We start from the raw sequence: 114,791 nt of genomic DNA, 5'->3' as shown, positions 1-114,791 counted from the left end.
TCGTCACCGCGCTGATCGTCGTCATCACCGAATATTACACCGGCACCAACAAGCGGCCGGTCAATTCCATCGCCCAGGCCTCCGTCAGCGGCCATGGCACCAACGTCATCCAGGGCCTTGCGGTGTCGCTCGAATCGACGGCGCTGCCCGCCATCGTCATCGTCGGCGGCATCATCACGACCTATCAGCTCGCCGGCCTGTTCGGCACCGGCATCGCGGTCACGGCCATGCTCGGCATCGCCGGCATGATCGTGGCGCTCGATGCCTTCGGCCCGGTCACCGACAATGCCGGGGGGATCGCCGAAATGGCGCATCTGCCGCCGGAGGTGCGCAAGTCCACCGATGCGCTGGACGCGGTCGGCAACACCACCAAGGCGGTGACCAAGGGCTATGCGATCGGCTCGGCCGGCCTCGGCGCGCTGGTTCTGTTCGCAGCCTATGCCAACGACCTGAAATACTTCGCCGCCAATGGCGACAAGTATCCCTATTATGCCGATGTCGGAACGATCTCCTTCGATCTCTCCAACCCCTATGTCGTCGCGGGCCTGATCTTCGGCGGCATGATCCCCTATCTCTTCGGCGGCATCGCCATGACGGCCGTCGGCCGGGCGGCGGGCTCCGTCGTGGAAGAGGTGCGGCGGCAGTTTCGCGAGAAGCCGGGCATCATGGCCGGCACCGACAAGCCGGATTACGGGCGGGCGGTGGACATGCTGACCAAGGCGGCGATCCGCGAGATGATCGTGCCGTCGCTGCTGCCGGTGCTCGCGCCCATCGTCGTCTATTTCGGCGTGCTGGCGCTCTCCGGCTCCAAGGCGTCGGCCTTTGCCGCGCTCGGCGCGTCGCTTCTCGGCGTCATCGTCAACGGCCTCTTCGTCGCGATCTCCATGACCTCCGGCGGCGGCGCCTGGGACAATGCGAAGAAAAGCTTCGAGGACGGCTTCGTCGACAAGGACGGGCAGCGCCACCTCAAGGGCTCGGAGGCCCACAAGGCGTCGGTCACCGGCGACACGGTGGGCGATCCCTACAAGGATACGGCAGGCCCGGCCGTGAACCCGGCGATCAAGATCACCAACATCGTGGCGCTGCTGCTGCTGGCGGTTCTTGCCTGACCTTGCTTGGGCCCGAATGTGCTTGGGTCTAAACTTGCTTGGGCCTGAAATCGCTGGAGCCTGAAGCCGCTTGAAACAAAAAAACCCGCAGGGCCGGCCGGCGCTGCGGGTTTTCTCTGTCTTGCATGCTCTTCGGCGTCGGGCCCGAGGGGACCGGACGATGACGGCCTATCGGCCGCCGACGTCGGAGGAGAGAACGGACCGGGCCATGCTCTTGCCGATGCCGTTGCCGCTGAGCAGCTGGCTGAGGAAGGTGAGCTCCTTGCCGCCGGTCGGCGTCGTGCGGGAAATCATGTCGAACACCTTGCCGTCCTGCTGCGTGTAGTGCGCAAGCTGGGACACGGTGCCGTCCTTGTCGAAGTAGACGGCGAGGATGCTCTGGTCGATCAGCTTCGGCTTCATGAAGGCGACCGGGCGGCGGCGCTTCTGGGAGATGTAGTAGAACACCTCGTTGTCGAAGGTCGCCGTGGTGGAGGGCGTGCCGAGCGAGAGCAGGACCTGCTCGCGGCTGGAGCCGACCGGCACGAGGGCCAGGGTTTCCTGGTCCACGACATAGCCCTGATTATAGGTCTGGGACACGGCGAACATATCGCTGGTGCTCTGGCAGCCGGCCAGAAGGCCCGCGCAGAGCGTCACGGCGAGGCCCGTGCGGTTCAGAATACGCATGTCGGACTTGAAAAAACGTCTCGTCAACGACATCTCCCTTGAAGATACGCCGGCAGATGCGCCATTGCTTTTCGTGCCTGCTTCGGTAAACCAGCTTCCGCGATCATGCAACAAGACGATGCGCGTGCCCCCGGTGTTTCAGCGTGTTTGAAGCGGGGAAAGTTGGGCTTAATGATGTTTTTCGGGCTGTTCGGCAAAAAAAACGGCAACGCCGCCATCGTCGCCCGTCAGTATGAGCGTCTGACGGCCGCGGCCCGCCAACCCGTGCTCTACGAAAGCATGGACGTCCCCGACACCGTCATGGGACGGTTCGAAATGGTCTCGGCCGTGCTGATTCTCTACTTCCGCCGCACGCGCGCCTCGGCCCGGGCCGGGCAGGAGATCGCCCAGGAAATCGTCGACGCCTTCTTCGAGGATGTCGATCACTCCATCCGCGAGCTCGGCGTCGGCGATGTGAGCGTGCCCAAGCGCATGAAGAAGCTGGCCTCCATGTTCTACGGCCGGCTCGAAAGCTATTCCGACGCGCTCGATCGGGGCGACGGGCCGGCGCTCGAAGCCGCATTGCGGCGCAATTTTCATCCGAAGGCGCAGACGGACGCGCCCTCGATGGCGGCGCTCGCCGCCTATATGAGGACCGTCGAGGCGGCGCTCAGCGCGAGCGGCGAAGACGCGGTCGAGACGGGAGCGCTTGCCGTTCCCCCGCCCGGTGCTGGTACTGATGCAAGTGCTGATGCCGGTGCGCTGCCGGACCGCACGACGGCCAAAGACGCGATGCAAAGGAACGACCCGTGAAGCCTCCCGCAGAGACACCCGTACAGGCACAAGGCCAGGCACAAGGACAGGCTGGGGCAAAGCCCGCCGAAGCCCCGGCTTTTTCCCATCCGGTCAAGGTCGGCACGCTGTCGGCCAGCCTGACGACCCTGCGGCTCGAAGCGGATGCAGCGGCCCTTGCCGCACTTGCCCGGCAGTGGAACGTGACGGAGGTCCGCAGCCTGAAGGCGGAGCTGCAAATCGCCCGCTGGAAAAAGGACGGCGTGCGGGTCAAAGGCCGGGTGATGGCGGATCTGGTGCAGGAATGCGTGGTGACGCTGGAGCCGGTGGAAAGCCATCTCGACGAACCCGTTGAGGCGACCTTCGTGCCGGACGGCTCCAAGCTCGCCCGCGCCCTGACGGCCGAGACGGCCGAGATGGTGCTCGATCCCGATGGTCCGGATGCGCCCGACATCTTCGTCGGCGACACGATCGACATCGGCCAGACGGTGGCCGAGCATGCGGCGATGGCGATCGACCCCTATCCGAAAAAGCCGGGTGCGGCTTTTCCCGGCCATATCGAAAGCACCGAGAAGGACGACAAGCGTCCGAACCCGTTCGCAGCCCTGAAGGACTGGAAGAAGGACTGAATAGACGCGAGTCTTCTCCCGTTCAGGGGCGGTTCAGGTATGACTTATGGGAAAAACGGGCATTTTAACGAAATCCGGCCGCGGGAATGGCGCGACCGGCTCGCATTCTGCCGCGCGAACGGTTAAGGACCAGTCCGTGTCGCCATGAGCGATCGCCGGCGCGTTCCGCCGCGCGCGGGGCAGGCGGGCACGAAACGGACAGCAGGATAGGAAACACGTGGTCAGAATTTCCCTCGATCTGATGGGCGGCGATCATGGTCCGCAGGTCATCATCCCCGGCGCGGCCAAGGCGCTCGAGCGGCATCCCGACATCCGATTCGTGCTTTACGGTCTGGAGGCCGATTGCCTGCCGATCCTGGAGAAGTATCCCAAGGTCAAGGCGGCAAGCACGTTCCACGCCAGCGAACTCGCCATCGCCATGGACGAGAAGCCGAGCCAGGCGCTGCGCCGCGGCCGCGGCAAGGCCTCCATGTGGCAGGCGATCGACGCGATCAACCGCGACGAGGCCGATGTCATCGTCTCGGCCGGCAATACCGGCGCGCTGATGGCGATGTCGGTCTTCTGCCTGCGCACCATGGCCGGCATCCAGCGCCCGGCGATCGCGGCGATCTGGCCGACCCTGAAGGGCGAAAGCATCGTTCTGGATGTCGGCGCGACGATCGGCGCCGACGCCCAGCAGCTCATGGACTTCGCGCTGATGGGCGGCGCCATGGCCCGCGCACTGTTCGAGATGGAACGCCCGACCATCGGTCTCCTCAATGTCGGCGTGGAGGAGATGAAGGGCCAGGAAGACGTGAAGGAGGCCGGCCGGCTGATCCGCGAGGCCAATCTCGACGGCATCGACTATTTCGGCTTCGTGGAAGGCGACGATATCGGCCGCGGCACCGTCGATGTCGTGGTGACCGAAGGCTTTTCCGGCAATATCGCGCTGAAGGCCGCCGAAGGCACGGCCCGCCAGATCGCGGAATATCTGCGCGCGGCGATGTCGCGTACTCTTTTGGCCAAGATCGGCTATATACTGGCCAAAGGCGCCTTCGACCGGCTGCGCGAGAAGATGGACCCGCGCAAGGTCAATGGCGGCGTGTTTCTCGGCCTCAACGGCGTGGTGATCAAGAGCCATGGCGGCGCGGATGCCGAAGGTTTTGCAGCGGCGATCGATGTCGGCTACGACATGGTCCGCAATGGTTTGAAAGCCAAGATCGAGACCGACTTGGAAAAATACCGCGCGACCCGGGCTCCCGAAGGGGCGCCGACGGGTGCCGGTGGCGAGGTTTGACAAAGACATGATCCGTTCTGTGGTTCGCGGTTTCGGGGCAGCGCTTCCGAAACAAGTGGTGACCAATCGTGACCTTGAAGCCAGAGTCGACACGACCGACGAGTGGATCGTGCAGCGAACCGGCATCCGGCAGCGCTACATCGCCGGCGACGGCGAGACGACGGCGTCGCTGGGTGAGGCTGCCGCACGCGCGGCCCTAGACCGTGCCGGCCTGACGCCGGCCGATATCGACGTCATCATTCTCGCGACCTCGACGCCCGACAACACCTTTCCGGCGAGCGCCGTCAACATCCAGGCGCGCCTCGGCATGCATCATGGTGCGGCCTTCGACATGCAGGCGGTCTGCTCCGGCTTCGTCTATGCGATGGCGACGGCGGATGCCTATATTCGCGGCGGGCTGGCGCGCCGCGTCCTCGTCATCGGGGCCGAGACCTTCTCCCGCATCATCGACTGGAACGACCGCACGACCTGCGTGCTCTTCGGCGACGGCGCCGGCGCCGTGGTCCTGGAGGCAGGCGAGGGCGACGGCACGACGGCGGATCGCGGCATCCTCACCGCGCATCTGCGCTCCGACGGCGCCCACAAGGAAAAACTCTATGTCGATGGCGGCCCGTCCTCCACGGGCACGGTCGGCCATCTGCGCATGGAAGGCCGCGAGGTGTTCAAGCATGCCGTCGGCATGATCACCGACGTGATCGAGCAGGCCTTCGAGGCCACGGGCACGACAGCCGACGACATCGACTGGCTGGTGCCGCACCAGGCCAATCGCCGCATCATCGACGGCTCGGCCAAGAAGCTCGGCATCCCCCCGGAGAAGGTCGTCATCACGGTCGATCTGCACGGCAACACGTCTGCCGCCTCCATTCCGCTGGCGCTGAACGAGGCTGCGTCCGACGGGCGCATCAAGCAAGGCGATCTCGTCCTGCTCGAGGCCATGGGCGGCGGTTTCACCTGGGGCTCCGTGCTCATTCGCTGGTAGATGAAAAGCTCAGGGGAATGAAGCGCTTGACCCACGTGGTCAACGGCAATAGTCTTCCACCGAAATCGATATTCCAGAAGATCGGTGGGGGATCATGAGCGGTAAAACGGTAACGAGAGCAGACCTCGCCGAGGCTGTTTTTCGCAAGGTCGGCCTGTCGCGTACCGAATCCGCCGAACTGGTCGAAACGGTCATCGACGAGATCTGCAACGCCATCGTTCGCGGGGAGAGCGTCAAGCTGTCCTCCTTTGCCACGTTTCAGGTGCGCGACAAGAACGAGCGGATCGGCCGCAACCCGAAGACGGGCGAGGAAGTGCCGATTTCGCCGCGACGCGTCATGACCTTCAAGGCCTCCAACGTGCTGAAGCAGCGCGTGCTGAAGGCGCATCTGGCCCGCAAGGCCAAGCAGAAGCCGGCCGCACCCGCACCCTGACGATACCCTGACGCTCCCCCGGCGGCACTTGCCGACGCCATTTCGGCGGCTTGTCGGCGGCTTGCAGGCACCTTCTCGGCGCCGTGTCGGCAGAAGGGCAGCGCTCCGGGATCGGTGCCCTTCAGGCGCTCATTCCGGCCCCTCTGTTTTTTCCGGTTGAAAACCCTCGTCTAAGCCGTTGAAAGACAGCCGGATTGTGCGATCATGGATCGCAGAGCGCATCGTCGTCCCGAATCGGGACGTGGCGACACCCGGTGACGACCTGCAATAGGGCGTGACCTCTATGGCGTGATTGAGGACGATATGGACAAGAGCCCGGATGCGTTTCGCACGATCAGCGAAGTCGCCGACGATCTCGACCTGCCGCAGCATGTGCTGCGATTCTGGGAGACGCGATTCGTCCAGATCAAGCCGATGAAGCGCGGCGGCGGGCGGCGCTATTACCGGCCCGAGGACGTGGACCTGCTGAAGGGCATCCGCCACCTGCTCTACGATCACGGCTACACCATCAAGGGCGTGCAGAAACTCCTGAAGATGAACGGTAACAAATTTGTCGCGGCGATCGCGAGCGGCGACCTTGCCACCGTCGAGGCGCTGGCCGCCGCCAGCAATGACGAGGCACCGGCACAGCAGCAGCCGAAGATCGGCATGGCGGACGAGGACCAGATCGTCGGTCGCGCCAAGATGCCGACCAGCCGCCGCTTCTTCTCCTTCAACAATGGCGGGGACGACATGCCCGAAGTGTCCGTCGGCAAGACCTCCGTCAACAAGGAGGACCGCGCGCTGCTGCAGGAAGCGCTCTATGACCTTTTGGAGTGCAAGCGGCTGCTCGACCAGGTTCGGTGATCCCGCCTTCGGGCGGGGTGCGGGAAAGCGCGCAGGGCGCGTGCCTGTGGTCACGACAGGCGAGATGGGGCCGGCGAGATGGGGCAGGCGACGATCGCCCTTTCGCGTGTATCCCGATGTCTCCTCATCTCCGCAGCCGCGTGACCGATTAGGCCCGGCTGTGTTTAAGCGCGGAGTCATGCGCCAAAACGTTCCCTCTAGCGTTTCTCCGTCCGTTTCCGGACGGTTGCTCTCCGAGCAGGGCGAATGCGTCGGCCGGAGGGAACAGGGTTGCCTCGACATGGTTCAACTGACCTCAAGCCGGCAGAAAGCCTGGTGAAGAAGAGGAGATGAGACCCATGGTAAAGACCTATTTGACCGCAGCGCTGGTTGCGCTGAGCCTGGCCGGAACGGCCGTCGCACAGACCGGCACCAGCGCCTCGGGTGCTGCGAACGGTGCGGCCCCGATGACGGGCGATCAGCCGAACACGACAGCCGCCGGCAGCGCGGCGGGCACGGCAGGGACGGCCGGCTCCACCGAGGCGACCACGCCCGGCATGGCACCGATGACGGGCGACCAGCCGGCCTCGGGTTCAAGCGGTGGCGCGACCGGCGCCATGTCCACCACGACCGGCACGAGCGCCGGCAGCGGTGCTGCACCGACGGGAACCGCGCCGATGACCGGCGACCAGCCCTGCGCACCCGGTGCGACGACGACTGCCTCCGGCGCAGCCTGCCCGACGCCGTAATCGCGGCAAGAACGAACGCCGTCCAGACGGGGCATTCCTGCCTCGACTGGGCGGCGTTTTGCTGTCTTGCCTGTGCCGCGCGCGCCCGGCCACGGAGAATAAGGGCCTCGGAAAATAGGGCCCTTAGAGAATGAAGAAATCCTTCGACAGGGTGACGGCATCGTCCAGATGGATGGCGAAATCGGCTGTCTTGTCGCCGTTGACGTCGCCATAGATATAGGTGTCAGACGCCTGCTTCACATAGCGCAGGTCTCCGGCTTGCCCCGTAAAGGCGGCCGTACCGGTGAACTTGAACGCCTGATTGCCCGACAGGAGCGAACTGGCATCGATCACCGAGAGGTCGATGCGATCTCCCGCGGTTCCAGAGAAATCGAAGATCGTATCGCGACCCGCCGTGGCGACCGTCGAGTCCTTCACGGATTCGAACAGGAAACGGTCGGCACCGGCGCCGCCGGTGAGATCGTCCGCACCCAAACCGCCGAACAGCCGGTCGTTTCCGGCATTGCCACTGAAGATATTGACCTCGTTCGAGCCGAACAGCGTGTCGTTGTTGCCGCTGCCGATCACATTCTCGATATTGATCAGCTTGAAGTAACCTTCCCCGGTCTGGACGACGCCTCCATCGTTCAGGAGGTTTACTTCGATCCGTGCGACGAGCGCGCTGAAGTCCACGGTATCGCTGTCGAGATCGGCAGCCGTGGAGACATTTCCGCCGCCATCGATCGTGACGAAGCTGTCGGTCGCGTGGACGATGACGGTGTCCGCATCCCGGCCCAGATTGACCAATTGCGCGCCACCGGCACCGAGCGAGACGACGTCCTTGCCGCGGCCGGAATCGATGAAATCCGAATAGCCGGAGGTCACGATCCGGTCGGCTCCGCTGCCGGTCGAAATGATGCCCACTTCCGTTTCGCCGAGCGTGGTGACCCGGTCGGCATCCTGACCCGACCGGATGTAGCCGACGCCGTCTCCGCCCGCCGAGATCTGGACCGTGTTCCTGCCGCTGCCCACATCGATGATCTCGACATATCCCTTGCCGGTGATCACCGCATCATCGCCACCCTGGAGGGCGATCGTGCCGACATAGACCGCGCCCGTCGTGATCTTGTCGGTGCCGGAACTGCCTTTGAACATATCGACGGACGTCTTGTTGAGGGTCACGACATTGCCGCCCTCATTGGCAAGATCGACGATGCCGATATAGCGATTGCCGCCGGTGGCGCTGTCGTTGATGACGACCTTCGTGCGGCCGAGAACGCTGAGAAGCCCGAAGCCCCAATCGCTTCCCGACAGATTGAACGTCGCGGTCACCACGTTGTCGGAGTAGACCGACACGTTATAGAAGCCGTTGGCCCAGCTATAGGCATCGCTCCCGATCGAGAAATTGGTGACGCCGTTCACGGTCTTCGTCGTATTGCTGCTGATCTGCCCCATGATGATCCTCCCCTATGGTGATATTCTTGAAAAAATAGACAGTCACTCGCCTTCGAACGCTCGAGTTCTCGTCGCAAGAAGGCAAAGTTCGTGCGCGATCTGCTTTTGAAGAGAACAGTCGCTGCATCGGATGCGGTTCGAAAGTGTATCGAAAGGAAACAAGCGCTCGCGCGTGCAATCGAAGTTAGAAAAAATGTCAAGAAATGTGGATCGGTATTTTGCCATAACTTAGACGATGGCGCTTACGTTAGCAATTGCCATTGATGCGGGCAGCAACCTTCGTTCGAAAGCCGGCCAAACGCGCAAGGCCTGCGCCGGTCGCAGCCAGGGGCTCGTGTCGGGGCGCTGTCGTCAGGCTTTTTGCAGGCGCCAGGGAAGAAGAGGCAGGATGGTCTCGTCCGTGTTCACGGTCGCCAGCAGTCGATCCTGCGCGTCGCGGATCTCGATGGAATCGATCAGCAGACGCTGGTTGGCAATCAGCTGTTCGGCGCTGATTTCCCGGAGCGAACCGGCCGCTGCATCCTTTGCCGCAAGGATCGTCTCGAAATCCTGTCCTTCCGCGTCGCGGACGATCACGTCGCCCTTGCGCAGGTGAAGAAATAGCGTCTGCATGTCTGTCTCCTTCTCATGGGCGCCGAACAGGAGAATGACGGAGAGGGTCCTGTGCGCGTCTGACGAAAAGCATGCGCAGCCGTGGAGGCGCCGCCATCTCGGCGATATCCCACGGTCATGAGCGGCCGGGGAGGAGGGCCGCGGGTTCATCGTCCCGCCCGACCTGAGGCGCGAGCGGACGGCGCATCGGCCGAGGCGCGATGGCGCGGCAGAGAAAGCCGCCGCCCTTTGCAGGGCGACGGCCGGTTTCAAGCTTATCGAATGACGAGACGGAAGACTTCCGGTGCGTAGTAATAGCCGTCGCTGTGGCGGCGATAGCCACGACGGGCCTCGCGATAGCCGCGGTGACCGCGCCAGTAGCCACGACGTTCGTCGCGACGTTCCATGCGGCGCTCGTGGCGACGATCGTGACGCTTGATCCACCGGGGACGGTCGTCGCGATGACGGTACTGAACCGCCTGCGCATCGGTCGTCAGCTGGACCGGCGCGAGCGCGATCGGCGCGGCAGACGCGGTCGTGAAGCTCGTGAGGCCGAGAACGGCGGCGACGGCAGCAGCGCCGAGAACCTGGGTAAACTTGGTCATGGGGTTATCCTTGCTAAGTAAGTCTTACTATTAGACGGCAAGGGATGAACCTAGGGTGAACCGATCATTCGGGTAGGGGCGGCGGGTCTGTATCCCGTCGGCAAGCGTCAAAAGAGAAAGTCGGAGGCGGAAAGGTCCTGCAGGGAGATGCCCTTGACGATCAGCTGGTCGCCTTTGGCGACGTCGAAGGCGACGCCGCCGGGGACGTCGAAGGCGCCGCCGCCGGGGACGTCGTGGGCGGCGGTTCCGCTCATCAACGCGTCGAAGCTGTCGAAGGTCGAAAGGCCGCGCAGGTCGATGCGATCGAGACCGTCCTGGAAATCGGCGATCGTATCCTTGCCGTCTCCGCTTTCGATGTCATCGGTCTTGGCCGAGCCGATGAGGTTCTCGATCCAGTGCCTTGCGCTCTGTCCTCACGGTCATCGGCAAAGTGCAATTCGGGAATATGCCGGGCGGCTCGGGTGCCGGTAGGTTTAAATGAACTTTACAGGGCAAGCGTCGGGCAAAGCCGCTTCGCCGCGCTCCCACATTTTGCCTATGCCTGTCCTGCGTCCGAAAGAACGCAACCGTCCGGCGATGCGATTCTTGACGATGAGGAGACGCACGACGCCAACTGGCGCGGCCTGGACAGTGACCAGAGCCGAAGGCGGGGTGGGGAACCCCTTGAAAAAATGGTCGGAATGGCCGGATTCGAACCGACGACCCCTTGACCCCCAGTCAAGTGCGCTACCGGGCTGCGCTACATTCCGTTCCGAGGGAAGGCCTATATTCTCAGGCTTGCAGGTGCAAGGGGAAAATGGAGGGGGATCGAGAAAATGGTGGATGGGCCGGTTGGTTGCGCTTTGGTGCCCCACTGGGGTGCCCCGCTGGGGTGCCCCGCAGTCGCGCTATCGTGATGCCCGGAGCGGGTGCGGGATATTGCCTCGGGGCGCGTGCGTCCTAAGTCTTCTTTCACGGAAGGAGACACCATGAAAAAGCTCATCATCGCATTCGTATCGCTCGTGACCGCCTTTTCCGGGATCGGGCCGGTCAGCGCCATGCCGCTGCCGAAAGTCGAGCCGGTGCAGACCAGCACCGATGTCCAGCAGGTGCGCGACCGCTATATCATCCGCCGCCACGGGCGCGGGGGCTGGGATCGCGGAGACTGGCGCGGCCGGCGCGGAGAATATCGCCGCGGCGACTGGCGCGGCGACCGGGGCTACCGCTACGATCGGCGCTATCGCGACCGCTATTACCGCCGCGATCGGGGCCTGGGTCTTGCCTTGGGCGGTCTTGCCGCCGGGGCGATCATCGGCGGCGCGCTCAGCCAGCCACGCTATGCGGCACCGGGCTATCGCCGGGTCTATGGCGGCAATTCGCATATCGCCAGGTGCCAGGCCCGCTACCGGTCCTATCGCGCCTATGACAACAGCTACCAGCCCTATAACGGCCCGCGCCGGATCTGCAATTCGCCCTATTGATTTCAAGGCGAGCTTGCGGCCTGCCGCTTGAAACGAGAAAGCGCCTGTCGGACCTCCGGCAGGCGCTTTTGCCTGTCCGGCATGTGATTCCGGCGATAGATCGATCTAGCGGCGGGAACGGACCGTCCGGTAGACGGCTTCGGTCTTGTCGATCATCACATCGATGGCAAAGCGCGCGCGGGCATGCTCGGCCGCGGCGCGGAAGGCCGCATAGGCGGCGGGCTCGGCAAGGGTCACCATGGCGCTCGCAAGCCGGGTGGCGTCGCCGTCATTGGGCACGATGATGCCGGTCACGCCGTCCTCGACGGCGGTCGTCGCGCCGCCGATCGCGGTGGTCACGATCGGCCGGCCGGCGGCCGCCGCCTCCAGCATCACATAGGACATGGCCTCGTAGCGGCTCGGCATGACGAGGCAGTCGAAGGCGGGGATGGCCTGGGGGCCGGAGAAGGCGGAGGTGAGATGGATGCGGCTCTGCAGGCCGCTCGCGGCGATCGCCGCACGCATCTGGGCATCCTGCTCGCCATAGCCGACCATGATGAGATGCGCCTCCGGCAGCTTCGACGCCGCATGGCGAAACGCCTCGATCAGACGCTCGGGCGCCTTCTGGTGCGACAGCCGGCCGACATAGCCGAAGACGAAGGTTTCCGGCGTGATGCCGAAGCTCGCCCGCACCGTCAGTGCCATGTCCTTGACCGGCTGCGCGACGCCGTTGACGATGACCGACATGCGTTTCTCGGGAATGCCGAGCGAGAGGGCATGCTGGAATTCGTCGTCCGAGACGCAGATCAGGTGGTCGGTGAAGAACCGGCCGAGAAAGCTTTCGATCGAGCCGAACAGCCTGCGGCCTGAGGCGCCGAGCGTCGGATCCATCGTGCGGAAGGCATGCGGCGTATAGATGCGCGGCACGTGCCGGCCGGGCAGGCGCAGGCGGGCGAGCGCGCCGGCCTTGGAACTGTGGCCATGGACGATGTCGAAGCCGCCGCGGGAGATGATGCGGTTCAGCTTCTTCCAGGCGGCGATATCGGCGCGGCCGGGCGAACGGGTCATCGCCACCTTGTGGATGGCGGGCAGCCCGAGCGATTTCAGCTCGCGCACGAAGCTTTCCTCGGCCCGCACGGGAGAAAACACCGCCTCGACGCGATGTCCGCGCCGCGACAGGCCGTGGCAGAGATCGAGGAAATGCCGGCCGGATCCGCCGCCGGACGGCTCCAGCACCTGCAGGATCGACAGGGAGGCGCGATCGGCGTCTGTTACGGAAGCTCCTGGCACGGAAGCTCCTGGCACGAAAGCGTCGGGAGAAGACGCGTCGGTCGCCTGGATCGCATTCGGTTCGCTCGAGGTCGGCGTGGTCATGATGTTCGATCGCGGTGGCGTGTCAGGCCGCTGCGCCTTCTGACGTCGTCTTCTGCAGGCCCCGTGCCTGCGACCGTCTGCTGTAGCGGTATTCGAGCGCGCCGCAACCCCAGATGATCCCGAGGAGCAGATAGAAATGGCGCCAATGGTCCGTATCGATCACATTTCCGATACCGGCATGCCCGAGCAGCACGATCGAGGCGATCATCAGATAGGGCTGCCACGGCCGGTCGAGCAGCAGGAAGCGGAAGCCGATCGACAGCGTCCAGACGATCAGCGTCACATAGGAGACGAAGCCGAGCCAGCCATAGGAGGTCAGGGACTTGAGCCAGACATTGTGCTCGTCTTCCGGAAAGATCTTGGAAAACATCATCGGGCCGATGCCGAGCGGCCGTTCCATGGACAAGAGGAAGCCGAAGCGGTGGCGCTCGAAGCGGCCGAGATGACCGCCGTCATAATCCTGCACGAGCTGCGTGCGGCTGGAAAACAGATCGCCGACCTGGGGGATCTGCAGGGCGACCACTAGCGAGGCCACCATGAAGACCACGCCGGCGAGCGCGATGACGAGGATCTTGAGCCGGAACGCGCCGGTGCGCTCCTTCAGCAGCAGGATGAAGACGAGCATGCAGGCCGAGAACAGATAGAGCCCCCAGGCGGCGCGCGAAAACGACAGGAACAGGCCGAGCGCCATGACGAGGATGCCGAGCGTGCGCAGCGGCAGGTCGATCAGGCGGCCCTTGAGCACGCCGTGGATGAGATAGAGCGAAGGGGCGACCAGAAAGGGACCGAAGACGTTCGGATCCTGAAAGGCGCCCATGGCGCGATCATAGCGGGTAAAAGCCTCGCCGCCGGGGATGAGCCCGAAATAGCCGAGAATGCCGAGGCTGGACGTGCAGACGCCGGCCCAGACCCAGGCCTGGAACATCAGCTTCAGCCGCTCGTGGCGTGCCTCGATGATGGCGGCGTAGAAGATGGAGGTAATCGCGAGGAAGCCGGAGACCGCCATATACATCGGCGCGACGTCGAGCTCGTCCATCATCGTCAGCGACAACATGCCGCCGATCATGAAGAGCACGAGCAGCGTGAAGAGCGGCGCGGTGAACCGCGAGAGGCGCAGGCCGCAAAACGCCCAGATGCCGATGAGCGCGGCCACGAAGAGCTCGTGCGGGGAGGGCTCCACCATGACGAAGCCCTGGAGAAACACGCCGAAGGCCACCGCCGCCGAGCCGAGAAGCCCGACCGCCGCGAGCTGCGGCCGGTCCACGCCGGAGGGGGCGACGATCGCGCTCAATAGGCGTTTTCCGTGTTGAGAAGCCGGATCGGCGTGAGGAACAGGATCTTCAGGTCGAACCAGAGCGACCAGTTCTCGATATAGTGCAGGTCGAAGGCGGTGCGGAAGCGGATCTTCTCGTCATTGTCGATCTCGCCGCGCCAACCGTTGATCTGCGCCCAGCCGGTGACGCCGGGCTTGACGCGGTGGCGGGCGAAATAGCCCTCGACGACATCGCTGTAGTTCCGGTCGGCGGTCTGCGCCGCGACGGCATGGGGGCGGGGACCGACCAGCGACAGCTGTCCGCGCAGCACGTTGAAGATCTGCGGCAGCTCGTCGATCGAGGATTTCCGCAGGAAGCGGCCGACGCGGGTGACGCGCGGATCGCCCTTGGTCACCGCATTGCGGGCGCTGGGGTCGCTCATATTCGTGTACATCGAGCGGAACTTGTAGACCTCGATCGGCTCGTTGTTGAAGCCGTGGCGCAGCTGCTTGAAGAGGATCGGGCCGGGCGAGCTGAGCTTGACGGCGAGCGCGGCGCCGATGAAGACCGGCCAGAGGAGCACGAGCGCGACGATGCTGAAGACGACGTCGAAGATGCGCTTGGCGACCGAGTCCCAGTCGGCGATCGGCTTGTCGAAGATGTCGAGCATCGGCACCTGGCCGAGATGCGAATAGCTGCGCGGGCGGAAGCGGAGATTGGCGGCGTGGGCGGCGAGCCGGATATCCACCGGCAGGATCCAGAGCTTGCGCAGGAGATCGAGAATGCGCCGCTCGGCCGACAGCGGCAGCGCGATGATCAGCATGTCGATGCGGGCGAGACGGGCGAAATCCACCAGTTCAGAAAAGGTGCCGAGCTTGGGATAGCCGGCGATGATGTTGGGCGAGCGGCGCTCGTCGCGATCGTCGAAGATGCCGCAGATGCGGATGTCGTTGTCGGTCTGCTGCTCCAGAACGCGGATGAGATCCTTGGCGGGCTGGCCGCCGCCGACGATGACGACGCGGCGCTCCATCATGCCGTTGCGCGCCCAGCGCCGGATGGAAAAGGCGATGAAGGCGCGCTCGACCAAGAGGAAGGCCGCGCCGGCGAGGAACCAGATGCCGAAGGAGAGGCGCGAAAAACTCTCGCCGGTCTTCAGGAAGAACATGATGATGGTGATGGCGCCGAAGGCGAGCGTCCAGGCGCCGAGCAGGCGCGGCAGCGCGCGCGACACCGAGCGCAGCGTGGGGATCTGGTAGCCGTCGGAAAACTGCAGGAAAACCACCGCCATTGCCGAGCTGGCCGCAAGCATGGCGCAATACTGCACCCAGCGATCGAAGGCGGGGGCCACATAGAGGCCGGTGATGATGTAGCCGATGACGAAGAGGGCGGCGAATTCGAACAGCCGCAGGCAGCCGAGCACCATGGCGGGCGAATAGGTATCGGCGCGGAACTGCGCCGCGATCCGTCGCGCCAGCGGATTGAGCTCGCGGCGCTCCTCGACCGGCCGCACCTCGTCGCGTGCGATCGTCCGGATCTCGGAGATCTGCCGGCGCAAGGCCTCGGGGTCGAAGGTTTCCGGCTTCTCGATCTGGTTCATAACGCTGCCCATCCTGCCATTGGCTCGCAAAGACATAGCAGGGAGGCGCTAAGAAACGTTTACAGGGCCGGCCACAATGCAACCGGTTGGCAAATGGGTTAAGGAAATTTGCACAGTTAATTCAATGATCTGTGCGGGAAAAACGACGCATCTCCGTTGGCATGGCTGCGGGAGGCGCGCGTCGCTCAGCTTTTCGCGTCGGCCACCAGCCGGCGGTAGAGGCGCATCATCGCGGCGGCCATGGTGGCCGAGGAGAAGGTGGCCTTGAAGCGTTCGGGCTCGGGCATGGTGCGGCGGGCCCAGCCTTCTTCGGTGAGCGCGCGGTGCATGATGTTGGCGAGCGACTGCGCGTCGTTGGGCTCGGCCAGCGCCGCGCTGTCGATGCCGAGGATTTCCGGCATGCCGCCGACGCGGGCGGCGATGACGGGGCGCCCGGCGGCCACGGCCTCCAGCACGATATAGGGCATGGATTCCGCCCGCGAGGGAACGACGACGAAGCGGGCGCTTGCAAAGGCCGCGCGCGCCGGCATGGCGGGCTGCATGCCGATGCGCCGCCCGAGCCCGCGCTGAAGCTTCATGCGCAGATAGTCCTGCTGCTGCGGCCCGTCGCCGATCATCATGGCGCTGAGCGGACGGCCGGCAAGCCGCTCCGTGCGGCCCAGCGCATCGATGAAGATGTCGGGGCCCTTCATGTCGCGCAACATGCCGATATAGAGGAAATCCACCGCGTCCGGCGCCGGCTCGACGGGCAGGAATTCGCCGTCCTCGACGCCGTTATAGATCGTTTCGGCCAGCGGCTGCGGGCGGCCGACCTTCGCCTCGTAGGTGGCGCGCTCGTAATTGCAGACGAAGACGAGCGCGTCCGTCGCCTGCTCCTGGAAGCGTTCCAGCGCCAGGATGCCTTTGCCCTTCCACGTGCGCCGATCGAAATGAAGACTGCCGCCATGCGGCGAATAGAGGCGGGCGACGGGCGAGCCGTTGACGCGCAGGACCGTGCCGATCATGCGGGCGAGGGCACCGCCCTTGGCACCGTGACCATGGAGGATGTCGGGCGCGAGCTGCCGCAGTTCCTTGTAGCTCGTCCACAGCGCCTTGGCATCCGAAGGGCCGATGGAGCGGCGGATCGGCAGGCGCACGAGACCGAGCGCCAGATGCGGATGGATCTCCTCGAACAGCCGCTCCTCGTGCGGGCCGCCGGTCGTGCTGTCGCAGAGAATGCCGACCTGATGGCCTTCGGCCGCATGGGCCGCCGCGAGATCGCGGACATGCCGGAAGATGCCGCCGACCGGCGAGCGGAAACAATGGATGATCCGCAGCGGCCCGCCTTGCGTCCGGGGCTCGGCCGGAAGAGGGGTCTGGGACGCCGGTTTCGACTGGATGGGCTCTGGCCGAACGGGCTCCGGCTGAACGGGTTCTGGCTGGATGGGGTCTGGCTGCACGGGATCTGGCTGCATGATGTCAGAACAGCCGTTCGCGGACATAGACGGTGTCGCCCGCCATGATCGGATCGGAGATCGACACCCGTCCGGTGACGATGCGTCCGTTGATCTTGCGCGTCACGTCCACCGTTCTCTGGTTGGCGCGCTGCGAGAAGCCGCCGGCAACGGCGATGGCGTTCTGCACCGTCATGCCGGGCACGTAGGAATACTGGCCCGACTGTCCGACCTCGCCCATGATGAACACCGAGCGATAGCGATCGACCTCGATCGTCACGTCGGGATCGCGCAGATATCCGGCGCGCAGCTTCTGCGCGATCATCGTCTCCATCTCGCTCAGCGTATGGCCGCGCGAGGGAACAGAGCCGATCAGCGGGAAGGCGACGTAGCCGGCCTGATCGACGGTGTAGGAGCCGGTCAGGCCGGCCTGCTCGAACACGCTGATGCGCAGGCGGTCGCCGCTGTCCAGCCGGTAGGGCTGGATGGTGGCTTCGCTGAACGCCCGGGGCGCAGGCTCGTAGCTGCTGCAGCCCGCCATCGTCACCGACAGCAGGGCGATACCCAAGGCCAGACCTGACTTCAATCGTGCGAAGGTCATGCGATTCTCGCGTTTCAAGGATGAACGTAAGGGTGTTATCGATCTGTTAGGGTTAACAGCCGGTAAAGGCGGGCCCGGGAAGGTAACGTTTCCGGGAGTGCTAAAGTAATGTCGGCCCAAGGCCTTGGCGCGCGGCGTTAACGCTCGGGTTACCATCTTTGTTTACCGTGGCCGCCAACAGGGCTCGGGTGCAGGTGCGTGGATGTCAGGCTTTAGCGGCAATCAACAGGATGTTGATATCGATCTCGGCGGTCTGTTCCGGGCGATCTGGCGTCGCCGGACACGGGTGCTCCTGACCACGGTGGCCGTCGCGGCGCTTGCCTTTACCGCAGCCCACATGATCTCGCCGCGCTACGACAGCGAGGCGCGCCTTCTGATCGAGCCGCGCGAGCCGGAATTCAGCTCGATGACCCTGCAGCCGTCCGCTGCGAGCGCGACATCCTTCGACGAGCCGGGGATTTCGAGCGAAGTTCAGCTGCTGCGCTCCGTCGATCTCATCAAGCAGGTGGCGCGCAACATGCGTCTGCACGAGCTGAAGGAGTTCGATCCGACGGCCGATCCCTCCGCCATCTCCGACATTCTCGTCATGCTCGGCCTCAAGCGCAATCCGCTCGACATGCCGCCCGAGGAACGGGTGCTGAAGGAATTCCAGGAAAAGCTGCAGGTCTATCAGGTCGAGAAATCGCGGGTCATCGGCATCCAGTTCACCTCCAAGGACCGCGCGCTCGCCGCCGCCATTCCGAACGAGATGGCGAAGATCTATCTGTCGCTGAAGGCCGGGGCGAAGCTCGATTCCAATACAGAGGCCAGCCGCTGGCTGGAGCCCGAGATCGCCAACCTGCGCGAAAAGGTTCGGGCGGCCGAGGCGAAGATCGCGGACTATCGCTCCAGCGCCGACCTTCTGCCCTCCGGCGACACCGGCACGTTCGCCACCCGCCAGCTGACCGACATCTCGACGGAACTTGCCCGCGTGCGGGGAGAGCGGGCGACAGCGGAGGCGCGAGCGGAGAACGTCCGCGCCGCTCTGTCCAGCGGCCGCGGCGCCGATACGCTGAACGAGGTGGTGGGCTCGGCCATGATCCAGCGGCTGAAAGAATCCGAATCGCAGATCCAGAACCAGATCGCCGACCTCTCGACCACGCTGCTCGAAGGCCATCCGCGCATCAAGGCGCTGCGTTCGCAGCTGACGGGCATCCGCGCGCAGATCCGCGAAGAGACGCAGAAGATTCTGGCGAGCCTCGAAAACGAGGCGAAGGTCGGCGAACTGCGCGAGCGCCAGCTGACCCAGCAGATGAACACGCTGAAGGCCTCATCCGCCAAGGCCGGCGAGGACGAGGTGGGGCTGCGCGCGCTGGAACGCGAGGCCGCCGCGCAGCGCCAGCTTCTGGAAACCTATCTTTCGCGCTATCGCGAGGCGAGCTCGCGCACCGGCGCGAGTGCGGCTCCGGCCGACGCGCGCGTGATCTCCAGCGCCGTCGCGCCGACGGAAGCGAGTTTTCCGAAGATCCTGCCGATCACCATCGTCGCCGGCTTGGCCGCGTTCCTGCTGAGCTGCGTCGTCATCCTGCTGCAGGAGCTGTTCAGCGGTCGCGCTTTGCGTCCGGTCGGCGCAGCCGTTCCGGTGCCGCTCGCCGTTGCCACGCAGCCGGTCCCCCCGACGCCACTGCCGCCGGCTCCCGCGCCCAAGCGCGGCTGGAGCTTTCGGCAGAAGCCGGCGCCGGGCGAGGGCGGCCGCGAGATCGCACGTCCGGCCGCCGCCGGCCCCGACCTTGCGGTTGCTTCGGCTGCGGCCATTCCGGCCGAGGAGGATCGTGAGGAGCAACACCCCGAGGCCGAGGTACCGCTCGACGGCTTCTTCGTGGAAAACGTCGCGGCCGCACTGATCGTCGATCAGGTGCCGCTCGCCTTCGTCGTCTCGCCGACGGGCGATGCCGGTTCCGCCCAGACGGTGGCGCTTGCGCGGATGGTCGCGGAGGAGGGGCGGCGCGTCGTGCTGATCGATCTCACGGCATCCGGCTGCCCGACGGGCCTGATGGCGATGTCGACCGGGCTTCCGGGCATCACCAATCTTCTGGCGCAGGATATCCCCTTTGCGGACGCCCTTCATGCCGATCGCGGTTCGGATGCGCATATCGTCCCGAGCGGCACGGCCGATCCGGCGCTCGCCATGCAGGACATCGACCGCCTGCAGGCGATCATCGAGGCCCTGACCGACGCCTATGATCTCGTTCTGGTCGATTGTGCGGATGCGGATGCGGCCGCGGTCTCGCGCCTTGCGCGTGCCGGCGATATCGAGATCATCTTCTCGGTGCCCGCGGTGTCGGCCGAGGACATGGTCGAGATCATCACGGAATTCGCCGAAGCCGGTTACGACCGCATCCAGATCATGGAGGCGAGCCTTGCAGACCGGCCCGTCGCGAACACGCCATTGCCGGAACCGGGCCGTCGCGCCGCCTGAGGCTGCCGAGACGCGGCTTCAGTCCGCGTCGGACGTGTCGGACGCGCCGGATTCCGGCGCTGTCTTGCCCTGATGTTTCTGGCGAAGCCGCTGCACCAGGCCATAGGCCTGACGGTTCGCCTTGATGGCGCGCTTGAGCCGGACGAGGACGCGGTGGACGCCGGCCGCGATCCGGCCGCGCAGCGTCAGCGGCACGACGATGTCGTAGAGCGGCGTCTCGATCGTGCACCACGACCGCTTGTAGAGCTGGTCGCCGATGCCGAAATCGAACAGCGCGACACCTTCGCCGCAGGCGCGCTCGATGATCCTGTGAAACAGGAGTTCGCCGGGGCTGGCATCCGCAGCCAGCGTTTCATCGATCGATCCGAACTGGCAGATCATGTGGTCGCCCTTGCGCGACACGCCGGCGACGGCCACGATCCGACTGTCGCCATCGCCGCGCAGGCGCAGCGCATGCAGTGCCAGCGGATGGTTCTCGGCCGTACCGGTGCACGAGACCGCTGCGCGCAGGAACGCCTGGGTCGCGGCATCCCGGAAGACGTTGGGCAGCCCCAGCGCTTCGAACCGCGCCGCCTTCTGGATCAGGAAGACGTCGAGGATCGCCCGACGCTCGTCGAGGCTCTCGCCGACGATGTAGTCGTAGCCTCCATAGCTCTCCATCCGCCGCTCGGAGACGCGAAATTTCTTGCGCCGCCGCTTCGCATTGATCTGCGCGAGCGTGGCGGAGAAATCGGGGAAAAGCGGCAGCTGGTAGGAGGAATTCTGGTGCCGGATCGAGGGTAGCGCCGCAAGCGGGTGACCTTCGCCGCGCCATTCGAGCGGCAGCTTGTCGAGTGTGACGATGTCGGCGACATCGGCGAGCTTGGCGCTGAGGCCGGCCATGACGCCGGCGGCGAACTGCTCGCGCGACAGGCCGCCGAGATCCTCGGCAAAGAGCCCCGTATTGATGTTGCTGTGCGGCGAGGCGATGAGGCGCGCCGTGCGGAACAGGCCGTTGCGGATCAGCTCAAGCGGGAGGATGAAGATCGTGCGATCGCCGAGCCGGCCGCGCACCAGCAGCGGACGCTCGACATGGGTCGAGAGCCAGCTGGCGCACCAGTCGTAGCTCTGATGCATCGAAACGCGGTTCGAGGCCTCCAGCAGGCGCCAGTCCTCTTCCAGCGCCGACAGCGCGACATGCACCGAAACGACGAGATCCGGCGGCAGGACGACGTCGGTCTTGTCGCCCGTCTTGCGGCGGCGATCGACCGGCCCATAGGGGGCGGCGCGCGGCGCGTCGAGGGAGTAGGCGCTGATCTGGGCATTCATCGCGAATGAGCCCTCCGTCTGAAACACGTTGGCGGCATCTAGCCTGTAAAGCGTCTGATGTTCACTTAAGGCTGCGTGGATTCGCCCGGCTCCCCGGCGATATTCGCAGACGGGGTTATCGACAGGTTAAAATGTGCGGAAACGTTACATCCAGCCGGTGGCCAGTGCCCGTGCCCAGTCCGGCCGACCGTTCGCGTCCGCAAGGGCCGCGGCGGCGGCATGGTCGTAGGCGACGAGCCGGAAGGCGATGTCGAGGCTGGCGTCCGCGGCGCGGTCGATCACCGCATAGGACGCGCGCGGCGTTCCGGTCTCCACCCGGTGCGGCACCGGTTGGTCGTCCGCATAGGCCGGGCAACCGACGCTGCCGGGGTTGAGGACCATGCGTGCGTCGGTGAGCGTAACGAGGCGCGGGATATGCGTGTGGCCGCAGAGGAGGAGGGGTTCCTCGATGCCGGCCGCAAACCGCGCGATGCGCGCGGCCTCGGCCCGATGCACGAGACCCTGCGGCGAGACCTCCTCCAGCCAATAGGTGAGGTCGCTCTCCGGCGTGCCGTGACAGAGGAAGAGCCCGTGATCGGTCAGCCGCTTCGTCGGCGGGAGGGTTTCGAGCCAGGCGAAATGGTGATCCGAGAGGGCCGCATGGGTGAAGCGGTCGGTCGCGATCATGGCGCCGGGGGGCACCGCCAGCAGGGCGCGATCGTGGTTGCCGCGGATCGAGACGATTTCGCGCGCCATCAGAAGATCGGCCGTGCGGGCAGGATCGATCGGGCCGCTGAGGGCGTCGCCGAGATTGACGATCGTGCGGATGCCCTGCGCATCGATGTCGGCCAGCACCGCCTTAAGGGCTCCGGCATTGCCGTGGATGTCTGCGATGACGGCGATCTTCAACAGCGTGGTCCCTGTCCCTTCAGCATCGCCCGATCGTCTCACCGCTTGCCGGGCTTTTCCATCCATTTGATGATGAGCATGGCCGGCAGCACCCAGAGAAGGCCGCTAAAGAAGAAATAGAGGAGATGCACCCACCAGGGGGAGGCGCCGAGCCGGACTTCGGCGATCACGGTGGCGACGATCGCATAGGAAATGACGAGCACGAGGAGGAGGATCATCCCGATCAGTTTGCGAAGGCGTACCGGCATTGTTTCGAACTCTCCAACCGCTGCGTCTTCCAGGTCCGGACGACAGGACACGCATCGCCCGCGACCGCATGCCGCAAAGGCACTCCTTGTCATGCCTGCCCGACTGATGCAAATCAACGCTGACCCCGCGGACATCTCTTCCTTCGTGTCCCCGGCGACCGCCAGCAGGCGAACGGAGCAGTGCGATGACCAGTGCCAACCCCATGATGACGCAGAAAACGACGCGGGACATCGATATCGCAAGCCGCCATCGCCGGCAGATCCGCATCTGGCTCGGCGTCGTCGTCTTCGCGCTGTTTGCGCTGGTGCTCGTCGGCGGTGCGACGCGCCTCACCGAATCGGGACTGTCCATCACCGAATGGAAGCCGATCCACGGCGTCGTTCCGCCTCTGTCGCAAGCCGAGTGGGAAGAGGAGTTCACGCTCTACAAGCAGATCCCGCAATATGCGCAGATGAACAGCGACATGACGATCGACGGCTTCAAGACCATCTTCTGGTGGGAATGGGCGCACCGGGCGCTCGCCCGTTCGATCGGCGTCATCTTCGCCCTGCCGCTTGCCGTCTTCTGGGTGACGGGCCGGATCGAGCGGCGGCAGAAGCTGCCGCTTCTCGGCATTCTGGCGCTTGGCGGCTTCCAGGGCTTCGTCGGCTGGTGGATGGTCTCCTCGGGCCTCGTCAACCGCACGGATGTCAGCCAGTACCGGCTGGCGACCCATCTGATCATCGCCTGTCTGATCTTCTCGGCCTGTCTGTGGATCCTGCGCGGTCTGACGCCGCATCGGGACGACGCGCCGCCGACGCGCTATTCCTATGTGGTCGCCGGCGCGATCGCCTTCATGGCGCTGGTGCAGATCTATCTCGGCGCGCTGGTTGCTGGGCTCGATGCGGGCCTGAGCTACAACACCTGGCCGCTGATGGACGGCGCCCTGATCCCGGGCGACCTCTTCCTTCAAAGCCCGGCCTGGCTGAACCTGTTCGAGAACCCGAAGACGGTTCAGTTCGTGCATCGCTGCGGCGCCTATCTTCTGCTGGCGATGGTCCTCGGGCACATGATCGCAAACCTGCGTCTGGCCCCGCGATCGACCCATGCCAGGCGGGCCGTCATTCTCGCCGCTCTGGTGCTGGTGCAGGCGTCGATCGGCATCATGACGCTGCTGCTGCAGGTTCCGATCGGATGGGGTGTCGCGCACCAGGGCGGCGCGCTCGTCGTGCTGGGCTTCGCCATCGCCCACGTCCGCGGCTTCTTCGGCGCGTATCCGCTGGAAACGGACGTCGTGCGCGGCTGAGAAAGTCCAAACATCCCGCCGGCCGGACAGGAAAACGCCCCGGTGCCGCAAGGGCGCCGAGGCGAGGTGTCGTTGACGCGACAGGGTTCCCGGCTCAGGCCGACAGCATCAGGTCCATGTTCTGGACGGCGGCGCCGGAGGCACCCTTGCCGAGATTGTCGAGCAGCGCCACGAGGTTGACATGCTCGCCGCCGGGCGTTCCGAAGACGAAGAGCTTCATGCGGTCCGTGCCGGCCAGTTCCACGGCATCGACGCGCGGCAATGCGGCGCTGACCTCCAGCGGCACGACCTCGACCACCGACTGGCCGGCATAATGCGCGACGAGCGCGCCATGGAGGCTTTCCAGCGTCGCGCCGTTGCCGACCTCGTCGAGGAACAGCGGCACCTGCACGATCATGCCCTGCGGGAACTTGCCGACCGAGGGGGAGAACAGCGGCGTGCGCCCGAGCATGCCGTGGATCTTCATCTCGGCGACATGCTTGTGCTTGAGCGGCAGGCCGTAGAGGAAGCCCGGCGAGGTGATCGGATCGGGGTTTGCGGGGTCCTCGATCTGGGCGATCATCTGCTTGCCGCCGCCGGTATAGCCGGAAATGGCGTTGACGCTGACCGGATAGCTCTCCGGCAGGATGCCCGCCTGGCGCAGCGGCCGCACGAGGCCGATGGCGCCGGTGGGGTAGCAGCCGGGATTGGCGACGAGGCGCGCGGCGCGGATCTTGTCCGCCTGGGCGGCATCCATTTCGGCAAAGCCATAGGCCCAGTCCGGCGCGACGCGGTAGGCGGTGGAGGTATCGATGATGCGCACGGCGTTGTTGCCGGACAGCATGGAGACGGCCTGCTTCGACGCATCGTCGGGCAGGCAGAGAATGGCGATGTCGGCGCTGTTCAGAAGGTCTTCGCGCAGGGACGCATTGCGCCGCTCGGCCTCCGGGATGGACAGGAGCTCGACATCCTTGCGGTCGGCCATGCGGGCGCGGATCTGCAGTCCCGTCGTGCCGTGTTCGCCATCGATGAAGATCTTAGCCGTCATGTCTTTGTCCCGTCGGTTCAAGAGGTTGGGGCGTGCGCCGGACTCAGTCTCTCACGCCCCTGATTCCGTTTGATAACAGTGCGGCGACCGCTGCCGGAAAGCATCATCGCCCAGTGGCAAGCCGCTCCGCACGCAGGCCGAGCATATACATCGCGACGGTGGATGCAGCAATGGCGGTGATGTCGGCATGGTCATAGGCCGGCGCGACCTCGACGACGTCGGAGCCGCGAATGTCGAGAGGCACAAGCTTGCGCAGCACCGAGAGGAGCTTGGCGCTCGACAATCCGCCTGAAACCGGCGTGCCCGTGCCCGGAGCGTAGGCCGGATCGAGGCAGTCGATATCGACGGTGAGATAGGCGGCGGCACCCTGGGTGTGGGCGAGAATGTCGTCGGCGATGGCCGAGGCGCTCATCTCCTCGACCGCATCGCCATAGAGAATGCGAATGCCGAAATCCTCCGGCGCATGGGTGCGGATGCCGACCTGGATGGAGCGGGCGGGGTCGATCAGCCCCTCGCGCACGGCCCGGCCCACGAAGGAGCCGTGATCGATCCGACCCTCCGCGTCGGGCCAGGTATCCTGATGCGCATCGAACTGGACGAGGGCGAGCGGCCCATGCTGTGCGGCGTGTGCGCGCAGCAGCGGCAGCGTGACGAAATGGTCGCCGCCGAGCGTCAGCAGATAGGGCACCGATTTGAGGATCCGCGCCGCCTCCCGCGTGATCGTCGCCGGCGTCTTTGCGTGATGCCCGTAATCGAGCAGGCAATCGCCGGCATCGATCACCGCCATCTCGGCAAACAGGTCGCGCTGGAACGGATATTGCGGATCATTGTCGAAGATGGCCGATGCCCGCCGGATGGCCTGCGGCCCGAAGCGGGCGCCCGGCCGGTTGGACGTCGCCGCATCGAACGGGACGCCCCAAACCACGACATCCGCCCCCGCCAGACGCTTGGTATATTTCCGCCGCATGAAGGACAGGATCCCCGCATGGGTCGGATCCGATGCAGCGCTCTTCAGCGACGGGGCCGTGATCGCATGATCGATGGTCTTGGATGCCATGAAAACTCCGAAGCGCGTTGCGCCGGAACGTGCGGGATTTCGGTTTCGCTCGCAAGCCACTTTCGTTGACCGTCGGCGGATCGGCGCGGCCGAAACGGCACCGGGAAGGGCAGTCGCGGATCAAATGCCTTGATCGACATATATGACTAAAATACGGTATATCGATGTATGTGGGCCTGATCTGGATGGGACGGAATGCTGTATAGACGTGAGATCGATGGCCTTCGCGCCGTCGCCATAACCGCCGTCGTCCTCCATCACGCGGGCCTGCCGTTTCTTCCCGGGGGATTTCTCGGGGTCGATATCTTCTTCGTCATCAGCGGATATCTCATTACGGCCCTCATCGTCCGGGACCTCGACGCCGGGCCATTCTCGATGCGGGCATTTTACGACAGGCGTGTCCGGCGCATCCTGCCCGCGCTGTTGGTCATGCTGGCGGCCACGATTCCCTTCGCGTGGATGTGGATGATCCCTCTGGATTTCAAGAATTATGCGCAGTCTCTTCTGGCGAGCCTGTTTTCCTATTCCAACATCCACTTCGCAACGAAGGAGGGCTATTTCGCGCCGGACATGGGTCGCGCGCCTCTGCTTCATACCTGGAGCCTGGCAGTCGAAGAGCAGTTCTATCTGCTGTTTCCGGTGTTCGCCCTGTTTCTTGCAAGAAAGAGGAGAGGCATGCTCGTTGCCGCGATCGGCGGGCTTTGCCTCCTCAGTTTCGCCGTCTGCCTGGTGGGTGTGGAAGCGTTCCCGACGATCAATTTCTATTTCCTGAGCAGCCGGGCCTGGGAGCTTCTGGCCGGCGCGTTGTTCTCCTTCGTCGGGCCGTCCCGATCCCGCCGCACCAACGAGGTGGGGGCGCTGGCCGGTCTCGTGCTCGTCCTCCTCTCCATCCTGGTGCCGACGTCGCAGCAGGCGTGGCCTTCATTTCTGACGGTCTGGCCTGTTGTCGGGGCCGGCCTTCTGCTCGTGTTCGGGATTCAGGGAACCCTCACCGCGCGTCTCCTGTCCTTGCCGCCGTTCGTCGGGCTCGGCCTCGTCAGCTACAGCTTCTACCTGTGGCACCAGCCGGTCTTTGCCTTTGCGCGCATTCGCAACGCGGCGGAACCCGGCCTGCCGGTGATGATCGCCCTGTCGTTCGGGGCGCTCGCGGTTGCCGTTCTGTCGTGGCGATATGTCGAGCAGCCGTTCCGAACGCGCAGCGGTGCCCGGCGGATCGGCTGGAAGACGTTGCGGATCCTCATCGGCTCCCTGGCGGTGCTCATCGTGTCGGTCAGCGTTGCAGGGAATGTTACCAAGGGTCTGCCGTGGAGACTGCCGCCGGCGGTCACCGCGATGCTTCGCGAGAGCGAGTGGAACAAGGCGTGCCAGTATACCGCCGAAATGGATCTTCCCGTCTTCCCCTTGAAAGACTGTCTCCATAACCCGGACCATCCGGTGACCTATGCGATCTGGGGCGATTCCATCTCCGCATCCCTATCAAGGGTTTTTGCAAGCGAACTGGATGTGCGCGGGATAAGCCTGCAGCAGCTCTCCCATGGCCACTGTGCTCCGCTTCCCGGCGTATCGGTTCCCTCCGTCAAACAGAGCGCGCATTGCAGCCAGTTCAACACCCGTGCGCTCGAGCAGATCCTTGCTACCCCGGATATCACCACCGTCGTGATGGCGGCGTCATGGGTCAAGTTCATGTCCTATCCCGAATACCAGATCGACGGAGTGATCCGGTCCGCCGGGGATGAGGTGCCGACCGAGATCAGGCAGCGCCTGAACGACACGATCGCAACGATCGAGGCGTCTGGCCGTCGTGTTGTTCTCGTCTATCCCCATCCGCAACCTGACGCGCCCGTCATCGAGACGGTCATGAAGCAGATGCTGGCCGGAGTGGCGCAACCGGAGGTGACGATCGCCTATGCCGACTTCGTCCAGAACAGCGCGCGGAGCCGTGCCGTGCTCGACGCTGTGGCAAGCCCTCGGACGATCAAGGTGTTTCCGGAGGAAAAGTTCTGCAATCCGTCAGCCGGCGACACCTGTGCTCTGACATCGGCCGGATTGCCCTATCTTGCCGATATCCGTCATTTCACCGCGTCCGGTGCCACACTCGTGGTTGCCGCGATTTTGGACAAGCTTCCGATCGTGCCGACGCTGCCGACGGGACCGATCGCTGACGCCGCCGGCGATCCCGCGCGGTAGGAGCCCGGCGATCCCACGCGGTAGAAGCATGGCGTGAGGCTCGGAAATCACGGCGGCTGCCGTGCCGGCCCACATCCCCAAACGGAAAAAGGCGGAGCCGAAGCCCCGCCTTTTCCATGGTCCGAGATCCGAAGCGATTAACGCTTGGAGAACTGGAACGAACGACGGGCCTTCGCCTTGCCGTACTTCTTACGCTCGACGACGCGGCTGTCGCGGGTCAGGAAGCCACCCTTCTTGAGCACGGTGCGCAGGCCCGGCTCGTAATAGGTCAGCGCCTTGGAGATGCCGTGACGAACGGCACCGGCCTGGCCGGAGAGACCGCCGCCGGCAACCGTGGCGTCGATGTCGAACTGGCCGTCACGAGCCGCCGCGAAGATCGGCTGACGCAGGATCATCTGCAGAACCGGACGTGCGAAATACTCGGGGTAGGCCTTGCCGTTGATGGTGATCTTGCCGGAGCCCGGCTTGACCCAGACGCGGGCAACGGCGTTCTTGCGCTTGCCGGTCGCGTAGGAGCGGCCCTGGGCGTCGATCTTCTTGACATGAACGGGAGCAGCGTTGCTGGCTTCCGCGACCGTGCCAAGTTCTTTCAGAGAGGAGAGGTCGGCCACGATCAGGCGCTCCTTACGTTCTTCGTGTTCAGCTTGGCGACGTCGAGGACGGTCGGCTGCTGGGCTTCATGCGGATGGTTCGTGCCTGCGTAGACGCGAAGGTTCTTCATCTGGCGACGGCCGAGGGGACCGCGGGGAACCATGCGCTCGACAGCCTTCTCGAGAACGCGCTCCGGGAAGCGGCCTTCGATGATCTGGCGCGCGGTGCGCTCCTTGATGCCCCCGGGATAGCCGGTGTGCCAGTAGTACTTCTTGTCGGTGTACTTCTTGCCGGTGAGCACGGCCTTCTCGGCATTGATGACGATGACGTTGTCGCCGTCGTCGACATGCGGAGTGTAGGTGACCTTATGCTTGCCGCGCAGGATGTTGGCGATGATGGTCGCGACGCGACCCACAACGAGGCCTTCGGCGTCGATGAGGATCCACTTCTTCTCCACCTCTGCAGGCTTCTGAACGAAGGTTGACATGATGAAACTCTTTCGTTTGGGACCCGATACGTTGCCGCCGGGCGTTTTTTGTTGCTTGGTTTGCGGGAGCCGCCCGAGAGCAGAACCCGCAAAAACGAACGCGGACGTGACCGCCCGCGAACAGGGTGGCTTATAAGGGGAGGCCGGACGATCCGTCAAGAGGTGCTGCGCGACGCTTCCGGATGTGAGGTTAGTAAAATCAATGGTTTAACAATGTGGTTTTATGATACCACACAAAATCCGCCGCATTTTGACGGGGTTTGCACCGCTTCCCGGGCCATTTGCGCCTCGGCTGCTTGAAAGCGCGGGGCGGGCGGCGTAGCTGGAGGTCGCTTTTTCACCCTGAAAAGAGGAGCCGACATGGCCGATATCGTTTCCCTGCGCCGCCCGAACCCGCGCGACCTCGTGCTGCGCGAACGCGACGGCGGCGTGCTGCGCCTGACGCTGAACCATCCGCCGCTGAACGCGCTGTCCAGCGAGGTCATCGACGCGCTGCTCGGCGAACTCGATGCGGCCTCGGGCGACGCGTCCCTGCGCGTCGTCATCCTTTCGGCGACCGGCCCGGTGTTTTCGGCGGGCGTCGATCTCGAGGCGCTGAGCCGGCGCCGGTCCGACGACGATGCGGGCCGTGCGGCCTTCGCGGCGGCCTTCGCCCTGTCGGCGCGGCTGATGACCACCGTCTCCGCCCTGCCGCAGCCCGTCATCGCCGAGATCGACGGACTGGCAACCGCTGCGGGATGCGAGCTGGTGGCGGCCTGCGATCTCGCGATCTGCACGGACACGGCGACCTTCTGCGCACCCGGCGTCAATATCGGCATCGCGCCGATGGGGGCGGCCGTGGCGCTGGCGCGAGCCGCCGGCCGCAAGCAGGCGATGGAGATGCTCCTGACCGGCGAGACGATCGACGCCTCCACCGCCAAGGATTTCGGCCTCGTTAACCGCATCGTCCCGAAACAATATCTGCGGCAGGTGGTCGATAAATATGCGGCCGTCATCGCCTCGAAATCGCAGGACGCGCAGAGAAGCGTGAAGGCGGCCTTTGACCGGCAGGCTTGCCTGTCGCGCGACGAGGCCGCTGCCGAGGCGGCCAGGGTGGAGGCGGAAAGCGCGCTGACGCCGGATGCGATCGAGGGAATGGCGGCGTTTCTGGAGAACCGGACGCCGGTCTGGTCCTGAAGCATTTCCAGCCGAAGCGGACGGCTTCGGCATCGGACAATGCGGCAGGACAAAACCGGAGAATGAACGACCGTCAGGCGAGCTTCAGCATCAAGGCGCCGAGCGCTATGAGGCAGGCCGCCGCGATGCGGAAGGGGCTGATGCGCTCCTTGAGCACGGTGACGGAAATCACGATCGCAAACAGGATCGAGGTTTCGCGCAGGGCCGCGACGGTGGCGACCGGGGCCTTGGTCATCGCCCAGAGCGCGATGCCGTAGGAGCCGATCGAGCCGGCCCCGCCGACAAGGCCGCGCCAGCCATTGTTCCGGACGTGGCGCAGCACCGGTGCGGCGCCCCGCCGCGAGATCGCCCAGCCGAAGAGCAGCACGGGCGGCAGCAAGGCCATCCACAGCGTATAGGAGATGGCATGGCCGGACAGGCGCGCGCCGATGCCGTCGACATAGGTATAGGCGGCGATGAAGAGCGCATTGACGAGCGCCAGCGTGATCGCCCGCATGCCACTGCGGCGCGCCTCGAAGGCGAGCGTGAAGATGCCGGCGGAAATGGCGAGGATGCCGAGGGTCGCACCCTGGGTGAGCTTTTCCCCGACGATCATGCTGCTGGTCGCGGCAATGAGCAACGGCGCGCCGCCCCGCATCAGCGGGTAGACGAGCCCGATATCGCCGGCGGTATAGGCGGCGGCGACGAGATGGAAATAGCCGAACTGCAGCACGGCGGAGGCGAGCAGGAACGGCACCGCCCGCGCATCCGGCAGCGGCATGAAGGGCAGAAAGGGCAGGGCGATGACGGCGGCGCCGAGCGCGATCATCGCGGCGTCCAGCGATTTGTCCGTCCCGGCCTTCACCATCGCGTTCCACCCTGCATGCAGCAGGGCGCCGAAGAGAATGAAGAGGAGGACGTCGAGCGGCACGGGGAGACCGGAGGGCAGGCGTGGCGGCGGAAGCGCCCGTCCTTTGTCGCAAGACCGGGGGCGGACCGCAAGCACTGCAGCCCGCGAGAATGACAGTTTTATGACGCGCAAGGCCCTGTGCACAGGTGCTTTGGGGCTCTGATGCGACGGAGAGTCGATTTTTCCGGGAACAGTCGGCCTTTCCGACGTTTTTTCCGTTGGTAAAGATCTCAAGCGCGCGTCAGAAAGGGGAAGCAGGAGGACGTCAATGAATCACGATCAGTACCCGGATATCTATCTCGCCGATATTCTGCGCTCGACGCGGACCATCGCGCTCGTCGGCGCGTCTGCCAATCCGGAGCGTCCGAGCCATCGCGTGATGGGTTTCCTCCTGCGCAAGGGTTTTACCGTCCATCCGGTCAATCCGGGCCTTGCGGGCACGCAGCTTCAGGGCCGCACCGTCTATGCGCGATTGGCCGATATTCCCGAGCCGATCGACATGATCGACGTCTTCCGCGCCGCCGACGCCCTGCCGGCCCTGGTGGACGAAGCCCTCGCGCTCGATCCCCTGCCGAAGGTGATCTGGGGCCAGCTCTCCGTCCGCAACGACACGGCCGCCGCCAAGGCCGAAGCGCGCGGAATCAAGGTCGTCATGGACCGCTGCCCGGCCATCGAATATCCGCGGCTTGTGGGGTGAGGAGAGGGTCGCTGAGGATGTGGTGCGCTGATAGTAGCGGCACCACAACAACTCGACTTGGAAATGGGCCAAGTGTCGGTCACGTCTTGATGGTCTAGCAGCGTTCTACGAAGGAGGCCTGATATTAATTGTGGACCGTACGGCGAATTTCTTCAGCGAGATCATCGACTTCGTCCATCTTGAACAGCTTAGCTCCTACCCGCTCAAAATCACTGCGGAGGCTTTCGGCGAAACTGTCGGCCTGCGATCCAAACTCAGCGACCACAATCAATCGCATTGACGCGTTCGCGCGAAGTGCCTTGCCTTCCAGGACGCGTTTACCAGCCTCGGCTAACCCCCGGTTCGGGGAGTCGAAGCGCGCGGAGTCGATCAGATTATAGACACCATTTTGGTATCCATAATCCGCTTGGATGCTAACACCATACTGTTCGATGCGAACAGGCTCGGGCCGTCTGTCGAGTAGCTGAAGGACGCCCGCTTCACGGAATGCGCTGGTCAGCATCGTGTTGATACGCTCAATTTTTCGCGGTTGAGCGTCCCACACAACCAGTTCATGGAAAAGTTTACTCGCAACCATCTCGGGCCGGTCGCCTGCCACCGAGTTCAAGGGTGTAAGGCGGAACAGATCAGCGCGCTTCGAATTGAAATCATCAATGGAAGAAACCGATACGCCTGTGCGATCGAAATGGTAACTCACCCGCTCAGCAAAATCATGAAGCGCGCGTTTCAAAAAAATCGCATTAATCTCGCCGAAGAATTTCTTCACTCGCGACAAGTCGTCGGCCATCCTGAGAGATATCTCTTTATTGCCCACATCAAATACAACTACTCCAGCATTAACATATTCGAAGCGCTCAGGAAAAGGGCTAAACTGAATGATGCTGTAGAAAAGCTTGAGAGCATCCATTTTAACCCTCCTTTCCTTCAAAATTTAGTTCTAACTGGTCGAAGATTGCAGTTGGAAGCCAGCTTTGCATTCTTGCTGCTCGTTGAATCAGCAACTCTGAAAGCAGGTCGGCAAGAGGCCGACCAAAGCCCCATTCGATAGGCGTAGATCTGCACGCATCCCTTATGTCACCCGGGGCCAGAGAGCAAATAACATTGATCGCCGCTTCCACATCACGCCGTCGTAATATCGGAGCGAACTCGTTAAACAACCCATAAACCTGCTCTTCATTCGCCCAGTCTGCGTTGATTTCATCCTCCAACGTAGTCTCAGCGAAGGCATGGCTGTGGTCGATAATAAGCAATCTGGACTTTCGCTTGTCCGGTACGATCAAGATGTTGTCATAGTTAACGACGCCGCCGTGACCTGCCATGGAGAAACGATCTTTATTGCGTAGCCACGTGTCAAAAACGACAAGTTTCGCGATATCCCTTGGATCTCTCAAGCTTCTCAGGAGTTGGGAGTTTGGCGCGAGAGTAGTTGCGGGTTCCCAGCGTGAGAAGAACGCTGGCCCCGATTGTGCAATTACAAACGGGTTCCTTGTAGGAATAACAGGTATCCGCTTTACAGCGAAGTCCGGCGTTATGAGACCTATCATTGCCGCCAGTTCCGCAGCGAGCAACTCAGCAACGAGCGCATCCTCTCCCTGAGCATTGCCAATATATTTTAAGAGAGCCAAGCCAACGTCGGTAACGACCAAAAGTGGCTTGGTGCTGGTGTTCAGCACATCGTTCACGCGCTCTATGCGAGTCGGCTGCCAATTTACTCCCGCCCTCAAAACCATCTTACCTCACTTCCGTAAGTTAGGTGGTATACTACGTCAGGCACAACTTCAAATTCGTGGGGCAAAGCCCCAAGTCGTCCGCACTCTTCGGCTTCATGCGGCTTTGGCTAGCCTATGAAGCCCTAATGTACCTGTGACCGATGTACGCGCCGCCGCGCCTCTCCGTCTACGGCCCGTTTGCCTCTTCCTGTCCCGCTTGGCTCTCGGTAATGTGTCGAACGAAAGAACGTTAAGGCCGGGAATGCGACCGTGGTCGCAGTCCTGCCGAGACGACGCATCACATCGGGCGCCGCCAGGGGGCGCCTGCGACAGGGAGGATGAGACATGACGCATGCACCGGGGTTCAACACACTGGCCGTTCACGCCGGCGCGCAGCCGGATCCGACGACGGGCGCGCGGGCGACGCCGATCTACCAGACGACGAGCTTCGTCTTCGACGATGCCGACCATGCCGCCTCGCTGTTCGGGCTCCAGTCCTTCGGCAATATCTACACCCGCATCATGAACCCGACGCAGGCCGTGCTGGAGGAGCGCGTCGCCGCGCTCGAGGGCGGAACGGCGGCGCTGGCGGTCGCTTCCGGCCATGCGGCCCAGCTGATCGCGTTTCACGCGCTGATGTCGCCGGGCGACAATTTCATTGCCGCCCGCAGGCTTTACGGCGGTTCGATCAACCAGTTCGGACAGGCTTTCAAATCCTTCGACTGGCAGGTCCGCTGGGCCGATACGGCCAAGCCGGAAAGCTTCGAAGAGCAGATCGACGGCCGCACCAAGGCGATCTTCATCGAGAGCCTTGCCAATCCCGGCGGCACCTTCGTCGACATCGAGGCCATCGCCGAAATCGCCCATCGCAACGGCCTGCCGCTGATCGTCGACAACACCATGGCGACGCCCTATCTCGTGCGTCCGATCGAGCATGGCGCCGATATCGTGGTGCATTCGCTGACCAAGTTCATGGGCGGCCATGGCAATTCGATGGGCGGCATCCTTGTCGATGGCGGCACGTTCGACTGGTCGGCGTCCGGCAAATATCCCGCGCTGTCGGAGCCGCGCCCCGATTACAACGGCATGGTGCTGCACACGACCTTCGGCAATATCGCCTTTGCCATCGCATGCCGCGTGCTGGGCCTGCGCGATCTCGGGCCGGCCATTTCGCCCTTCAACGCCTTCATGCTGCTCACCGGCATCGAGACGCTGCCGCTGCGCATGCAGCGCCATTGCGACAATGCGCTGGTCGTGGCGCGCTTTCTCGCCGGACACGAGAAGGTCGCCTGGGTCAACTATGCCGGTCTGGAGAGCGACGCGAACCATGCGCTGCAGCAGCGCTATTCGCCGCGCGGGGCAGGCGCCGTCTTCACCTTCGGCCTCAAGGGCGGCTATGCCGCAGGCAAGGCCTTCGTGGAAGGCGTCGCGATGCTCTCGCATCTCGCCAATATCGGCGACACCCGCTCGCTCGTCATCCACCCCGCCTCCACGACGCACAGCCAGTTGAACGACGAACAGCTGGTGGCGGCCGGGGCAGGTCCGGAGGTCGTCCGCCTGTCGATCGGCATCGAGGATGCGGCCGACATCGTCGCCGATCTCGATCAATCCCTGGCGAAGGTCTGACGCCGATGACCCGTGCGCTCAGCTTCGACATTACCGGCATCCAGCCCGATATCGGCGCCCCGGCCGAGGACCGCCTGATCTCCGGCAATCCGGAGTTCCACACCTGGAACGTCGAGGAAGCTCCCGGCGGGCTCTATGCCGGCATCTGGGAAGCGACGCCCGGCAAGTGGCGGATCGTCTATGAGGAGTGGGAATATTTCCACATCCTCTCCGGGCACTCCATCGTCACCGGCGATGACGGCGAGCGCTTCGACCTGAAAACAGGCGACAGCCTCGTCCTCAGGCCCGGCTTCAAGGGAAGCTGGGAAGTGCTTGAAACGACTCGCAAGGATTACGTGATCCGCGTGTGAGACATCCGCGGCGTGGTCAATCGGTGTTCTCGTAAGACAGAATGCCGGTCAAGAGCCCCGGAAACCGCAGTTCGATATCGTCGAAGCGAAGGGCGTTGATGTTTTCCACGCCCTTCTTCTGCATGCGAACCAGTCCCGATTCTCTCAGAATCCGGAAATGGTTGGACAGCGTGGAGCGGGGAAGCTGCAGATCGGGCGCAGCCTCTCCGCAATTGCGGCCTTCGGGACATGTCGCCAATGCGCGGACGATGCGAAGTCGTGCAGGCTCTCCGAGAGCCGCGAGAACGCCCGACAAGGTGATATCGTCCGTCGAGGGATGAAAAAACTGAGCCATGGGGCATCCCATACCATCAAGCTTGACTTGTTTCAATATTCCAATAAAACCGAAATACCGTAATATGGTTTTACGGGATTTATGATCGGATGGTTGAATGAGCCCGAATTTTGCAGGAAAAGTGGCTGTGATCACTGGCGGTACATCGGGGATCGGCCTCGCAACGGCAGAGGCCTTCCTCGAAGGGGGCGTTGAGCGGGTCTACGTGACGGGGCGGACGGCAACGACGCTGAACGCGGCCTTGGCCGTGCTCGGCGACCGCGCGGTCGGCGTCGTCTCGGATGCCGGAACGCTCGACGGTCTCGAAAAACTGAAGGCGGAGATCGATCGTCGCGAGGACCGCATCGACATTCTCTTCGCGAATGCCGGCATCGCCGAAAACAATATTCTCGGGGAAACGGACGAGGCTTTCTTCGCGAAGACCTTCGACATCAACGTCAAAGGCGTTTTCTTCACCGTGCAGACGCTGTTGCCGCTGATAACCGACAAGGGCGCCATCGTTCTCAACGCGTCCATCGTCGGAAACAAAGGGATGGCGAACCTCAGCGTCTACAATGCATCGAAGGCGGCGGTCCGGTCGTTCGCGCGCTCCTTCGCGACGGATCTCAAAGCACGCGGGATTCGCGTCAATGCGGTTAGCCCCGGCGCGACCGTCACGCCGATCATGCAGAACGGTCTCAAGATCGATGACGAGCAGATGAAGGAGTTCGAAGCTTATGTGGCGTCGGCGGCACCGGCAGGCCGCATGGCCCAGCCGCCGGAGATCGCTGCCGCGGTTCTGTTTCTGGCATCGCCGCAGGCCAGCTATATCAACGGCGTCGAACTGAGCGTCGATGGCGGCCTGGCCCAGGTCTGATCCAGCTCTGATCGATGTCTGACCGAGCTCCGAGCACGGCTTCACGCATGTTCGGGGGACGCATGCCCGGCAAGCCCGCCTCCCGTCTTGCCGTGCCGACGCTCAGCCCCAGGCCAGATCCAGCCGCTCCAGACCGTGGAAGTGATAGCTGTCCTTGAAGGCCGGCTCGGCCGCGAGGCGCAGGCCCGGCAGGCGTTCGAACAGGATGGGCAGGGAGAGCCTGAGTTCCAGCCGGGCGAGCGGGGCGCCGATGCAGAAGTGGATGCCCGCGCCGAAGGACAGGTGCGGGCCTTCGTTGCGGTCAGGGCGGAAGGTCGAGGGGTCGGTGAACTTGCGCGGATCGACATTGGCGGCCGCCAGCATAAGGCCGATGCGGTCGCCCTTCCTGAGCGATATGCCGTCTTCGAGGTCGATGTCGGACAGCGCATGGCGCTGGAAGATGTGGAGCGGCGCCGCATAGCGCATGCATTCTTCCACCGTGCGCTCCGTCGCCGTGTCGTCGGCAAAGAGCATGGCCGGATCGGCGCCGGTCTGAAGGATCGTCGCGACGGCGTTGCCCAGCTGGTGCACGGTCGCCTCGTGTCCGGCGTTGAGCAGCAGAACGGCGGTCGAGACCAGTTCGTCCTCGCTCAGCCGCTCGCCGTCCTTTTCCGCCGTGATCATGTGGGTCAGAAGGTCGTCGCCCGGATTGTCGCGCTTCCAGGCGACGATGCCGCGCAGATAGGCGTCGAATTCCGCCGAGGCGCGGTTGGCGTCGTGCTCCGTCTCGACGGAGGGGTTGAAGACGTACATTTTCACCATGCGGTGCGACCAGTCGAGCAGGCTCGGGGCGATCTCGACGGGAATGCCCAGCATGCGCGCGATGACCGTCACCGGCACGATCTCGGCATAGGTCTTCAGAAGCTCGACGCGACCGTCCGCCTCGAACCCGTCGATGAGACTGTGGCAGAGCGCGGCGATCTCCGGTCGCAGCGTCTCTACATGCCGCGAGACGAAGGCGCGATTGACGAGCGTGCGCAGGCGGGTGTGCGCCGGCGGCTCCAGCTCCAGCAGCGAATGGTGCTCCAGCCGGTCGAAATCGGCGAGATGCGGCTTCGGATCGGGCATTCCCAACTCCTCGCGGGTCGCCACATGCAGGATCTGGCGGCCGAAGCGACGATCGCGCAGCAGCTCGTTCACCTGGTCGTAGCCGGTGAAGAACCATTGTCCGGGCTCCTCCCAGAAGAAGGCGGGGCAGGCGGCGTGCAGCGCGGCATAGGTCGGCAGGGGATCGCGGTAGAAGGCGGGGTCGCGGATGTCGAGCCGCACCCGTCGGGTGGCGGCATCGATGATCGCGGCAGACGAGGCGGCGTGTGGGTCGGTCGGTGCGGCTGTCGGCATGGCATGTCCAATATAGGCGACGACCGGGCGTGCGCGCCGGTCGGTGGATGAGGCGGGGAGACGGCCTCTGACGGGGAACGGTGACGAGGGGGCCGGGCTGTCGCGCAGGCACGCCTCCAGCCTTTCGGTGGATGCCACAGAAGACGTTCGGCGGCGCCGATTTGTCAAGATCGGGTTTGTCGCTCGTCCTTGCCGCCGGCGGGGCACAATCCGGGTGGTCTTGCGGAATGCGAGGCCGCGGACACGGGCTGCCTTGTCAGTCGCGCTCCGCTCGCTATCTCCTCAACCACGCTCCGACACTCCCGATCGTCGCATCGAAAGCCAAGGTCAGTCCTGCCATGTCGCAAAAACGAGCCAACCCTGTTCCGTTTCTGAAAGCTGGCCCGTTCCTAAAGGCTGGCAAAACGGCCGGTGGGTTGCTCGCGGCGTTGCGGGCACGACGGGTGCCGTTGCCGGGGCGTGAGGCGGCGCATGGGGCGCGGGGCGATACGGTGGTCGCGTCCTACAACATTCACAAATGCGTGGGCACCGACAAGCGCTTCGACCCCGGCCGCATCATGGATGTGATCTGCGAGATCGACGCCGATATCATCGCGCTGCAGGAAGCCGACCAGCGCTTCGGCGAGCGGGCGGGCCTGCTCGATCTGGAGCGGCTGCATCGGGATTGTCATCTCCTGTCGGTGCCGATCGCGGCCTTTTCCCCCAAAGGCCATGGCTGGCATGGAAATCTGCTGCTGGTGCGCGAAGGGGCGGTGGCCAAGGTCAACCAGCTGAAGCTGCCGGGGGTCGAGCCGCGCGGGGCTCTTGTGGTGGATCTCGACTTGAAACACGGGCCGCTGCGCATTATCGCCGCGCATTTCGGCCTGCTGCGGCATTCGCGCAGCCAGCAGGCGCGGGCCATTCTCGCGGCGATCGAAGAGGCGGAGGAGCGGCCGACGCTGCTGATCGGCGACCTGAACGAATGGCGGATCGGCCGGCGCTCCGCCCTGTCTTTGCTGTCGCCCGTCTTCGACCACTCGATCTCGGCCGTGCCGAGCTTTCCCTCGCGCTATCCGCTGCTCGCCCTTGACCGGGTGATGGGCAGCCCGCATACGCTGGTGACGCATGTGGAGGTGCACAATTCGACCCTCTCGCGCGTCGCGTCCGACCACCTGCCGCTGAAAGCCCATATCGACCTCAAGGCCGCGCTCGCCACCCGGAAGGATCTCGTCGAGGGGGCGGCACCCCGCAGCGAGACGATTCCCGCCGGCCCCTCCGGCATCACGAGCCCGGACGGTCCCGACGATCCGCAGGGACCGAGGGCGCGGGCGGGCTAGGGCATTTCCTGTAAACACGAGTTCAAAGGCAAATGCTCTAAAGCTTTGTTTTTACCGCATTGTCCGACGCCGAGGCGATCCCGCTTCGGCTAGAAATGTTCTCGGCAATCGTGAAGCTGCCGCATCCGCTTGACCGATCCACCCGGAGGCCTTCGACCGCTTCATGAAATGGCTGATCATCTCCCTTGCGATCCTGGCGGTGCTGGCAGCGCTCGGCACCATCTATGTCTATGGCCGCTTCGGCCGGCATCTCTACGGGCAGCCGGCCAGGGCCATCCAGCCGGTCGAGGGGCAGACCGAGATCGACCGGGAAAGTGTGCCCCTGCTTGAAGGCCGCGACGGACAGAGTGCGGCAACGCTGGTCAGCGACAATCTGGATGCGTTTTCCGTTCGCGCCGTCTCCGCCCGCAAGGCCGGGCGCAGTCTCGACCTGCAATATTACTACTGGCGGCGCGACCTGACGGGACGGCTTCTGGCGGCTGAAATTTTGGCGGCGGCCGATCGCGGCGTGCAGGTGCGGCTGCTGCTGGACGACATCAATGCCGGGCTGCACGACCGCTTCTGCCTGGCGCTCGATGCGCATGAGAACATTCAGGTACGGCTGTTCAACCCCAGCCGCGCGCGCAACGACCGTTTCCGCCGGGGCCTCGAAATGATGCTGCGGCCCCTGCGCGCGACGCGGCGCATGCACAACAAGACCTGGATCGCCGACGGTCGCGTCGTCATCGCCGGCGGTCGCAATATCGGCGATGCCTATTTCGATGCGGCCGAGCAGGCGAACTTCCGCGATCTCGACATGTGGATGCTGGGCCCGATCGCCCGCGAGGCGAGCGCCGTTTTCGACGACTACTGGAACAGCTCCATGGTGCTGCCGATCGGCTCGCTGCGCACGCCGCACCGCCACTACCTGCCGCGCCTGCGCCGCAAGCTTGCCAAACTGGCGCGCGGCAAGGGCGGCCGGCACTATATCGGCCATGTGGAGCAGGCGGCAGCCGAGCCGGGGCTTTTCCACGGCAGCGGGGAACTCCGGTTTACCGGCGACATCACCATCAAGGCCGATCCGCCGGAAAAGGCACATCTGGAGCGGCGCCAGAACTGGCTGATGCAGGAATTGCTGCCGCATATCACCGCGGCCGGGCAGAGCGTGAAGATCATCTCGCCCTATTTCATCCCCGGTGCCGATGGCGTGAAGGCGCTGTGCGGACTGGTCGGGCGGGATGTCGATGTGGCGATCCTCACCAATTCGCTGGCGGCGACCGACGTCGCGGCCGTGCACGGCGCCTATGCCAATTATCGCCGCAAGCTGGTGGCGGGCGGCGTCACGCTCTATGAGCTGAAGGCCGTGCAGGAGGCGACGGAGACACAGCGCATCTCGCTGTTCGGATCGCGCGGCGCGAGCCTCCACACCAAGGCCTTCACCATCGACGGCAAGGGCGCCTTCGTGGGCTCGATGAATTTCGACCCGCGTTCGGCCTCGCTCAACACCGAGATGGGCGTGCTCTTCACCTGTCCGGCGCTCGTCGCCGATGTCGACGCGATCTTCGCGCTCGAGACCCATCCCGGCACGAGCTTCCGGCTGTCGCTGGAGAAGGGCCGCCTCTGCTGGAACGACGAGACGCAGCATTGCTCTCGGATGCTGGAACGGGAGCCGGATGCCGGTTTCTGGCGGCGGGTGACGGCCGCCATCATCGGCTTTCTCCCCATCGAATCGCAGCTCTGACGCCACCGTCGGGCAAGCGGCCCTCGTTAACGTTATAGACGGCAGCCGACTTGAAGTGCCTACCTCTGACACTCTATGTAAAGGGGCAGAGATATTCGAATGATTCCGATACGCGAAGTGTTCGCGCATTCATGAGACGAAGGGCTGACATGACAAATCCCGTTGATACCGCTATGGCGCTCGTGCCGATGGTCGTCGAGCAGACCAACCGTGGCGAACGCTCCTACGACATCTTTTCGCGCCTCCTGAAGGAGCGCATCATCTTCCTCACCGGCCCTGTGGAAGATCATATGGCGACGCTGGTCTGCGCCCAGCTTCTCTTCCTCGAGGCGGAAAACCCGAAGAAGGAAATCGCGATCTACATCAACTCGCCGGGCGGCGTCGTGACCGCCGGCATGGCCATCTACGACACGATGCAGTTCATCAAGCCGGCCGTCTCGACGCTGTGCATCGGCCAGGCCGCGTCCATGGGCTCGCTGCTTCTGGCCGCCGGCCACAAGGACATGCGCTTCTCCACGCCCAACGCCCGCATCATGGTGCACCAGCCCTCCGGCGGTTTCCAGGGTCAGGCCTCCGACATCGAGCGTCATGCCCGCGATATCCTGAAGATGAAGCGCCGTCTCAACGAGGTCTACGTCAAGCATTGCGGACGGACCTACGAAGAGGTTGAACAGACGCTCGATCGTGACCACTTTATGACCTCCGACGAGGCGCTTGCCTGGGGCGTGATCGACAAGGTCATCACCTCGCGCGAAGCGATGGAGTCGGCCGTCGAAAGTTGATCATGGCTTTTGTGTCGCGAATGATGCATTTGTGACACAATTGTAACTTTCAAGGGTCTTTATCCCGAGACCAAAGCCGTTACTATCAACCGTTAATGCTATGTTGAGTTCTCGCGTCCTAGCATCCGGTTTTCGGTGGGAGAGAAGTTGCCGCCGGCCCGCGTGAAGACGCGGCCGGTTCGTACTCCCGGAAGCAATGCACTGACGCTGAACGGCGCGCCAGTCTGCGGAGCGGTTTGAGTGGTTCGTTGCGTCCCGCACGGGACGCGCGGCGTGCTGGAAGGAAAGTGAAATGAGCAAAGTCAGCGGCAGCAACGGCGGTGACTCTAAGAATACCCTGTATTGTTCCTTCTGCGGCAAAAGCCAGCACGAAGTCCGGAAGCTGATTGCCGGACCGACCGTTTTCATCTGCGATGAATGCGTCGAGCTGTGCATGGACATCATCCGCGAGGAAAACAAGACCTCGATGGTGAAGTCCCGTGATGGCGTGCCCACGCCGCAGGAAATCATCAAGGTTCTCGACGAATACGTGATCGGCCAGCAACAGGCCAAGCGCATCCTGTCGGTCGCCGTCCACAATCATTACAAGCGCCTGGCGCATTCGGCCAAGGGCAGCGACATCGAGCTGGCCAAGTCGAACATCATGCTCGTCGGCCCGACCGGCTGCGGCAAGACCTATCTCGCCCAGACGCTCGCCCGCATCATCGACGTGCCCTTCACCATGGCCGATGCGACGACCCTCACCGAAGCCGGCTATGTCGGCGAGGACGTCGAGAACATCATCCTGAAGCTGCTCCAGTCTGCCGACTACAATGTCGAGCGCGCCCAGCGCGGCATCGTCTACATCGACGAAGTCGACAAGATCTCGCGCAAGTCCGACAATCCGTCGATCACCCGGGACGTCTCGGGCGAGGGCGTGCAGCAGGCGTTGCTGAAGATCATGGAAGGCACGGTCGCCTCGGTTCCCCCGCAGGGCGGGCGCAAGCATCCGCAGCAGGAATTCCTGCAGGTGGACACGACCAACATCCTGTTCATCTGCGGCGGCGCCTTCGCCGGCCTCGACAAGATCATCTCCGCCCGTGGCGAGAAGACGTCCATCGGCTTCGGTGCGTCGGTAAAGTCTCCGGAGGACCGCCGGGTCGGTGAAGTCCTGCGCGAACTGGAGCCGGAAGATCTGGTCAAGTTTGGCCTCATTCCCGAATTCATCGGCCGTCTGCCCGTTCTGGCGACGCTCGAGGATCTCGACGAATACGCCCTGATCCAGATCCTGTCGGAGCCGAAGAACGCGCTGATCAAGCAGTATCAGCGCCTGTTCGAGATGGAAGACGTGGAACTGACCTTCCACGAGGACGCGCTGCGCGAAATCGCCAAGCGCGCCATCATCCGCAAGACCGGTGCCCGCGGCCTTCGCTCGATCATGGAAAAGATCCTGCTCGACACGATGTTCGAACTGCCGACGCTGGAAGGTGTCCGCGAAGTCGTCATCTCCGACGAGGTCGTCAAGGGCTCCGCCCGCCCGCTCTACATCTACTCGGAGCGCACGGACGAGAAGGCCAACGTTTCGGCGTAATGGCTGGAGATTGGAATTTGGGGGCTCGCAGCGATGCGGGCCCTTTTTTGTTGGGATCAGGGGGGCGCAGGAGCGGCCGGCCGGCGTGTAAGGGAAGGGCGGGTGCCCGACGTCTCCCCATCGACGCCACGAACCCTACCGAATTCGGCGCATATTCCACCTCCTCATTCGACCATTGCTAAATCAGGGCGCGGGCGCGATGATGTGACGGTTTCGTGTCGTGGGCCGGGGGTCCGAATCAAGAGGCGTCGGTCGCGTGGCAAGGTCCGCGACAGTCACGTAGCCTCTACTGTCCGATACGCTTCGAGGATCGCTGCGAATGCCGCCGGGATTGGCGACGGGGCGGGTCACCGAAGGGTTGAAAACGGGTCTCGCAACCTCCACTTCTGACAGTGGAAAAAGTGATGACCGGAAGCACCCTTGAAGTGCTTCGGGTAACGCTCCCGGAAACGGGACGGAAAGGAAATGACATGACGAACAAAACGTCTCCGGCAGCCGAGAGCGGGACCTTCCCAGTCCTTCCCCTGCGTGACATCGTGGTGTTCCCCCATATGATCGTGCCCCTCTTCGTGGGTCGCGAAAAGTCGATCCGTGCCCTGGAAGAGGTCATGGGCACCGACAAGCAGATCATGCTTGCGACCCAGATCAACGCCGGCGACGACGATCCGGAGCCCGCCGCGATCTACCAGATCGGCACCATCGCCAATGTCCTGCAGCTCCTGAAGCTGCCCGACGGCACCGTGAAGGTGCTGGTCGAGGGCCGTTCGCGCGCGGAAATCGACGGCTATACCCGCCGCGAGGAATTCTACGAGGCGATGGCGCATCCGCTGGCCGAACCCGCGGAAGACCCCGTCGAGATCGAGGCGCTGTCGCGCTCGGTCGTCTCCGAGTTCGAGAGCTACGTGAAGCTCAACAAGAAGATTTCGCCCGAGGTCGTCGGTGCCGCCAGCCAGATCGAGGACTACTCGAAGCTGGCCGATACGGTCGCCTCGCATCTCTCCATCAAGATCGTCGAAAAGCAGGAAATGCTGGAAACGACGAGCGTGAAGGGGCGTCTTGAAAAGGCGCTCGGCTTCATGGAAGGCGAGATCTCGGTTCTTCAGGTCGAGAAGCGCATCCGCTCGCGCGTCAAGCGCCAGATGGAGAAGACCCAGCGCGAATACTATCTGAACGAACAGATGAAGGCGATCCAGAAGGAGCTTGGCGACGGCGAGGAAGGCCGCGACGAGATGGCCGAACTGGAAGACAAGATCAACAAGGCCAAGCTCTCCAAGGAAGCGCGGGAAAAAGCCGACGCCGAGATGAAGAAGCTGCGCCAGATGAGCCCGATGTCGGCGGAAGCCACCGTCGTGCGCAATTATCTGGACTGGCTGACGGGCATTCCGTGGAACAAGAAGTCGAAGGTCAAAACCGATCTCAATGCCGCCGAAAAGGTGCTGGAGCTCGATCACTTCGGTCTCGACAAGGTCAAGGAACGCATCGTCGAGTATCTCGCCGTGCAGGCACGTTCGCAGAAGATCAAGGGTCCGATCCTCTGCCTCGTCGGTCCTCCGGGCGTCGGCAAGACGTCGCTCGCCCGCTCGATCGCCAAGGCGACCGGCCGCGAATACATCCGCATGGCGCTGGGTGGCGTTCGTGACGAGGCCGAGATCCGCGGCCACCGCCGGACCTATATCGGCTCGATGCCCGGCAAGGTCATCCAGTCGATGAAGAAGGCGAAGAAGTCCAATCCGCTCTTCCTGCTCGATGAAATCGACAAGATGGGCCAGGATTTCCGTGGCGATCCGTCGTCGGCCTTGCTCGAGGTGCTCGATCCGGAACAGAACGCAACGTTCATGGACCACTATCTGGAGGTCGAATACGACCTTTCGAACGTGATGTTCATCACGACGGCGAACACGCTGAACATTCCGGCGCCTCTGATGGACCGCATGGAAGTGATCCGCATCGCCGGCTATACGGAAGAGGAAAAGCTGGAGATCGCGAAGCGCCACCTCCTGCCGAAGGCCATCGCCGACCACGCCCTGAAGCCTGCCGAGTTCTCGGTGACGGACGGTGCGCTGATGGCGGTGATCCAGACCTACACCCGCGAGGCGGGCGTCCGCTCCTTCGAGCGCGAGCTGATGAAGCTCGCCCGCAAGGCGGTCACCGAAATCCTCAAGGGCAAGGCCACCCGCATCGAGGTGACGGCCGAGAACATCCATGACTATCTGGGCGTTCCGCGCTTCCGCCACGGCGAAGCCGAGCGCACCGACCAGGTGGGCGTGGTCACGGGTCTGGCCTGGACCGAGGTCGGCGGCGAACTGCTGACGATCGAAGGCGTCATGATGCCCGGCAAGGGCCGCATGACGGTGACGGGCAACCTGAAGGACGTGATGAAGGAATCGATTTCGGCGGCGGCCTCCTATGTCCGCTCGCGCGCCATCGACTTCGGCATCGAGCCGCCGCGTTTCGACACGAGCGACATCCACGTCCACGTTCCCGAAGGGGCGACCCCGAAGGACGGTCCGTCGGCCGGCGTTGCGATGGCCACCGCCATCGTCTCGATCATGACGGGCATTCCGGTCGACAAGAATGTGGCCATGACGGGTGAGATCACCCTGCGCGGCCGGGTTCTGCCCATCGGCGGCCTGAAGGAAAAGTTGCTCGCGGCGCTCCGCGGCGGGATCAAGAAGGTGCTTATTCCGGAAGAAAACGCCAAGGATCTGGCGGAGATTCCGGACAATGTGAAGAACAACATGGAGATCATCCCCGTGTCGCTGATCGGCGAGGTTCTGAAGCACGCTCTGCTCCGCATGCCGGAAGCCATCGAATGGGATCCGGCAAAGAACGTCGCGCCGGTCAAGGTCGCGACCGATACGGACGAAACCGCGCCCGGTTTCGCGCACTGACACGGCTGTCCGGGAGGGCGCTCGAAGCGTTCTTCCGGAACCGTCCCGACACGCGGCGCCGTTGATTCTCGCGCGTCGGGAAAGTGCTCCCGCACCGTTATCCATCGCTTTAACAGTGGAAGACCGGCCCCCAGGCCGGTCTTTTTTCGTAAAAATCACCGCAAAGCCTTGCATTTCCGGGCATTCGGCGCGATTGGGTTGCCAAGGCGACCGTTGCGACGATGGCACGGCCGCCCGAAAACAAGTCGTTTCGGACCAAGTTGAAAGGGTGGAAACATGAACAAGAATGAGCTCGTATCGGCGGTTGCCGAAAAGGCCGGCATCACGAACAAGGAGGCTGCCGCCTCTGTCGAAGCACTGTTCGACGTGATCCAGGGTGAACTGAAGAACGGCGGCGACGTTCGCCTCGTCGGCTTCGGCAACTTCACCGTCAGCCGTCGCGAAGCCTCCAAGGGCCGCAACCCCTCCACCGGTGCAGAAGTCGATATTCCCGCGCGCAACGTTCCGAAGTTCGCGGCCGGCAAGGGCCTCAAGGACGCCGTCAACTCCTAAGGCAACAGGATCCCGGCGCGGCGGAAACGCATCGCCTCGGGATCGTGACAGGCCGAGTTTACGGCCGGGCGCCGACCATTCCTCGCGAATGCCGTCAGGCCGCTCGATCGTCGCAAAGCGCTTCGGTGCGGGATCACGGGCTTTTCCGGTTCCCGCATCGGCAAGCGGAAGGAGAGGGCGCAGGCCGCTCTCCTCGTCTTCGGGCCCGGGTTTTCTCGGGCCTTTTTCGTGCCTGTCATTCCCCTGTCATATGCGCGCTCCAGAAATCGCAGCCGGTGCCGCGCGCGACGATGCAGGCGGCAGCGCGGCGCAGAGCGCCGTGGACTTGTCGAGGGGATGTCTCATGAAAACCGTATCCGTCACTGCCGCGCTCGCGGCCCTGCTTGCGACCTCGGTGGCCGGCAGCGCCGTTGCAGAGCCCGTCTTCAATCGTATCGCGTCCTTTGCCGTTGCCGACAACCTGCCGGCCGGAGCCGACCGCAAGACGGTGACCTCCGCCGAGATCGTCACCGCGACGGACGACGGCATGACGCTGATCTATTCCGACAGCCCTCTCAAGGCGATCGGCTTCATCGACATCACGGACGCCGCGGCCCCCAAGGCAGGCGGCATCGTCGCCTTCGACGGCGAGCCGACCTCGGTGACGGTCGCCGGCCCCAAGGCGCTCGTCGCCGTCAACACGAGCCCGAACCGGGCGAACCCGTCGGGCCGGCTTGCGGCCGTCGATCTGGCCAGCCGTCAGGTGACGGCGAGCTGCGAACTCGGTGGCCAGCCGGATTCGGTCGCCGTCAACAAGGACCGGACTCTGGCGGCCATCGCCATCGAGAACGAGCGCGACGAGACGGTGAATGACGGGGCGCTGCCGCAGATGCCGGCCGGTGATCTCGTCATCGTCAAGCTCACCGACGGCACGCCGGACTGCGCCAGCATCCGTCACGTCGCTTTGACCGGACTGGCCGAGGTCGGGGGCGAGGATCCGGAGCCGGAATTCGTGTCCTTCAACGGCCGCGACCAGATCGCGCTGACGCTGCAGGAGAACAACCAGATCGTCGTTCTCGACGGGCGCTCGGGCAAGATCGTCTCGCATTTCTCCGCCGGCACGGTGGATCTCGACCGGATCGATACGAAGCGCGACGGCAAGCTGTCCTTCACCGGATCGCTGAAGGGCGTGGCCCGCGAGCCGGACGCCGTGAAATGGCTCGACGACGACCGGCTGGTGGTGGCGAACGAGGGGGACTGGAAAGGCGGCTCGCGCGGCTTCACCATCTTCGACACCAGCGGCAAGGTGCTCTACGAGGCCGGCGCGCGCCTCGAACATGCGGCGGCGGCCATCGGCCACTATCCGGAAAAGCGCTCCGCGGCCAAGGGTGTCGAGCCCGAGGGGCTGGAAGCGGCGACCTTCGGTGCGGACCGCCTGTTCTTCGTTCTGGCCGAGCGCGCCTCGCTCGTCGGCGTCTACAAGGATACGGGCGCCGAGCCGGAGCTGCTGCAGCTGCTGCCGTCGGGCATCTCCCCGGAAGGCGGCATCGCCATTCCCGCCCGCAATCTTCTTGTCACCGCCAACGAGGCCGATCTGGTCGAGGACGGCGCGGCGCGCTCGCATGTGATGATCTACGAGCGCAAGGAGGGCAAGGCCGCCTATCCGCAGATCCGCTCGGTGGAGAAGGATGGCGTGCCGATCGGCTTCGGCGCCCTCTCGGGTCTCTCGGCCGTTCCGGGCCAGCCTGGCAAGCTCTATGCGGTGAGCGATTCGGTCTATGGCGCCGAGCCGCGCATCTTCACCATCGACACGACGAAGAGCCCGGCCGAGATCACCGATGCGCTGACGATCACCCGCGACGGTGCGCCGGCGCAGAAGCTCGACATCGAAGGTATCGTCGCGACCGAGGACGGCTTCTGGCTCGCCTCCGAAGGCAATTCCGACAAGCTGGTGCCGCATGCGCTGTACCAGGTGAATGCCAAGGGCCAGATCAAGAAGGAAGTGCCGCTGCCCGAAGAGCTGCGGGCCGCAGAGACCCGCTTCGGTTTCGAAGGCATCACCATCACCGGCGAGGGCGACGACGTCACCCTGTGGATGGCGGTGCAGCGGGAATGGAAGGACGACGAGAAGGGCTTCGTCAAGCTCGTCTCCTACAAGCCGAAGTCGGAGGCGTGGGGCGCTGTGCGCTATCCGCTCGAAAAGAAAGGCGAGGGCTGGGTCGGCCTCTCCGAAATCACCGTTCACGGCGACTACGCCTATGTCATCGAGCGCGACAATCTCGTCGGGCAGGCGGCAAAGCTGAAGAAGATCTTCCGCGTGGCGCTTGCCGACCTGAAGCCCGCCAAGCTCGGTGGCCCGCTGCCGGTCGTCGCCAAGGAAGAGTTCCGCGATCTGCTCCCGGACCTCAAGTCGCTCAACGGCTATGTTCTCGACAAGGTCGAGGGCTTTGCGATCGACGGCACCGGCACCGGCTACGTCGTCACCGACAATGACGGCGTCGACGACAGCTCGGGCGAGACGATGTTCTGGAGCATCGGCAAGATCGACGCGATGTAGGAACCACTGCCGGATGGGGACCGGGTCTGCCTGCGGCAGGTCCCGGCCTCTCTGCAGGTTTGCGGTTCAGGTCCGAAACGGGACCGCGCGTGGTCCGGCCCTCAGGCCTCGCGCGCCGCGGGCGGGGCTTCCGCGGCCTCTTCCTGTTCGCGCCGCTCGCGGATTTCGTCGGTGCGGCGAACGAGCTTGCTGACGATGTCGTGCAACTGGTCGAGCTGCTCGTCGTCGAGGGCCGAGAAGATCTCCTCGATCAGCTGCTTGCGCGGATGTTCCGCAGCTTCGAGCGCAATGCGTCCGACATCGGTAATGGAGACGATCTTGGCGCGGCGATCTTCCGGGTCCGGCTGGCGCACCACCAGCTTGTCGCGCTCCAGCCCGTCGATCGCTTCGGTCACCGTCCGCGGCGCGAAGTTGAGCGCGCAGGCGATGTCGGTCGAGCGGCAGGGGCCGAGCTTGTTGAGGAAGAACAGGAATTTGCTGCGGGCCAGCGACACGCCTTCCTCCGTCATCGACTGGTTGATGAGCCGGTGAACGCGATGATAGAGCTCGAACAGCTTGTCGGAGACGTCGAAAGTCGTTTTCATAGAGTGGAGATGGACGTTCTGAGGGCCCATGTCAAATGCCATCGCGGCGATGTCGGAGCGCGCCGCGTGAATGTGGATCGGGGTTTCTCAAGCGCAACACAGGGCGTGAAAGCATGGCGCCTCGCCGCATCCGGCCGCAGCCCGCGCTTTGGCGCCACACGCCCAAGGCCCGGTGGAAAGACACAGCCAAACCCGCCGAAACGATTGACGTCCGCGCGCCGGCAGGGCCATGGTCGGGCATGGCTTTCCGCTTCGTACACACCGCAGATCTTCACCTCGATTCTCCCCTCCGCAGTCTGGCGCTCCGCAACGGCGAGCTGGCCGAGCATGTCCGCGGCGCAACCCGCGCCGCGCTGACGGCGATCGTCGATCTCTGCATCGCAGAGGCGGTGGACGCGCTTCTGATCGCGGGCGACCTCTATGACGGTTCGCAGACCTCGATGAACACGGCGCTGTTCCTGATGGGCGAGATGCGGCGGCTGGAGATGGCGGGCGTGCGCGTCTTCGTCATTCGCGGCAACCACGACAACCAGTCGGCCATCCGCCGCGAACTGACCTTTCCCGACAATGTGCACGTCTTTTCCAACCGCACGAAATCGGTCAAGGCGGCGACCCTGCCGGATGGGCGCGCCGTCTACATCCACGGCATCGGCTTCGACCAGCCGCATGCGCCCGACAGTCTGCTGCCGTCCTTTCCCGGTCCGCAGTCCGACAGCGTCAATATCGGCATGCTGCATACCAGCCTTGCCGGGGCACCCGGACACGATCTCTACGCACCCACCAGCGTGGCGGAGCTTGCCGCGCACGGCTTCGACTACTGGGCGCTCGGCCATGTGCATCATCGCCTCGTGCACAGCGAGACGCCGCTGATCGTCATGCCGGGCATGCCGCAGGGCCGCGATATCAACGAGGCCGGCGCAAAGAGCGTGACGCTGGTCACGATCGAGGCGGGCGGCCAGATCCATCACGACGAGCGGCGGATCGGCAGCGCCGTGTTCGAGCGGGCGACAGTCGATCTCACGGGCGTATCGGAATGGCGCGCGCTTCTGGCCCGCATCGGCGACGATCTCGCGCGGCGCGTAGCGGCGGCCGGGGCGCAGCACCTCATTCTGCGGCTGCACCTGATGGGCGCCACGCCGCTCGCCTTCCGGCTGAAACGCGACCCGGCCTTTCTCGCCGACGAGGTGACCGGGCTTGCCAACGCTCTGCCCGGCTGCTGGGTGGAGAAGATCGAGATCGACTGCCAGGCGCCCGATCTGGGGACAACGGCCGGCGCCGAAACCGGCCTCGATCCCGCCGCCGAACTCTCGGCGCTGATCCATGGCGACGTGCTCGGCTCGCACGGCTTCCGCCAGCAGGCGGCTGATTTGATGACCGAGCTTCTCGGCCAGCTGCCGCGCGAATTGCGGGAAACCTTCGGCACTGACGAGGCAGCCGTCGAGGCGCTGCTTGTCGAGATCGCGCGCGACGGCAGCGACGAGGTGCTGGCGCATGTGCGGGCCGGTGAGGGGGATCTCTGATGCGTCTGTCCGCCCTCGATCTCGTCCGCTACGGCAAATTCACCGGCAAACAGCTCGACTTCGGCCCGGCAAGGCCGGGAAAGCCGGACCTGCATCTGGTCTACGGCCCGAACGAGGCCGGCAAGTCGACGCTGTTTTCGGCGGTGCTCGACCTGTTTTTCGGCATCGAAGGCCGCAGCGCCTACAATTTCCTCCACCCGTACCCAGCCATGCGCATCGGCGCGACGGTGGAAACCGGGGGGCGCAGCCAGTCTCTGTTTCGCGTCAAGCGGCAGCAGAACACGCTGATCGACGCCAATGATCAGCCGCTCCCCGAAGGCCTGCTCGCCAATGCCTTCGGCACGGTGGACCGCGCCACCTACCAGCTGATGTTTTCGCTCGATGACGACAGCATCGAAAAGGGCGGCGAGAGCATTCTTCGCAGCGAAGGCGAACTCGGCTCGCTCCTGTTTTCCGCCAGTTCCGGCCTGCCCGATCTGACCGGCGTCATGGCCGACCTCAAGGGCCGGACGGACGCCTTCTACCGCCCGCAGGCGCGCAAGCACCGGCTGGCGGAACTCAAGGCCGAACTCGATGCGCTGAAGGACGAGCGCGCCGCCATCGATGTCAGCCAGCGGGAATACACGGCGCTGCGCAAGACGCGCGATCTCGCGACGGAGCGGCACGAGGCGGCGCTCGCCGCGCGCGCCGCGCTGCGCGTCCAGTGGGACGCGGCCAATGCGAAGCTCGACGGCCTGCCGCTCCTCCTGCGGCTGCGCGCGTTGCGCGGCGAACTGGCGATGCTCAGCGACCTGCCGGACCCACCCGCCGTCTGGCACCAGATGTTGCCGGACCTCCTACGCGCGGAGACCGAAATCGGCACCCGCCTGACGCAGGTCGCAGCCGATATCGCCCGCCGCTCTCAGGAGCGGGACCTGCTCGCGCGGGACGAAGCCGTTCTGGGGCTGCGCGCCGAGCTGCGCCATCTGGAAAGTTCCGGGCTCGAGGCACGCTACCGCACGGCGGCCCAGGACATGCCGTCGCGGACGCAGGAGCGTGCCGCCGTTTCCGCCGATCTCGCCGCGCGATTGCTGCAGCTCGGCCGGCATACGGATGAGGACCCGGCGGCCCTGCTCATTCCCGCCGCGACCATCGGCAAGCTGCGGGCGCTGGCCGAGACGCATGCCCGGCTGACCGAACGGCAGGAGGCCGCCCGGCGCGAGCTTGCCCTGACGGAGGCAGCCCACCGCGCGGCGGTGGAGCGCGCGGAAACGATCGGCGAGGCGCGGGCGGGCCAAGCGCCGGGCGCGTCCTCGACCGGCGATCTGCAGGCGCTGTCCGACCTGTTGCGGGCGCTGCGGCGCGAGGATTTCCCGCTGCGCCAGAAGGCGGCGCGCGAAGAGGCGGCGCGGCTCGAAGATCTCCTGGCCGACCAGCTGGCAGCGCTTGCCGGACGCCACGATGCCGACAGCCTCGCGCTGGCGGCCGTTCCGGCAGAGGGCGATCTGGCCGACTGGTCGTTTCGCAGCGAGCGGGTGGGCGCGCAGCTTCGCCTCCTCGACGAGCGTCGCGCGGAGATTGCGCTGCAGCTTGCCACCGCGCAGGCCGAGCGCGAGACGCTGCTGGTGCAGGCGGAATTTGCCGATGATGATCGCGTGGCCGAGCTTCGCCGGGCGCGGGACGACGCCTGGCGGGCGCACCGCAGCCGGTTGACGCCCGACACGGCCGAAACCTTCGAAAGCGCGCTCGACAGGGACGACCGGGCGAGCGCCCTGCGGCTGACGCAGACGGAACAGATCGCCCGCAGCCGCGCGCTTGCGGTCACGATCGCGGATCTCACCGCGCGGCAGACGGCCTATGATCGACAGCGCGCGGAACAGAGTGCGGAACGCAGCGCGGTCAGTGATGCGATCGCGCAGGCGGCGGAGGCCTGCCATCTTGCCCCAGACCTGTCGCTGCCGCGGCTGGAGGACTGGCTGCAACGTCGCCTGAAGGTGCTGGAAACGCGAACCGCCCTGCGTGGCATGCGCCAGAAACAGGTTCAGGCCGATGCCGACGAGGCGAAGGCCATGGCTCGGCTCGCCACCGCATTCGGCGACGAAGCGGCGCTGCCGGACGATTTCGAGACGGCGCTCGCCTTCGGCGAGCGTGTGCTGGCGTCGGCCCAGGCGGATGCCGCCGAAGGCCGCTCGCTTTCGGACAATCTCCAGCGCACGGAAGCCGCGCTCGCATCGCGTCGGCGCGATGCGGAGGCGGCGGGTGCCGCGGTGGCGGCCTGGGCGCAATCCTGGGCGGCGCTTCTCTCCGGTCTCTGGCTTGCACCCGGCGACGCGGCGCCGAGCCCGGCCGAGGTCATGCCGACCCTCGCCGTGCTGGCCGAGATCGACCGTTTCGTCCAGCGTCGCAACGATTTCGACCACCGGATCCAGGCGATGGGGCGCGATCAGGCAGCCTTCGTCCATGTGATCGAGACCTGCTGCGCGCGGCTCGATCTCGTCGTCGGCGACGACCCGCTCGCGATGTTCACCACGCTGCAGCAGCGGGTGGCGGCCGCCGAGCAGATCGAGGCACTGTACGACCGGTTGTCGCAGGAGCTGGACGAGCGCGCGCGGGAGGCGCAGGCGCTGGTCGAGGCACAGGAGCGCCACGAGGCCGGCAAGCGCGACATGCTCGCCTTCTTCGGCTGCACCGAGCTTGGCGATGTCGCGGGTCATCTGGAAACCGCCAAGGCCCGGACGCGGCTGCGCGAGCGCATCGCGGAAACGGAGGCCGACCTTGCCGCGCGCCTGCGCGTCGGGACGGCGGAGGAGGCCGAGATGGTGCTCGTCGCGCTGGACGAGGAGGGCCTGCGTCGGGAGGCGGCGGAACTCGCCGCGCGTCACGACGAGGCGGACCGCATGGTGCAGGATCGCCATGCCGAACTGCGCGAGGCGGAGCGGGGGCTGGAAAAAGCTGCGGGCGACGATGCGGCCGCCCATATCGAGGAACGCCGCCGCACGGTGCTCGCCGATATAGACGAGCAGGCGCTCGCCTATCTGCGCCTGCGCTCGGGCCTGCTCGCCGCCGACATGGCGCTGCGGCTCTACCGGGAACGGCATCGCAGCGCGATGATGCAGCGGGCGTCCTCGGCCTTCGCCACCATCAGCGGCGGAGAGTATGAGGGGCTTTCGACGGAGATGGAAAAAGGGACGGAGTTCCTTCTGGTCCGCTCGGTTTCGGGGGCGACCAAGCTTGCCAGGGACCTGTCGAAGGGGACGCGCTTCCAGCTTTACCTCGCGCTGCGCATGGCCGGCTTCCACGAAATCAGCGCCCAGCGCGAAGCCCTGCCGTTCATCGCCGACGATATCATGGAGACCTTCGACGACGGCCGCGCCTTCCATGCCTTCCGGCTGATGGCGGATATGGCGGGCGTCGGGCAGGTCATCTACCTGACGCACCACGAGCACCTCTGCGAGATCGCGCGCAAGGCTTGTCCCGACGTGGTTCTGCACCGTCTCTGAGGCATTGCGGGACCGCGGGCGCCGCGCCGGACTTGAGGCCGGCGGCAACTGGCCCTATAGGAAGGCACCGTGTCGGCGCCCCGAGGGGTTGACGGCGAGCCTGCAGGGCAGGCGGACGGACAATCGAGGTGGGCCATATCCGGCCGGAGACAGCGATGAACAATTTCCATGTCGGCCAGAAGGTCGTCTGCATCGACGACAAGTTCAAGAACGTCTCGATCGACCAGCTGATCCGCAAGGGCGAGATCTATACCATTCGTTGGGTCGGGGCCTACAGCCACTATATCGACGGCGAGTTCATCGGCGTGAAGCTGGAGGAAATCCACCGCGGCAATGATGACGGCCCGGAAGGCTATGGTGCGGCCGACATGCCCTATCGCGCGACCCGGTTCCGCCCGCTGCTGAAGGACCGGCTTTCGACGCTGAAGAACCTGCTGGCCCCGACGCCCAAGGGCGAGGCGCCCTATGCGCCGCCGGCCCCCGAGGAGCCGAAGCGCGCCGCGCCCAAGCGGGAAAAGGAAAAGGTGGATATCTGAGCCGGGTGGATATCTGAGCCAGACGGGCCGACGTCGTCCGGTATCTGGAAGGCGACGCCTCAGCGCCCGGTCTTGGCGCGGGCGCTGTCCTGCAACAGATCCTGCAGCGCGGCTTCGCTGATCATGCCGCACTGGAAGACGTGAATTCTGCGCGCGGCGGCAATGTCGCCCGTTTCCGCACCGGCGGTGCAGTGATCCGCAAAGACGCGCTCCAGCGCTTGGCCGCCGCGAGAGGCGTGGCGTGCGTCCGGATGCGCGTCGGCGACAAGGCCGAATTCTCTTGTGGTCATGGCGATCTCCACAGCTTCGACGGGCGTGCACCGGGGCGGCCACGCACGTGTACAGGCGCCCGATTGTACAGGACCTGGCTGGACTGGCGATGACCAGATCTGACCTGTCATTCATCGCAGGATCGATGAATTTTTCAAATCGTCGTGAAAAATCCTACGCGACAGGCATGACGCGGTCATGACCGTTCCGTGACATTGCAGGGGCGGAGTTAAAAGGCAGGGTCTCGCGTCAGAGCGCGGATGCGAGCAGGCGTCCGACATCCGTGACATTGAACGGCTTCTGCAGCACGGGCGCTGAAATGCCGGAGCCTTCCAGCCCTGCCGCGCCATAGCCGCTGGCGAAGACGAAGGGGATGCCGCGCGTTTCGAGCTGGTGTGCGATCGGGAAGGACTGTTTGCCCGCAAGATTGATGTCGAGGATGGCGATATCGATGTCGAGGGTGCGGGCGAGATCGAGGGCCGGCTCCAGGCGCATGGCGATGCCGGCGATCTCGCAGCCGAGCTGGAGGATGAAATCCTCCATGAGGAGCGCGACCAGCATCTCGTCCTCGACGATCAGCACGCGTTTTCCGGAAAGCTTATCCAAGGCCGACGCTTTCGCGGACGGCGGCAAGTGGCGCCGACAGTTCGAACACGAGGCCGTCGGGCCTGTGGTGAATGCGCACGGTGCCGGTGAGTTCGACGGGAAGCGCGCGTTCGAGGAGATGGAACCCGAAGCCGCGCCGCTGCGGTGGATGCACCGGCGGCCCGCCCTTTTCGCGCCATGTCAGCCGGAAGACCTCCTGATCCTCCATCCGTGTCGTCTCGCAGACGATCTCCACGCGACCCTCATTGCGCGACAGGGCCCCGTATTTCTCCGCATTGATGGCGAGTTCATGGAGGGCGAGCGCGATGGACAGGGCTGCATGCGGCTCGAAGCGGAGCGGATGCGCGGTGATCTCCAGCCGGGAATGGTCGGGATCGTCATAGATCGACAGCGCCGTCTCCAGAACGTCGGACAAATCGGCACCCGTCCAGTTCTGGGCGGTCAGCATGTTGTGCGCCCGCGACAATGCGAGAATGCGGCCGTTGATCGAGTCCGAAGCCTCCTTCAGCGACATCGCGCCGCGCAGCGTCTGCGTGGTGATGGCCTGAACCGAGGCGAGCGTGTTCTTGACGCGATGGTTGAGTTCGTTGACGAGCAGGCGCTGCCGATGCTCGGCGATGACGCGCTCGGTGACATCGGACCCCTGAACGAAGATATGCGTGACCTCGCCGCTGTCGGCCTTGATCGGCTGGTAGACGAAATCGACGTAACGTTCCTCGGCACCGATCTCGGCCGAGCGAATGAGAACGAGGCGTTCGGACCAGCGGCTGACGGGCTCTCCGGAATTATAGGCCTGATCGAGAAGCGCCTCGAAGCCCTGGCCTGCCAGTTCCGGCAAGGCTTCGCCGACCGGTTTGCCGATGACGTCCCGGTCGCCGATCAGCGACTGATAGTTCGGGTTGACCATTTCGAACACATGGTTTTCGCCGCGCAGCATGGCCATGAAGGTCGGTGCCTGGGCGAAAAGCTGCAGCAGGCGCTCGTGCTCGCGGGCGATCCGCTGGCGTGCCAGCACCTCGCTCGTCGTTTCCACCACGATGGCGATGACGCCTGCGGGCTTTCCCGCCTCGTCGAGCACCGGGGAGTAGTCGAGGTTCATCCACACCTGTTCCGGCACGCCGCGCCGATGCAGCGTCAGTTCCTGATCGCGATAGGCAAGCGTGCCGCCGGCAAGCCCCACCCGCATGACATTGTCGTTGAAATCGGCGATCTCGGCCCAGCCCTCGCGAACCTTGGAGCCCAGGAGCTGCGGGTGCCGCTTGCCGGCAAAGCCGGAATAGGCGTCGTTGTAGATCATGATGCCGTGCTCGCCCCAGAGCATGACGATCGGCACGGGAGACTGAAGCACGAGGGCCGTGGCCGTGCGAAGGCATCCGGGCCAGGTCTCCACCCGTCCGATCGGCGTGGCACCCCAATCGAATTCGCGGATCAGCTGCCTGATTTCGCCACCATTCCCGAGAAAGGCGAACGCGTCTTCGGCCTGGTTGTTCTCGGCCATTCCCACCACCGTTTGTCAGTCCGTCTGTCTCCGAGGCTGCGACCTGCAGTGGCGCGGCCCTCGTTGTAGGACGAAATAGCAATCCCGTTTCGTCTGGCAAGATGTCGTTGCGAGAAGTCGCGACGTCATCCGGAACAATCGCGCCGTTTGACGGGTTGCTAAGACAGCGCGCGCGCCGACAGATGCGCCCGCGCGCGGGAGGATGGACATCATGAGCAGCAATGTCGAACCGAGGAAATTCGGGCACGGAACGATGGAGGGCAACAAGGATGTCGATGCGTGCAAAACGAACCTTGCCGACGCCTTCCAAGCGATCACCCGGAGCGGCGATGTCAGCATGGGCTCGGCGGCCGGTGCCGAACTGCCGGACGAGCTGCAGGAGCTCGTCAAGCAGGCGGAGGCCTCCGGCTGGCACCGCGACGTGGCGGAAGAGGCGATTCGCCAGCTGGCGCGCGAACTGCTCGGAGCCCGCGGCGCCGCATTCGACTGATGCCCGTCTGAGGTTGGCACCCGTCTGAGGTTGGCACCCGTCTGAAACTGGAACGAGACCGATGAGGAGACGATCATGCTCAAATCCCTGATGACTGAGATCTTCGGCGTCGGCCCGCATCCGGAAGAAACCTCCGGCAACCTGCACGATCTGCAGTGGGAGAAGCGCGTGGTCGTGATCTTTTCAGACCCCGCCGGTATAAAGTCGGATGCCCAGTTGCGGGCGTTGAAGGCCGACACGGAGGGCTTGCGCGATCGCGATCTCGCGGTCTTCACCGTGAATGGCAACGATGTCCGCCCGGAATTCGGCTCCGATGTCGTGCCGCAGGCACATATGCTGCGCAAGGAGCTCGGCTGCACGCCCGGAACCTTCGCGCTCGTGCTGGTGGGCAAAGACGGGCATGTGAAAGCCCGGTTCGATGATGTCGTCGATCCCGCCGTGCTGTTTGCCGAGATCGACAGCATGCCGATGCGCCGGGCCGAAATCGACCGATAGGTCTTCCCGGCGCGCAACAGTCCCTTGCCGATGCGACCATTTTGACAGGAGATATCATGTCCAACGTACCCGATCCCATCCTCCCCCCGGTCCCCGGCAATCCGCCGTTCCCCACGCCCATGCCGCCGATCACCGAACCGGAGCCGGACAGGCTGCCGGACGAGACGCCGAACCCCAATCCCGACGAGAACGACGCGCCCCCGCTGTCGGTATGACGATGGGCGGCCAAGGTTGCGCACAGCTTCTTTGGGCAAAATCTCGCTGGACGGTCCGACATCGACGGAGCAAGGAAACGATGCGACGGCAACCTCCGGCTGTCGCATGTTTCGTGACCGGAGCATGGCGCCGGAGGCTGTCCTGCACGCGAAGCCATGGGATAGATGGCCTTTGACGTAAGGTGCGGTCGACGGTGTGACGCGTTCGCGTGCGGCTGGGCTGCCGGCCGTCTCGATGGTGTTCGGGTCTCCATCAGCGGCTTTTTATGCAACTTTTTCGACGCAAACCGCATCCCCGCATCTCCGGTCAACGCCGGATGACGGTGCCCGACAAGGGTTGCGTTTCCCCGATTTTTCGCCTTTGCTGCCGCTTTGGCGCCCCGAGATGGCGCAAACGGGCAAGGAGAGTATCGATGACCGCACCCCTGTTGGCACGCCGGTTTCACCCGGCAACGACAACCGTGACACGGAACCTGCGACGCGTCGCCCTGATCGGCTCGCTGCTGCTGGGCGCGAGCCCTGCGCTGGCCGAGGTCGTTCTCAATCGCGGCAATGCCGGCGAGCCCCAGACGCTCGACCAGGCGCACACCTCGATCAATATCGAGGAATTCATTCTCAAGGATCTCTACGAAGGCCTGACGATCTATGATGCCAAGGGCGAGATCGTGCCCGGTGCTGCGGAAAGCTGGACGGTTTCGGACGACGGCACCGTCTACACCTTCAAGCTGCGCGACAACGGAAAGTGGTCGGACGGCTCTCCGGTGACGGCGGAGGACTTCGTGTTCTCGCTGAAGCGCGTCGAGGATCCGAAGACGGCAGCCGGCTATGCCAACATCCTCTACCCGATCAAGAATGCCGAAAAGGTCAACAAGAACGGCGCACCCCTCGACGAACTGGGCGTGAAGGCCATCGACGCGAAAACGCTGGAAATCACGCTCGAACGATCGACGCCCTATTTCCTGGAACTGCTGGCGCACCAGACGGCGCTGCCGATCTCCAAGGCGAGTTTCGAGAAGAACGGTACCGATTTCGTCAAGCCGGGGGTCATGGTGTCGAACGGCGGCTTCAAGCTGACCGAACACGTCGCCAACGATCATCTGACGCTTACCAAGAACGAGAACCACTGGGATGCGGCCAATATCAAGCTCGACAAGGTGGTCATCTACCCGCTCGAGGACCAGGCCGCGGCCGTGCGCCGCTATGAGGCGGGCGAGCTGCAGGTGAACTATAATTTCTCCGCCGACCAGATCGAGCGGCTGAAGACCCAGTTCGGCGACGAGGTGCATATCTCGCCGGCGCTTGCGACCTACTATTATGTGTTCGACACGCGCACCGCCCCGATGGATGACGTCCGCGTGCGTCGCGCGCTCTCCATGGGCATCGACCGCGACTTCCTCGCCAAGGAAATCTACAGCGGCTCGCAGCAGCCGGCCTACGGCTTCGTTCCCCCGGGCCTGCCGGACTATGGCACGCCGTCCGTGGCCGATTTTGCGACGAAAAGCCAGCTCGACCGCGAGGACGAGGCGCTCGCGCTCCTGAAGGAGGCCGGATACGGCGACGGCGGCAAGCCGCTCGAGATCGAGATCCGCTACAACACCAACCCCAACCACGAGCGCGTTGCGACCGCCGTCGCCGACATGTGGAAGACGGCCTTCAACGCCAAGGTGACGATGGTCAATCTCGACGTCTCCTCGCACTATGCCTACCTGCAGGAGGGCGGAAAGTTCTCCGTCGCCCGCGCCGGCTGGACAGCCGATTACGGTGATCCGGAAAACTTCCTCGGCATGAACACGACGAGCAACAAGACGTTCAACTATGCCAAGTGGAGCAATGCCGACTACGACGCGCTGATGGCCAAATCCAATGACGAGAAGGATCCCGCAGCCCGCGCAAAGCTGCTGCACGAGGCCGAGACGATCCTGATGAAGGAACAGCCCGTGGCACCGCTTCTCTACCAGAACGAGCTGTGGCTCGTGTCGAAGAAGGTCAAGGGCTGGGTCGACAATGCCAACAACCAGCACCTGAGCCGCTTCCTCAGCATCGCCGAGTAAGGCGCGCGCGGACGGGCGTCGGCGGCTGTTTTCGGCGCCGGCGCTCGTGGCCCTTTGCGAGAGCGCGGTCGCGAGATCCCATGCGGGGGTCCGCACCGTGCGTCGTCATCGTTCCCGATGTGTTTTCAACGACCGCAGCCACCAGAGCATCGCCCCGTCAGTTCGCGACAGCGTCGTTCAGGGCGCTTGCGGCTCGTGCTTTCCGCCCTCCCATGGAGACGGCCATGTTATCCTTCGTTCTTCGCCGCCTGGCGAGCGCCGTGCCGACCCTCTTCATCGTCGTCACGATCTCGTTCTTCCTCATGCGGTTCGCCCCGGGCGGTCCGTTCAACCTCGAACGCCCGCTGTCGCCGCAGACCATGGCCAATATCAACAAGGCCTACGGGCTCGATCTGCCGCTGTGGCAGCAATATCTGCGCTATCTCGGCAATGTCGTGCGCGGCGATTTCGGCCCGAGCTATATCTATCGCGACAATACGGTCGACCAGCTGATCGGCATGGGGCTGCCCTATTCGATCGAACTCGGCCTGTGGGCACTGGGCGTGGCGCTGGTGGGCGGCGTTGCCGCCGGCACCTTTGCGGCCCTGCGGCAGAACAGTTTTCTCGATGTCGCCATCATGAGCCTGTCGACCGTGGGCGTCACGGTGCCGAATTTCGTCATCGGCCCGGTTCTGACGCTGGTCTTCGCCGTCATGCTGTCCTGGCTTCCGGCCGGCGGCTGGGGCGACGGGTCGCTGCGGTTTCTCATCCTGCCGATGATCGCGCTCGCGCTGCCCCAGCTCGCGGTTTTTGCCCGCCTCACGCGCGGCGCGATGATCGAGGCGCTGCACACCGACCATATCCGCACCGCGCGCGCCTATGGCCTGCCGGCGCGCACGGTGGTGGTGACGCATGCGATGCGCGCGGCCATGTTGCCGGTCGTGTCCTATCTCGCACCCTGCGCCGCAGCGTTGCTGACCGGCTCCGCCGTCATCGAGACGCTGTTCACCATTCCCGGCGTCGGCCGCTTCTTCGTGCTCGGCGCCATCAATCGCGACTACACGCTGGTCATGGGCACGGTCGTGCTGATCGCGGTCTTCGTCATCGTCTTCAACCTGGTGGTCGATATTCTCTACGGCCTGCTCGATCCGAGGGTTCGCCATGAGTGATCTCGCCCAGATGCCGGCCGTCCTGCCGGAAGCGGCCAGCCGCAGCCTGTTCCAGCTCGCCGCCATGCGCTTCCGGCGCAATCGCGCGGCCATGGCCGGCAGCGTCGTGCTGGTGCTCGTCGCTTTGTTCTCGTTCCTCGGGCCGCTGTTCATCAGCCACGCCTATGATCAGGTCTTTCCCTCCTACGTCTCCGTGCCGCCGAGCCTCGAGCCGCGGCCCGGTGCCGACAGTCTGGAGGGCGCGATTTCTTCGGCCGCAGCACGAGCCCGGGTGACGCTGCAGGCCTTCGACGTGGAGGGGCAGACCTTCACCGCGACCTTCACCTCCGACGCCGCGATCGATCCGCGCACGACACGCTACATCGACCGCGCCAACGAGTTCGACGACACCAAGGTCACGGAAACGCGCGACGACGGGCGGACCATCGTGGTCGAGGGTCGCGTGTCGCGCGAATATTTCCTGTTCGGTACCGATTCGAACGGCCGGGACCTCGTCGCGCGCGTCATGCTGGGCGGGCAGATCTCGCTCGCCGTCGGCCTGCTGGCCAGCCTCGTCTCGCTCGGCATCGGCGTTCTCTACGGCGCGACCTCGGGCTATCTCGGCGGCCGGGTCGACAACGTCATGATGCGCTTCGTCGAAATCCTCTACTCACTTCCCTTCGTGTTCCTCGTCGTCGTGCTCGTGGTGTTCTTCGGCCGCTCCTTCATCCTCATCTTCCTCGTCATCGGCGCGGTGGAGTGGCTGGATATGGCGCGAATCGTCCGCGGCCAGACGCTGGCGCTGAAGCGACGCGAGTTCGTGGCGGCGGCCCAGGCGCTGGGGCTAACCGACTGGCAGATCATCCGCCGGCATGTCGTGCCCAACACCATCGGCCCGGTCGTCGTCTTTGTCACCGTCGTCGTGCCCAAGGTGATCCTGCTCGAAAGCTTCCTCTCCTTCCTCGGCCTCGGCGTTCAGGCGCCGCTGACGAGCTGGGGCGCACTGATCTCGGAAGGGGCGAACAACATCCAGTCGGCCCCCTGGCTGCTGATCTTCCCCGCCGTCTTCTTCGTTCTCACGCTGTTCTCGCTCAACTTCGTCGGCGACGGGCTGCGCGACGCACTCGATCCGAGGGACCGCTGACATGTCGGAACCAAAAGACATCATTCTCGACGTTCGCGATCTCAAGGTGACCTTCGATACGCCGGACGGGCCGGTCGAGGCCGTCAAGGGCATCGACCTCGACGTGCGCGCCGGGGAAACGCTCGCCGTCGTCGGCGAAAGCGGCTCCGGCAAGAGCCAGACCATGATGGGCATCATGGGCCTGCTCGCCGCCAACGGACGCGTGACGGGCCGGGCCGCCTATCGCGGGCAGGACCTGATCGGCCTGCCGGTGAAGGCGCTGAACGCGGTGCGCGGCGCCAAGATCACCATGATCTTCCAGGAGCCGATGAGTTCGCTCGATCCGCTCTACACGATCGGCCGGCAGATCTCCGAACCGATCGTCCACCATCGCGGCGGCAGTTTCCGGCAGGCGCGGACGCGCGTGCTCGAGCTTCTCGACCTCGTCGGGATTCCCGACCCGCAGCGGCGGATCGACAGCTACCCGCACGAGCTTTCGGGCGGCCAGCGGCAGCGCGTGATGATCGCGATGGCGCTCGCCAACGATCCCGACATTCTCATCGCGGACGAGCCGACGACGGCGCTCGACGTGACGATCCAGGCGCAGATCCTCGATCTCCTCCAGGCGCTGCAGGCGCGTTTCGGCATGGCGGTGGTGCTCATCACGCATGATCTGGGCGTCGTGCGGCACGTGGCCGACCGCGTCGTCGTCATGCGGCGGGGCGAGGTGGTGGAACGGGGCCTGACAGCGGACATCTTCGAGCGGCCACAGGCCGAGTACACGAAGATGCTGTTGGATTCCGAGCCGCGGGGCGAAAAGCAGCCGGTTCCGGCCTCCGCGCCGGTTCTGCTCGATGGACGACAGGTCTCGGTCGACTACGCGACCGGCGGCGGCCTCTTCTCGAAACGCTCCGGCACTTTCCGCGCGGTCGACAAGGTCAGCATCCGGCTCTGCGAAGGCCAGACGATCGGCGTGGTCGGCGAATCGGGCTCGGGAAAGTCGACGCTCGGACGGGCGCTGTTGCAGCTCGTCCCCGCCTCGGGGACCATCCGTTTCGACGGCCGGGATATTTCAGGCTTCGACAGAAAGGCGATGCGTCCGCTCCGGCGCGAGATGCAGCTTGTGTTCCAGGACCCCTTCGGCTCGCTGTCGCCGCGCCAGACGGTCGGCGAGATCATCACCGAGGGGCTTTACGTCCACGAGCCGGACCTGAGTCGCGCCGACCGCGACAAACGCGCCATCGCGGCGCTGAAGGAGGTCGGCCTCGATCCGCAGGCGCGCAACCGCTACCCGCACGAATTTTCCGGCGGCCAGCGGCAACGCATCGCCATTGCGCGGGCGATGATTCTCAAACCCCGCCTCGTCATCCTCGACGAGCCGACCTCGGCCCTCGACCGCTCGGTGCAGGGACAGGTCATCGACCTCTTGCGCCGCCTGCAGGACGCCCATGGCCTTTCCTACGTCTTCATCAGCCACGACCTCGCCGTCATCAAGGCCATGGCCGACTACGTCATCGTCATGAAGGACGGAGAGATCGTGGAGGAGGGGGAAACGGAGGCGCTGTTTGCAGCCCCGCGCCAGGCCTACACGCAAACCCTGCTCAGCGCCGCCTACACGGCGTGACGCGGGACGAGCCGGCGCGCTTGGCGCGCGTCGGCTGCTGCGGGCGCAGGCGATCGTAGAGTACGGCCGCAACACGGGCAAACCGCAGGCTGAGACGCTGGAAAGAATAAGAAGCAAGGCGGGGGAGAATGGTGGGCGATGACGGACTCGAACCGCCGACATCCTCGGTGTAAACGAGGCGCTCTACCAACTGAGCTAATCGCCCGCCGCGTTGGTGGCCGTGATGTATTCGGAACTGTCGTAAACCGCAAGGCCGGATCGTTGGTTTTCCGAACTTTTTTGAAGACGTGGAGCCGAGGCCGCTGTTTCCCGGAATTCTGCGGTTCCGGGGCAGGCTGGCAACGGTGTTTTCGGGCCGAGCGGCATGATGACGGGGAGGGGGACAGCGTCTGTGGATAAGCCGTTTCTTTTTCCAAGATGCGGAAAAGGAGAGGTTTTTCAACGCGAGACCCTGCCATTCAAGGATTTGTCGAAGGCTTGGCGGGGCAGCGCAGGCGGGTCGTGCGCAAGAAAATCCAGTTTGTCATGATTTTGTATTTGAACGCGCTTGACACTCCCCGAAACCCCCCGTAAACAGCCGCTCATCGAACGGCGCAACGCCGGACGGTCACGGAAGACGGACTGAAAAGAACGGTTTTCCAAACAATGCGCGGGTGTAGCTCAGTTGGTTAGAGTGCCGGCCTGTCACGCCGGAGGTCGCGGGTTCGAGCCCCGTCACTCGCGCCATTTTACTTTCACAGTAAAATGAAAATGTCGATCAGCGGTCCTCGAAAGAGGACCGCGACATTTTGCCCTTCTGCCCTTTGAGGGCTCCCCGAGACTGGTAATTTCTCCCGAACAGACTATGTAGGTTGCATGCCCGTATGGCCTCGGACATGATCCGGCCGACCGGGATGGAACCACGAAATAGCGCGACTCTTCATTCGCTTGAACGAGCGGATGAAAACAGAATGCGAGGCTTGCGCCATGGCGCGGGCTGCGCTAACGACTTTGGCGTTGCAACATTTTTCGGCCTGCAGGCAGACGCCAATCGCGCCTTACCGGTGCGGCCGCGGGCAGGGACAAAATAATGACAGACCTTCTCGGTTCTTATATCCCGATCGCCATCTTCATCGGCATTTCGCTGGTCATCGGCCTGGCCCTTCTGGCCGCGCCGTTTGCGGTTGCCTTCAAGGCGCCGGACGACGAAAAGCTTTCGGCCTACGAGTGCGGCTTCAACGCGTTCGACGACGCGCGCATGAAGTTCGACATCCGGTTCTATCTCGTGTCGATCCTGTTCATCATCTTCGATCTGGAAGTCGCCTTCCTCTTCCCCTGGGCCGTCGCGTTCAAGGGCATGGGCTGGTTCGGTTTTTGGTCCATGATGGCCTTCCTCGGCGTGCTGACCATCGGCTTCATCTACGAATGGAAGAAGGGAGCGCTCGAATGGGAGTAGCAACCACGACCCCTCTGGTGGCGCAGTCCCCCAAGGGCATCATCGATCCCGCGACCGGCAAGCCGGTCGGCGCGAACGATCCGTTTTTCGGCGAGATCAACAATGAGCTTGCCGACAAAGGCTTTCTCGTCACTTCGACCGACGAGCTGATCAACTGGGCCCGGACGGGCTCGCTGATGTGGATGACCTTCGGTCTCGCCTGCTGCGCCGTGGAAATGATGCAGATGTCGATGCCGCGCTACGACGCCGAACGCTTCGGCTTCGCGCCGCGCGCCTCGCCGCGCCAGTCCGACGTGATGATCGTCGCGGGGACGCTGACCAACAAGATGGCGCCCGCGCTCCGCAAGGTCTACGACCAGATGCCGGAGCCGCGTTACGTGATCTCGATGGGCTCATGCGCCAATGGCGGCGGCTACTATCACTATTCCTACTCGGTGGTGCGCGGCTGCGATCGCGTCGTGCCTGTCGATATCTACGTGCCGGGCTGTCCTCCCACGGCAGAAGCGCTGCTCTACGGCGTGCTCCTGCTGCAGAAGAAGATCCGCCGCACGGGCACGATCGAACGCTAGGCCAAACGATAGGCCCATGCGGCCTTGACTATGCGGGGTTTAGGGACGGCTGTCGTCCCGGACCCGATGGTCATCCGGATAAGGACACGCCATGAGTGAAGCTCTGAACAGCCTCGCCACCTATCTTCGGGAAACGAAGGGCGCCCTGTTCGCCGAGGCGACGATCGCTTTCGGCGACCTGACGCTGACGACGACCGGCGAGACCATCGTCGCCCTGCTCACGTTCCTGCGCGACGACGCCCGCTGCGGTTTCGTCAACATCATCGACGTCTGCGGCGTGGACTATCCCGCGCGCGCGGAGCGTTTCGATGTGGTCTACCATCTCCTCTCGCCGAAGCAGAACCTGCGCATCCGCGTCAAGGTGGCAACGTCGGAAGAGGAACCGGTGCCCTCCATCTGCGACGTCTTTCCCGGCGCCGACTGGTTCGAGCGCGAAGCCTACGACATGTACGGCATCCTCTTCACCGGCCATCCCGACCTGCGCCGCATCCTCACCGACTACGGGTTCGAGGGCTATCCGCTGCGAAAGGATTTTCCGCTGACGGGCTATGTCGAAGTGCGCTACAACGACGAAGCCAAGCGCGTGGTTTACGAGCCGGTCGAACTGAAGCAGGAATTCCGGAATTTCGACTTCCTCTCCCCTTGGGAAGGGACGGATTACGTTCTTCCAGGGGATGAAAAGGCAAAAGGCGGCTGATGGGCGAGACACGCTCCAGGGTATTGCGATCGGGCGGTTGCCTTTGCGGCGCGGTGCGCTTCGACGTCGCCATCGCGTCATCGGTGCATGTCTGCCATTGCGGCAAGTGCCGGAGGTGGTCAGGCGGCGCCTTCATGGGCGTGGCCTGCGATGCACCGGTCTTCACCGCAGACGCCGCGCTTTCGCGCTATACGTCTTCGGAGTGGGCGGAGCGAGAATTCTGTGGGACATGCGGCTCCAGCCTTTTCTGGACAGCGCGAGACGGATCCTACCGCGTTGTGTCCGCGCAAAGTCTTGACGATGCGACGGGCGTGACGTTCGAGACGCAGATCTTCGTCGACGAGAAGCCGTCCTACTACGCTTTCGCCGACAGCACGACAATGATGACCGGGGCCGAGGTCTTTGCAGCTTTCACGAGCAATGCAGGCGCGGAAAAGCGGGATTGATGACCATGAACGAACATAATATCCGCAACTTCAATATCAATTTCGGGCCGCAGCATCCGGCCGCGCACGGCGTTTTGCGCCTGGTGCTGGAGCTGGACGGGGAGATCGTCGAGCGGGTCGATCCGCATATCGGCCTTTTGCATCGCGGTACCGAGAAGCTGATCGAGTCGAAGACCTATCTGCAGGCTCTGCCCTATTTCGACCGTCTCGACTATGTTGCGCCGATGAACCAGGAACACGGATTCTCGCTGGCGGTGGAAAAGCTCACCGGCACGGAGGTTCCGATCCGCGGGCAGCTGATCCGTGTTCTCTATTCCGAAATCGGTCGCATCCTCTCGCATCTCCTCAACGTCACCACGCAGGCCATGGACGTCGGCGCCCTGACGCCGCCGCTCTGGGGCTTCGAGGAGCGCGAGAAGCTGATGGTGTTCTATGAGCGCGCCTCCGGCTCGCGCATGCACGCCGCCTATATCCGCCCGGGGGGGGTCCACCAGGACCTGCCGCACGAACTGGTCGAGGATATCGGCAAGTGGATCGATCCGTTCCTGAAGACCGTCGACGATATCGACGAGCTTCTCACGGGTAACCGCATCTTCAAGCAGCGCAACGTCGATATCGGCGTCGTCAGCCTTGCGGATTGCTGGGCCTGGGGCTTTTCGGGCGTGATGGTGCGCGGCTCGGGCGCTGCCTGGGACCTGCGCAAGTCGCAGCCCTACGAGTGCTATGCCGACATGGATTTCGACATTCCGATCGGCAAGAACGGCGACTGCTACGATCGCTATCTGATCCGCATGATCGAAATGCGCGAGTCGGCCAAGATCATGCGCCAGTGCGTGGATCGCCTGCTGGGCGACGCGAAGATCGGTCCGGTCTCCTCGCTCGACGGCAAGGTCGTGCCGCCGAAGCGCGGCGAGATGAAGCGGTCGATGGAAGCGCTGATCCACCATTTCAAGCTCTACACCGAAGGCTACCACGTGCCCGCCGGCGATGTTTATGCCGCGGTCGAGGCACCGAAAGGGGAGTTCGGCGTCTATCTCGTCTCGGATGGCACCAACAAGCCGTATCGCTGCAAGATCCGGGCTCCCGGCTACGCGCATCTGCAGGCGATGGATTACATCTGTCGCGGCCACCAGCTCGCGGACGTCTCGGCCATTCTCGGCTCGCTCGACATCGTGTTCGGGGAGGTCGACCGCTGATGCTGGATCGCTCCGTCGCCGCCCGCCGCTTCGTCATTCAGACGCTCGACCGTCTTCTGGCCCAGTCGGCCAAGAACGGCCCGTCTTCCGCCGCGGCCGACCGCCGCGAACAAAATACATCCGGTTCCGATCAGCTGCTGGGCAGCCTGTTCGCCGGGTCGAGAAACTGAAGTTAGGGTGCGGTAAACATGTCCGTTCGTCGACTAGCCGATGAAGCCGTCCAGCCGCAGCAGTTCGCGTTCAGCGATGCGAATGCTGCCTGGGCACAGACCACGATCCGGAAGTACCCGGAAGGCCGCCAGCAGTCCGCTGTCATCCCGCTGTTGATGCGGGCGCAGGAGCAGGACGGATGGGTCACCAAGGCGGCGATCGAGAGCGTCGCGGACATGCTCGACATGCCCTATATCCGCGTTCTCGAGGTCGCGACCTTCTACACCCAGTTCCAGCTGAAGCCGATCGGCACGCGCGCCCATATCCAGGTCTGCGGCACGACGCCCTGCATGCTGCGCGGCTCGGAAGAGCTGATATCGCTCTGCAAGCGCAAGATCCACGGCCAGCCGCTCACCCAGAACGAGAGCGGCACGCTGTCGTGGGAAGAGGTCGAGTGTCAGGGCGCCTGCGTCAACGCACCGATGGTGATGATCTTCAAGGACAGCTATGAGGACCTCACGGTCGAGCGCCTGGAAGAGATCATCGATGCCTTCGAGGCAGGCCGTGGCGCCGAAATCGTTCCCGGTCCGCAGATCGACCGGATCTTCTCCGCACCGATCGACGGCCTGACGACGCTGACCGAAGAGCCGACGCCGCAGCGCAACCAGGTGACCGAGCCTCCGGCTCCGGCCGCACCGGCAGAGGGGGCCTCTGTGCCCCCGTCGGAAGCCGGCCGCCCGAAGAGCACGGATGCCGAAACCAACCCGACGATGAAGACGCCGGCCACCGCCAAGAGCGAAGCGGCGGCGAACGCCAAGACGGAAGGCGGCGAGACCAAGGATGCCGCAACCGTCGATACGCCGGAGGGCGGCGAAAAGACCGACCTGACGGCCGGTGCCGGCAAGCCGGCGCCCGAGGCGAAGAAATGAGATGACGGCCGGGCACCGTCGCGCCGGTTTCGGCGTGCGGTTGCACTGGCCATGGGCTGCGAAGCCTTGTACACCGGAGGGATCGGCAGCCGCCGACGACCGGTGCCGCGAGGCGGACGACGGCAGCCTGAGACATGCACGCAAGGACTGACCCGCCGTCATGGCGGATCCACATTCTCGAAGAATCGGCGGACTGAGCCATGCTTGACGATAAAGATCGTATCTTCACCAATCTCTACGGCCTTCACGACAAGTCGCTGAAGGGCGCAATGTCGCGCGGCCACTGGGACGGCACCAAGCAGATCCTGGAAAAAGGTCGCGACTGGATCATCAACGAGATGAAGGCGTCCGGTCTGCGCGGCCGCGGCGGCGCCGGCTTCCCGACCGGTCTGAAATGGTCCTTCATGCCGAAGGAAAGCGACGGTCGTCCGCACTATCTCGTCGTCAATGCCGACGAATCGGAGCCCGGCACCTGCAAGGACCGCGATATCATGCGCCACGATCCGCACACGCTGATCGAAGGCTGCGTCATCGCGAGCTTCGCCATGGGCGCCCATGCCGCCTATATCTACGTCCGCGGCGAATATATGCGCGAACGCGAAGCGCTGCAGGCCGCGATCGACGAATGCTACGATGCGGGCCTCCTCGGCGCGAACAACAAGCTCGGCTGGGACATGGAAATCTTCGTTCACCATGGCGCCGGTGCCTATATTTGCGGTGAGGAGACCGCGCTGCTCGAAAGTCTGGAAGGCAAGAAGGGCCAGCCGCGCCTGAAGCCGCCGTTCCCGGCAAACATGGGCCTCTATGGCTGCCCGACGACGGTCAACAACGTCGAATCGATCGCCGTTGCCCCGACGATCCTGCGTCGCGGCGCCGGCTGGTTCTCGTCCATTGGCCGGCCGAACAATGTCGGGACCAAGCTGTTTATGGTGTCCGGCCATGTCAACAAGCCATGCACCTTCGAGGATGCGATGGGAACGCCGTTCCGCGAGATGATTGATCGCCATTGCGGCGGCATCCGCGGCGGCTGGGACAATCTTCTGGCCGTGATCCCGGGCGGCTCGTCCTGCCCGGTGGTCAAGGCCGAGCACATCATCGATGCGCCGATGGATTTCGATGGCATGCGCGACGTGAAGTCGTCGTTCGGCACTGCCGCGATCATCGTCATGGATCGCTCGACCGATATCATCAAGGCGATCTGGCGGCTCGCGGCCTTCTACAAGCACGAGAGCTGCGGCCAGTGCACGCCGTGCCGCGAAGGCACCGGCTGGATGATGCGCGTCATGGAGCGCATGGTGCAGGGTCGCGCCCAGAAGCGCGAGATCGACATGCTGTTCGACGTGACGAAGCAGGTCGAAGGCCACACGATCTGCGCGCTCGGCGACGCAGCTGCCTGGCCCATTCAGGGCCTGATCCGCAACTTCCGTCCCGAGATGGAAGCGCGGATCGACGAATACACCCGGAACGCCTCCTCTCACGGAGCCGTTCTCCAAGCCGCGGAGTAACAGCATGACGAAGTCGCCGATGGACGATGAGCAGGCCGGTTTCGCAGATGCGCAGGATCCTTCGTCGGCAAGCGGCGATCCAGCGGGCTTTGCCGGCTGGACCAAAGAGGGCGCTCCGCCCTTGCCCCCGTTGATGCAGAACCCGACGGCCTCCGTCGCGGCTGCCGCGGCGCTGGGCTTCGGAATGGCAAGCCATTTCGCCGGCTTCATGCTCGGCGCGATGCAGGGCTTCATGGAGGCGGCGCAGAAGGCGTCGGCCACGGCCGAGGCAGAGCGGGAAACAGGGCAGGGGAAAACGCCTGCGGACACGGCGGAAGCGGCGGCAGGGAAAGCGGCGACATCACAGCCTGCACCGGACGTGGCGCGCGGGACGGCGAAGGCAGCGGCCGAGCCTGTTGCGGACATCGCGGTGGACGCGGCCGAGGCGACGGCTGCCGTGATCGCCCGCGCCTCGGACGCGATCGCCAAGGCATCGCCGCCGAAGGCGGAGGCCAGCCCGGACAGCAGCGGCGTCAAGCCGGCGCGCGCGCGCCGCGGCAAGGTGGCCGACGACCTGAAGCAGATTTCGGGCATCGGTCCGAAGCTGGAGCAGGTCCTGAAGAGCTTCGAGATCACGCGTTTCAGCGAGATTGCGGCCTGGGACGAAAACGATATTGCCCGGTTCGACCGGGAACTGAACGTCAGTGGTCGCATCGTGCGGGACCGCTGGGTCGAACAGGCCAAGGTGCTCGCCAAGGGCTGAGCGCCTGCGCTAACGCTTCGGGTGCCTCCGGGCCCACAGGAACGATCGAGGCCGCTGGCCTCGGGACAGACAGGGCCGCAGAGGCCCTTTGACGATCGATCCGTCGCTTGAAGACCGGCGGAAGAGGACAGGATTGAGTGCGAAGATGGCAAAGCTGAAAGTCGACGGAAAAGAGATCGAAGTCCCGGATCATTTCACGCTGCTTCAGGCATGCGAGGAAGCCGGCGCCGAGGTTCCGCGCTTTTGTTTCCACGAGCGGCTGTCGGTTGCCGGCAATTGTCGCATGTGTCTGATCGAGGTGAAGGGTGGCCCGCCGAAGCCGGCGGCATCCTGCGCCATGGGCGTGCGCGATCTTCGCCCCGGCCCGAACGGCGAGACGCCGGAAGTCTTCACGACCACGCCGATGGTCAAGAAGGCGCGCGAGGGCGTCATGGAATTCCTGCTGATCAACCATCCGCTGGACTGCCCGATCTGCGATCAGGGCGGCGAATGCGACCTGCAGGACCAGGCCATGGCCTTCGGCGTCGATTCGACCCGCTATAACGAGAACAAGCGTGCGGTCGAGGACAAGTATATCGGCCCGCTGGTGAAGACGGTGATGAACCGCTGCATCCACTGCACGCGCTGCGTTCGCTTCACCACCGAAGTCGCCGGCATTGCCGAACTCGGCCTGATCGGTCGCGGCGAGGATGCCGAGATCACGACATACCTCGAACAGGCGATGACGTCCGAGCTTCAGGGCAATGTGGTCGACCTCTGCCCGGTCGGCGCGCTGACCTCCAAGCCCTATGCGTTCAATGCGCGCCCGTGGGAACTTGGCAAGACCGAATCGGTGGATGTCATGGATGCCGTCGGCTCCGCCATCCGGGTCGACACGCGCGGCCGCGAAGTCATGCGCGTCATGCCGCGCATCAATGAAGAGATCAACGAAGAGTGGATCTCCGACAAGACCCGCTTCATCTGGGACGGCCTGAAGACGCAGCGTCTGGATCGCCCTTATGTGAAGAAGGACGGCCGGTTGCAGCCCGCAAGCTGGGGCGAAGCCTTCGCCGCGATCAAGGCCGCCGTGTCGAAGACCAGCGGCGACCGCATCGGCGCGATTGCCGGCGACCTTGCCTCCGTCGAGGAAATGTATGCCCTCAAGGGCCTGATGACGGCGCTGGGTTCGACAAACATCGATTGTCGCCAGGACGGCGCAGCGCTCGATCCGTCGCTCGGACGTTCGAGCTATCTCTTCAATCCCACCATTCAGGGCATTGAAAACGCGGATGCTTTGCTGATCATCGGTGCCAATCCGCGCTTCGAAGCCTCGGTGCTCAACGCCCGCATCCGCAAACGCTTCCGCATGGGCACGTTCCCGATCGGCGTGATCGGCGAAGCGGCCGAACTGCGCTATTCCTACGATTATCTCGGCGCCGGGACCGACACGCTCGGCGAACTCCTGGCCGGCCGCGGCAGCTTCTACGAGGTGCTGACCAAGGCTGAGCGTCCGATGATCCTCATCGGGCAGGGCGCCCTGATCGGCGAGGGCGGTGCGTCTGTTCTCGCTTCCGCCGCCAAGCTCGCCGGTGCGATCGGCGCGGTGTCGGACGGCTGGAACGGTTTTGCCGTCCTCCACACGGCGGCGGCCCGCGTCGGCGGTCTCGACCTTGGCTTCGTACCGGGCGCCAACGGCAAGACGGCGCAGGACATGGTGACGGGCACGGACGTGCTCTTCCTGCTCGGCGCGGATGAGATCGACCTTGCCGCCCGCACGAGCGGCTTCACGGTCTATATCGGTTCGCACGGCGACAACGGCGCCCATGGCGCCGACGTCATCCTTCCCGGCGCGACCTATACCGAGAAGTCGGGCATCTGGGTCAACACCGAAGGTCGCGTCCAGATGGGCAACCGTGCCGGCTTCGCGCCGGGCGAGGCCCGCGAAGACTGGGCGATCCTGCGGGCTTTGTCCGACGTGCTCGGCAAGAAGCTGCCCTTCGACTCGCTTTCGGAGCTGCGCCGCAAGCTGGTGGCGGACTATCCGCATTTCGGTGCGGTCGACACGATCGCCGAGGCCGTCGACGGCGAAATTGCCGCACTTGCACAAAAAGCCGGTGAGATGACCAAATCCGCGTTTGCGTCTCCGGTGAAAGACTTCTATTTGACGAACCCGATAGCGCGCGCTTCCGCAGTCATGGCCGAATGTTCGGCGCTGGCTCGCAATAATTTCAAAGCGGCAGCGGAATGAGCGCGGGAGAATAAGGCACCATGGACGGTTTTCTTTCGACCTATGTCTGGCCGGCGGCCATCATGATCGGCCAGTCGCTTCTGCTGCTGGTCGCTCTCCTGATCTTCATCGCCTATATCCTGCTGGCTGACCGCAAGATCTGGGCAGCGGTGCAGCTGCGCCGTGGACCCAACGTGGTGGGTCCCTTCGGCCTTTTCCAGTCCTTCGCCGATCTTTTGAAGTTCGTCGTCAAGGAGCCGGTCATTCCCGCCGGCGCGAACAAGGTTCTCTTCCTGCTCGCACCGCTGGTGTCTGTGACGCTGGCACTGGCCGCCTGGGCCGTCGTCCCGCTGAACGACAACTGGGTGATGGCGAACATCAATGTCGGCATCCTCTATGTCCTCGCCATTTCGTCGCTCGAAGTGTACGGCGTCATCATGGGCGGCTGGGCGTCGAACTCGAAGTATCCCTTCCTGTCGGCCCTGCGCTCGGCGGCACAGATGGTTTCCTACGAAGTCTCGATCGGCTTCGTCATCGTCACCGTCCTGCTCTGCGTCGGCTCGCTGAACCTCACCGACATCGTCAACTCGCAGCGGGACGGTCTCGGCACGATGATGGGCCTGCCGGGCTCCTTCCTCGACTGGTACTGGCTGCCGCTCTTCCCGATGTTCATCGTGTTCTTCATCTCGGCGCTGGCCGAGACGAACCGGCCGCCCTTTGACTTGGTCGAGGCCGAGTCGGAACTCGTCGCCGGCTTCATGGTCGAATACGGCTCGACCCCGTACATGATGTTCATGCTCGGCGAATACGCCGCCATCTGCCTGATGTGCGCGCTCACCACGATCCTCTTCCTCGGCGGCTGGCTGCCGCCGGTGGACGTCTGGTTCCTCAACTGGGTTCCCGGCATCATCTGGTTCGTGCTGAAGGCGTCGCTGGTGTTCTTCATGTTCGCGATGGTCAAGGCCTTCGTGCCGCGCTACCGCTACGACCAGCTGATGCGTCTCGGCTGGAAGGTCTTCCTTCCCCTGTCGCTCGTCATGGTCTTTATCGTTGCAATCACGCTGAAGCTCGGCGGATGGGCCTGATGCCCGTCCGCAGCTTCGCGACAGTCGCTGGCGTTCCGCAGGCCAGCTCATTCGGAGGTAAATGATGGCCGCCATATCGCAAGCCGTCAGATCGCTGTTCCTCAAGGAGTTCGTCGGCGCGTTCTTCCTGTCGATGCGCTATTTCTTCGCGCCGAAGGCGACGCTGAACTATCCGTTCGAAAAAGGCCCGATCAGCCCGCGTTTCCGCGGCGAGCATGCGCTGCGTCGTTATCCCAACGGTGAAGAGCGCTGCATCGCCTGCAAGCTGTGCGAGGCGATCTGTCCCGCCCAGGCCATCACCATCGAAGCCGGTCCGCGTCGCAATGACGGCACACGCCGCACGGTGCGCTACGACATCGACATGGTGAAGTGCATCTATTGCGGCTTCTGCCAGGAAGCCTGCCCGGTCGACGCCATCGTCGAAGGGCCGAACTTCGAATTCGCCACCGAGACGCGCGAAGAGCTCTACTACGACAAGGAACGCCTTCTTTCGAACGGCGACCGTTGGGAGCGCGAAATCGCCCGCAACATCGGCATGGACTCGCCGTACCGGTAAGGTTGCGGCGCCGCTTTCGCGAAGCGTCGCCCGCCCGGGCGGCGAGACACTGGAAATTTGGGTGTCGACCGGACCTCTCCGGTCGGCCAGGAACGGTCTGCGCAAAGGCACATCGTTCCGGGGAAGACGAAAAAGGCACCGGTCATGGGTCTGCAGACTCTATTCTTCTATCTCTTCGCCTTCATCGCCGTCGCATCGGCGTTCATGGTGATCTCGGCCAGGAACCCGGTCTATTCGGTCCTGTTCCTCATCCTGTGCTTCTTCAATTCGGCGGGCCTCTTCCTGCTGACGGGAGCCGAGTTCCTCGCGATGATCCTGTTGGTCGTCTATATCGGCGCCGTTGCGGTTCTCTTCCTCTTCGTCGTGATGATGCTCGACATCGACTTCAACCAGCTGCGCTCCGGCGTGCTCGACTATGCGCCGGTGGGCGCCCTGGTCGGCTTGATCCTCGCGGCCGAGCTGATCATCGTCGTGGCCGGCAGCACCTTCTCGCCGGAAATCGCCAAGACCGTCTCGATGCCGATCCCGGCCGTGACGGACCGGACCAATACCGCCGCCCTCGGCGACGTCATCTACACCCACTACATCTATTACTTCCAGATCGCCGGCCTCGTGCTGTTCGTCGCCATGATCGGCGCGATCGTGCTCACGCTGCGCCATCGCCCCAACATCAAGCGTCAGAATATTTCCGAGCAGGTCGCCCGCGTGCCCGCCACCGCCGTCGAGGTGGTGAAGGTCAAGCCGGGGCAGGGGCTCTAGGCGGTACTGAAGGTCAAGGACACGACATCATGGAAATCGGCATTTCCCACTATCTGACCGTCAGCGCCATCCTGTTCACGCTGGGCGTCTTCGGCATCTTCCTCAACCGCAAGAACATCATCGTCATCCTGATGTCGGTGGAGCTCATCCTGCTCGCGGTCAACATCAACATGGTCGCCTTCTCGTCGTTCCTCAACGACATCACCGGCCAGGTGTTCGCGCTGTTCATCCTGACGGTCGCGGCGGCGGAGGCTGCCATCGGTCTTGCAATTCTCGTCGTCTTCTATCGTAACCGCGGCTCCATCGCGGTCGAAGACGTCAACATGATGAAGGGCTGATCGGCCATGGATACCATCATCAAAGCGGTCGTCTTCCTGCCGCTCATCGGCTTCCTGATCGCCGGCCTGTTTGGCTCGAAGATCGGTGCGAAAGCCTCGGAATACGTGACGACGGGCCTGATGGCCGTCGTGGCCGTGCTGTCCTGGGTCGTCTTCGTCCATGTCGGCCTCGGCGAAACGGAAATGATCCGCGTCTCCGTCATGCGCTGGATCCAGACCGGCAATTTCGATGCCGAGTGGGCCTTCCGCGTCGATACGCTGACGGCCGTCATGTTCGTGGTCGTCAACACGGTGTCGTTCCTCGTGCACCTGTACTCGATCGGCTACATGCACCACGATCCGCATCGCCCGCGCTTCTTCGCCTATCTTTCGCTGTTCACCTTCGCCATGCTCATGCTGGTGACCTCCGACAACCTGCTGCAGATGTTCTTCGGCTGGGAAGGCGTCGGTCTTGCCTCCTATCTGCTGATCGGCTTCTGGTACAAGAAGCCGTCTGCCAGTGCCGCAGCCATGAAGGCGTTCATCGTCAACCGCGTCGGCGACTTCGGCTTCGCGCTCGGCATCTTCGGCGTCTTCGTCCTCTTCGGCTCGATCTCGTTCGAGACGATCTTCGCGACGGCGGCGACCTATCTCCCGACAGAGGGTGCCGCCAACGCCGCCGAGCCCGTCATCACCTTGTTCGGCATGCATCTCGATCGCGCCGATGCCGTCACCGGCGTCGCGCTGCTGCTCTTCATGGGGGCCATGGGCAAGTCGGCACAGTTCCTGCTGCACACCTGGCTGCCGGACGCGATGGAAGGCCCGACGCCGGTCTCCGCGCTCATCCATGCCGCGACCATGGTCACGGCCGGCGTCTTCCTCGTCGCCCGCATGTCGCCGGTGTTCGAGCTGTCGCCGACCGCATTGACGGTGGTGACCCTGATCGGTTCGATCACCGCCTTCTTCGCGGCGACCGTCGGTCTCGTGCAGAACGACATCAAGCGCGTCATCGCCTACTCGACCTGTTCGCAGCTCGGCTACATGTTCGTCGCACTCGGCGTCGGCGCCTATGGCGCGGCCGTGTTCCACCTCTTCACGCACGCCTTTTTCAAGGCACTCCTGTTCCTGTGCGCCGGTTCGGTCATCCACTCCGTCGATGGCGAGCAGGACATGCGCCACATGGGCGGCCTGCGCCCGCACATCAAGATCACCTTCGCGATGATGCTGATCGGCACGCTCGCCATCACCGGCGTCGGCATTCCGTTCACGCCCATCGGCTTTGCCGGCTTCTTCTCCAAGGACGTGATCATCGAGGCGACCTATGCATCGCACTCGCCGCTCGCGGGCTTCGCCTTCACGCTGCTGGTCATCGCCGCGCTGTTCACGAGCTTCTATTCCTGGCGACTGATGTTCCTGACCTTCTTCGGCAAGCCGCGGGCGAGCCACGAGGTCATGCATCACGTGCATGAATCGCCGATGGTCATGCTCGTGCCGCTCTTCGTGCTCGGCTTCGGCGCCGTCGTCGCCGGCGTCCTCGGCGAGGGCTATTTCTACGGCCACGAATATGCCGAGTTCTGGCAGGGCGCGCTGTTCACCTCGGCCGAAAACGAGCTGCTGGACGAGTTTCACCATGTTCCGGCGCTGGTCGCGCTCAGCCCGTTCATCGCCATGGTGCTCGGCTTCGTCACGGCCTGGTACTTCTACATCAAGTCTCCGGAAACGCCGAAGGCGCTGGCGCGCCAGCATCGCGGCCTCTACCAGTTCCTCTTGAACAAGTGGTACTTCGACGAGCTCTACGACTTCCTGTTCGTCCGTCCCGCAAAGCGCATCGGCACCTTCCTCTGGAAGGAAGGTGACGGGCGCGTCATCGACGGCTTCGGTCCGAACGGCGTTGCCGCCCGGGTCATGGACGTCACGCGCGGCGTCGTGCGCCTGCAGACCGGTTACCTCTATCACTATGCGTTCGTGATGCTGATCGGCATCGCCGCGCTCGTTACCTGGATGATGCTCGGGAGCTCCTTCTGATGACCGATTGGCCCATTCTCTCGGCGGTCACCTTCCTGCCGCTGGTCGGCGTTGTGCTCCTGCTTCTGATGCGTGACGACAGCGCCGCCGGTCGCCGCAACGTCCTCAACATCTCGCTGGCAACGACGGTCGTCACCTTCCTGCTGTCGCTCTTCATCTGGGCGGGTTTCGACAATGCGAACCCCGGCTTCCAGATGGTCGAGCAGCATGCCTGGCTCGGCACCGGCATTTCCTATCATCTGGGCGTCGATGGCATTTCCATGCTGTTCGTCATCCTCACCACCTTCCTGATGCCCTTCTGCGTGCTTGCCAGCTGGCACGCGATCGAAAAGCGCATCAAGTCCTACATGATCGCCTTCCTGCTCTTGCAGGTGGTGATGACGGGCGTGTTCGTCTCGCTCGACATCGTCCTCTTCTACGTGTTCTTCGAAGCGACCCTGATCCCGATGTTCGTCATCATCGGCGTCTGGGGCGGCAAGGAGCGCGTCTATGCAAGCTACAAGTTCTTCCTCTACACGCTGTTCGGCTCGGTGCTGATGATGCTCGCCATCATGGCGATGTACTGGCAGACCGGCACCACGGACATGATCGAGCTGACGAAGACGGGCTTCCCCGTCGGCATGCAGACCTGGTTGTGGCTTGCCTGCTTTGCGGCCTTCGCCGTGAAGATGCCGATGTGGCCCGTCCACACCTGGCTGCCCGATGCCCACGTGCAGGCGCCGACCGCTGGCTCCGTCATCCTCGCCGGCGTCATGCTGAAGCTCGGCGGTTACGGCATGGTCCGCATCTCGCTCGGCATGTTCCCGGTCGCATCCGAGCACTTCGCGCCGCTGGTCTTCACGCTGTCCGTCGTCGCCATCATCTACACCTCGCTGGTGGCGATGATGCAGCAGGACATCAAGAAGCTGATCGCCTATTCCTCCGTCGCCCACATGGGCTACGTGACCATGGGCATCTTCGCCGCGAACGTGCAGGGCGTGCAGGGCGCGATCTTCCAGATGCTGTCCCACGGCATCGTCTCCTCCGCGCTCTTCCTCTGCGTCGGCGTGGTCTATGATCGCCTCCACACCCGCGAGATCTCGGCCTATGGCGGCCTCGTCAACAACATGCCGAAATACGCCGTGATCTTCATGATCTTCACCATGGCGAATGTCGGTCTTCCCGGAACCTCGGGCTTCGTCGGGGAAATCACGACGCTGCTCGGCGCCTTCCGCGCCAACACCTGGGTCGCCTTCTTCGCCACCACGGGCGTTATTCTCTCGGCCTGCTACGCACTCTGGCTTTACCGCCGCGTGATGTTCGGCGCGCTGGAGAAGGAAAAGCTGAAAGCGCTGCTGGATCTGTCGCCGCGGGAAAAGGTGATCCTCTACCCGCTCGCGGTGCTCACCATCTTCTTCGGCGTCTATCCGGCGCCGGTCTTCGATGCCACGGCGGCTTCCGTCGATGTGCTGGTCAATAACTACACGACCGCCGTTCAGGCAGCGCAGTCCCTTGCGCTCTCGGCAAACTGACGACGGGGCGAGAAAAACATGAACGCTGATATTCTGGTCGCTAGTCTTCATCTGTCGCTCCCTGAGGTGACGCTTGCCATCGGCGCGCTCGCGCTGCTGATGATCGGCGTCTTCACGGGCGAGCGATCCTCCGGTCTCGTCACCTGGCTGGCGATCGCGGTTCTGGTGATCGCCGGCGTTCTGCTGACCACCACCGGCGACGGCGTCGCCTATAATGGCGCCTTCGTCGCCGACCCCTTCGCCCGCTTCATGAAGATGCTGACGCTGGTTGCATCCATCGTCGCGCTCTTCCTCTCGGCAGGCCAGGCGAAGATCTTCGGCCTCGATCGTTTCGAATATCCGGTGCTCGTCGTTCTCGCGACGCTCGGCATGCTGCTGATGATCTCCGCCAACGACATGATGTCGCTCTACATGGCGCTGGAACTGCAGTCGCTGGCGGCCTATGTGGTCGCCGCCATGAACCGCGACGATCTGCGCTCGACCGAGGCCGGCCTGAAATATTTCGTTCTCGGCGCGCTGTCGTCGGGCATGTTGCTCTACGGCATGTCGCTGGTCTATGGCTTCACCGGCCATACCGGTTTCGTCGAAATCGCAGCGGCCCTCACGGCCGACGGGCGTTCGCTCGGTCTGGTCTTCGGTCTCGTCTTCGTGCTCGCCGGTGTCGCCTTCAAGATCTCGGCCGTGCCGTTCCACATGTGGACGCCGGACGTCTATGAAGGGGCGCCGACCCCGGTCACCACCTTCTTTGCGGGCGCGCCGAAGATCGCCGCGATCGCCATGCTGGTCCGCGTCGTCATCACCGCCTTCGAGCCGATCCAGCTCGACTGGCAGCAGATCATCGTCTTCATCTCGATCGCGTCCATGGTGCTCGGTTCCTTTGCCGCCATCGGCCAGAAGAACATCAAACGCCTGATGGCCTATTCCTCCATCGGTCACATGGGCTATGCGCTGGTCGGGCTCTCTGCCGGCTCGATGGCCGGCGTGCGCGGCGTCGTACTCTATATGCTGATCTACATGGTCATGACGCTTGGCACCTTCGCCTGCATCCTCGCCATGCGCCGCAAGGAAGGCCATCACGTCGAACAGGTGGACGATCTCGCAGGCCTGTCGCAGACGAACCCCTTCATGGCCGTCGTCCTGACGATCCTGATGTTCTCGCTCGCCGGCATCCCGCCGCTCGCCGGCTTCTTCGCCAAGTATTTCGTGTTCATGGCGGCCATCGAGGCGAAGCTATATGCACTCGCGGTCATCGGCGTTCTCGCCTCCGTCGTCGGGGCCTACTACTATCTGCGCGTCATCAAGCTGATGTGGTTCGATGAGCCGGCTGGCGAGTTCGCGCGTCCCGCCGGCTCGCTGAAGCTGGTCTATGGTCTCTCCGGCCTCTTCATCGTCGGCTATGTTATCGTCGGCGGCCCGATCGGCGCTGCGGCCGAAGCGGCAGCCCGGACATTCTTTTGAGCGGCCTGAGCCGGCTCACCCGCATGTCCGTTGACGACTTCCGCCACGTCGCCCTGGACGAGGTGGGCTCCACCAACACCGAATGCCTTGCGCGTGCGCGCGCAGGCGATCCGGGCCATCTCTGGATCACAGCCGGCCGGCAGACGGATGGTCGCGGCCGGCGTGGTCGTGCCTGGAGTTCCGAGCGCGGCAACCTCTACGCTTCGCTTCTGCTGATCGACCCCGCGCCACTGGAGATGATCCAGTCCCTGCCGCTCGCGGTCGCCGTTGCCGTGCGCGACGCCATTCAGGCGGTGCTGCCCGCCGGCGCGCGGTCCGCCGAGATCAAATGGCCGAACGACATCCTGATCGGCGGAAAAAAGACCTGCGGTATCCTGCTGGAAGGCGAGCGCCTCGCGGATGGCCGCTATGCGCTGGTGATCGGCTGCGGCATCAATGTCGTGAGCGCGCCCGACCACGGGCTCTACCCCTTGACCGATCTGCGCAGCGAAGGCGCGGCCGCATCGGCGGAAGAACTGTTCGCGCATCTCTTCATGAGCATGGCCAAAACACTGAGCACCTGGAACGGTGGACGGGGCATCGGCGACATCATCGCCCTCTGGCGGCAACATGCCGTCGGCATCGGTCGCCCCATCACGGTCAACCTTCCGGACCGCTCCATCATTGGCACTTTCGACGACATCGACGGCTCCGGCCAACTAATTCTCACGGATGAAAACGGCATGCGCCGGCACATAGCCGCCGGCGATGTCTTTTTCGGATGATACAAGGCATAATTCTCTGATGACTGAGAAAAACGAACTGGTTTTCCTGCCGCTTGGCGGCGTCGGCGAAATCGGCATGAACCTCGCGCTCTATGGCTACGGCCCTGCGGCGAACCGCGAATGGATCATGGTCGATTGCGGCGTGACATTCCCCGGGCCGGACCTGCCCGGCGTGGACCTGGTGCTCCCCGACATCCGGTTCCTTGCCGACAAGCTCAAGAGCCTGAAGGCCATCATCATCACCCATGCGCACGAGGATCACTACGGCGCGCTGTCCGACCTCTGGCCCGGCCTCAACGTTCCGGTCTATGCCTCGCCGTTTACGGCCGGCATGCTGGAAGCCAAGCGCCAGTACGAACGGAGCCGCAACGAGGTTCCGATCACCATCTTCAAGCAGGGCGACCGCGTTCAGATCGGCCCGTTCGAGGTGGAGGCCGTCGGCGTCAATCACTCGATCCCCGAGCCGATGGCGCTCGTCATCCGCACGCCGCTTGGCAATCTCGTCCACACCGGCGACTGGAAGATCGACCATGCACCGTCGCTCGGTCCCTTGACCGATGGCGACCGGTTCACCGCCGTCGGCGACGAGGGCGTGCTGGCGCTGATGTGCGATTCGACCAATGCGCTCCGCGACGGTGTGTCGCCGTCGGAGGAAGAGGTGTCCACCAGCCTCGAGAAGGTCATTCGCGCCGCGGAAGGCCGTGTCGCGATCACGACGTTCTCGTCGAATGTCGGCCGTATCCGCTCGATCGCGAAGGCTGCGGCCGGCGCCGGCCGCGAGGTTCTGCTGATGGGCTCGTCCATGAAGCGCGTGGTGCAGGTCGCCCGCGACGTCGGACTGATGGAGGGCATTCCGCCCTTCATCAGCGAGGACGAATTCGGCTTCATCCCGCGTGATCGCGTCGTCGTCATCCTCACCGGCAGCCAGGGGGAGCCCCGCGCGGCGCTGGCGAAGATCGCGCGCGACGAGATGCGCAATGTCGCGTTCACCGCCGGCGACACCGTCGTTTTCTCCTCGCGCGCCATTCCCGGCAACGAGAAGGCGATCAACGAGATCAAGAACGGTCTGATCGAGCAGGGTATCCTGATCGTCACCGACAGCGACGCGCTCGTGCATGTGTCGGGCCACCCCCGCCGCAACGAGCTGAAGCAGATGTATCAGTGGATCCGTCCGAAGCTACTGGTGCCCGTGCACGGCGAAGCGGCGCACCTCGTCGGACAGATGGAGCTCGCGCTTCAGTCCGGTATTCCCAACGTGCCGCGTGTGCGCAACGGCGATATCCTCCGGCTCGCGCCCGGCATGGCCCAGGTCATCGGCGAAGCGCCGCACGGGCGCATTTTCAAGGATGGCGGTCTGATCGGCGATTTCCAGGAAATGGGCATCGGCGACCGCCGAAAACTGTCCTTTGCCGGACACGTCTCGGTCAATGTCGTGCTGGATGCCCGCTACGACTTCGCCTCCGATCCGATCGTCGTGCCGATCGGCCTGCCGGAGTTCGACGACGAGGGCGAGGACATGAACGACACGCTGTACGATGCCGTTCTCGGCGCGGTGGAAAGCATTCCGCGCGCGCGCCGCAAGGATCTCGTCATGGTTCAGGAGGCCGTGCGCCGCGCCATTCGCGGTACGGCCAACGAAGTCTGGGGCAAGAAGCCGGTCGTGACGGTCTTCATCAACCGCTTGTCCTGACGCCTCGCCGTCCTCTTGGACGGGTTGACGCTTCCTCGATCGAATGGCCCTCGCCGCAGATTATGCGTCGGGGGCCTTTTCGTGTCCATCCCGCTTCCAGCCGGGCAGGGTGCGGCGTATAAGGGCGGTCAGCCTCTCAACCGGGATGTCGCCATGCCGCTCTTTTCCGTCTTCGCCATCTATTTCATCATCTGGTGGATGACGCTCTTCATCGTCCTGCCGATCGGCCTGCGCACGCAGGCGGAGGAGAGCGATGTGGTGCCAGGAAGCGTCGAGAGCGCGCCGGCCCGGTTCCGGGCGCTGCGGATCTTCGGCCTGACGACGGCGCTTGCCGCGGTGATCCATGTCGTGTGGTACCTGCTGTCGGTGAAGCTCGGCTACGGCATCGATTCCATTCCGCAGTTCGCGCCCAAATTCTATTGAGGCTGGTGCGGGGGCAGGGCGGCCGGCGTTGACCTGAACACGCGGCAACCTGATGATGGTTTCGAGGGGGCGGCCGTTGCTTAACGGATTGGCATATACGCCACCAGCTGGCGGCTGGGCTGCAGCTTCAGGACGGACCGACCGTTCTCCGCAGGACAAAACGCATCGAGCTCTGCCGAAAAGCCAAAAAAAAACAAGGCCAGAAGCCTTGTTTTCTAAGCAATCGCGTGACCCGTAACCGTTACCGGTGGCAGCGTATGACCGCGCCTAAGATCTGATCCTCCCAAGACTTTTTCCGCGACGTCGACAAGAATTTAATCTTCCTGCCTGTTTTGTGGGCTGAAACTAACTGAATTCCGAGCAGGTGTCATCCGATTTTTTTGCATTTATGCTACAGTCCAGCAAAAAATATTCATTGACACACAACAGCCAATTGACGTTACTCGCGCTCCCGTTTTCCGCTTCCATATGTCGCACAATACGGCCTCGTGCCCTATGGCGCAGGCTCTTCGCGTCGCGGCTGCGGCACGGGTTTTCTTCCCGTCGCGAAGCGTTTAAGACCAGCCACTGGGATGGAGCCGGATTCGACCGTTCGCCGGCCATCATCCGTCTTTCGTCCATACGGCCCCGCACAAGGCAGATGCCGTAAGCAAACCTCATTTCGCCCGAATCCGTGTTTAGACGGAAGGCGCCACTCCGGAACCCGTTCATGCGTCTGTCCCGCTATTTCATGCCGATCCTGAAGGAAAACCCCAAGGAAGCGGAGATCGTCTCGCATCGCCTGATGCTGCGCGCCGGCATGATCCGCCAGCAGAGCCAGGGCATCTATTCCTGGCTGCCGCTCGGCAAGCGCGTGCTCGACAAGGTGAACGGCATCATCCGCCAGGAGCAGAACCGCGCCGGCGCCATCGAGCTGTCCATGCCGACCCTGCAGTCAGCCGAGCTTTGGCAGGAAAGCGGTCGCTACGACGACTACGGCAAGGAGATGCTGCGCATCAAGGACCGCCAGGAGCGTCCGATGCTGTACGGGCCGACCAATGAGGAGATGATCACCGACATCTTCCGTTCTTCGGTGAAATCCTACAAGAACCTGCCGCTGAATCTCTACCATATCCAGCTGAAGTTCCGCGACGAGATCCGTCCGCGCTTCGGCACCATGCGCTCGCGCGAATTCCTGATGAAGGATGCCTATTCCTTCGACCTGACGAAGGAAGGCGCCGAGCACGCCTATCGCAAGATGTTCACGGCCTATCTGCGGACCTTCTCGCGGCTTGGCCTGCGCGCCATTCCGATGCGCGCCGACACCGGCCCGATCGGCGGCGATCTCAGCCATGAGTTCATTATCCTGGCCGACACCGGCGAATCCGAAGTGTTCAGCCACCGCGACTTCGTGAACTTCGACATTCCCGCCGAGGACACGAATTTCGATGACGTCGCTGCGCTGCAGGCCGTGTTCGACCAGTGGACCTCCGTCTACGCCGCAACATCGGAAATGCATGACGAAGCGGCCTTCGACGCGATCCCCGAGGGCGAGCGCCTGTCGGCCCGCGGCATCGAGGTCGGTCACATCTTCTATTTCGGCACCAAATATTCCGAGCCGATGGGCGCCAAGGTTCAGGGCCCCGACGGCAAGGAGCATCTGGTGCATATGGGCTCCTACGGCATCGGCCCAACCCGGCTCGTGCCCGCGATCATCGAGGCGTCGCATGACGACAACGGCGTCATCTGGCCGGCCTCGGTCGCGCCCTTCGATGCGGTCATCATCAACATGAAGGCCGGCGACGCGGCATGCGACGCCGCCTGCGAAACCATCTATGCCGCGCTGTCCAAGGCCGGCATCGACACGCTCTACGACGACACCGACGACCGCGCCGGCACCAAGTTCGCGACGGCCGACCTGATCGGCGTTCCCACGCAGATCATCGCCGGGCCGCGGGCTGTTGCGGCCGGCGAGGTCGAGCTGAAGGACCGCAAGACCGGTGCGCGCGAGACCATGACCATCGAAGCTGCGATCAACAAGCTGACCGCTGCGAAATAAGGACCAGGCATGAGCGCCGCTTCCACGGACCCGAAACCGGCAAAGGCGTCGGCACCGCCGTCCCAGACCGGACTGAAGACAGCCTCGAAGGGCGCGCCGCCGAAGGAAACGCCGTCGAGCGGCAAGGCATCGAAGCCGGCCTCCAGCCGTGCCTTTTCAAGCTTCGAGCGGCTGGTGGCCTGGCGCTACCTGCGCTCGCGGCGCAAGGAAGCCTTCATCTCGGTGATCGCCGGCTTCTCCTTCATCGGCATCATGCTCGGCGTGGCCACGCTCATCATCGTCATGGCGGTGATGAACGGGTTTCGCACCGAACTCATTTCCCGCATTCTCGGCATCAACGGCCACATGATCGTGCAGCCGCTGGACGGCCCGCTCGACAATTATGCCGATCTCGCCACCCGCTTTTCCGGCATCAAGGGCGTCACCATGGCGATTCCGATGATCGAGGGGCAGACGCTGGCCTCCGGTCCGGGTGGCGCCGGCACGGGTGCGCTGGTGCGCGGCGTGCGCGCCGACGATCTTGCGAAGATGAAGTCGATTTCCGATCACCTGAAATCGGGCGATCTCACCGGATATGCCACCGGCGGCGGCGTGGCGATCGGCTCGCGCATGGCCGACCAGCTCGGCCTGCAGGCCGGCAGCACCATCACGCTGGTGGCGCCCGAAGGCGATGTGACGCCCATGGGCGTCAATCCGCGCGTCAAATCCTACACCGTCTCCGCGATCTTCGAGATCGGCATGTCGGAATATGATGCGTCGATCATCTTCATGCCGCTGGAAGAAGCGCAGCTCTATTTCAATGCGGAAGGCATCGCCCAGTCGATCGAGCTTTTCGTCGAAAACCCCGACCTCGTCGACAGCCTGCGGCAGCCGGTGGAGCAGGCCGCCCAGAGGCAGGTGCTGATCAGCGACTGGCGCGACCGCAACAAGACCTTCTTCTCGGCCCTGCAGGTCGAGCGCAACGTGATGTTCATGATCCTGACCCTGATCGTGCTGGTGGCCGCGCTCAACATCGTCTCGGGCCTCATCATGCTGGTGAAGGACAAGGGCAGCGACATCGCCATCCTGCGCACGATGGGCGCGACATCCGGCGCCGTCATGCGCATCTTCTTCATGACCGGCGCGGCCATCGGCATCGTCGGCACGCTGGCGGGCGTCGCCCTCGGCGTCGTCGTCTGTCTCAACATCGAATCGATCCGCCAGTTCTTCTCCTGGATCTCGGGCACGACGATCTTCAATCCGGAACTCTACTTCCTCAGCCAGCTGCCGGCGGACATGAACCTCGGCGAGACCGTCGCGGTCGTTGGCATGGCCATCGGACTGTCGTTTCTGGCAACCATCTTCCCCGCCTGGCGGGCCTCGCGACTGGATCCCGTCCAGGCGCTGCGTTACGAGTGACAGGAACGAAATGATGGCCCCTCGCGTGGCACTAGAGCTTTCCGGCGTCGAGCGCCATTACAGCCAGGGCGAACAGGCGCTCTCGATCCTCAAGGGCGCGGATTTCCGCCTGCTCGGCGGGCAGACGGTCGCGCTGGTCGCCCCCTCCGGCACCGGCAAATCGACGCTGCTGCACCTCGCCGGTCTGCTGGAGCGGCCCGATGGCGGCGAAGTCTCGATCAATGGGCGCGCCTGCGGCACTCTCAGCGATCCCGAGCGCACGGCCATCCGCCGCAACGAGATCGGCTTCGTCTACCAGTTCCACCATCTTCTGCCGGAATTCACGGCGGTCGAAAACATCATGATGCCGCAGCTGATCGCCGGCCTCTCCAAGAAGGAAGCGCGCGAGCGGGCTTCGGCCTTGCTCGACTACATGCGCATCGGTCATCGCGCCGACCATCGCCCGTCGGAACTGTCGGGCGGCGAGCAGCAGCGCGTGGCGATCGCCCGGGCCGTGGCCAATGCGCCCTTCGTCCTGCTGGCCGACGAGCCGACCGGCAATCTCGATCCCGAGACGGCCGGCTATGTCTTCGAAGCGCTGAAGGCCCTGGTCAAGCAGTCGGGCCTTGCCGCGATGATCGCCACGCACAATTACGACCTGGCCTCCAAGATGGACCGGCGGATCACGCTGCAGGACGGCAAGGTCGTCGAACTGGAATGACGCGAACTGGAACAAGGCGAACTGGCATGAGGCGCGGCGCGCGGCCTTAAACGGCCGCGTGGCAGACGGCCTCGATGTTGTGGCCATCCGGATCGAGCACGAACGCGCCATAATAATGTTCATGATAATGCGGCCGCAGTCCCGGCGCGCCATTGTCGCGCCCGCCGGCCGCAATCGCTGCGGCGTAGAAGGCATCCACGCGCTCGCGGCTCTCCGCCGCAAAGGCCACGTGCAGGCTGCCGGATATCGCTTCGCCGCTGCTGATCCAGAAGAACAGGCTGCCGGGCGTCCCGTAGCCGAGATGCGACGCCTTGCCGGTCATCTCCACGGTCACCGCCATCTGCCGCGTGATGCCGAGCGGCGCCAGCGCCGCGTCGTAGAAAGCGGCGGCGCGCGCGAAATCGCCGACGGGAAAGCCGATATGGTCGAGCATGATGGTCTCCGTTTCAAGGTTGAGAGCTGCGCCGAGTCGGCTGGAATTTCTTAACCATCGCCGAAAATCCGCCCTTGATCAAGGAACAAAAAGAGTACATAAAAAGAACATAACCAAAAGGAGAACGCCATGTCCGACTTCCTTCGTGATCTCGCCGCACTGACCTCCGTCGCCATGTTCATCGCCAGCTTCTCCATTCTGCTTCTCGGTCTCTAGCACCTCGTCCTCTGTCCGCCGGACAAGTTCCGGGGGAGAAACGCGACGCCCTTGTCGCTTCGCGCGCCTGAAACGCGTATGCTCTCATCTCATGCAAGAGTCGGAGTGACCTATGGCGGATGCAGGCGGAAGCTTCGCGGGCGGGACGGGCAATGGCGACAAGCCGGTGGCCCAGTTCGTCCATCTGAGAACCCATTCGGCGTTCTCCCTGCTCGAAGGCGCTTTGCCGATCAAGAAGATCATCGGCAAGGCGGTGGTCGACGCCCAGCCGGCGATCGGCATCGCCGATACCAACAATCTGTTCGCGGCGCTCGAATTCTCGCTGAAATGCATGGATGACGGCATCCAGCCGCTCATCGGCTGCCAGCTGTCGATCGACATGGAAGACGAGGTGGAAGGCGAGAAGCGCGGGCACGCCCAGCACCTTGCCAAGCTTCCCGCCATCGTGCTCATCGCGGCGACGGATCAGGGCTATGTCAATCTGGTGGATCTCGTCAGCCGGGCCTATCTCGGCGGGGAGGGGAACCAGAGCGTCCGGATCGGCCTTTCCTGGCTGAAGGAGATCGGTACCGACGGGCTGATCGCGTTGACGGGTGCGAGCGGCGGGCCGATCGACATGGCGATCCGCTCGGGGCATGCAACGCTCGCCGAGGCGCGCACGCGCTGCCTGATGGAGCTCTTCGGCGATCGTCTCTATATCGAACTGCAGCGGCACGGACGCTACGACAAGCGCCACGAAAACCGGGTGATCGATCTTGCCTACCGGCTGGAGCTGCCGCTGGTCGCGACCAACGAACCCTTCTTCCCGACGCCTGGCGATTATGACGCGCACGACGCCCTGATGGCCGTGGCGCACAATGCCATGGTGTCCGACGACACGCGCTTTCGCCTGACCCCCGACCATTATCTCAAGAGCCGGCAGGAGATGGCAAAACTCTTTGCCGATCTGCCGGAGGCGCTCGACAACACGATCGAGGTGGCGCGTCGCTGTACCTTCGTCCTGAAGACGCGGGCGCCGATCCTTCCCCGCTTCACCGGCGCATCCGACGATCCGGCGGAGGCCGAGCGGGCGGAAACGCGCGAGCTTCGCCGCCAGGCGATCGAGGGTCTGGACGAGCGGATGCAGAAGCTTGGCCTGTCGCCGGGCTATAGCGAGACGGATTATCGCGAGCGGCTGGATTTCGAACTCGGCGTCATCGAGCGCATGAAGTTTCCGGGCTACTTCCTGATCGTTGCCGATTTCATCAAATGGGCCAAGCTGCAGGATATCCCGGTCGGCCCCGGCCGCGGCTCGGGTGCGGGCTCGCTCGTTGCCTATGCCCTGACGATCACCGACGTCGATCCCCTGCGCTTTTCGCTGCTGTTCGAACGCTTTCTCAATCCGGAACGCGTGTCGATGCCCGACTTCGATATCGACTTCTGCCAGGACCGGCGCGAAGAGGTCATCCGCTACGTGCAGGCGAAATATGGCCGCGAGCAGGTGGCGCAGATCATCACCTTCGGCTCGCTGCAGGCGCGCGCCGCGCTGCGGGACGTCGGCCGCGTGCTGGAAATGCCGTATGGCCAGGTCGACAAGATCTGCAAGATGGTGCCGAACAATCCGGCGAACCCGGTCACCCTCGCCAAGGCCATCGAGGACGAGCCGCGCTTCCAGGAGGAGGTCGACAAGGAGCCCGTCATCGGCCGCCTGCTCGATATCGCCCAGAAGATCGAGGGGCTCTACCGCCACGCATCGACCCATGCCGCCGGCATCGTCATCGGCGACCGGCCGCTGTCGAAGCTGGTGCCGATGTACCGCGATCCGCGCTCCGACATGCCGGTGACCCAGTTCAACATGAAGTGGGTCGAGCAGGCCGGCCTCGTGAAATTCGACTTTCTCGGCCTGAAGACGCTGACCGTGTTGAAGACCGCCGTGGATTTCATCGCCAAGCGCGACATCCATGTGGCGCTGGAAGCCTTGCCGCTCGACGACGCCAAGACCTACGAGATGCTGTCCAAGGGCGACACGGTCGGCGTGTTCCAGGTGGAAAGTGCGGGCATGCGCAAGGCGCTGATCGGCATGCGGCCCGACTGCATCGAGGACATCATCGCGCTGGTTGCGCTCTATCGGCCCGGCCCGATGGAGAACATCCCCGTCTACAATGCGCGAAAGCATGGCGAGGAAGAGATCGAATCGATCCACCCGACCATCGACTACCTGCTGAAGGAGACGCAGGGCGTCATCGTCTATCAGGAACAGGTGATGCAGATCGCCCAGGTTCTCTCGGGCTATTCGCTCGGCGAGGCCGATCTTCTGCGCCGGGCCATGGGCAAGAAGATCAAGGAGGAGATGGACAAGCAGCGGGCGCGTTTCGTCGATGGTGCGGTGAAAAACGGCGTGTCGAAGCCGCAGGCCGACATGATCTTCGACCTGCTCGCGAAATTCGCCAATTACGGCTTCAACAAGAGCCATGCGGCGGCCTATGCGATCGTCTCCTACCAGACGGCCTATCTGAAAGCGCACTATCCGGTCGAGTTCCTGGCGGCGTCCATGACGCTCGATATGGGCAACACGGAAAAGCTCGTCGACTTCCGTCAGGATGCCGGCCGTCTCGGCATCACCGTCGTTCCCCCCTCCGTCCAGACCTCGTTCCGCCGGTTCGAGACGGGCGACACCTGCATCTTCTACTCGCTCTCGGCCATCAAGGGCGTGGGCGAGGCAGCCGTGGATCATATCGTGGCGGTGCGGGGCGAGACCCCGTTCAAGAGCCTCGAGGATTTCTGCCTGCGCATCGACCCGAAGCTGCTGAACCGCCGCGTCTTCGAAAGCCTGATCTTCGCCGGTGCCTTCGATGGCTTCGGCTATGACCGGGCGCAGCTGAGCGGTGGTCTCGACCGGATCCTGGGCTTTGCGCAGCGTGCGCTCACCGACAAGGTGAGCGGTCAGAGCGACATGTTCGGGGCCGGTGCGGCCACGGGGCCGGAAAAGATCAGCCTGCCGGATTTCACGCCCTGGCTTGCCTCGGAGAAGCTGCAGCGGGAATTCCAGGTGCTCGGTTTCTACCTGTCGGCCCATCCGCTCGACACCTATAACGATCTCCTGGCAAAGATCCGCTGTCAGACCTTTGCCGATTTCGCCCTGTCGGTGAAAAAAGGCAACACGGCCGGGCGTCTGGCCGGTACCGTCACCTCGAAGCAGGAGCGGAAAACGCGCACGGGCAACAAGATGGGCATCGTCACCTTCTCCGATTCGTCGGGGCAGTTCGAAGCCGTCCTGTTCTCGGAGATGCTGCAGCAATATCGCGACCTGCTGGAGCCGGGGAAATCATTGGTGATGACCGTGCAGGCGGAGGAACGGCCGGAAGGCATCGGCCTGCGCATCCAGACCCTGCAGTCGCTGGAGGAGCGTTCGTTCCAGATGCAGAAGGCGTTGCGTGTCTATGTCCGCGACAGCGGTCCTCTGCGCTCGGTTGCGACGCATCTGAACACGAAGGGCGACGGGCAGGTGTCCTTCATCATCGTCAAGGACAATGGCCAGCGCGAGATCGAAGTGGAGCTGGGCGACACGTACCGGATCTCCGCGGAGATCGCCGCCGCCCTGAAGACGGCGCCCGGCGTCATCGACGTCGAGCTGATCTCTTAGACCTGTCGACTGCGGGTTTAACCGGATGGGAGGCGGTCCCGCGTCAGCCTTTGGCAGGATGCGTGATGGTCACGAAGTCGGTTCCGCGCCCGGTCTCCGGGCCGAGACCCATGTCGGAAACGGTGAGCGAGGAACCGGGGGCGAGGAGGTCCTCGACCTTCTCCCGCAAGTCGTCCGTCATCTGGATGCGGTCGAGCACGCGCGTTGCCGCGTTATAGGCAAAGGCGTCATCGTCGGTCGTGATGCCCAGACGCGATTTCATCCCCTTGGGAATGACGTTGTCGAGCGAGAGAGAAAACCAGCTGCCCTTGCCGGTCGCAGCGTCGATGTCCTGAAACTGGTAGAAGTGGGCGCCGAGTGCGATCTCCGGCGCGGCAATCGTCACCGGTGCTTCGAAGAGCGGCGTGAAGGCGCGGCGGACCAGAAGCTGGCCATTGGCCGGGGGCGGCAGGTTCGCCTTCCGGAAGAGCGCGTCCACCAGCTCCGGCGTCACACGGCCCTTCGGCTCTCGCCCCTCTGCCAGTTCGAAAGCACGGATCGCGGCGATGGACTGGCTGCCGAGCGCACCGTCCGGCACGCCCGCATCATAGCCCAAACCGTTGAGCGCGGCCTGCACATCGAGCGTGAGTTCGCGCATTCCGCGCCGGGTGATCAGGATGCGGATCGGCTCGCGGGTGTCTTCGGCACGCGCAGATGGCGCAGCCGGCGGGGACGGCGCGGGCTCGCTCATCGCGACTTCGACAGTACCGCTCGTGATCTGGGACATGGCCGGGCGCAGCGTCACATCCGACAGCAACTGCTGCTCCGGCGCCGACGGCTGGAACAGGAAACCGTGCGACACGGGTTGCGGTGCGATCGGCCGGTCCGAAATCACCACATGCCAACCGCGCTCCGTCATCTTGAAGAGCGTCTTGGCAAAGGCGTTGGGCAGGCGCACGCAGCCATGCGAGGCGGGATAGGAGGGAACGCTGTTGGAGGCATGCAGCGCGATGCCTGACCAGGTCAGGCGCTGCATGAACGGCATCGGGGCGTTCGAATAGATGTTGGATTCGTGGTAGCGGCTTTTTTCGAGGATGGAGAAGATGCCGGTCGGCGTGTCATGGCCGCGCTTGCCGGAGGACACCTTCGACGTCGCGACCACCGAGGCGCCGTCATAGACCACCAGCGACTGCTTGTCCTTGGAGACCACGATCTGCAGCGGCGAGGTGCCGTCGGCTGCATACGCCGTCGTGCTGGCGAGGGCGAGCAACAGGAGCCCGAGACCGAGAGGAAAACGCAAAACCATCGACACCATCCGGATCATTCGAACAGGGTGAAGGCTACGGGAAGAGGTTTAAGGAAGCTTTGCTCAGGGGCTCGGAAGATCGGGCAGAACGTCATATTCCGATCACCAAAGGGTGATGCCTGTGGAAAACGCGGGACGCCACCCCGGGCATGATCGAGCGGCTCGGGTCGCAGGCCTCCGTCGTCCCGCCAGGGTCTCTTAGACCAGGGTCTCTTAGAGATGTGAACCGTGCTGCAGATGCCGTCGGATGATACGGGCCGCATCCGCCCAGTCGGCGGCCGATTCGATGCCCTCGCTCGGTGCAGGCGCCATCGCCAGAAACTCCGCATTGGCCATCAGCCGGATCAGGAGGCAGTCCGGCGCATGCGCGCGCACGGATTCCAGATTGCGCAGAATATCGTCGATGAAGACCACGGGCACGTCGCGCGCATCGTGGAGCTGCCGCACGACCGGGCCCTTCGGCGCCTCGGTCGCCAGCAGCGGATAGGCCGAGAGCCCGTGCCGGTCGAGCAGCCGGCGACGCACCTCGGTGTGGCGCGGGGGCATGGCGGTGAGGAAGACGATATCCGCCTCGCCGGAGAGATCCGCCAGCGTCTCGGCCGCCTGTCGGGCCGGCGTCTGCCAGGCATCCTGCGTCTGGAAGAAGTCTTCCAGCAGCGTCGGCACCATCGCGTCCGGAACGGGCTCGGTGCTGCCAAGCGGCACGATATTGCCATGCAGCCGGAACGAGCGCGGCAGAAGCTCCCGCCCGCCGGCCTTCAGGAACGTCTGAAAGGGCGTGACGAATTCCAGGACCACCTCGTCGATATCGCAGACGATCAGCGGCCGGTCGGTCAGCGTGATATGGTCGAAGCAGAGGGGGTGCTGCGGATCGATCGTCTCGATGGTCATGCGCTGCCCGTATCGCCACGGAAGCCGGAGAGCGCGGCATGCGCGCGCGCGACGGCTTCGGGCTTCGTGCCGGTCGCCTCGCAGAACTGCAAGAGCGTCGGCTCGTGGTCCATGACGAAATCCAGGAGGCCCGCCATGAAGCCAGGATCGCCGACCGCGCCGCGCAGGCGGGTCGGGTCCGTGCCGGTCAGCGCCAGAAAGCGGCCGAGAAGCTCGGGCTCGCCTGCAAGCCAGCCGAGCACGGCAATGGCGGTCTCATCGGCTGTCGTCACTGTTTTCCACCCTCTTGCGAAACACGTTGGCTTTTCTGGCCCATGATTACCTTTTTTTCAACCAAATAGGCCTAATCCTTCATACGTCATGCGCGATTGCTGGTCTTGCAGCCGACGGAATGACCCCCGGCCATGGCCGTAGACGCGGAAGGTTCTGATATGCCGAAACAGGTTATGATCGTCGAGGACAATGAGCTGAACATGAAGCTCTTCCGCGACCTGATCGAAGCATCGGGCTACACGACCATTCAGACACGCAACGGCCTGGAGGCGCTCGACCTCGCCCGCAAGCATCGGCCCGACCTCATTCTCATGGACATCCAGCTTCCGGAAGTCTCCGGGCTGGAGGTCACCAAGTGGCTGAAGGAGGACGACGAACTCCATGTCATCCCGGTCATCGCCGTCACGGCCTTCGCCATGAAGGGCGACGAGGAGCGGATCCGCCAAGGCGGCTGCGAGGCCTATGTTTCCAAGCCGATTTCGGTGCCGAAGTTCATCGAGACCATCAAGACCTATCTCGGCGACGGCTGATCGACGCCCGCAACGCCGCGACGAAGCCGCCATGAAGGCGCGCTGGAGTGATCATGGTATCCCTCGCATCGGCCGGATCGGCCCTTGAAGGCCGGGGGCGATAGGACAGGACGCACCGCATGACCGCACGCATACTCGTCGTCGACGACATCCCGGCAAACGTCAAATTGCTGGAAGCGCGGCTCGTGGCGGAATATTTCGACGTCCTCACGGCCTCCGACGGCTATCAGGCGCTCGCCATCTGCGACAGCCGGCCCGTCGACATCATCCTCCTCGACATCATGATGCCCGGCATCGACGGCTTCGAGGTGTGCGAGCGGCTGAAGGCCAATCCGAAGACGGCCCATATTCCCGTCGTCATGGTCACCGCCCTCGACCAGCCTTCCGATCGGGTGCGGGGCCTGAAGGCCGGCGCTGACGATTTTCTGACCAAGCCGGTCAACGACCTGCAACTGATGTCGCGGGTCAAAAGCCTCGTGCGCTTGAAGAACGTCAGCGACGAGCTGCGTCTGCGGGCCGAGACGGCAAAGAGCGTCGGCTTCGAGGATCTCTCGCGGGCCGAGCGTCCCGACGAGCCGGGAAACATTCTGCTCGTGGATGCCCGTGCCAGCTCGCAGGACCGCATCTCCCGCGCCCTGAAGCCCGTCGCCGGCCTGACGATCATCAGCGACCCGCAGGCAGCCCTGTTCGAGGCGGCCGAACAAGCTTTCGACCTCGTCATCGTCAACGCGAATTTCGACGACTACGACCCGCTGCGGCTCTGCTCGCAGCTGCGCTCTCTGGAGCGGACACGCTACATCCCGATCCTCCTGGTGGCCGAGCAGGGCGCCGAGGACCTTGTCGTGCGCGCACTCGATCTCGGGGTGACCGATTACATCATGCGCCCGATCGATCCGAACGAGCTGATCGCCCGGTCGCTCACGCAGATCCGGCGCAAGCAGTGCAACGACCGCCTGCGGCTCAGCGTCCACCAGACCATCGAGCTTGCCATCACCGACGGCCTGACGGGGCTGCACAATCGGCGCTACCTCGACAACCATCTCAAGCTGCTGATCGAGCGTGCGACGAAGCGCGGCCGCAGCCTGTCGATCTGCGTGGCGGATATCGACCGCTTCAAGGCGGTCAACGACACCTACGGCCACGACGCCGGCGACGAGGTGCTGCGCGAATTCGCCCGGCGCCTGCGCACCACCGTCCGCGGCGCGGATCTCGCCTGCCGATTCGGCGGCGAGGAGTTCGTGCTGGTGATGCCCGACACGGATGTCGCGACCGCGAGTGAGATTGCCGAGCGGCTCCGCGCGAGCGTCGAGACGACGCCGTTCCTCCTGCAGGATCGCGGCACGACGCTCTCCATCACGGCATCGATGGGGATTGCCGTGCTCGACCCGGCCGGGGAAACGCCCGACGGCCTGCTCAAGCGCGCTGACACGGCGCTCTATCAGGCCAAGCGCAACGGTCGCAACCAGGTGGTGGGGGCCGCCGCCTGAGGCGACCGCAAGGTGGAATCAACGATCGACGGTCGTCCGTCTTTCCACTGACATCGAGCCATGACATCCTGCGCCCGCGCACCATCACGCAGTTGTGCGACAATCGCGCACATCCGGCGACCTGTGGTCGAACATGGCCGCAATTTCTCCCGAATCGCGCTGCACGTCATGGTTACTGTTAACCATGACTGTATCAAAGCGAGCCAAGCTTTAAGATTTCATTGATTTTCTTCGGTATTTCGCCGATGTTCTCTTCAGGGGAGACAAGAAGCTCCCAAGCCGATCAGTTACCCCATGATGTCAGGTCCGCCGCATCTCCTGGGTCGTGGGGTCGTCGGCCGGTGCGCAACAGTGGTTCCTCGTGCCGCTTGCGTGCCGGCCGGCATCCATCCAACGCCGCTTCTGGTTTCAGGAGCGGCGTTTTTTCGTTGCCGCCGCCGGCCTGCGGGGACCATTCCTGATGCGGTTTCCGGCTGATCGCTTCGCGAACCGGAAACAGGAGCCACTAAAAATCCTTGGCCGGAAGGCCAGATTCTCAATGCGTAGGAGACGCAAAAAAGGCGCCTGACGAAATCGTCGGCGCCTTTTTCAGCAGATGGAAAACCCGATCTTACTTGATCTTGGTTTCCTTGAATTCGACATGCTTGCGCACGACCGGGTCGTACTTCGTCATGCTGAACTTGTCTGTCTTCGTACGGCTGTTCTTCGAGGTCACGTAGAAGAAACCCGTGTCGGCCGTCGACAGCAGCTTGATCTTGATTTTTGCAGCTTTCGCCATGGTCGTCCTGCCTTCTGAAATAACAAAGCCGGACTTGGTCTAAAGGTCCCGGCGAGCTTGGCGCGAAACTACAAATCGCGCCCGAAAAGTCAACCCCGTTTCGGGTTATAAACCAGCCGAACCAGGGAAAGCACGATGTAAAGCCCGAAGAAAGCGGCGATCGACCAGGCAAAGCCGTCATTGCCGAACACATCCATGGAGGCGCCGATGACCTGCGGGCCGGCCACGGTGCCGAGCGCGTAGCAGAACACGAAGGCCGCATTGGCGGCCGCCAGTTCCGGCCCGTGGAGCCGGGAGCCGAGATGGCTGAGGCCGATCGTGTAGAGCCCGGAGATGATGCCGCCCCAGAGCAGGAGGATCGCGGCGAGCGCGTACCAGTTGGTCGAAAGCACGGGCAGGCTGAGCGCGCCGGCAAAGCCGATCACGGTCAGGGCCACCAGCAGCTTGCGGCGGTCCTTCATGCGGTCCGACAGCAGGCCGAGCGGGATCTGGAAGATGAGATTGCCGACGCCCATGATGGTCAGGAGCAGGGCGGCCTGCGATTCGGAGAAGCCGACGCGTGTGCCATAGACCGGAAACAGCGAGAGGCCGCCATATTCCACGGCGCCGAAGACGAAGACGGCAGCCGTCGCCATCGGCACCATGTAGACATAGCGCAGGAAGTGCATCTCCGGCATCTCGTCGATATCGGGGCTTGCCTTGCGGGCGATGATGATCGGAATGGCGCCGAGGAGGATGATGCCGGCACCGACCGCAAAGGGCAGGATGCCCTCGCTGCCCAGCAGGGAGAAGAGCAGGGGCCCGGCTGCAAAGCCGAGCGAGAGAACCGTGCCGTAGATGCCGAACACGAGCCCGCGGCGATGCGAGGGGGCCGTGGCGTTGATCCAGAACTCCGAAAGCACGAAGAGGATGGTGATTCCGCTCTGGAAGACGATTCGCAGCGGGAACCAGAGCCAGAAGTTTTCCACGAAATAGAAGCCGAGCGCGGGTGCCGCGGCGAGCAGGACCGCCACGACCATGACCTGCGCGACGCCGAATCGGTGCGCCAGCCGCGTCGTGAACGAGGCTGCGACCATGGAGGCGAGCCCGGCCACGGTGGAATTGAGGCCGATCAGCGTCGAGGAGACCCCGCGACGCTCCATGATGAAGCTGAGGAGAGGCACGCCGAGGCCGATGGCGATGCCGACCGTGGTCACGGCGGCCAGGGCCGCGATCAGCGACAGCCAATGGATATCCTCAACCGGCCGAGACGAGCCAGGGGTCGTCTGAGACATTCGGTGTCCTCACAGAAGATCGCGGATGGGGCGTCCATTCCGGACGTGGAAATACGGCACGGTGCCGTCAAAGCCGAGCAACGGGTCGGCGTCAAGCCTTGTGTGCACGGCTTGCAGAATGCGCGCGGTGATATCGGGTATGGCGACCTCGGTGGGATCGCCGACCGGAACCCAGCGAAAGTCCTCCAGTTCCCGGCTGTCCTGCAGCACGGCCAAGTCGAGATCGGTCTCGTCGGTGAACAGGGCGAAGAAATGAGTGTCGAATCGCCGCACGTGTCCGGGCGGCGTCAACGCCCGGGCGACGTAGCGCAGACATTCGAGATCCGGCCGGAACGGCAGGCATCCCGCGGGTCGATCGCTGTCCGTCCAGGAGGGGCCGACCGCAAGGTTCGTTTCCTCGTGCAGCTCCCGCAGGGCGGCAAGCGCCAGCGCGCGCACGGCGCAGACGGAGAGGCGACCGCGATAGATGCCGACCAGACGGTCGAGAAGCGGCGCGGGAAGGTCGCGCGCAAAGGCGATCCGGTGATCGCCGGGATCGCGTCGTCCACCGGGAAACACGTGCACGTCCGGCATGAAGACATGCTGCTTGCTGCGCCGGCCGACCAGCACGCGAACGTCGCGCCCGCTCCGATCGAGCAGCAGGATGGAGGCTGCGAGGCGCGGGCGCAGGGCCTTTGCAGGGCCATCGACCGGGCGCCCGAGCGGCTTCTCGATCGTCTCCCTGATAGGCTTGGGCACGGCCCCGAACGCACCGCCTGCCGCAGCGGCATTGCTGCGCATCAGGCGCGATCCTGCGACGGCAATTCGTCTTCGGGGCGATCTTCGTGCCCGCCGAACCCGTGCATCCGAAGCGCCCATTGCAGCCCGACGACACCGCCCTTGACCGGCTGCATCAGGGCGAGCGAACCGAGGATCGTGATCGGCACCCAGATGGCGAGGTGCTGCCAGTTCGACAGCGCCACCAGCATTTCCGTCATCATGAAGCCTCCGAGAACCAGATGGCCGACGATGGTGACGACGATATACGGCGGAAAGTCGTCCGCCCGATGATGATGCAGCGCCTCTTCACAGACGGCGCAGCTATCGTTGACCTTGAGGAAGCGCCCGAACATGCGTCCCTCGCCGCAGTTCGGGCAACGATTGAGAAGCCCGCGGCGGATGGACCGCCCGACCGGGCGATCGCGGATTGGCGCATCGCCGAGATGCAGCGTTGCCGTTTCCGTGAATGTCTCGCTCATGCGGTCACCGTTTGCCATCGGTCAGCGCCGCCCACGCGGCGGCCGGGTGCCGGGCGCCTTGCGCGCGCCGGGCCTGTCGCGGCGTCCCGCCTTGTGGAACGAGCGCGTCGCCGTCGGCATCTTGCGGCCTTCATCCAGCATCTCGAAGCGCAGGGCGCCCGCCAGCGGCACGGCATCGATCAGCTTCACCCGCACCTCGTCGCCGAGGCGATAGCCGAGACCCGTCTTGTCGCCGACCAGCGCCATGTGCGCTTCGTCGAAAATGAAATAGTCCCGGCCGAGCGTCGAGATCGGCACGAAACCGTCCGCGCCATATTGCGGCAGGGAGATGAACAGGCCGGATTTCGTGACGCCGGAGACGCGGCCGTCGAATTCCTCGTTGACGCGGCCGCTCAGGTGATGGGCGATCAGCCGGTCGATCGTGTCGCGCTCTGCCGCCATCGCGCGGCGCTCGAAGGTCGAGATCTCCGCAGCAATATCTTCCAGCGCCCCTTCCTCCGCCGGCGTGATGCCGCCGTCGCCTAGCCCCAGCGCGCCGACCAGCGCCCGGTGGACGATGAGGTCGGCATAGCGGCGGATGGGCGAGGTGAAGTGGGCGTACTTCATCAGGTTCAGGCCGAAATGGCCGATATTCTCGGGGCTGTAGACCGCCTGGCTCTGCGAGCGCAGCACCATCTGGTTGACGATGGTCTCGTAGGGTTGCTCCTCGGCCTTCGCGAGAATGCCGTTGAAATGGTTCGCGCGCATATTGCCGCCCTTGACCAGCGTCAGGTCGAGCGTGGCGAGGAACTCGCGCAGCGTTTCCTGCTTGGCCAGCGACGGGGCATCGTGGACGCGGTAGACGAGCGGCTGGCGCTTGATCTCCAGCGTTTCCGCGGCCGCCACATTGGCCTGGATCATCATTTCCTCGATCAGCTTGTGCGCGTCGAGCCTGTCCGGCACGAAGACGCGATCGACCGTGCCGTCGGGCTTCAGCAGGATCTTGCGCTCGGGCATGTTGAGTTCGAGCGGCTGGCGCCGGTTCCGTCCCACGGTGAGGATGCGATAGGCGTCCCAGAGCGGCTTGAGGATCGGCTCCAACAGCGGCCCGGTCTTGTCGTCCGGCGCGCCGTCGATGGCCGCCTGGGCTTGGCTGTAGGAGAGCTTGGCGGCGCTCTTCATCATGATGCGGTGGAAGGTGTGCCCGATCTTGCGGCCTTCGCGGGTAAAGCGCATGCGCACGGCCAGCGCCGGCCGATCGACCGTTTCTTTCAGCGAACACAACTCGTTGGAAATGCGCTCGGGCAGCATCGGCACGACCCTGTCCGGGAAATAGACCGAGTTGCCACGCTTCAGCGCTTCGTTGTCGAGCGCGGATTTCGGGCGCACGTACCAGGAGACGTCGGCAATGGCGACGGTGACGATCACGCCGCCTTCGTTTTCGGGCGATGTGTCCGGCTCCGCATGCACGGCGTCGTCATGGTCCTTGGCGTCGGCCGGATCGATGGTGATGAGCGGCAGGGAGCGCCAGTCCTCGCGGTGCGACATGGTGGCCGGGCCGGCGGCATCGGCGTCGCGGATGACGCTGTCGGGGAAGATATAGGGGATGCCGTGCGCGTGGATCGCGATCATCGAGATCGCCTTTTCCGAGGCGACGGAGCCGATCACCGATTTCACCTCGGCCTTGGCCAGTCCGAACCGGCCGGAACGAACGATTTCGACCTCGACCAGATCGCCGTCCTTGGCCTCGCCGACGCCGCTCGCCTCGACGTCCATCTCCTCGCCGCGCTTGTCGATCGGCATGATGCGGCCGGTGCCGGCCGGCATCTCCCGGAAGACGCCGAGCGCGGCATTCGCATTGCGGCGGCGGTCGAGAACCTTGACGATGCGCGCCGTATAGGCGGGGCCCGTCGGCTCCTTGGAAGGGAAGATCTTGGCGAGCACCCGGTCGCCGATGCCGCCGACGGGCATCTTGCCCTTGGCCTTGGCGACGCTCGACTGGCGAATGAGAACGGCGGGGGCGACGCCGGCATCGTCCGGCCATTCGGCCGGTCGGGCGACGAGTTCGCCGTCCTTGTCGCGGGTGGTGATGTCGAGAACGGTGACCGGGGGCAGCGCGCCGGGCCGAACGAGCGACTTGCGCTTCTTCTCCACGAGGCCGTCGTCTTCCAGATCCCGCAAAGCCGCCTTCAGCGCGATGCGCGCCTCGCCCTTGAGGCCGAAGGCGCGGGAGATCTCGCGCTTGGAGGCCTTGTCGGGATTTTCCGCGATGAAGCGCATGAGCACATCACGCGGCGGCACGGCGCCGTGGATGATCGGCGTGTCGTCGGCAGGGGGCAGGGCCGTGCCCGCACGGGCCAGCCGGACCGAGGGCTTTGCGGTCCGTCTCAGGCCGATGCGGGGCGATTTGCTCACGGTCTATCCCTTCTGTGCCTTGGCGGCAGCCGTCTTGGGTTTTGCGGCCGCCTTCGTCTTCGTCGTCTTTGCCGCCGGCTTTGCTTTCGCCGCGGCGCGCGGCTTGGCGACCTTCTCGGTGCCGTCCGCCGCAGCCTTGGCCTTCGCCGGCTTCGCCTTAACGACCTTGGCCTTCACAGGTTTCGCCTTGCCCGCACGTTCTGCAAGCAGAGGCAGCGCCTCCTCCAGCGTCACCGAGGTCGGATCCTTGCCCTTGGGCAGGGTCGCGTTGACCTTGCCCCAGTTGACATAGGGTCCGTAGCGCCCGTCGCGAACGGTGATGGCACCGCCATCGGGATGCTCGCCGAGGTCCTTCAGTGCTGCGACGGCAGCGCCGCGACCGGCCGGGCCCTTCGAAGCCTTGTCGGCCAGCACGGAGACGGCGCGGTTGAGGCCGATCGAGAACACGTCCTCGATGGTCTCCACGTTCGCATATTTTCCGTCATGCAGGATGAACGGCCCGTAGCGGCCCAGGCCGGAGGAGATCATCTTGCCGCTCTCGGGGTGCTGCCCGATATCGCGCGGCAGCGAAAGGAGCGCCAAGGCCTTCTCGTGGTCGATGCTTGCCGGCGTCCAGCCCTTGGGCAGGCTGGAGCGCTTGGCTTCCTTGCCGTCGCCGCGCTGGACGTAAGGTCCGAAACGGCCATTGCGCAGCGTGATCTCTTCGTCCGTATGCGGGTCCTTGCCGAGCGCCTGCGGCTCGTTCGAGGCCTGCGCTTCCGCATCGCCGTCCGAGGACAGCTGGCGCGTGAAATTGCAGTCCGGATAGTTCGAGCAACCGACGAAGGCACCATACTTGCCGAGCTTCAGCGACAGCTTGCCGGTGCCGCAGACCTGACAGATCCGGGGATCGCTGCCGTCCTCGCGCTTGGGGAAGACGAGCGGCGCAAGTTCCTCGTTCAGCGCATCGAGGACATTGGTGACCCGCAGTTCCTTGGTGTCCTCGATCTGCGCGAAGAAATCCTTCCAGAAGTCGCGAAGCACGTCCTTCCAGTTGAGTTCGCCGGCCGAGATCCGGTCGAGCTTTTCCTCCAGCGATGCAGTGAAGTCATACTCGACATAGCGGTGGAAGAAGCTTTCGAGGAACGCCGTGACGAGACGGCCCTTCGCTTCGGGGATCAGCTTGCGCTTGTCGATGACGACATATTCGCGGTCGCGCAGGGTGGCGAGCGTCGAGGCATAGGTCGAGGGGCGGCCGATGCCGAGCTCTTCCATGCGCTTGATGAGGCTGGCTTCCGAATAGCGCGGCGGCGGCTCGGTGAAATGCTGGCTCGCATTGATCGTCTGCTTGGCAACGCTTTCACGCGCCTTGATCTCGGGCAGGCGGCCTTCGTCCTCGCCGTCGTCGCTTTGCTCGCCATCTTCCTTCTGGTCCGTATAGGCGGCGATGAAGCCGTCGAAGCGGATGACGGAGCCGACGGCCCGCAGGCCGGCCTTGCGGCCCCCGTTCTCGGCAAGGATCTCGACGGTGGTCCGCTCGATCTCCGCCGAGGCCATCTGGCTGGCGATGCCGCGCTTCCAGATCAGGTCGTAGAGCCGCAGCTGATCGGCATCCAGGAAGCGGCGCAGCTGATCCGGCGTGCGGGTGAAGTCCGTCGGGCGGATGGCTTCGTGGGCTTCCTGCGCGTTCTTCGCCTTGGTCGAGTAGAGGCGGGCCTTCTCGGGCACGTAGCGCGCACCGAACTGGTCGCCGATCGCGCTGCGGGCGGCGTCGATCGCCTCCGCCGCCATCTGCACGCCGTCGGTTCGCATATAGGTGATCAGACCGACGGTTTCGCCGCCGAGGTCCAGACCTTCATACAGGCGCTGGGCGACCTGCATGGTGCGCGAGGCGGAGAAGCCGAGCTTGGACGAGGCCGCCTGCTGCAGCGTCGATGTGGTGAAGGGCGGCGAGGGGTTGCGCTTGACCGGCTTTGCCTCGACCGTATCGACGACATAGGAGGCGCCCTCGAGCAGGGCCTTCAGGTCACTCGCCTGCTCGCCATTGCCAACCGAGCGCGCCTGCAGCCGCTTGCCGTCGGCGGCCACGAGGCGGGCCTCGAAATCGTCGCCGCGCGGGGTCCTGAGGATGGCTGAGAGGTTCCAGTATTCTTCCGAGACGAAGCGTTCGATCTCCGACTCGCGGTCGCAGACGAGCCGCAGCGCGACGGACTGCACACGGCCGGCCGACCGGGCGCCGGGCAGCTTGCGCCACAGCACGGGCGACAGGTTGAAGCCGACGAGATAGTCGAGCGCGCGGCGCGCCAGATAGGCATCGACCAGGGGAACGTCGATGTCGCGCGGATTGGCCATCGCGTCGAGCACGGCCTTCTTGGTGATGGCGTTGAAGACGACGCGGCTGACCGGCTTGTCGCCGATCAGCTTCTTCTTGCGCAGAAGATCGAGCACGTGCCACGAAATCGCTTCGCCTTCGCGATCCGGGTCGGTCGCGAGAATGAGGCCGTCGGCGTTCTTCAGCGCGGTGCCGATGTCGTTCATCCGCTTGGCGGACGCACTGTCCACCTCCCAGAGCATGGCGAAGTCCTCGTCGGGCTTGACCGAGCCGTCCTTGGCCGGAAGGTCGCGAACGTGACCGAACGAGGCCAGAACCGTGTAGCCGGGGCCGAGATACTTGTTGATGGTCTTTGCTTTGGCCGGCGATTCAACGACGACGACATTCATGGTCATAGGATTCAGCAACCATAGGAGAGGGGTGACAGACTTCCCTCGGCCGTCACGCCGGGAACTTTTGAAGCCTCGACATGGAGGGGGATTTCATCGCGGTCAAGTGGTGAGCATGAAATTAGCCAGTTTGAATGGACGCGAAAGGGGTCTGTAACCCGTTCATTTACAGGGGTTTGATGATCATCCTGCGACGAGGTTCGAGCGAGAGCCTCCGGAGACCGAATACAACGCGCCACAACCTTTGAGGGATAATGTTATCATTGCAATTAGGAATATTTGGGTTATCGTCTTGCCGAGACGAGAATGCACATCGACGAACGAGCGGTGGTGACGGCCCGACGGCCGTTGCCGCGTTTGCTGTCGGCTGCCTTTTCGGGATCGAGGACAAGCCCATTAGGACGTATTCATGGTGCCCGTATATAATGACTCCGCCGTTCCCGCGACGCCCGCAGACGAGAGCCTTGCCTATATCCGTCAGATGCTGGGAGAGTTGCGCGGCGTGGCCGACGAGAAGGGGGCGGACATGCTCTGCTATCTCCTGGAGATGGCCTATGTCGAGGCGGGCGATCTGATGTCCGGACGCCGGGCCCTGTCAGCCAAGAAGGTCGAGGGAAACGCGGCCGCCGGGGTGCCGGTGCAGCCGGCCGGCAAGATCAAGCTCTAGCAGCACGAGGTAGACCGCGGAGGCGGGAAGGTCGGTGTGGCGGATGATGTCGTCGATATCGACCGGCGTCGGCCCCAGCGCATCGATGATGGTTTCGCGCTCGCGCTCGCCGGGCGGCTGGGCTGCCGGCCGTGTTCCGGACCCCAGGTCCGTCTCCAACGCGGCGCCCCCGTCCGCCTCGTCCTCTGCCTCGCGCGCCTGCGGTTGGTCGAACAGGTCGATGCGACTGAGGGGCGCCAGCGCTTCCAGAATGTCGCGCGCTTCCGTCGTCACCACGGCACCGTCCTTCAGGAGACCGTTGGTGCCATGACAGCGGGGATCGAGCGGCGATCCCGGCACCGCAAAGACCAGACGCCCGAAATCGGCGGCATAGCGCGCCGTGATCAGCGAGCCGGACCGGCTCGCAGCCTCGATGACCGCAAGCCCGAGCGCGACGCCGGCGATCAGGCGGTTGCGGCGGGGGAAGTCGCGTGCCCGCGGCTCCCATCCGAACGGCATCTCGCTGATGGCGAGGCCCTGTCCGCCGGTGATTTCCTCGAGCAGGGAGATGTTTTCGGGCGGATACGGCATGTCGAGACCACCGGCCAGAACCGCGATCGTGCCGGTGTCGAGGCTTGCGCGATGGGCGGCGGTATCGATGCCGCGCGCAAGCCCCGAAATGATCGTATAGCCCGCCCGCCCGACGTCGCGGGCGATCAGGGCGGCGAATTTGGCACCGCTGATGGAGGCGTTGCGCGCACCGACAATCCCGAGCGCCGGCGCGGTGCCGGTCGCAACGCGGCCTTTGACGGCGAGGAGCGGCGGTGCGCCGTCGATCTGGCGAAGCGCTGCGGGATAGTCCGGCTCGCCGATACCGACGAATCGCGCGCCGCAGCGGGCGGCGATGGCAAGTTCCCGCTCGGCCTCCGCCACCGTCGCGATGCGGATCGCGCGGGTGGAGCCGCCGCGGCGCGAAAGCTCGGGCAGCATCTCCAGCGCGGTCTCGGCCGAGCCGACATGGTTGATGAGGTCGCGAAAGGTCACGGGGCCGACATTGTCGGAGCGGATCAGGCGCAGCCAGGCGATCCTTTGACGATCCGTCAGCGCGATACCTCTGCCACCGGGGGCCTTCGCGCTGTCGCTCATCGACGCCTAACCTTTCTGGCCGATCCGGCCTTCCGTTCCCGCGATCAGCCGCTCGATATTGGGCCGATGCTTGATCCAGGTGATGACGCTCAACACGACGAAGAGGAGGCCGATGCGCCCATATCCGGCAACGAGAAGGACGATCGGCACCACGACGGTCGCGACGAGGGCCGACAACGAGGAATAGCGCGTGACCTTGGCGACGATCAGCCAGCAGGCGGCAAAGACGAGGACGACGAGAGGCGCAAGGCCGAGCAGCACGCCGATATAGGTCGCGATGCCCTTGCCGCCCTTGAAACCGAGCCAGACCGGAAAGAGATGCCCGAGAAACGCACCGAAACCGGCAGCGATGCCGGCGTCCGGACCGAAGACATAGGCGGCGGCCGCCGCCGCCAGCGTTCCCTTCAGCGCATCGAAAAGCAGCGTCGCGGCCGCCAGCTTCTTGTTGCCGGTGCGCAGCACGTTGGTCGCGCCGATATTGCCCGAGCCGATCTTGCGGACATCGCCGAGTCCGGCCGCCCGCGTCAGGATCAGCCCGAACGGGATCGAGCCGAGCAGATATCCGAAAAGAAGAAGGCCGAGCGTCAGAAGGGACGTCAGCGGCCAGATGAAGATGTCCATGAATGCCCCCTCGTGCCGGAGCCTACAGGCTGTGCACGCACTTTCCCGCAACATAGGTGCGAACCGCGCGGCCCGTAAAGCGGGCATTTTCGAACGGCGTATTTTTCGAGCGCGAGATGATCGCTTCCTTGGCGACCACCCAGGGCTCGTCGAGATCGATCAGCGTGATATCGGCCCGCGCGCCGGGCTTCAGCGTGCCGGCATCGAGCCCGAAGATCTGTGCCGGGCGGGTGGAGAGCGCGTCGATCAGGCGCATCAGCGGCACTTCGCCGCTGTGATACAGCCGCAGGGCTGCGGCCAGCATCGTTTCCAGACCGATCGCGCCGTCGGCGGCGTCGGCGAAGGGCAGGCGCTTGGTGTCGACGTCCTGCGGATCGTGCGAGGAGACGATGATGTCGATCCGCCCGTCCGCCAGGGCTTGAACCATGGCCTTCCGGTCATCCTCGCCGCGCAGCGGCGGCGTTACCTTGAAGAAGGTCCGGTATTCCCCGATGTCGTTCTCGTTGAGCGACAGATGGTTGATCGAGATGCCCGAGGTGACGTTGACGCCGCGCGCCTTCGCCGCCGTGATGGCATCGACCGATTCCGGCAGCGAGATCTTGGCGGCGTGATAGGCGGCGCGGGTGAGACCGGCGACGCGCAGGTCGCGCTCCAGCGGAATGATTTCAGCCTCCCGCGGCACCCCGGCCAGGCCCAGCCAGCTTGCGAGCAATCCCTCGTTCATGACACCGCCGGCGCCCAGATATTTGTCGCGCGATTCCAGCGCGATGACCATGCCGAACTCGCGGGCGTAGGTCATCGCGCGGCGCAGCACGAGCGTATCGTGCAGGGCCTCGCGCCCGTTGGTGAAGCAGACCGCGCCGGCCTCGCTGAGAAGTCCGAATTCGGTCATCTCGGTGCCGTGAAGCCCCTTTGTCAGGGCCGCCGCCGGATAGACGTGGACGACGGCCTTGTCGCGCGCCGTCTTCATGACGAACTCGACCAGCGCGATATCGTCGATGACGGGGTCGGTATCCGGCATGGCGATGAAGGAGGTGATACCGCCGACGGCGGCCGCCTGGGCTGCCGAGGCGATCGTTTCGCGATGTTCGGCACCGGGTTCGCCGACGAAGACGCGCGCATCGACAAGACCCGGCACGGCGATCAGGCCGCGGCAATCCTGCACGGTCGCGCCGTCGGGAGAACCCTGATGGGCCGCGTCGCTGCCGGCGGCCAGGATCACGCCGTCGCGAACGACGATCGTGCCGGTTTCATCGAGGTTGCGGGAGGGATCGATGATGCGCAGGTTGGTGAGGACGAGATCGGTCATGCGCGGGAACCCTGGTTGTTGAGGCCGCCCTGGTGCTGGGAGACGAGCAGCGCCTCCATCACGGCCATGCGGACGGCGACGCCCATCTCGACCTGCTGCTCGATCACGCTCTGCGGGCCGTCGGCAATCTCGGAGGCGATCTCGACGCCGCGGTTCATGGGGCCGGGATGCATGACGAGCGCATCCTCTTTGGCAGCCTTCAGCTTTTCCGCGTCGAGGCCGTAATAGCGGAAGTATTCGCGCACCGAGGGCACGAAGGCGCCGGCCATGCGCTCGCGCTGCAGCCGCAGCATCATCACGACATCCGCGTCCTTCAGGCCTTCTTCCATCGAGTGGTAGACCTCCGCGCCCATCTCGGCGATGCCGGCCGGCAGAAGGGTTGCCGGCGCGACGACGCGCACCCGGGCGCCCATCTGGTTGAGAAGCAGAATGTTGGACCGGGCAACGCGCGAATGCAGCACGTCGCCGCAGATGGCGACGATGATGCGCGACAGCTTGCCCTTGGCCCGCCGGATGGTCAGCGCATCGAGCAGCGCCTGGGTCGGATGCTCATGCTGGCCGTCGCCGGCGTTGATCACCGAGCAGGAGACTTTTTGCGCGAGAAGGGCTGCGGCACCGGCCGAGGAATGGCGCACGACCAGCACATCGGGATGCATGGCATTCAGCGTCATCGCGGTATCGATGAGCGTTTCGCCCTTTTTCACCGAGGAATTGCCGACCGACATGTTCATGACGTCGGCGCCCAACCGCTTTCCGGCAAGCTCGAAGGAGGATTGCGTCCGGGTGGAGGCTTCGAAGAACAGATTGATCTGGGTCAGGCCACGGAGCGTCGAGGTCTTCTTCTCGCGCTGGCGGGAGATTTTCACCGCCTCGTCCGCCAGATCCAGAAGTCCGGTGATATCGCGCTCGTTCAGGCCCTTGATGCCGAGAAGATGGCGATGCGGAAAGAAATCCATGGGAAGCCCGCCTTCAGATGGTCGCGTTGCCGCGCTCTATAGAGCCTGTCGGGGTGAGCGGCAAGGCAGCGCGTGCGAACAGCTGAGGACAAAGCTTGCGGGGCTCCCATCCGGTGGAGACGAAGGCTTCCTGCAGGGCTGCAATCGATTTTGCGGGAGGGCGCTTGCCGTACTGTTCCTAACCCTCCGCACTTCGGCTAGAACCGGATCATGACCGCGACTCGACCCGACCAGACGCTTGACGACCTTAACCAGCCGAAACCCTGGTCGGGCATCAATGCCTATCGTTCCGATCCGCTGCTGACCGACGTCGCGAGCGGGCTGCCGAAGGCCTTGCGCGACGATTTCGACGGGCTCGGGCGCTACGTGACCTCGCCCGAAGCGCAGGATCTCGCCCGCATGGCCAACCAGGGCGTGCCGCAGCTGCGCACCCACGGGCCGCGCGGCGAGCGGCTGGATGTGGTGGATTTCCACCCTGCCTGGCACGCTTTGATGCGTCGGTCGATGACGGCGGGCCTGCATTCCTCGGTCTGGGAAAACATTCCCGACGAACGCGGCCATGCGCACAAGGCCCGCGCCATCCGCTTCTACCTGACCGCGCAGCTCGAAAGCGGACATCTCTGCCCGCTGACGATGACCAGTGCCTCTCTGGCCGCCATGGCCGCGACGCCGATGGTGCAGAAGGAATGGGCGCCGAAGATCCTGTCGCGCAAGTACGACGCCTCCAATCGCCCTTTCATGCAAAAATCCACCGTCACCGTCGGCATGGGCATGACGGAAAAGCAGGGCGGCACCGATGTCCGCGCCAACGTGTCCACCGCCGAGCGGGTGGGCGAGGGGATCTACCGGCTGTCCGGCCACAAATGGTTCATGTCCGCGCCGATGAGCGACGCCTTCGTCATGCTGGCCCAGACACGCGAAGGCCTCGGCTGCTTTCTCGTGCCGCGCCTTCTGGAAGACGGATCGGCCAATGGCCTCCGGTTCCAGCGGCTGAAAGACAAGCTCGGCAATCGCTCCAATGCCTCCTCCGAGGTCGAGTTTTCCGAAACCTTCGGCTTCATCCTGGGCGCCCCGGATGCCGGCATCACCACGATCCTCGACATGGTCACGCTGACGCGGCTCGATTGTGCCTTGTCCTCGGCGGGCATGATGCGGGCGAGCCTTGCCGAAGCCGTGCACCACACCCGCGGACGCTCCGTGCTCGGTCGCCCGCTGGTGGCGCAGCCGATGATGACGCGGGTGCTGGCCGACATGGCGCTGGACGTGGCCGCGGCCAGCGCGCTGTCCTTCCGCCTTGCCGACGCTTTCGACCGCGCCCGCGACAGTGCGGAAGAAGCGGCCTATGCCCGCATCATGACGCCGGTCGTCAAATACTGGGTGTGCAAGACGGCGCCGACCCTGATCGCCGAGGCGATGGAGTGCCTGGGCGGCAATGGCTATGTCGAGGAGCGCCCGATCGCGCGACATTACCGGGAAGCGCCGGTCAACGCGATCTGGGAGGGCTCCGGCAATGTGATGGCGCTCGACGTGCTGCGCGTCCTGAAGCGCGGGCGCGAGCTGTTCGAAGCGCTGTTCGAGATCATCGGCCGCGACCTCGGTCCCGCCGCGCGAAAGACCATCGACGTGCTGCGCGCCGCGATTCTGCTCTGCGAACGTGATGAAGGGGCGGCACGCCTGCTGGTCGAACAGCTGGCGCTCGCGGCCGCCGCGGCCGAACTCTACCGGCTCGGTGCCGGCCGGATCGCCGACGCCTTCATGGAATCCCGGCTTGCCGCCGGCTGGCGCTCGACCTATGGCATGCTCGATTCGCGTTTCGACAGCGCGATCATCGTCGATCTCCTCTATCCCGCCTCAAGCTGAAGCCTCCGCGCGACAGGCTCCCCAAGGCCTGCACCGTGCGCGGTCTCTTCACGCGATGCCAAGCCGTTAACCTTAACGAAAGGTTGACGTTGCCTCGTCAAGGTTAACGATCCATGTGTTGGTTATCGTAGCCGCACGGAGCCCGCATGATGCGCGCAGTCCTGACGTTCATTCCCATGTCGATCTTCGCAGCCGTCACGCTGGACGTGGCCATACCGGCGCTCGTCCTGCTCGTCTGCGTCGTCGCTGCGCGAGTGCTGGCCACGGTCGCTGCGTGGAAAGCCCGCGGCGCGGCATTCTTGAAGGGAGACCGGGCATGAAATGGCTTCTGATCTTGTGGGGTGGGCCCGTCCTGTTCCTGACGAGCTGGTACACGCTCTCCTACAACGACATCAATTTCGGGATCTTCATGCTCTCGCGCGAGGCGAACGATCTTGTGTTCCAGATCTACGGCAACGTGCTCGGTATCGACCCGAAGTCCATCCCGCCGCTCGTCGCCCGCGCCATGATCTTCGACAGCTTCATCGTCTTCGGCCTCGTCGCGCTCCGCAAGCGCAAGGCCATTCTCGCCTGGTACCGAAACCGCAGGGCTCAGTCGTCCACGGAGGCCGCAGCCCGTACAAGCGACGTCAGCCTGTCCAGCGCGCCCTGAAGAATGAAGGACGCGGCCGCCGAATCGATGCGCTCCGCCCGCTTGGCGCGGGAGACGTCCATCTCGATCAACGTCCGCTCGGCGGCCACCGTCGAAAGCCGCTCGTCCCAATAGACGAAGGGCAGGGCGGTCTTCTGCTCCATGTTGCGCACGAAAGCGCGCGTTGCCTGGGCGCGCGGCCCATGCGATCCATCCATGTTGACCGGCAGACCGATGATGAAGGCGGCGATCTTCTCCTTGTCGGCAAAGGCCAGCAGCACGTCCGCATCGATGGTGAACTTGACGCGCTTGATGACGGTTCTCGGCGTTGCCAGCCCCCGGCCAAGGTCCGAGACCGAAAGGCCGATGGTCTTCGTGCCGAGGTCGAGCCCGGCGACCGCGCCACGCGGCGGCAAAGCGTTCGCAAGTTCCTCGATGGTCATCACGCTCATGGAAATCCTCTCTGTCGGCCTTTGTCTTTGCCTGTCGATGTTCCATATGCTCCGCGGGCACCGATTTCACCAGCGCGGTTTTGTGCGCGGGTGGTCAGGGCGCGCCTGCACCCGATGACAGGAGATATGTCATGAAGATCAAATGGC

At 64.3% G+C, this 114,791-nt stretch carries 103 protein-coding genes, 3 tRNA genes and 3 pseudogenes (2 of these 109 only partly in view); 66 read left to right on the top strand and 43 right to left on the bottom strand.

Annotated elements, in window-relative coordinates:
- Window positions 1-1,109: the 3' portion of a sodium-translocating pyrophosphatase gene (locus C8J36_RS06565; RefSeq protein ID WP_132533527.1), read on the top strand. 1,027 nt of this gene lie to the left of the window's left edge; 1,109 of the gene's 2,136 nt are visible here — the last part of the coding sequence; the start codon falls outside the window, past its left edge; its stop codon occupies window positions 1,107-1,109.
- 168 nt (window positions 1,110-1,277) lie between these two features.
- Here C8J36_RS06565 and C8J36_RS06560 read toward each other — a convergent pair whose 3' ends face one another.
- Complete coding sequence (locus tag C8J36_RS06560) at window positions 1,278-1,802, bottom strand: outer membrane protein assembly factor BamE (RefSeq protein WP_132533525.1); 525 nt, start codon at window positions 1,800-1,802, stop codon at window positions 1,278-1,280.
- A gap of 147 nt (window positions 1,803-1,949) precedes the next feature.
- Between C8J36_RS06560 and C8J36_RS06555 the strand changes: the two are divergent.
- From C8J36_RS06555 to C8J36_RS06525, 7 genes and pseudogenes are all read left to right on the top strand, one after another.
- Window positions 1,950-2,483 (top strand): annotated as a pseudogene (locus C8J36_RS06555) (ubiquinol-cytochrome C chaperone family protein); the annotation flags it as partial.
- Window positions 2,484-2,674: 191 nt separating this feature from the next.
- Window positions 2,675-3,175, top strand: coding sequence for a DUF177 domain-containing protein (locus C8J36_RS06550; protein ID WP_062596750.1), 501 nt, complete (start codon window positions 2,675-2,677; stop codon window positions 3,173-3,175).
- A 217-nt stretch (window positions 3,176-3,392) separates the two neighbouring features.
- Window positions 3,393-4,451 (top strand): phosphate acyltransferase PlsX, encoded by a 1,059-nt coding sequence (gene plsX, locus C8J36_RS06545; RefSeq protein WP_082477382.1) that lies wholly within the window; start codon window positions 3,393-3,395, stop codon window positions 4,449-4,451.
- A gap of 7 nt (window positions 4,452-4,458) precedes the next feature.
- Window positions 4,459-5,430 carry a beta-ketoacyl-ACP synthase III gene (locus tag C8J36_RS06540; RefSeq protein WP_132533521.1) on the top strand — a complete coding sequence of 324 codons (972 nt, stop codon included), beginning with the start codon at window positions 4,459-4,461 and terminating at the stop codon, window positions 5,428-5,430.
- Between the two features lie 94 nt (window positions 5,431-5,524).
- Window positions 5,525-5,863 (top strand): integration host factor subunit alpha, encoded by a 339-nt coding sequence (locus C8J36_RS06535; RefSeq protein ID WP_062468629.1) that lies wholly within the window; start codon window positions 5,525-5,527, stop codon window positions 5,861-5,863.
- Window positions 5,864-6,166: 303 nt separating this feature from the next.
- A complete protein-coding gene (locus tag C8J36_RS06530; protein ID WP_062596690.1) occupies window positions 6,167-6,709 on the top strand; it encodes a MerR family transcriptional regulator in 543 nt (180 codons plus the stop codon).
- Between the two features lie 338 nt (window positions 6,710-7,047).
- Entirely contained in the window at window positions 7,048-7,437 is a 390-nt protein-coding gene (locus tag C8J36_RS06525) for a hypothetical protein (protein WP_132533519.1), read from the top strand.
- A gap of 123 nt (window positions 7,438-7,560) precedes the next feature.
- Here C8J36_RS06525 and C8J36_RS25260 read toward each other — a convergent pair whose 3' ends face one another.
- From C8J36_RS25260 to C8J36_RS06505, 5 genes are all read right to left on the bottom strand, one after another.
- Entirely contained in the window at window positions 7,561-8,871 is a 1,311-nt protein-coding gene (locus C8J36_RS25260) for a hypothetical protein (protein WP_245506472.1), read from the bottom strand.
- Between the two features lie 351 nt (window positions 8,872-9,222).
- Window positions 9,223-9,483, bottom strand: a complete 261-nt coding sequence (locus C8J36_RS06515; protein WP_132533517.1) for a hypothetical protein — start codon at window positions 9,481-9,483, stop codon at window positions 9,223-9,225.
- 254 nt (window positions 9,484-9,737) lie between these two features.
- Window positions 9,738-10,067 carry a hypothetical protein gene (locus C8J36_RS06510; RefSeq protein WP_062596686.1) on the bottom strand — a complete coding sequence of 110 codons (330 nt, stop codon included), beginning with the start codon at window positions 10,065-10,067 and terminating at the stop codon, window positions 9,738-9,740.
- A gap of 107 nt (window positions 10,068-10,174) precedes the next feature.
- Entirely contained in the window at window positions 10,175-10,321 is a 147-nt protein-coding gene (locus tag C8J36_RS24805) for a hypothetical protein (protein ID WP_165914974.1), read from the bottom strand.
- Between the two features lie 418 nt (window positions 10,322-10,739).
- Window positions 10,740-10,816: transfer RNA gene (locus C8J36_RS06505), tRNA-Pro, on the bottom strand.
- Between the two features lie 219 nt (window positions 10,817-11,035).
- On the opposite strand from C8J36_RS06505, the gene C8J36_RS06500 reads away from it, so the two are divergent.
- Window positions 11,036-11,527: a BA14K family protein gene (locus tag C8J36_RS06500; RefSeq protein ID WP_132533515.1), complete on the top strand. Its 492-nt coding sequence runs from the start codon at window positions 11,036-11,038 to the stop codon at window positions 11,525-11,527.
- A 105-nt stretch (window positions 11,528-11,632) separates the two neighbouring features.
- Here C8J36_RS06500 and C8J36_RS06495 read toward each other — a convergent pair whose 3' ends face one another.
- From C8J36_RS06495 to C8J36_RS06475, 5 genes are all read right to left on the bottom strand, one after another.
- Window positions 11,633-12,796 carry a glycosyltransferase gene (locus C8J36_RS06495; RefSeq protein WP_245506471.1) on the bottom strand — a complete coding sequence of 388 codons (1,164 nt, stop codon included), beginning with the start codon at window positions 12,794-12,796 and terminating at the stop codon, window positions 11,633-11,635.
- Between the two features lie 106 nt (window positions 12,797-12,902).
- Window positions 12,903-14,171, bottom strand: coding sequence for an O-antigen ligase family protein (locus C8J36_RS06490; RefSeq protein WP_132533511.1), 1,269 nt, complete (start codon window positions 14,169-14,171; stop codon window positions 12,903-12,905).
- A complete protein-coding gene (locus C8J36_RS06485) occupies window positions 14,168-15,730 on the bottom strand; it encodes an undecaprenyl-phosphate glucose phosphotransferase (protein WP_062596682.1) in 1,563 nt (520 codons plus the stop codon). The genes C8J36_RS06490 and C8J36_RS06485 overlap by 4 nt, the downstream gene beginning before the upstream one ends.
- 185 nt (window positions 15,731-15,915) lie before the next feature.
- Window positions 15,916-17,046 carry a glycosyltransferase family 4 protein gene (locus C8J36_RS06480; protein ID WP_165914994.1) on the bottom strand — a complete coding sequence of 377 codons (1,131 nt, stop codon included), beginning with the start codon at window positions 17,044-17,046 and terminating at the stop codon, window positions 15,916-15,918.
- A gap of 142 nt (window positions 17,047-17,188) precedes the next feature.
- Window positions 17,189-17,764: a polysaccharide biosynthesis/export family protein gene (locus tag C8J36_RS06475; RefSeq protein WP_062596681.1), complete on the bottom strand. Its 576-nt coding sequence runs from the start codon at window positions 17,762-17,764 to the stop codon at window positions 17,189-17,191.
- 202 nt (window positions 17,765-17,966) lie between these two features.
- Between C8J36_RS06475 and C8J36_RS06470 the strand changes: the two genes are divergently transcribed.
- The gene (locus tag C8J36_RS06470) at window positions 17,967-20,222 is read left to right on the top strand and encodes a Wzz/FepE/Etk N-terminal domain-containing protein (RefSeq protein ID WP_132533507.1); all 2,256 of its coding nucleotides are present in this window, start codon (window positions 17,967-17,969) and stop codon (window positions 20,220-20,222) included.
- 18 nt (window positions 20,223-20,240) lie between these two features.
- Here the strand turns inward: C8J36_RS06470 and C8J36_RS06465 are convergent, their stop codons facing one another.
- The 3 genes from C8J36_RS06465 to C8J36_RS06455 form a co-directional block, all read right to left on the bottom strand.
- Window positions 20,241-21,530: a GNAT family N-acetyltransferase gene (locus tag C8J36_RS06465; RefSeq protein ID WP_132533505.1), complete on the bottom strand. Its 1,290-nt coding sequence runs from the start codon at window positions 21,528-21,530 to the stop codon at window positions 20,241-20,243.
- Between the two features lie 144 nt (window positions 21,531-21,674).
- Window positions 21,675-22,418: a metallophosphoesterase family protein gene (locus C8J36_RS06460; protein ID WP_132533503.1), complete on the bottom strand. Its 744-nt coding sequence runs from the start codon at window positions 22,416-22,418 to the stop codon at window positions 21,675-21,677.
- A gap of 38 nt (window positions 22,419-22,456) precedes the next feature.
- Entirely contained in the window at window positions 22,457-22,666 is a 210-nt protein-coding gene (locus C8J36_RS06455) for a DUF2842 domain-containing protein (RefSeq protein WP_062596677.1), read from the bottom strand.
- A 203-nt stretch (window positions 22,667-22,869) separates the two neighbouring features.
- Here C8J36_RS06455 and C8J36_RS06450 point away from each other — a divergent pair, with 203 nt between their 5' ends.
- A complete protein-coding gene (locus tag C8J36_RS06450) occupies window positions 22,870-23,952 on the top strand; it encodes a COX15/CtaA family protein (RefSeq protein ID WP_245506486.1) in 1,083 nt (360 codons plus the stop codon).
- Between the two features lie 94 nt (window positions 23,953-24,046).
- On the opposite strand, the gene argC is transcribed toward C8J36_RS06450, so the two are convergent.
- Complete coding sequence (argC, locus tag C8J36_RS06445; protein ID WP_132533499.1) at window positions 24,047-24,979, bottom strand: N-acetyl-gamma-glutamyl-phosphate reductase; 933 nt, start codon at window positions 24,977-24,979, stop codon at window positions 24,047-24,049.
- A gap of 103 nt (window positions 24,980-25,082) precedes the next feature.
- Window positions 25,083-26,036, bottom strand: a complete 954-nt coding sequence (gene speB, locus C8J36_RS06440; protein WP_132533497.1) for an agmatinase — start codon at window positions 26,034-26,036, stop codon at window positions 25,083-25,085.
- Between the two features lie 195 nt (window positions 26,037-26,231).
- On the opposite strand from speB, the gene C8J36_RS06435 reads away from it, so the two are divergent.
- Window positions 26,232-28,223 carry an acyltransferase family protein gene (locus C8J36_RS06435; protein ID WP_132533495.1) on the top strand — a complete coding sequence of 664 codons (1,992 nt, stop codon included), beginning with the start codon at window positions 26,232-26,234 and terminating at the stop codon, window positions 28,221-28,223.
- Window positions 28,224-28,360: 137 nt separating this feature from the next.
- Here the strand turns inward: C8J36_RS06435 and rpsI are convergent, their stop codons facing one another.
- Window positions 28,361-28,837, bottom strand: a complete 477-nt coding sequence (gene rpsI / locus C8J36_RS06430; RefSeq protein ID WP_200934699.1) for a 30S ribosomal protein S9 — start codon at window positions 28,835-28,837, stop codon at window positions 28,361-28,363.
- Complete coding sequence (rplM, locus tag C8J36_RS06425; RefSeq protein WP_062596672.1) at window positions 28,837-29,301, bottom strand: 50S ribosomal protein L13; 465 nt, start codon at window positions 29,299-29,301, stop codon at window positions 28,837-28,839. Before rplM ends, rpsI begins: the two co-directional genes overlap by 1 nt.
- 360 nt (window positions 29,302-29,661) lie before the next feature.
- Here rplM and C8J36_RS06420 point away from each other — a divergent pair, with 360 nt between their 5' ends.
- Window positions 29,662-30,477, top strand: coding sequence for an enoyl-CoA hydratase-related protein (locus tag C8J36_RS06420; protein ID WP_132533493.1), 816 nt, complete (start codon window positions 29,662-29,664; stop codon window positions 30,475-30,477).
- A gap of 73 nt (window positions 30,478-30,550) precedes the next feature.
- Here the strand turns inward: C8J36_RS06420 and C8J36_RS06415 are convergent, their stop codons facing one another.
- Window positions 30,551-31,387, bottom strand: a complete 837-nt coding sequence (locus C8J36_RS06415; RefSeq protein WP_165914973.1) for an EamA family transporter — start codon at window positions 31,385-31,387, stop codon at window positions 30,551-30,553.
- Between the two features lie 247 nt (window positions 31,388-31,634).
- Between C8J36_RS06415 and C8J36_RS06410 the strand changes: the two genes are divergently transcribed.
- The gene (locus C8J36_RS06410) at window positions 31,635-32,063 is read left to right on the top strand and encodes a CoA-binding protein (protein WP_132533491.1); all 429 of its coding nucleotides are present in this window, start codon (window positions 31,635-31,637) and stop codon (window positions 32,061-32,063) included.
- A 124-nt stretch (window positions 32,064-32,187) separates the two neighbouring features.
- Here the strand turns inward: C8J36_RS06410 and C8J36_RS06405 are convergent, their stop codons facing one another.
- Together C8J36_RS06405 and C8J36_RS06400 are read right to left on the bottom strand one after the other, a co-directional pair.
- Window positions 32,188-32,970, bottom strand: a complete 783-nt coding sequence (locus C8J36_RS06405; RefSeq protein ID WP_132533489.1) for a DUF3037 domain-containing protein — start codon at window positions 32,968-32,970, stop codon at window positions 32,188-32,190.
- 1 nt (window position 32,971) lies between these two features.
- On the bottom strand, window positions 32,972-33,745 hold the full coding sequence (locus C8J36_RS06400) for a HipA family kinase (RefSeq protein ID WP_132533487.1): 774 nt from the start codon (window positions 33,743-33,745) through the stop codon (window positions 32,972-32,974).
- A 372-nt stretch (window positions 33,746-34,117) separates the two neighbouring features.
- On the opposite strand from C8J36_RS06400, the gene C8J36_RS06395 reads away from it, so the two are divergent.
- Together C8J36_RS06395 and C8J36_RS06390 are read left to right on the top strand one after the other, a co-directional pair.
- Window positions 34,118-35,398, top strand: coding sequence for an O-acetylhomoserine aminocarboxypropyltransferase (locus C8J36_RS06395; protein WP_062596666.1), 1,281 nt, complete (start codon window positions 34,118-34,120; stop codon window positions 35,396-35,398).
- Window positions 35,399-35,403: 5 nt separating this feature from the next.
- The gene (locus C8J36_RS06390) at window positions 35,404-35,748 is read left to right on the top strand and encodes a cupin domain-containing protein (protein WP_132533485.1); all 345 of its coding nucleotides are present in this window, start codon (window positions 35,404-35,406) and stop codon (window positions 35,746-35,748) included.
- A gap of 16 nt (window positions 35,749-35,764) precedes the next feature.
- Here the strand turns inward: C8J36_RS06390 and C8J36_RS06385 are convergent, their stop codons facing one another.
- Window positions 35,765-36,082 carry a helix-turn-helix domain-containing protein gene (locus tag C8J36_RS06385; RefSeq protein ID WP_062596664.1) on the bottom strand — a complete coding sequence of 106 codons (318 nt, stop codon included), beginning with the start codon at window positions 36,080-36,082 and terminating at the stop codon, window positions 35,765-35,767.
- A gap of 97 nt (window positions 36,083-36,179) precedes the next feature.
- Here C8J36_RS06385 and C8J36_RS06380 point away from each other — a divergent pair, with 97 nt between their 5' ends.
- Window positions 36,180-36,938: an SDR family oxidoreductase gene (locus tag C8J36_RS06380; protein WP_132533483.1), complete on the top strand. Its 759-nt coding sequence runs from the start codon at window positions 36,180-36,182 to the stop codon at window positions 36,936-36,938.
- A 102-nt stretch (window positions 36,939-37,040) separates the two neighbouring features.
- Here C8J36_RS06380 and C8J36_RS06375 read toward each other — a convergent pair whose 3' ends face one another.
- Entirely contained in the window at window positions 37,041-38,318 is a 1,278-nt protein-coding gene (locus tag C8J36_RS06375) for a cytochrome P450 (protein ID WP_132533481.1), read from the bottom strand.
- A 338-nt stretch (window positions 38,319-38,656) separates the two neighbouring features.
- On the opposite strand from C8J36_RS06375, the pseudogene C8J36_RS06370 reads away from it, so the two are divergent.
- From C8J36_RS06370 to C8J36_RS06340, 7 genes and pseudogenes are all read left to right on the top strand, one after another.
- Window positions 38,657-39,508 (top strand): annotated as a pseudogene (locus C8J36_RS06370) (endonuclease/exonuclease/phosphatase family protein); the annotation flags it as partial.
- Window positions 39,509-39,797: 289 nt separating this feature from the next.
- Complete coding sequence (locus tag C8J36_RS06365; RefSeq protein WP_132533477.1) at window positions 39,798-41,354, top strand: phospholipase D family protein; 1,557 nt, start codon at window positions 39,798-39,800, stop codon at window positions 41,352-41,354.
- A gap of 149 nt (window positions 41,355-41,503) precedes the next feature.
- Complete coding sequence (locus tag C8J36_RS06360; protein ID WP_062596660.1) at window positions 41,504-42,136, top strand: ATP-dependent Clp protease proteolytic subunit; 633 nt, start codon at window positions 41,504-41,506, stop codon at window positions 42,134-42,136.
- 292 nt (window positions 42,137-42,428) lie between these two features.
- A complete protein-coding gene (gene clpX, locus C8J36_RS06355) occupies window positions 42,429-43,706 on the top strand; it encodes an ATP-dependent Clp protease ATP-binding subunit ClpX (protein ID WP_062596659.1) in 1,278 nt (425 codons plus the stop codon).
- A gap of 470 nt (window positions 43,707-44,176) precedes the next feature.
- Entirely contained in the window at window positions 44,177-46,597 is a 2,421-nt protein-coding gene (gene lon / locus C8J36_RS06350; RefSeq protein WP_062596658.1) for an endopeptidase La, read from the top strand.
- A 276-nt stretch (window positions 46,598-46,873) separates the two neighbouring features.
- Complete coding sequence (gene hupB, locus C8J36_RS06345; RefSeq protein ID WP_062468444.1) at window positions 46,874-47,149, top strand: DNA-binding protein HupB; 276 nt, start codon at window positions 46,874-46,876, stop codon at window positions 47,147-47,149.
- A gap of 343 nt (window positions 47,150-47,492) precedes the next feature.
- Window positions 47,493-49,685: an esterase-like activity of phytase family protein gene (locus C8J36_RS06340; protein ID WP_132533475.1), complete on the top strand. Its 2,193-nt coding sequence runs from the start codon at window positions 47,493-47,495 to the stop codon at window positions 49,683-49,685.
- A gap of 101 nt (window positions 49,686-49,786) precedes the next feature.
- Here the strand turns inward: C8J36_RS06340 and C8J36_RS06335 are convergent, their stop codons facing one another.
- Entirely contained in the window at window positions 49,787-50,269 is a 483-nt protein-coding gene (locus tag C8J36_RS06335; protein WP_062596656.1) for a MarR family transcriptional regulator, read from the bottom strand.
- A 239-nt stretch (window positions 50,270-50,508) separates the two neighbouring features.
- On the opposite strand from C8J36_RS06335, the gene C8J36_RS06330 reads away from it, so the two are divergent.
- From C8J36_RS06330 to C8J36_RS06320, 3 genes are all read left to right on the top strand, one after another.
- A complete protein-coding gene (locus C8J36_RS06330) occupies window positions 50,509-51,789 on the top strand; it encodes a DNA repair exonuclease (RefSeq protein ID WP_132533473.1) in 1,281 nt (426 codons plus the stop codon).
- Entirely contained in the window at window positions 51,789-55,268 is a 3,480-nt protein-coding gene (locus C8J36_RS06325; RefSeq protein WP_132533471.1) for an AAA family ATPase, read from the top strand. Before C8J36_RS06330 ends, C8J36_RS06325 begins: the two co-directional genes overlap by 1 nt.
- Window positions 55,269-55,423: 155 nt before the next feature.
- Window positions 55,424-55,804, top strand: a complete 381-nt coding sequence (locus C8J36_RS06320; protein ID WP_132533469.1) for a CAP-Gly domain protein — start codon at window positions 55,424-55,426, stop codon at window positions 55,802-55,804.
- Window positions 55,805-55,863: 59 nt separating this feature from the next.
- On the opposite strand, the gene C8J36_RS06315 is transcribed toward C8J36_RS06320, so the two are convergent.
- The 3 genes from C8J36_RS06315 to C8J36_RS24800 all read right to left on the bottom strand — a co-directional run bounded on the left by C8J36_RS06315 (window position 55,864) and on the right by C8J36_RS24800 (window position 58,178).
- The gene (locus C8J36_RS06315) at window positions 55,864-56,094 is read right to left on the bottom strand and encodes a hypothetical protein (protein ID WP_132533467.1); all 231 of its coding nucleotides are present in this window, start codon (window positions 56,092-56,094) and stop codon (window positions 55,864-55,866) included.
- Window positions 56,095-56,323: 229 nt separating this feature from the next.
- Window positions 56,324-56,680, bottom strand: a complete 357-nt coding sequence (locus tag C8J36_RS06310) for a response regulator (protein WP_132533465.1) — start codon at window positions 56,678-56,680, stop codon at window positions 56,324-56,326.
- The gene (locus C8J36_RS24800) at window positions 56,673-58,178 is read right to left on the bottom strand and encodes an HWE histidine kinase domain-containing protein (protein WP_165914972.1); all 1,506 of its coding nucleotides are present in this window, start codon (window positions 58,176-58,178) and stop codon (window positions 56,673-56,675) included. The genes C8J36_RS06310 and C8J36_RS24800 overlap by 8 nt, the downstream gene beginning before the upstream one ends.
- A gap of 211 nt (window positions 58,179-58,389) precedes the next feature.
- Here C8J36_RS24800 and C8J36_RS06300 point away from each other — a divergent pair, with 211 nt between their 5' ends.
- The 7 genes from C8J36_RS06300 to C8J36_RS06275 all read left to right on the top strand — a co-directional run bounded on the left by C8J36_RS06300 (window position 58,390) and on the right by C8J36_RS06275 (window position 65,303).
- Window positions 58,390-58,668: a hypothetical protein gene (locus C8J36_RS06300; RefSeq protein WP_132533463.1), complete on the top strand. Its 279-nt coding sequence runs from the start codon at window positions 58,390-58,392 to the stop codon at window positions 58,666-58,668.
- Between the two features lie 75 nt (window positions 58,669-58,743).
- A complete protein-coding gene (locus C8J36_RS06295; RefSeq protein WP_062596649.1) occupies window positions 58,744-59,163 on the top strand; it encodes a DUF4174 domain-containing protein in 420 nt (139 codons plus the stop codon).
- 56 nt (window positions 59,164-59,219) lie between these two features.
- Window positions 59,220-59,378, top strand: a complete 159-nt coding sequence (locus C8J36_RS24795) for a hypothetical protein (RefSeq protein WP_165914971.1) — start codon at window positions 59,220-59,222, stop codon at window positions 59,376-59,378.
- Window positions 59,379-59,791: 413 nt separating this feature from the next.
- Complete coding sequence (locus tag C8J36_RS06290) at window positions 59,792-61,429, top strand: peptide ABC transporter substrate-binding protein (protein WP_132533461.1); 1,638 nt, start codon at window positions 59,792-59,794, stop codon at window positions 61,427-61,429.
- Between the two features lie 224 nt (window positions 61,430-61,653).
- Window positions 61,654-62,577: an oligopeptide ABC transporter permease OppB gene (gene oppB, locus C8J36_RS06285; protein ID WP_062596647.1), complete on the top strand. Its 924-nt coding sequence runs from the start codon at window positions 61,654-61,656 to the stop codon at window positions 62,575-62,577.
- Window positions 62,570-63,700 (top strand): ABC transporter permease subunit, encoded by a 1,131-nt coding sequence (locus C8J36_RS06280; protein WP_132533459.1) that lies wholly within the window; start codon window positions 62,570-62,572, stop codon window positions 63,698-63,700. Before oppB ends, C8J36_RS06280 begins: the two co-directional genes overlap by 8 nt.
- A 1-nt stretch (window position 63,701) precedes the next feature.
- Window positions 63,702-65,303 carry an ABC transporter ATP-binding protein gene (locus C8J36_RS06275; protein WP_132533457.1) on the top strand — a complete coding sequence of 534 codons (1,602 nt, stop codon included), beginning with the start codon at window positions 63,702-63,704 and terminating at the stop codon, window positions 65,301-65,303.
- A gap of 129 nt (window positions 65,304-65,432) precedes the next feature.
- On the opposite strand, the gene C8J36_RS06270 is transcribed toward C8J36_RS06275, so the two are convergent.
- A tRNA-Val gene (locus C8J36_RS06270) sits at window positions 65,433-65,508 on the bottom strand.
- Between the two features lie 444 nt (window positions 65,509-65,952).
- Here C8J36_RS06270 and C8J36_RS06265 point away from each other — a divergent pair.
- The 24 genes and pseudogenes from C8J36_RS06265 to C8J36_RS06155 all read left to right on the top strand — a co-directional run bounded on the left by C8J36_RS06265 (window position 65,953) and on the right by C8J36_RS06155 (window position 89,902).
- Window positions 65,953-66,029, top strand: a tRNA-Asp gene (locus C8J36_RS06265).
- A 343-nt stretch (window positions 66,030-66,372) separates the two neighbouring features.
- Window positions 66,373-66,738: an NADH-quinone oxidoreductase subunit A gene (locus C8J36_RS06260; protein WP_062468417.1), complete on the top strand. Its 366-nt coding sequence runs from the start codon at window positions 66,373-66,375 to the stop codon at window positions 66,736-66,738.
- The gene (locus C8J36_RS06255) at window positions 66,729-67,307 is read left to right on the top strand and encodes an NADH-quinone oxidoreductase subunit B (protein WP_062596644.1); all 579 of its coding nucleotides are present in this window, start codon (window positions 66,729-66,731) and stop codon (window positions 67,305-67,307) included. Before C8J36_RS06260 ends, C8J36_RS06255 begins: the two co-directional genes overlap by 10 nt.
- Before the next feature lie 91 nt (window positions 67,308-67,398).
- Entirely contained in the window at window positions 67,399-68,004 is a 606-nt protein-coding gene (locus tag C8J36_RS06250; protein ID WP_132533455.1) for an NADH-quinone oxidoreductase subunit C, read from the top strand.
- Window positions 68,004-68,450, top strand: a complete 447-nt coding sequence (locus tag C8J36_RS06245) for a GFA family protein (protein ID WP_132533453.1) — start codon at window positions 68,004-68,006, stop codon at window positions 68,448-68,450. Before C8J36_RS06250 ends, C8J36_RS06245 begins: the two co-directional genes overlap by 1 nt.
- A gap of 5 nt (window positions 68,451-68,455) precedes the next feature.
- Window positions 68,456-69,646 (top strand): NADH-quinone oxidoreductase subunit D, encoded by a 1,191-nt coding sequence (locus tag C8J36_RS06240; protein WP_062596641.1) that lies wholly within the window; start codon window positions 68,456-68,458, stop codon window positions 69,644-69,646.
- Window positions 69,646-69,816: a hypothetical protein gene (locus C8J36_RS24790; RefSeq protein ID WP_156468206.1), complete on the top strand. Its 171-nt coding sequence runs from the start codon at window positions 69,646-69,648 to the stop codon at window positions 69,814-69,816. Before C8J36_RS06240 ends, C8J36_RS24790 begins: the two co-directional genes overlap by 1 nt.
- An 18-nt stretch (window positions 69,817-69,834) precedes the next feature.
- Window positions 69,835-70,623: pseudogene (gene nuoE / locus C8J36_RS06235) on the top strand (NADH-quinone oxidoreductase subunit NuoE); the annotation flags it as partial.
- A gap of 302 nt (window positions 70,624-70,925) precedes the next feature.
- Entirely contained in the window at window positions 70,926-72,230 is a 1,305-nt protein-coding gene (gene nuoF / locus C8J36_RS06230; RefSeq protein ID WP_062596639.1) for an NADH-quinone oxidoreductase subunit NuoF, read from the top strand.
- 4 nt (window positions 72,231-72,234) lie between these two features.
- Entirely contained in the window at window positions 72,235-72,972 is a 738-nt protein-coding gene (locus C8J36_RS06225; RefSeq protein WP_245506470.1) for an NADH:ubiquinone oxidoreductase, read from the top strand.
- 145 nt (window positions 72,973-73,117) lie between these two features.
- Window positions 73,118-75,199, top strand: a complete 2,082-nt coding sequence (gene nuoG / locus C8J36_RS06220) for an NADH-quinone oxidoreductase subunit NuoG (protein ID WP_132533449.1) — start codon at window positions 73,118-73,120, stop codon at window positions 75,197-75,199.
- A 20-nt stretch (window positions 75,200-75,219) separates the two neighbouring features.
- Window positions 75,220-76,263 (top strand): NADH-quinone oxidoreductase subunit NuoH, encoded by a 1,044-nt coding sequence (nuoH, locus tag C8J36_RS06215; RefSeq protein ID WP_062596636.1) that lies wholly within the window; start codon window positions 75,220-75,222, stop codon window positions 76,261-76,263.
- A gap of 64 nt (window positions 76,264-76,327) precedes the next feature.
- Entirely contained in the window at window positions 76,328-76,819 is a 492-nt protein-coding gene (gene nuoI, locus C8J36_RS06210; protein WP_062468397.1) for an NADH-quinone oxidoreductase subunit NuoI, read from the top strand.
- A 144-nt stretch (window positions 76,820-76,963) separates the two neighbouring features.
- Window positions 76,964-77,578: an NADH-quinone oxidoreductase subunit J gene (locus tag C8J36_RS06205; protein ID WP_062596635.1), complete on the top strand. Its 615-nt coding sequence runs from the start codon at window positions 76,964-76,966 to the stop codon at window positions 77,576-77,578.
- Window positions 77,579-77,607: 29 nt separating this feature from the next.
- Window positions 77,608-77,916: an NADH-quinone oxidoreductase subunit NuoK gene (gene nuoK, locus C8J36_RS06200; protein WP_062468393.1), complete on the top strand. Its 309-nt coding sequence runs from the start codon at window positions 77,608-77,610 to the stop codon at window positions 77,914-77,916.
- A gap of 6 nt (window positions 77,917-77,922) precedes the next feature.
- Window positions 77,923-79,920 (top strand): NADH-quinone oxidoreductase subunit L, encoded by a 1,998-nt coding sequence (nuoL, locus tag C8J36_RS06195; protein ID WP_132533447.1) that lies wholly within the window; start codon window positions 77,923-77,925, stop codon window positions 79,918-79,920.
- A complete protein-coding gene (locus tag C8J36_RS06190) occupies window positions 79,920-81,431 on the top strand; it encodes an NADH-quinone oxidoreductase subunit M (RefSeq protein ID WP_132533445.1) in 1,512 nt (503 codons plus the stop codon). The genes nuoL and C8J36_RS06190 overlap by 1 nt, the downstream gene beginning before the upstream one ends.
- Window positions 81,432-81,449: 18 nt before the next feature.
- Window positions 81,450-82,889, top strand: a complete 1,440-nt coding sequence (gene nuoN / locus C8J36_RS06185) for an NADH-quinone oxidoreductase subunit NuoN (protein WP_132533443.1) — start codon at window positions 81,450-81,452, stop codon at window positions 82,887-82,889.
- 23 nt (window positions 82,890-82,912) lie between these two features.
- On the top strand, window positions 82,913-83,653 hold the full coding sequence (locus C8J36_RS06180; RefSeq protein WP_132533441.1) for a biotin--[acetyl-CoA-carboxylase] ligase: 741 nt from the start codon (window positions 82,913-82,915) through the stop codon (window positions 83,651-83,653).
- Window positions 83,654-83,672: 19 nt separating this feature from the next.
- Window positions 83,673-85,343 carry a ribonuclease J gene (locus tag C8J36_RS06175; RefSeq protein WP_132533439.1) on the top strand — a complete coding sequence of 557 codons (1,671 nt, stop codon included), beginning with the start codon at window positions 83,673-83,675 and terminating at the stop codon, window positions 85,341-85,343.
- A 153-nt stretch (window positions 85,344-85,496) separates the two neighbouring features.
- Window positions 85,497-85,766, top strand: coding sequence for a DUF1467 family protein (locus C8J36_RS06170; protein WP_132533943.1), 270 nt, complete (start codon window positions 85,497-85,499; stop codon window positions 85,764-85,766).
- A gap of 709 nt (window positions 85,767-86,475) precedes the next feature.
- On the top strand, window positions 86,476-87,804 hold the full coding sequence (gene proS, locus C8J36_RS06165) for a proline--tRNA ligase (RefSeq protein ID WP_132533437.1): 1,329 nt from the start codon (window positions 86,476-86,478) through the stop codon (window positions 87,802-87,804).
- 9 nt (window positions 87,805-87,813) lie between these two features.
- Window positions 87,814-89,202 (top strand): lipoprotein-releasing ABC transporter permease subunit, encoded by a 1,389-nt coding sequence (locus tag C8J36_RS06160; RefSeq protein ID WP_244481275.1) that lies wholly within the window; start codon window positions 87,814-87,816, stop codon window positions 89,200-89,202.
- 13 nt (window positions 89,203-89,215) lie between these two features.
- Window positions 89,216-89,902, top strand: coding sequence for an ABC transporter ATP-binding protein (locus tag C8J36_RS06155; protein WP_062596628.1), 687 nt, complete (start codon window positions 89,216-89,218; stop codon window positions 89,900-89,902).
- A gap of 46 nt (window positions 89,903-89,948) precedes the next feature.
- Here C8J36_RS06155 and C8J36_RS06150 read toward each other — a convergent pair whose 3' ends face one another.
- Window positions 89,949-90,335 (bottom strand): VOC family protein, encoded by a 387-nt coding sequence (locus C8J36_RS06150; protein WP_132533435.1) that lies wholly within the window; start codon window positions 90,333-90,335, stop codon window positions 89,949-89,951.
- Window positions 90,336-90,663: 328 nt separating this feature from the next.
- On the opposite strand from C8J36_RS06150, the gene dnaE reads away from it, so the two are divergent.
- Complete coding sequence (gene dnaE, locus C8J36_RS06145) at window positions 90,664-94,173, top strand: DNA polymerase III subunit alpha (RefSeq protein ID WP_132533433.1); 3,510 nt, start codon at window positions 90,664-90,666, stop codon at window positions 94,171-94,173.
- A gap of 43 nt (window positions 94,174-94,216) precedes the next feature.
- Here dnaE and C8J36_RS06140 read toward each other — a convergent pair whose 3' ends face one another.
- The 3 genes from C8J36_RS06140 to C8J36_RS06130 all read right to left on the bottom strand — a co-directional run bounded on the left by C8J36_RS06140 (window position 94,217) and on the right by C8J36_RS06130 (window position 96,621).
- Window positions 94,217-95,452: a L,D-transpeptidase family protein gene (locus tag C8J36_RS06140; protein WP_132533939.1), complete on the bottom strand. Its 1,236-nt coding sequence runs from the start codon at window positions 95,450-95,452 to the stop codon at window positions 94,217-94,219.
- A gap of 219 nt (window positions 95,453-95,671) precedes the next feature.
- Entirely contained in the window at window positions 95,672-96,349 is a 678-nt protein-coding gene (locus tag C8J36_RS06135; RefSeq protein WP_165914969.1) for a hypothetical protein, read from the bottom strand.
- Entirely contained in the window at window positions 96,346-96,621 is a 276-nt protein-coding gene (locus C8J36_RS06130) for a DUF3572 domain-containing protein (RefSeq protein ID WP_132533431.1), read from the bottom strand. Before C8J36_RS06130 ends, C8J36_RS06135 begins: the two co-directional genes overlap by 4 nt.
- Window positions 96,622-96,780: 159 nt before the next feature.
- On the opposite strand from C8J36_RS06130, the gene C8J36_RS06125 reads away from it, so the two are divergent.
- Window positions 96,781-97,152: a response regulator gene (locus tag C8J36_RS06125; protein ID WP_062468369.1), complete on the top strand. Its 372-nt coding sequence runs from the start codon at window positions 96,781-96,783 to the stop codon at window positions 97,150-97,152.
- A 119-nt stretch (window positions 97,153-97,271) separates the two neighbouring features.
- Window positions 97,272-98,639, top strand: a complete 1,368-nt coding sequence (locus tag C8J36_RS06120) for a PleD family two-component system response regulator (protein WP_132533429.1) — start codon at window positions 97,272-97,274, stop codon at window positions 98,637-98,639.
- A 610-nt stretch (window positions 98,640-99,249) separates the two neighbouring features.
- Here the strand turns inward: C8J36_RS06120 and rpmG are convergent.
- The 6 genes from rpmG to topA form a co-directional block, all read right to left on the bottom strand.
- A complete protein-coding gene (gene rpmG, locus C8J36_RS06115; protein WP_062468365.1) occupies window positions 99,250-99,417 on the bottom strand; it encodes a 50S ribosomal protein L33 in 168 nt (55 codons plus the stop codon).
- Window positions 99,418-99,506: 89 nt separating this feature from the next.
- Window positions 99,507-100,691 carry an MFS transporter gene (locus tag C8J36_RS06110; RefSeq protein ID WP_132533427.1) on the bottom strand — a complete coding sequence of 395 codons (1,185 nt, stop codon included), beginning with the start codon at window positions 100,689-100,691 and terminating at the stop codon, window positions 99,507-99,509.
- 9 nt (window positions 100,692-100,700) lie between these two features.
- Entirely contained in the window at window positions 100,701-101,471 is a 771-nt protein-coding gene (locus C8J36_RS06105) for an NUDIX domain-containing protein (protein ID WP_165914968.1), read from the bottom strand.
- A complete protein-coding gene (locus tag C8J36_RS06100) occupies window positions 101,471-101,929 on the bottom strand; it encodes a DUF983 domain-containing protein (RefSeq protein WP_132533426.1) in 459 nt (152 codons plus the stop codon). Before C8J36_RS06100 ends, C8J36_RS06105 begins: the two co-directional genes overlap by 1 nt.
- A gap of 21 nt (window positions 101,930-101,950) precedes the next feature.
- On the bottom strand, window positions 101,951-104,188 hold the full coding sequence (gene rnr, locus C8J36_RS06095) for a ribonuclease R (protein ID WP_132533933.1): 2,238 nt from the start codon (window positions 104,186-104,188) through the stop codon (window positions 101,951-101,953).
- Window positions 104,189-104,326: 138 nt separating this feature from the next.
- Window positions 104,327-107,023, bottom strand: coding sequence for a type I DNA topoisomerase (topA, locus tag C8J36_RS06090; protein WP_132533931.1), 2,697 nt, complete (start codon window positions 107,021-107,023; stop codon window positions 104,327-104,329).
- A gap of 409 nt (window positions 107,024-107,432) precedes the next feature.
- On the opposite strand from topA, the gene C8J36_RS06085 reads away from it, so the two are divergent.
- On the top strand, window positions 107,433-107,690 hold the full coding sequence (locus C8J36_RS06085) for a hypothetical protein (protein ID WP_132533424.1): 258 nt from the start codon (window positions 107,433-107,435) through the stop codon (window positions 107,688-107,690).
- Here C8J36_RS06085 and dprA read toward each other — a convergent pair.
- Genes dprA through C8J36_RS06065 form a run of 4 tightly spaced genes read right to left on the bottom strand, consistent with a single transcriptional unit; the run spans window position 107,619 to window position 111,701 of the window.
- Entirely contained in the window at window positions 107,619-108,815 is a 1,197-nt protein-coding gene (dprA, locus tag C8J36_RS06080) for a DNA-processing protein DprA (protein ID WP_132533422.1), read from the bottom strand. The genes C8J36_RS06085 and dprA overlap by 72 nt on opposite strands.
- Window positions 108,816-108,821: 6 nt before the next feature.
- A complete protein-coding gene (gene plsY, locus C8J36_RS06075; protein WP_132533420.1) occupies window positions 108,822-109,436 on the bottom strand; it encodes a glycerol-3-phosphate 1-O-acyltransferase PlsY in 615 nt (204 codons plus the stop codon).
- A 22-nt stretch (window positions 109,437-109,458) separates the two neighbouring features.
- Window positions 109,459-110,745 carry a dihydroorotase gene (locus tag C8J36_RS06070; protein WP_132533418.1) on the bottom strand — a complete coding sequence of 429 codons (1,287 nt, stop codon included), beginning with the start codon at window positions 110,743-110,745 and terminating at the stop codon, window positions 109,459-109,461.
- Complete coding sequence (locus C8J36_RS06065) at window positions 110,742-111,701, bottom strand: aspartate carbamoyltransferase catalytic subunit (protein ID WP_132533416.1); 960 nt, start codon at window positions 111,699-111,701, stop codon at window positions 110,742-110,744. The genes C8J36_RS06070 and C8J36_RS06065 overlap by 4 nt, the downstream gene beginning before the upstream one ends.
- A 207-nt stretch (window positions 111,702-111,908) precedes the next feature.
- Here C8J36_RS06065 and C8J36_RS06060 point away from each other — a divergent pair, with 207 nt between their 5' ends.
- From C8J36_RS06060 to C8J36_RS06055, 3 genes are all read left to right on the top strand, one after another.
- Window positions 111,909-113,561, top strand: coding sequence for an acyl-CoA dehydrogenase family protein (locus C8J36_RS06060; protein ID WP_207897462.1), 1,653 nt, complete (start codon window positions 111,909-111,911; stop codon window positions 113,559-113,561).
- A gap of 146 nt (window positions 113,562-113,707) precedes the next feature.
- A complete protein-coding gene (locus C8J36_RS24785) occupies window positions 113,708-113,881 on the top strand; it encodes a hypothetical protein (protein WP_156468205.1) in 174 nt (57 codons plus the stop codon).
- Window positions 113,878-114,213: a DUF6105 family protein gene (locus tag C8J36_RS06055; protein WP_132533412.1), complete on the top strand. Its 336-nt coding sequence runs from the start codon at window positions 113,878-113,880 to the stop codon at window positions 114,211-114,213. The genes C8J36_RS24785 and C8J36_RS06055 overlap by 4 nt, the downstream gene beginning before the upstream one ends.
- Here the strand turns inward: C8J36_RS06055 and ruvX are convergent.
- Window positions 114,153-114,644: a Holliday junction resolvase RuvX gene (ruvX, locus tag C8J36_RS06050; protein WP_132533411.1), complete on the bottom strand. Its 492-nt coding sequence runs from the start codon at window positions 114,642-114,644 to the stop codon at window positions 114,153-114,155. The genes C8J36_RS06055 and ruvX overlap by 61 nt on opposite strands.
- A gap of 131 nt (window positions 114,645-114,775) precedes the next feature.
- Here ruvX and C8J36_RS06045 point away from each other — a divergent pair, with 131 nt between their 5' ends.
- Window positions 114,776-114,791, top strand: partial view of a metal-dependent hydrolase gene (locus C8J36_RS06045; RefSeq protein WP_132533409.1) — the 5' end (the start) only. 689 nt of this gene lie beyond the right edge of the window; 16 of the gene's 705 nt are visible here — the first part of the coding sequence; it begins with the start codon at window positions 114,776-114,778; its stop codon lies beyond the right edge, outside the window.

The sequence above is a fragment of the Rhizobium sp. PP-F2F-G48 genome (genome assembly GCF_004342335.1).
Classification (GTDB): Bacteria; Pseudomonadota; Alphaproteobacteria; order Rhizobiales; family Rhizobiaceae; genus Ferranicluibacter.
Note: the sequence above shows the minus strand (reverse complement) of the source record. Positions and strands in the feature narration are given on the sequence as shown.

Coding starts and splice junctions, on each gene's coding strand:
- C8J36_RS06540 (WP_132533521.1), top strand. CDS start 4,459: ATGATCCGTTCTGTGGTTCGCGGTTTCGGGGCAGCGCTTCCGAAACAA.
- C8J36_RS06535 (WP_062468629.1), top strand. CDS start 5,525: ATGAGCGGTAAAACGGTAACGAGAGCAGACCTCGCCGAGGCTGTTTTT.
- C8J36_RS06530 (WP_062596690.1), top strand. CDS start 6,167: ATGGACAAGAGCCCGGATGCGTTTCGCACGATCAGCGAAGTCGCCGAC.
- C8J36_RS06525 (WP_132533519.1), top strand. CDS start 7,048: ATGGTAAAGACCTATTTGACCGCAGCGCTGGTTGCGCTGAGCCTGGCC.
- C8J36_RS25260 (WP_245506472.1), bottom strand. CDS start 8,871: ATGGGGCAGATCAGCAGCAATACGACGAAGACCGTGAACGGCGTCACC.
- C8J36_RS06515 (WP_132533517.1), bottom strand. CDS start 9,483: ATGCAGACGCTATTTCTTCACCTGCGCAAGGGCGACGTGATCGTCCGC.
- C8J36_RS06510 (WP_062596686.1), bottom strand. CDS start 10,067: ATGACCAAGTTTACCCAGGTTCTCGGCGCTGCTGCCGTCGCCGCCGTT.
- C8J36_RS24805 (WP_165914974.1), bottom strand. CDS start 10,321: ATGAGCGGAACCGCCGCCCACGACGTCCCCGGCGGCGGCGCCTTCGAC.
- C8J36_RS06500 (WP_132533515.1), top strand. CDS start 11,036: ATGAAAAAGCTCATCATCGCATTCGTATCGCTCGTGACCGCCTTTTCC.
- C8J36_RS06485 (WP_062596682.1), bottom strand. CDS start 15,730: ATGAACCAGATCGAGAAGCCGGAAACCTTCGACCCCGAGGCCTTGCGC.
- C8J36_RS06475 (WP_062596681.1), bottom strand. CDS start 17,764: ATGACCTTCGCACGATTGAAGTCAGGTCTGGCCTTGGGTATCGCCCTG.
- C8J36_RS06470 (WP_132533507.1), top strand. CDS start 17,967: ATGTCAGGCTTTAGCGGCAATCAACAGGATGTTGATATCGATCTCGGC.
- C8J36_RS06465 (WP_132533505.1), bottom strand. CDS start 21,530: ATGAATGCCCAGATCAGCGCCTACTCCCTCGACGCGCCGCGCGCCGCC.
- C8J36_RS06455 (WP_062596677.1), bottom strand. CDS start 22,666: ATGCCGGTACGCCTTCGCAAACTGATCGGGATGATCCTCCTCCTCGTG.
- C8J36_RS06450 (WP_245506486.1), top strand. CDS start 22,870: ATGATGACGCAGAAAACGACGCGGGACATCGATATCGCAAGCCGCCAT.
- argC (WP_132533499.1), bottom strand. CDS start 24,979: ATGACGGCTAAGATCTTCATCGATGGCGAACACGGCACGACGGGACTG.
- speB (WP_132533497.1), bottom strand. CDS start 26,036: ATGGCATCCAAGACCATCGATCATGCGATCACGGCCCCGTCGCTGAAG.
- C8J36_RS06435 (WP_132533495.1), top strand. CDS start 26,232: ATGCTGTATAGACGTGAGATCGATGGCCTTCGCGCCGTCGCCATAACC.
- rplM (WP_062596672.1), bottom strand. CDS start 29,301: ATGTCAACCTTCGTTCAGAAGCCTGCAGAGGTGGAGAAGAAGTGGATC.
- C8J36_RS06420 (WP_132533493.1), top strand. CDS start 29,662: ATGGCCGATATCGTTTCCCTGCGCCGCCCGAACCCGCGCGACCTCGTG.
- C8J36_RS06410 (WP_132533491.1), top strand. CDS start 31,635: ATGAATCACGATCAGTACCCGGATATCTATCTCGCCGATATTCTGCGC.
- C8J36_RS06405 (WP_132533489.1), bottom strand. CDS start 32,970: ATGGATGCTCTCAAGCTTTTCTACAGCATCATTCAGTTTAGCCCTTTT.
- C8J36_RS06395 (WP_062596666.1), top strand. CDS start 34,118: ATGACGCATGCACCGGGGTTCAACACACTGGCCGTTCACGCCGGCGCG.
- C8J36_RS06390 (WP_132533485.1), top strand. CDS start 35,404: ATGACCCGTGCGCTCAGCTTCGACATTACCGGCATCCAGCCCGATATC.
- C8J36_RS06385 (WP_062596664.1), bottom strand. CDS start 36,082: ATGGCTCAGTTTTTTCATCCCTCGACGGACGATATCACCTTGTCGGGC.
- C8J36_RS06380 (WP_132533483.1), top strand. CDS start 36,180: ATGAGCCCGAATTTTGCAGGAAAAGTGGCTGTGATCACTGGCGGTACA.
- C8J36_RS06375 (WP_132533481.1), bottom strand. CDS start 38,318: ATGCCGACAGCCGCACCGACCGACCCACACGCCGCCTCGTCTGCCGCG.
- C8J36_RS06365 (WP_132533477.1), top strand. CDS start 39,798: ATGAAATGGCTGATCATCTCCCTTGCGATCCTGGCGGTGCTGGCAGCG.
- C8J36_RS06360 (WP_062596660.1), top strand. CDS start 41,504: ATGACAAATCCCGTTGATACCGCTATGGCGCTCGTGCCGATGGTCGTC.
- clpX (WP_062596659.1), top strand. CDS start 42,429: ATGAGCAAAGTCAGCGGCAGCAACGGCGGTGACTCTAAGAATACCCTG.
- lon (WP_062596658.1), top strand. CDS start 44,177: ATGACGAACAAAACGTCTCCGGCAGCCGAGAGCGGGACCTTCCCAGTC.
- hupB (WP_062468444.1), top strand. CDS start 46,874: ATGAACAAGAATGAGCTCGTATCGGCGGTTGCCGAAAAGGCCGGCATC.
- C8J36_RS06340 (WP_132533475.1), top strand. CDS start 47,493: ATGAAAACCGTATCCGTCACTGCCGCGCTCGCGGCCCTGCTTGCGACC.
- C8J36_RS06335 (WP_062596656.1), bottom strand. CDS start 50,269: ATGAAAACGACTTTCGACGTCTCCGACAAGCTGTTCGAGCTCTATCAT.
- C8J36_RS06330 (WP_132533473.1), top strand. CDS start 50,509: ATGGCTTTCCGCTTCGTACACACCGCAGATCTTCACCTCGATTCTCCC.
- C8J36_RS06325 (WP_132533471.1), top strand. CDS start 51,789: ATGCGTCTGTCCGCCCTCGATCTCGTCCGCTACGGCAAATTCACCGGC.
- C8J36_RS06320 (WP_132533469.1), top strand. CDS start 55,424: ATGAACAATTTCCATGTCGGCCAGAAGGTCGTCTGCATCGACGACAAG.
- C8J36_RS06315 (WP_132533467.1), bottom strand. CDS start 56,094: ATGACCACAAGAGAATTCGGCCTTGTCGCCGACGCGCATCCGGACGCA.
- C8J36_RS24800 (WP_165914972.1), bottom strand. CDS start 58,178: ATGGCCGAGAACAACCAGGCCGAAGACGCGTTCGCCTTTCTCGGGAAT.
- C8J36_RS06300 (WP_132533463.1), top strand. CDS start 58,390: ATGAGCAGCAATGTCGAACCGAGGAAATTCGGGCACGGAACGATGGAG.
- C8J36_RS06295 (WP_062596649.1), top strand. CDS start 58,744: ATGCTCAAATCCCTGATGACTGAGATCTTCGGCGTCGGCCCGCATCCG.
- C8J36_RS24795 (WP_165914971.1), top strand. CDS start 59,220: ATGTCCAACGTACCCGATCCCATCCTCCCCCCGGTCCCCGGCAATCCG.
- C8J36_RS06290 (WP_132533461.1), top strand. CDS start 59,792: ATGACCGCACCCCTGTTGGCACGCCGGTTTCACCCGGCAACGACAACC.
- oppB (WP_062596647.1), top strand. CDS start 61,654: ATGTTATCCTTCGTTCTTCGCCGCCTGGCGAGCGCCGTGCCGACCCTC.
- C8J36_RS06280 (WP_132533459.1), top strand. CDS start 62,570: ATGAGTGATCTCGCCCAGATGCCGGCCGTCCTGCCGGAAGCGGCCAGC.
- C8J36_RS06275 (WP_132533457.1), top strand. CDS start 63,702: ATGTCGGAACCAAAAGACATCATTCTCGACGTTCGCGATCTCAAGGTG.
- C8J36_RS06260 (WP_062468417.1), top strand. CDS start 66,373: ATGACAGACCTTCTCGGTTCTTATATCCCGATCGCCATCTTCATCGGC.
- C8J36_RS06255 (WP_062596644.1), top strand. CDS start 66,729: ATGGGAGTAGCAACCACGACCCCTCTGGTGGCGCAGTCCCCCAAGGGC.
- C8J36_RS06250 (WP_132533455.1), top strand. CDS start 67,399: ATGAGTGAAGCTCTGAACAGCCTCGCCACCTATCTTCGGGAAACGAAG.
- C8J36_RS06245 (WP_132533453.1), top strand. CDS start 68,004: ATGGGCGAGACACGCTCCAGGGTATTGCGATCGGGCGGTTGCCTTTGC.
- C8J36_RS06240 (WP_062596641.1), top strand. CDS start 68,456: ATGAACGAACATAATATCCGCAACTTCAATATCAATTTCGGGCCGCAG.
- C8J36_RS24790 (WP_156468206.1), top strand. CDS start 69,646: ATGCTGGATCGCTCCGTCGCCGCCCGCCGCTTCGTCATTCAGACGCTC.
- nuoF (WP_062596639.1), top strand. CDS start 70,926: ATGCTTGACGATAAAGATCGTATCTTCACCAATCTCTACGGCCTTCAC.
- C8J36_RS06225 (WP_245506470.1), top strand. CDS start 72,235: ATGACGAAGTCGCCGATGGACGATGAGCAGGCCGGTTTCGCAGATGCG.
- nuoG (WP_132533449.1), top strand. CDS start 73,118: ATGGCAAAGCTGAAAGTCGACGGAAAAGAGATCGAAGTCCCGGATCAT.
- nuoH (WP_062596636.1), top strand. CDS start 75,220: ATGGACGGTTTTCTTTCGACCTATGTCTGGCCGGCGGCCATCATGATC.
- nuoI (WP_062468397.1), top strand. CDS start 76,328: ATGGCCGCCATATCGCAAGCCGTCAGATCGCTGTTCCTCAAGGAGTTC.
- C8J36_RS06205 (WP_062596635.1), top strand. CDS start 76,964: ATGGGTCTGCAGACTCTATTCTTCTATCTCTTCGCCTTCATCGCCGTC.
- nuoK (WP_062468393.1), top strand. CDS start 77,608: ATGGAAATCGGCATTTCCCACTATCTGACCGTCAGCGCCATCCTGTTC.
- nuoL (WP_132533447.1), top strand. CDS start 77,923: ATGGATACCATCATCAAAGCGGTCGTCTTCCTGCCGCTCATCGGCTTC.
- C8J36_RS06190 (WP_132533445.1), top strand. CDS start 79,920: ATGACCGATTGGCCCATTCTCTCGGCGGTCACCTTCCTGCCGCTGGTC.
- nuoN (WP_132533443.1), top strand. CDS start 81,450: ATGAACGCTGATATTCTGGTCGCTAGTCTTCATCTGTCGCTCCCTGAG.
- C8J36_RS06180 (WP_132533441.1), top strand. CDS start 82,913: ATGTCCGTTGACGACTTCCGCCACGTCGCCCTGGACGAGGTGGGCTCC.
- C8J36_RS06175 (WP_132533439.1), top strand. CDS start 83,673: ATGACTGAGAAAAACGAACTGGTTTTCCTGCCGCTTGGCGGCGTCGGC.
- C8J36_RS06170 (WP_132533943.1), top strand. CDS start 85,497: ATGCCGCTCTTTTCCGTCTTCGCCATCTATTTCATCATCTGGTGGATG.
- proS (WP_132533437.1), top strand. CDS start 86,476: ATGCGTCTGTCCCGCTATTTCATGCCGATCCTGAAGGAAAACCCCAAG.
- C8J36_RS06160 (WP_244481275.1), top strand. CDS start 87,814: ATGAGCGCCGCTTCCACGGACCCGAAACCGGCAAAGGCGTCGGCACCG.
- C8J36_RS06155 (WP_062596628.1), top strand. CDS start 89,216: ATGGCCCCTCGCGTGGCACTAGAGCTTTCCGGCGTCGAGCGCCATTAC.
- C8J36_RS06150 (WP_132533435.1), bottom strand. CDS start 90,335: ATGCTCGACCATATCGGCTTTCCCGTCGGCGATTTCGCGCGCGCCGCC.
- dnaE (WP_132533433.1), top strand. CDS start 90,664: ATGGCGGATGCAGGCGGAAGCTTCGCGGGCGGGACGGGCAATGGCGAC.
- C8J36_RS06135 (WP_165914969.1), bottom strand. CDS start 96,349: ATGACCATCGAGACGATCGATCCGCAGCACCCCCTCTGCTTCGACCAT.
- C8J36_RS06125 (WP_062468369.1), top strand. CDS start 96,781: ATGCCGAAACAGGTTATGATCGTCGAGGACAATGAGCTGAACATGAAG.
- C8J36_RS06120 (WP_132533429.1), top strand. CDS start 97,272: ATGACCGCACGCATACTCGTCGTCGACGACATCCCGGCAAACGTCAAA.
- rpmG (WP_062468365.1), bottom strand. CDS start 99,417: ATGGCGAAAGCTGCAAAAATCAAGATCAAGCTGCTGTCGACGGCCGAC.
- C8J36_RS06110 (WP_132533427.1), bottom strand. CDS start 100,691: ATGTCTCAGACGACCCCTGGCTCGTCTCGGCCGGTTGAGGATATCCAT.
- C8J36_RS06105 (WP_165914968.1), bottom strand. CDS start 101,471: ATGCGCAGCAATGCCGCTGCGGCAGGCGGTGCGTTCGGGGCCGTGCCC.
- C8J36_RS06100 (WP_132533426.1), bottom strand. CDS start 101,929: ATGAGCGAGACATTCACGGAAACGGCAACGCTGCATCTCGGCGATGCG.
- rnr (WP_132533933.1), bottom strand. CDS start 104,188: ATGCGCTTCATCGCGGAAAATCCCGACAAGGCCTCCAAGCGCGAGATC.
- topA (WP_132533931.1), bottom strand. CDS start 107,023: ATGAATGTCGTCGTCGTTGAATCGCCGGCCAAAGCAAAGACCATCAAC.
- C8J36_RS06085 (WP_132533424.1), top strand. CDS start 107,433: ATGGTGCCCGTATATAATGACTCCGCCGTTCCCGCGACGCCCGCAGAC.
- dprA (WP_132533422.1), bottom strand. CDS start 108,815: ATGAGCGACAGCGCGAAGGCCCCCGGTGGCAGAGGTATCGCGCTGACG.
- plsY (WP_132533420.1), bottom strand. CDS start 109,436: ATGGACATCTTCATCTGGCCGCTGACGTCCCTTCTGACGCTCGGCCTT.
- C8J36_RS06070 (WP_132533418.1), bottom strand. CDS start 110,745: ATGACCGATCTCGTCCTCACCAACCTGCGCATCATCGATCCCTCCCGC.
- C8J36_RS06065 (WP_132533416.1), bottom strand. CDS start 111,701: ATGGATTTCTTTCCGCATCGCCATCTTCTCGGCATCAAGGGCCTGAAC.
- C8J36_RS24785 (WP_156468205.1), top strand. CDS start 113,708: ATGATGCGCGCAGTCCTGACGTTCATTCCCATGTCGATCTTCGCAGCC.
- C8J36_RS06055 (WP_132533412.1), top strand. CDS start 113,878: ATGAAATGGCTTCTGATCTTGTGGGGTGGGCCCGTCCTGTTCCTGACG.
- ruvX (WP_132533411.1), bottom strand. CDS start 114,644: ATGAGCGTGATGACCATCGAGGAACTTGCGAACGCTTTGCCGCCGCGT.